The organism is Lactococcus garvieae subsp. garvieae (genome assembly GCF_029024465.1).
GTDB lineage: Bacteria > Bacillota > Bacilli > Lactobacillales > Streptococcaceae > Lactococcus > Lactococcus garvieae.
In genome coordinates, this window is the sequence record NZ_CP118950.1 from 1,092,416 (window position 1) to 1,207,432 (window position 115,017).

At 38.0% G+C, this 115,017-nt stretch carries 121 protein-coding genes, 1 other RNA gene, 2 pseudogenes and 1 riboswitch (1 of these 125 running past the window's edge); of the genes and pseudogenes, 29 read left to right on the forward strand and 95 right to left on the reverse strand.

Annotated features, from left to right (window positions below; genetic code table 11):
• The 3 genes from PYW30_RS05400 to PYW30_RS05410 all read right to left on the reverse strand — a co-directional run.
• Positions 1-28 carry the beginning of a helix-turn-helix domain-containing protein gene (locus PYW30_RS05400; RefSeq protein ID WP_080719670.1) on the reverse strand. 827 nt of this gene lie to the left of the window's left edge, so 28 of the gene's 855 nt are visible here — the first part of the coding sequence; its start codon is at positions 26-28; the stop codon falls past the left edge of the window.
• A 354-nt stretch (positions 29-382) separates the two neighbouring features.
• Complete coding sequence (locus PYW30_RS05405) at positions 383-1,660, reverse strand: 2-hydroxycarboxylate transporter family protein (protein ID WP_017371074.1); 1,278 nt, start codon at positions 1,658-1,660, stop codon at positions 383-385.
• A 17-nt stretch (positions 1,661-1,677) separates the two neighbouring features.
• Positions 1,678-3,300 carry a malolactic enzyme gene (locus tag PYW30_RS05410; RefSeq protein WP_042218235.1) on the reverse strand — a complete coding sequence of 541 codons (1,623 nt, stop codon included), beginning with the start codon at positions 3,298-3,300 and terminating at the stop codon, positions 1,678-1,680.
• Between the two features lie 163 nt (positions 3,301-3,463).
• Here PYW30_RS05410 and PYW30_RS05415 point away from each other — a divergent pair, with 163 nt between their 5' ends.
• Both PYW30_RS05415 and PYW30_RS05420 read left to right on the forward strand, forming a co-directional pair.
• Entirely contained in the window at positions 3,464-4,357 is an 894-nt protein-coding gene (locus PYW30_RS05415) for a LysR family transcriptional regulator (protein WP_042218238.1), read from the forward strand.
• A gap of 152 nt (positions 4,358-4,509) precedes the next feature.
• Positions 4,510-5,163 (forward strand): redox-sensing transcriptional repressor Rex, encoded by a 654-nt coding sequence (locus PYW30_RS05420; RefSeq protein WP_004257122.1) that lies wholly within the window; start codon positions 4,510-4,512, stop codon positions 5,161-5,163.
• A gap of 55 nt (positions 5,164-5,218) precedes the next feature.
• Here the strand turns inward: PYW30_RS05420 and radC are convergent, their stop codons facing one another.
• The 12 genes from radC to PYW30_RS05480 all read right to left on the reverse strand — a co-directional run bounded on the left by radC (position 5,219) and on the right by PYW30_RS05480 (position 15,680).
• Positions 5,219-5,902, reverse strand: a complete 684-nt coding sequence (radC, locus tag PYW30_RS05425; protein WP_042218241.1) for a RadC family protein — start codon at positions 5,900-5,902, stop codon at positions 5,219-5,221.
• 102 nt (positions 5,903-6,004) lie between these two features.
• The gene (gene glmS / locus PYW30_RS05430; protein WP_014024821.1) at positions 6,005-7,822 is read right to left on the reverse strand and encodes a glutamine--fructose-6-phosphate transaminase (isomerizing); all 1,818 of its coding nucleotides are present in this window, start codon (positions 7,820-7,822) and stop codon (positions 6,005-6,007) included.
• Positions 7,823-7,974: 152 nt separating this feature from the next.
• Positions 7,975-8,613 carry a deoxynucleoside kinase gene (locus tag PYW30_RS05435; RefSeq protein ID WP_096822694.1) on the reverse strand — a complete coding sequence of 213 codons (639 nt, stop codon included), beginning with the start codon at positions 8,611-8,613 and terminating at the stop codon, positions 7,975-7,977.
• A gap of 43 nt (positions 8,614-8,656) precedes the next feature.
• Complete coding sequence (locus PYW30_RS05440) at positions 8,657-9,943, reverse strand: bifunctional folylpolyglutamate synthase/dihydrofolate synthase (RefSeq protein WP_042218243.1); 1,287 nt, start codon at positions 9,941-9,943, stop codon at positions 8,657-8,659.
• A gap of 1 nt (position 9,944) precedes the next feature.
• Positions 9,945-10,433, reverse strand: coding sequence for an NUDIX domain-containing protein (locus tag PYW30_RS05445; RefSeq protein WP_042218245.1), 489 nt, complete (start codon positions 10,431-10,433; stop codon positions 9,945-9,947).
• Positions 10,433-11,506 (reverse strand): dihydropteroate synthase, encoded by a 1,074-nt coding sequence (gene folP, locus PYW30_RS05450; protein ID WP_042218247.1) that lies wholly within the window; start codon positions 11,504-11,506, stop codon positions 10,433-10,435. The genes PYW30_RS05445 and folP overlap by 1 nt, the downstream gene beginning before the upstream one ends.
• Before the next feature lies 1 nt (position 11,507).
• Positions 11,508-12,557 carry a GTP cyclohydrolase I FolE gene (folE, locus tag PYW30_RS05455; protein WP_042218249.1) on the reverse strand — a complete coding sequence of 350 codons (1,050 nt, stop codon included), beginning with the start codon at positions 12,555-12,557 and terminating at the stop codon, positions 11,508-11,510.
• Positions 12,558-12,612: 55 nt separating this feature from the next.
• Positions 12,613-12,960, reverse strand: a complete 348-nt coding sequence (folB, locus tag PYW30_RS05460) for a dihydroneopterin aldolase (RefSeq protein ID WP_004257097.1) — start codon at positions 12,958-12,960, stop codon at positions 12,613-12,615.
• Positions 12,953-13,540, reverse strand: coding sequence for a ribosome biogenesis GTP-binding protein YihA/YsxC (gene yihA, locus PYW30_RS05465; RefSeq protein ID WP_004257096.1), 588 nt, complete (start codon positions 13,538-13,540; stop codon positions 12,953-12,955). The genes folB and yihA overlap by 8 nt, the downstream gene beginning before the upstream one ends.
• A gap of 184 nt (positions 13,541-13,724) precedes the next feature.
• Positions 13,725-14,963: an ATP-dependent Clp protease ATP-binding subunit ClpX gene (gene clpX / locus PYW30_RS05470; protein ID WP_004257095.1), complete on the reverse strand. Its 1,239-nt coding sequence runs from the start codon at positions 14,961-14,963 to the stop codon at positions 13,725-13,727.
• A 31-nt stretch (positions 14,964-14,994) separates the two neighbouring features.
• Entirely contained in the window at positions 14,995-15,168 is a 174-nt protein-coding gene (locus PYW30_RS05475; protein ID WP_014024827.1) for a hypothetical protein, read from the reverse strand.
• On the reverse strand, positions 15,165-15,680 hold the full coding sequence (locus PYW30_RS05480) for a dihydrofolate reductase (RefSeq protein WP_004257094.1): 516 nt from the start codon (positions 15,678-15,680) through the stop codon (positions 15,165-15,167). Before PYW30_RS05480 ends, PYW30_RS05475 begins: the two co-directional genes overlap by 4 nt.
• Before the next feature lie 500 nt (positions 15,681-16,180).
• On the opposite strand from PYW30_RS05480, the gene PYW30_RS05485 reads away from it, so the two are divergent.
• Positions 16,181-16,684 carry a tRNA (cytidine(34)-2'-O)-methyltransferase gene (locus PYW30_RS05485; protein ID WP_004257093.1) on the forward strand — a complete coding sequence of 168 codons (504 nt, stop codon included), beginning with the start codon at positions 16,181-16,183 and terminating at the stop codon, positions 16,682-16,684.
• A 77-nt stretch (positions 16,685-16,761) separates the two neighbouring features.
• Here the strand turns inward: PYW30_RS05485 and PYW30_RS05490 are convergent, their stop codons facing one another.
• From PYW30_RS05490 to PYW30_RS05545, 12 genes are all read right to left on the reverse strand, one after another.
• Positions 16,762-18,870, reverse strand: coding sequence for a MucBP domain-containing protein (locus PYW30_RS05490; RefSeq protein ID WP_042218255.1), 2,109 nt, complete (start codon positions 18,868-18,870; stop codon positions 16,762-16,764).
• A 291-nt stretch (positions 18,871-19,161) separates the two neighbouring features.
• Positions 19,162-20,463 (reverse strand): nucleobase:cation symporter-2 family protein, encoded by a 1,302-nt coding sequence (locus tag PYW30_RS05495; RefSeq protein ID WP_014024831.1) that lies wholly within the window; start codon positions 20,461-20,463, stop codon positions 19,162-19,164.
• Between the two features lie 17 nt (positions 20,464-20,480).
• The gene (locus tag PYW30_RS05500; RefSeq protein WP_014024832.1) at positions 20,481-21,074 is read right to left on the reverse strand and encodes a xanthine phosphoribosyltransferase; all 594 of its coding nucleotides are present in this window, start codon (positions 21,072-21,074) and stop codon (positions 20,481-20,483) included.
• A 157-nt stretch (positions 21,075-21,231) separates the two neighbouring features.
• Positions 21,232-21,329, reverse strand: a riboswitch (purine riboswitch).
• Positions 21,330-21,415: 86 nt separating this feature from the next.
• Positions 21,416-22,132: a pseudouridine synthase gene (locus tag PYW30_RS05505; RefSeq protein WP_042218262.1), complete on the reverse strand. Its 717-nt coding sequence runs from the start codon at positions 22,130-22,132 to the stop codon at positions 21,416-21,418.
• Positions 22,119-22,688, reverse strand: a complete 570-nt coding sequence (gene scpB, locus PYW30_RS05510) for an SMC-Scp complex subunit ScpB (RefSeq protein WP_023889940.1) — start codon at positions 22,686-22,688, stop codon at positions 22,119-22,121. The genes PYW30_RS05505 and scpB overlap by 14 nt, the downstream gene beginning before the upstream one ends.
• A complete protein-coding gene (locus PYW30_RS05515; RefSeq protein ID WP_014024835.1) occupies positions 22,681-23,421 on the reverse strand; it encodes a segregation/condensation protein A in 741 nt (246 codons plus the stop codon). The genes scpB and PYW30_RS05515 overlap by 8 nt, the downstream gene beginning before the upstream one ends.
• Positions 23,418-24,146, reverse strand: a complete 729-nt coding sequence (xerD, locus tag PYW30_RS05520; protein ID WP_042218266.1) for a site-specific tyrosine recombinase XerD — start codon at positions 24,144-24,146, stop codon at positions 23,418-23,420. The genes PYW30_RS05515 and xerD overlap by 4 nt, the downstream gene beginning before the upstream one ends.
• Entirely contained in the window at positions 24,103-24,567 is a 465-nt protein-coding gene (gene cbpB, locus PYW30_RS05525; protein ID WP_042218267.1) for a cyclic-di-AMP-binding protein CbpB, read from the reverse strand. The genes xerD and cbpB overlap by 44 nt, the downstream gene beginning before the upstream one ends.
• A gap of 20 nt (positions 24,568-24,587) precedes the next feature.
• Positions 24,588-25,097, reverse strand: coding sequence for a metallophosphoesterase (locus tag PYW30_RS05530; RefSeq protein ID WP_042218269.1), 510 nt, complete (start codon positions 25,095-25,097; stop codon positions 24,588-24,590).
• Positions 25,098-25,132: 35 nt separating this feature from the next.
• Positions 25,133-26,545 (reverse strand): glutamate racemase, encoded by a 1,413-nt coding sequence (racE, locus tag PYW30_RS05535; RefSeq protein WP_042218270.1) that lies wholly within the window; start codon positions 26,543-26,545, stop codon positions 25,133-25,135.
• A gap of 27 nt (positions 26,546-26,572) precedes the next feature.
• Positions 26,573-26,812: a YneF family protein gene (locus tag PYW30_RS05540; RefSeq protein ID WP_004257058.1), complete on the reverse strand. Its 240-nt coding sequence runs from the start codon at positions 26,810-26,812 to the stop codon at positions 26,573-26,575.
• Positions 26,813-26,932: 120 nt separating this feature from the next.
• On the reverse strand, positions 26,933-27,955 hold the full coding sequence (locus PYW30_RS05545) for a branched-chain amino acid aminotransferase (protein ID WP_042218296.1): 1,023 nt from the start codon (positions 27,953-27,955) through the stop codon (positions 26,933-26,935).
• 137 nt (positions 27,956-28,092) lie between these two features.
• On the opposite strand from PYW30_RS05545, the gene PYW30_RS05550 reads away from it, so the two are divergent.
• Positions 28,093-28,839: a mechanosensitive ion channel family protein gene (locus tag PYW30_RS05550; protein WP_042218273.1), complete on the forward strand. Its 747-nt coding sequence runs from the start codon at positions 28,093-28,095 to the stop codon at positions 28,837-28,839.
• A 19-nt stretch (positions 28,840-28,858) separates the two neighbouring features.
• Here PYW30_RS05550 and PYW30_RS05555 read toward each other — a convergent pair whose 3' ends face one another.
• The 5 genes from PYW30_RS05555 to PYW30_RS05575 all read right to left on the reverse strand — a co-directional run bounded on the left by PYW30_RS05555 (position 28,859) and on the right by PYW30_RS05575 (position 32,792).
• Positions 28,859-29,620, reverse strand: coding sequence for a ribonuclease HII (locus PYW30_RS05555; protein ID WP_042218274.1), 762 nt, complete (start codon positions 29,618-29,620; stop codon positions 28,859-28,861).
• On the reverse strand, positions 29,607-30,464 hold the full coding sequence (ylqF, locus tag PYW30_RS05560) for a ribosome biogenesis GTPase YlqF (protein WP_014024843.1): 858 nt from the start codon (positions 30,462-30,464) through the stop codon (positions 29,607-29,609). The genes PYW30_RS05555 and ylqF overlap by 14 nt, the downstream gene beginning before the upstream one ends.
• Positions 30,465-30,731: 267 nt before the next feature.
• Complete coding sequence (locus PYW30_RS05565; protein WP_042218276.1) at positions 30,732-31,376, reverse strand: DNA-3-methyladenine glycosylase; 645 nt, start codon at positions 31,374-31,376, stop codon at positions 30,732-30,734.
• 251 nt (positions 31,377-31,627) lie between these two features.
• A complete protein-coding gene (locus tag PYW30_RS05570) occupies positions 31,628-31,924 on the reverse strand; it encodes a hypothetical protein (protein WP_232254481.1) in 297 nt (98 codons plus the stop codon).
• 172 nt (positions 31,925-32,096) lie between these two features.
• A complete protein-coding gene (locus PYW30_RS05575) occupies positions 32,097-32,792 on the reverse strand; it encodes a glycoside hydrolase family 73 protein (protein ID WP_042218280.1) in 696 nt (231 codons plus the stop codon).
• 447 nt (positions 32,793-33,239) lie between these two features.
• On the opposite strand from PYW30_RS05575, the gene PYW30_RS05580 reads away from it, so the two are divergent.
• Together PYW30_RS05580 and PYW30_RS05585 are read left to right on the forward strand one after the other, a co-directional pair.
• On the forward strand, positions 33,240-34,691 hold the full coding sequence (locus PYW30_RS05580) for a Y-family DNA polymerase (protein ID WP_042218282.1): 1,452 nt from the start codon (positions 33,240-33,242) through the stop codon (positions 34,689-34,691).
• Positions 34,681-34,863 carry a hypothetical protein gene (locus tag PYW30_RS05585; RefSeq protein ID WP_004257029.1) on the forward strand — a complete coding sequence of 61 codons (183 nt, stop codon included), beginning with the start codon at positions 34,681-34,683 and terminating at the stop codon, positions 34,861-34,863. Before PYW30_RS05580 ends, PYW30_RS05585 begins: the two co-directional genes overlap by 11 nt.
• A gap of 11 nt (positions 34,864-34,874) precedes the next feature.
• Here the strand turns inward: PYW30_RS05585 and PYW30_RS05590 are convergent, their stop codons facing one another.
• Positions 34,875-35,255 carry a VOC family protein gene (locus PYW30_RS05590; protein ID WP_042218284.1) on the reverse strand — a complete coding sequence of 127 codons (381 nt, stop codon included), beginning with the start codon at positions 35,253-35,255 and terminating at the stop codon, positions 34,875-34,877.
• Between the two features lie 296 nt (positions 35,256-35,551).
• Here PYW30_RS05590 and PYW30_RS05595 point away from each other — a divergent pair, with 296 nt between their 5' ends.
• Positions 35,552-35,950, forward strand: a complete 399-nt coding sequence (locus tag PYW30_RS05595) for a phosphate-starvation-inducible PsiE family protein (RefSeq protein ID WP_004257024.1) — start codon at positions 35,552-35,554, stop codon at positions 35,948-35,950.
• A 41-nt stretch (positions 35,951-35,991) separates the two neighbouring features.
• Here PYW30_RS05595 and ppdK read toward each other — a convergent pair whose 3' ends face one another.
• A complete protein-coding gene (ppdK, locus tag PYW30_RS05600; protein WP_042218287.1) occupies positions 35,992-38,610 on the reverse strand; it encodes a pyruvate, phosphate dikinase in 2,619 nt (872 codons plus the stop codon).
• Between the two features lie 200 nt (positions 38,611-38,810).
• Between ppdK and PYW30_RS05605 the strand changes: the two genes are divergently transcribed.
• From PYW30_RS05605 to PYW30_RS05615, 3 genes are all read left to right on the forward strand, one after another.
• Complete coding sequence (locus PYW30_RS05605) at positions 38,811-39,443, forward strand: helix-turn-helix transcriptional regulator (RefSeq protein ID WP_023889820.1); 633 nt, start codon at positions 38,811-38,813, stop codon at positions 39,441-39,443.
• Between the two features lie 9 nt (positions 39,444-39,452).
• Positions 39,453-40,256 carry a pyruvate, water dikinase regulatory protein gene (locus PYW30_RS05610; RefSeq protein WP_042218290.1) on the forward strand — a complete coding sequence of 268 codons (804 nt, stop codon included), beginning with the start codon at positions 39,453-39,455 and terminating at the stop codon, positions 40,254-40,256.
• A 114-nt stretch (positions 40,257-40,370) separates the two neighbouring features.
• The gene (locus PYW30_RS05615; RefSeq protein ID WP_019335899.1) at positions 40,371-40,967 is read left to right on the forward strand and encodes a lipoprotein BA_5634 family protein; all 597 of its coding nucleotides are present in this window, start codon (positions 40,371-40,373) and stop codon (positions 40,965-40,967) included.
• A gap of 74 nt (positions 40,968-41,041) precedes the next feature.
• On the opposite strand, the gene PYW30_RS05620 is transcribed toward PYW30_RS05615, so the two are convergent.
• From PYW30_RS05620 to PYW30_RS05645, 6 genes and pseudogenes are all read right to left on the reverse strand, one after another.
• On the reverse strand, positions 41,042-41,521 hold the full coding sequence (locus PYW30_RS05620) for an SNARE-associated domain-containing protein (protein WP_042218293.1): 480 nt from the start codon (positions 41,519-41,521) through the stop codon (positions 41,042-41,044).
• A gap of 197 nt (positions 41,522-41,718) precedes the next feature.
• Positions 41,719-41,997: pseudogene (locus PYW30_RS05625) on the reverse strand (accessory Sec system glycosyltransferase GtfA); the annotation flags it as partial.
• Entirely contained in the window at positions 41,984-43,012 is a 1,029-nt protein-coding gene (locus tag PYW30_RS05630) for a sugar transferase (protein ID WP_004256986.1), read from the reverse strand. The pseudogene PYW30_RS05625 and the gene PYW30_RS05630, both read right to left, overlap by 14 nt.
• 19 nt (positions 43,013-43,031) lie before the next feature.
• Positions 43,032-45,359: a preprotein translocase subunit SecA gene (gene secA, locus PYW30_RS05635; RefSeq protein ID WP_042218294.1), complete on the reverse strand. Its 2,328-nt coding sequence runs from the start codon at positions 45,357-45,359 to the stop codon at positions 43,032-43,034.
• A 660-nt stretch (positions 45,360-46,019) separates the two neighbouring features.
• Positions 46,020-46,454 carry a universal stress protein gene (locus PYW30_RS05640; RefSeq protein ID WP_004256982.1) on the reverse strand — a complete coding sequence of 145 codons (435 nt, stop codon included), beginning with the start codon at positions 46,452-46,454 and terminating at the stop codon, positions 46,020-46,022.
• 245 nt (positions 46,455-46,699) lie between these two features.
• Positions 46,700-47,125: a universal stress protein gene (locus tag PYW30_RS05645; protein ID WP_019292577.1), complete on the reverse strand. Its 426-nt coding sequence runs from the start codon at positions 47,123-47,125 to the stop codon at positions 46,700-46,702.
• 220 nt (positions 47,126-47,345) lie between these two features.
• On the opposite strand from PYW30_RS05645, the gene PYW30_RS05650 reads away from it, so the two are divergent.
• Complete coding sequence (locus PYW30_RS05650; protein WP_016170924.1) at positions 47,346-47,501, forward strand: hypothetical protein; 156 nt, start codon at positions 47,346-47,348, stop codon at positions 47,499-47,501.
• A 185-nt stretch (positions 47,502-47,686) separates the two neighbouring features.
• Positions 47,687-48,118: a DUF1398 family protein gene (locus PYW30_RS05655; protein ID WP_042218306.1), complete on the forward strand. Its 432-nt coding sequence runs from the start codon at positions 47,687-47,689 to the stop codon at positions 48,116-48,118.
• Between the two features lie 402 nt (positions 48,119-48,520).
• Here the strand turns inward: PYW30_RS05655 and PYW30_RS05660 are convergent, their stop codons facing one another.
• Positions 48,521-49,396: a cation diffusion facilitator family transporter gene (locus PYW30_RS05660; RefSeq protein ID WP_042218308.1), complete on the reverse strand. Its 876-nt coding sequence runs from the start codon at positions 49,394-49,396 to the stop codon at positions 48,521-48,523.
• A 216-nt stretch (positions 49,397-49,612) separates the two neighbouring features.
• Here PYW30_RS05660 and PYW30_RS05665 point away from each other — a divergent pair, with 216 nt between their 5' ends.
• A complete protein-coding gene (locus tag PYW30_RS05665; protein WP_042218309.1) occupies positions 49,613-50,356 on the forward strand; it encodes a hypothetical protein in 744 nt (247 codons plus the stop codon).
• 79 nt (positions 50,357-50,435) lie between these two features.
• Here the strand turns inward: PYW30_RS05665 and PYW30_RS05670 are convergent, their stop codons facing one another.
• Entirely contained in the window at positions 50,436-50,783 is a 348-nt protein-coding gene (locus PYW30_RS05670) for a YxeA family protein (RefSeq protein WP_042218312.1), read from the reverse strand.
• A gap of 116 nt (positions 50,784-50,899) precedes the next feature.
• Positions 50,900-51,250 (reverse strand): YxeA family protein, encoded by a 351-nt coding sequence (locus PYW30_RS05675; protein ID WP_042218314.1) that lies wholly within the window; start codon positions 51,248-51,250, stop codon positions 50,900-50,902.
• Positions 51,251-51,617: 367 nt separating this feature from the next.
• On the opposite strand from PYW30_RS05675, the gene PYW30_RS05680 reads away from it, so the two are divergent.
• Together PYW30_RS05680 and PYW30_RS05685 are read left to right on the forward strand one after the other, a co-directional pair.
• Complete coding sequence (locus tag PYW30_RS05680; protein WP_014024869.1) at positions 51,618-52,157, forward strand: YagU family protein; 540 nt, start codon at positions 51,618-51,620, stop codon at positions 52,155-52,157.
• A 105-nt stretch (positions 52,158-52,262) separates the two neighbouring features.
• Positions 52,263-52,421 (forward strand): hypothetical protein, encoded by a 159-nt coding sequence (locus PYW30_RS05685; protein ID WP_023889446.1) that lies wholly within the window; start codon positions 52,263-52,265, stop codon positions 52,419-52,421.
• A gap of 161 nt (positions 52,422-52,582) precedes the next feature.
• Here PYW30_RS05685 and PYW30_RS05690 read toward each other — a convergent pair whose 3' ends face one another.
• On the reverse strand, positions 52,583-53,263 hold the full coding sequence (locus PYW30_RS05690) for a CHAP domain-containing protein (RefSeq protein ID WP_042218316.1): 681 nt from the start codon (positions 53,261-53,263) through the stop codon (positions 52,583-52,585).
• A gap of 933 nt (positions 53,264-54,196) precedes the next feature.
• Between PYW30_RS05690 and PYW30_RS05695 the strand changes: the two genes are divergently transcribed.
• Together PYW30_RS05695 and PYW30_RS10705 are read left to right on the forward strand one after the other, a co-directional pair.
• Entirely contained in the window at positions 54,197-54,886 is a 690-nt protein-coding gene (locus PYW30_RS05695; RefSeq protein ID WP_016170922.1) for a hypothetical protein, read from the forward strand.
• Positions 54,887-55,009: 123 nt separating this feature from the next.
• Positions 55,010-56,024 (forward strand): annotated as a pseudogene (locus PYW30_RS10705) (tyrosine-type recombinase/integrase).
• A 148-nt stretch (positions 56,025-56,172) separates the two neighbouring features.
• Here the strand turns inward: PYW30_RS10705 and ssrA are convergent.
• From ssrA to PYW30_RS05730, 5 genes are all read right to left on the reverse strand, one after another.
• Positions 56,173-56,529: a transfer-messenger RNA gene (gene ssrA, locus PYW30_RS05710) on the reverse strand.
• 45 nt (positions 56,530-56,574) lie between these two features.
• A complete protein-coding gene (locus PYW30_RS05715; RefSeq protein ID WP_014024936.1) occupies positions 56,575-57,324 on the reverse strand; it encodes a hypothetical protein in 750 nt (249 codons plus the stop codon).
• Positions 57,321-58,208, reverse strand: a complete 888-nt coding sequence (locus tag PYW30_RS05720; RefSeq protein ID WP_042218321.1) for an ABC transporter ATP-binding protein — start codon at positions 58,206-58,208, stop codon at positions 57,321-57,323. The genes PYW30_RS05715 and PYW30_RS05720 overlap by 4 nt, the downstream gene beginning before the upstream one ends.
• Positions 58,201-58,389 (reverse strand): PLDc N-terminal domain-containing protein, encoded by a 189-nt coding sequence (locus PYW30_RS05725; RefSeq protein ID WP_017370945.1) that lies wholly within the window; start codon positions 58,387-58,389, stop codon positions 58,201-58,203. The genes PYW30_RS05720 and PYW30_RS05725 overlap by 8 nt, the downstream gene beginning before the upstream one ends.
• A 24-nt stretch (positions 58,390-58,413) precedes the next feature.
• The gene (locus PYW30_RS05730) at positions 58,414-58,749 is read right to left on the reverse strand and encodes a putative DNA-binding protein (protein ID WP_004256834.1); all 336 of its coding nucleotides are present in this window, start codon (positions 58,747-58,749) and stop codon (positions 58,414-58,416) included.
• A gap of 175 nt (positions 58,750-58,924) precedes the next feature.
• On the opposite strand from PYW30_RS05730, the gene PYW30_RS05735 reads away from it, so the two are divergent.
• Both PYW30_RS05735 and PYW30_RS05740 read left to right on the forward strand, forming a co-directional pair.
• Positions 58,925-59,623, forward strand: a complete 699-nt coding sequence (locus PYW30_RS05735) for a response regulator transcription factor (RefSeq protein WP_004256833.1) — start codon at positions 58,925-58,927, stop codon at positions 59,621-59,623.
• Positions 59,592-61,172 (forward strand): sensor histidine kinase, encoded by a 1,581-nt coding sequence (locus PYW30_RS05740; protein WP_014024938.1) that lies wholly within the window; start codon positions 59,592-59,594, stop codon positions 61,170-61,172. The genes PYW30_RS05735 and PYW30_RS05740 overlap by 32 nt, the downstream gene beginning before the upstream one ends.
• 39 nt (positions 61,173-61,211) lie before the next feature.
• On the opposite strand, the gene PYW30_RS05745 is transcribed toward PYW30_RS05740, so the two are convergent.
• The 7 genes from PYW30_RS05745 to PYW30_RS05775 all read right to left on the reverse strand — a co-directional run bounded on the left by PYW30_RS05745 (position 61,212) and on the right by PYW30_RS05775 (position 66,435).
• The gene (locus tag PYW30_RS05745) at positions 61,212-61,919 is read right to left on the reverse strand and encodes a GntR family transcriptional regulator (RefSeq protein ID WP_004256827.1); all 708 of its coding nucleotides are present in this window, start codon (positions 61,917-61,919) and stop codon (positions 61,212-61,214) included.
• A gap of 90 nt (positions 61,920-62,009) precedes the next feature.
• Complete coding sequence (locus PYW30_RS05750; protein ID WP_004256823.1) at positions 62,010-63,062, reverse strand: BMP family lipoprotein; 1,053 nt, start codon at positions 63,060-63,062, stop codon at positions 62,010-62,012.
• A 171-nt stretch (positions 63,063-63,233) separates the two neighbouring features.
• Positions 63,234-63,626: a cytidine deaminase gene (locus PYW30_RS05755; protein ID WP_004256817.1), complete on the reverse strand. Its 393-nt coding sequence runs from the start codon at positions 63,624-63,626 to the stop codon at positions 63,234-63,236.
• Positions 63,613-64,275, reverse strand: coding sequence for a deoxyribose-phosphate aldolase (gene deoC / locus PYW30_RS05760; RefSeq protein WP_004256814.1), 663 nt, complete (start codon positions 64,273-64,275; stop codon positions 63,613-63,615). Before deoC ends, PYW30_RS05755 begins: the two co-directional genes overlap by 14 nt.
• A 71-nt stretch (positions 64,276-64,346) precedes the next feature.
• Positions 64,347-64,541 carry a hypothetical protein gene (locus PYW30_RS05765; RefSeq protein ID WP_004256810.1) on the reverse strand — a complete coding sequence of 65 codons (195 nt, stop codon included), beginning with the start codon at positions 64,539-64,541 and terminating at the stop codon, positions 64,347-64,349.
• Entirely contained in the window at positions 64,541-65,833 is a 1,293-nt protein-coding gene (locus PYW30_RS05770; protein ID WP_042218325.1) for a pyrimidine-nucleoside phosphorylase, read from the reverse strand. Before PYW30_RS05770 ends, PYW30_RS05765 begins: the two co-directional genes overlap by 1 nt.
• Complete coding sequence (locus PYW30_RS05775) at positions 65,830-66,435, reverse strand: class I SAM-dependent methyltransferase (protein WP_042218327.1); 606 nt, start codon at positions 66,433-66,435, stop codon at positions 65,830-65,832. The genes PYW30_RS05770 and PYW30_RS05775 overlap by 4 nt, the downstream gene beginning before the upstream one ends.
• Positions 66,436-66,670: 235 nt before the next feature.
• Here PYW30_RS05775 and coaA point away from each other — a divergent pair, with 235 nt between their 5' ends.
• A complete protein-coding gene (coaA, locus tag PYW30_RS05780) occupies positions 66,671-67,591 on the forward strand; it encodes a type I pantothenate kinase (RefSeq protein ID WP_014024944.1) in 921 nt (306 codons plus the stop codon).
• A 116-nt stretch (positions 67,592-67,707) separates the two neighbouring features.
• Complete coding sequence (guaA, locus tag PYW30_RS05785; RefSeq protein ID WP_042218330.1) at positions 67,708-69,249, forward strand: glutamine-hydrolyzing GMP synthase; 1,542 nt, start codon at positions 67,708-67,710, stop codon at positions 69,247-69,249.
• A 266-nt stretch (positions 69,250-69,515) separates the two neighbouring features.
• Here guaA and PYW30_RS05790 read toward each other — a convergent pair whose 3' ends face one another.
• The 12 genes from PYW30_RS05790 to PYW30_RS05845 form a co-directional block, all read right to left on the reverse strand.
• Positions 69,516-69,866: a YxeA family protein gene (locus PYW30_RS05790; RefSeq protein ID WP_042218332.1), complete on the reverse strand. Its 351-nt coding sequence runs from the start codon at positions 69,864-69,866 to the stop codon at positions 69,516-69,518.
• A 138-nt stretch (positions 69,867-70,004) separates the two neighbouring features.
• Positions 70,005-70,430, reverse strand: a complete 426-nt coding sequence (locus PYW30_RS05795; protein ID WP_042218335.1) for a universal stress protein — start codon at positions 70,428-70,430, stop codon at positions 70,005-70,007.
• 133 nt (positions 70,431-70,563) lie between these two features.
• Entirely contained in the window at positions 70,564-71,157 is a 594-nt protein-coding gene (locus PYW30_RS05800) for a flavin reductase family protein (RefSeq protein WP_042218337.1), read from the reverse strand.
• On the reverse strand, positions 71,144-72,289 hold the full coding sequence (locus PYW30_RS05805; RefSeq protein WP_394349210.1) for a VOC family protein: 1,146 nt from the start codon (positions 72,287-72,289) through the stop codon (positions 71,144-71,146). Before PYW30_RS05805 ends, PYW30_RS05800 begins: the two co-directional genes overlap by 14 nt.
• 116 nt (positions 72,290-72,405) lie before the next feature.
• Positions 72,406-73,188 (reverse strand): glycoside hydrolase family 125 protein, encoded by a 783-nt coding sequence (locus tag PYW30_RS05810; RefSeq protein ID WP_042218340.1) that lies wholly within the window; start codon positions 73,186-73,188, stop codon positions 72,406-72,408.
• Between the two features lie 42 nt (positions 73,189-73,230).
• Positions 73,231-74,349, reverse strand: coding sequence for a 5-(carboxyamino)imidazole ribonucleotide synthase (purK, locus tag PYW30_RS05815; RefSeq protein ID WP_042218342.1), 1,119 nt, complete (start codon positions 74,347-74,349; stop codon positions 73,231-73,233).
• Between the two features lie 123 nt (positions 74,350-74,472).
• Positions 74,473-74,958 (reverse strand): 5-(carboxyamino)imidazole ribonucleotide mutase, encoded by a 486-nt coding sequence (gene purE, locus PYW30_RS05820; RefSeq protein ID WP_042218344.1) that lies wholly within the window; start codon positions 74,956-74,958, stop codon positions 74,473-74,475.
• 2 nt (positions 74,959-74,960) lie between these two features.
• Positions 74,961-76,193 (reverse strand): phosphoribosylamine--glycine ligase, encoded by a 1,233-nt coding sequence (gene purD / locus PYW30_RS05825; RefSeq protein ID WP_042218346.1) that lies wholly within the window; start codon positions 76,191-76,193, stop codon positions 74,961-74,963.
• A gap of 103 nt (positions 76,194-76,296) precedes the next feature.
• The gene (locus PYW30_RS05830; RefSeq protein ID WP_004256438.1) at positions 76,297-76,989 is read right to left on the reverse strand and encodes a YjjG family noncanonical pyrimidine nucleotidase; all 693 of its coding nucleotides are present in this window, start codon (positions 76,987-76,989) and stop codon (positions 76,297-76,299) included.
• An 86-nt stretch (positions 76,990-77,075) separates the two neighbouring features.
• The gene (treC, locus tag PYW30_RS05835; RefSeq protein ID WP_014024953.1) at positions 77,076-78,686 is read right to left on the reverse strand and encodes an alpha,alpha-phosphotrehalase; all 1,611 of its coding nucleotides are present in this window, start codon (positions 78,684-78,686) and stop codon (positions 77,076-77,078) included.
• Positions 78,687-78,705: 19 nt separating this feature from the next.
• Positions 78,706-80,250, reverse strand: a complete 1,545-nt coding sequence (locus tag PYW30_RS05840; protein ID WP_004256429.1) for a PTS transporter subunit EIIC — start codon at positions 80,248-80,250, stop codon at positions 78,706-78,708.
• Positions 80,251-80,262: 12 nt separating this feature from the next.
• Positions 80,263-80,748: a PTS sugar transporter subunit IIA gene (locus PYW30_RS05845; protein WP_019299408.1), complete on the reverse strand. Its 486-nt coding sequence runs from the start codon at positions 80,746-80,748 to the stop codon at positions 80,263-80,265.
• A 129-nt stretch (positions 80,749-80,877) separates the two neighbouring features.
• Here PYW30_RS05845 and treR point away from each other — a divergent pair, with 129 nt between their 5' ends.
• Positions 80,878-81,594: a trehalose operon repressor gene (gene treR / locus PYW30_RS05850; protein WP_004256425.1), complete on the forward strand. Its 717-nt coding sequence runs from the start codon at positions 80,878-80,880 to the stop codon at positions 81,592-81,594.
• Between the two features lie 30 nt (positions 81,595-81,624).
• On the opposite strand, the gene purH is transcribed toward treR, so the two are convergent.
• The 23 genes from purH to PYW30_RS05965 form a co-directional block, all read right to left on the reverse strand.
• Complete coding sequence (purH, locus tag PYW30_RS05855; protein ID WP_042218350.1) at positions 81,625-83,175, reverse strand: bifunctional phosphoribosylaminoimidazolecarboxamide formyltransferase/IMP cyclohydrolase; 1,551 nt, start codon at positions 83,173-83,175, stop codon at positions 81,625-81,627.
• A gap of 40 nt (positions 83,176-83,215) precedes the next feature.
• Positions 83,216-83,758, reverse strand: coding sequence for a phosphoribosylglycinamide formyltransferase (gene purN / locus PYW30_RS05860; protein ID WP_042218352.1), 543 nt, complete (start codon positions 83,756-83,758; stop codon positions 83,216-83,218).
• Positions 83,755-84,768, reverse strand: coding sequence for a phosphoribosylformylglycinamidine cyclo-ligase (gene purM / locus PYW30_RS05865; protein WP_042218353.1), 1,014 nt, complete (start codon positions 84,766-84,768; stop codon positions 83,755-83,757). The genes purN and purM overlap by 4 nt, the downstream gene beginning before the upstream one ends.
• Positions 84,761-86,176: an amidophosphoribosyltransferase gene (purF, locus tag PYW30_RS05870; protein WP_014024959.1), complete on the reverse strand. Its 1,416-nt coding sequence runs from the start codon at positions 86,174-86,176 to the stop codon at positions 84,761-84,763. Before purF ends, purM begins: the two co-directional genes overlap by 8 nt.
• A complete protein-coding gene (gene purL / locus PYW30_RS05875) occupies positions 86,161-88,377 on the reverse strand; it encodes a phosphoribosylformylglycinamidine synthase subunit PurL (protein WP_042218355.1) in 2,217 nt (738 codons plus the stop codon). The genes purF and purL overlap by 16 nt, the downstream gene beginning before the upstream one ends.
• The gene (gene purQ / locus PYW30_RS05880; RefSeq protein ID WP_014024961.1) at positions 88,374-89,054 is read right to left on the reverse strand and encodes a phosphoribosylformylglycinamidine synthase subunit PurQ; all 681 of its coding nucleotides are present in this window, start codon (positions 89,052-89,054) and stop codon (positions 88,374-88,376) included. The genes purL and purQ overlap by 4 nt, the downstream gene beginning before the upstream one ends.
• Positions 89,054-89,296 (reverse strand): phosphoribosylformylglycinamidine synthase subunit PurS, encoded by a 243-nt coding sequence (gene purS / locus PYW30_RS05885; protein WP_014024962.1) that lies wholly within the window; start codon positions 89,294-89,296, stop codon positions 89,054-89,056. The genes purQ and purS overlap by 1 nt, the downstream gene beginning before the upstream one ends.
• A gap of 55 nt (positions 89,297-89,351) precedes the next feature.
• Positions 89,352-90,068: a phosphoribosylaminoimidazolesuccinocarboxamide synthase gene (purC, locus tag PYW30_RS05890; RefSeq protein WP_042218357.1), complete on the reverse strand. Its 717-nt coding sequence runs from the start codon at positions 90,066-90,068 to the stop codon at positions 89,352-89,354.
• Between the two features lie 104 nt (positions 90,069-90,172).
• Complete coding sequence (locus tag PYW30_RS05895) at positions 90,173-90,598, reverse strand: ASCH domain-containing protein (protein ID WP_042218359.1); 426 nt, start codon at positions 90,596-90,598, stop codon at positions 90,173-90,175.
• A gap of 16 nt (positions 90,599-90,614) precedes the next feature.
• The gene (locus PYW30_RS05900) at positions 90,615-91,076 is read right to left on the reverse strand and encodes a GNAT family N-acetyltransferase (protein ID WP_017370938.1); all 462 of its coding nucleotides are present in this window, start codon (positions 91,074-91,076) and stop codon (positions 90,615-90,617) included.
• 1 nt (position 91,077) lies between these two features.
• Positions 91,078-91,917, reverse strand: a complete 840-nt coding sequence (locus PYW30_RS05905) for a thymidylate synthase (RefSeq protein ID WP_042218360.1) — start codon at positions 91,915-91,917, stop codon at positions 91,078-91,080.
• Positions 91,918-92,062: 145 nt separating this feature from the next.
• Complete coding sequence (locus tag PYW30_RS05910; protein WP_042218362.1) at positions 92,063-93,913, reverse strand: ABC-F family ATP-binding cassette domain-containing protein; 1,851 nt, start codon at positions 93,911-93,913, stop codon at positions 92,063-92,065.
• Positions 93,914-94,008: 95 nt separating this feature from the next.
• Complete coding sequence (locus tag PYW30_RS05915; protein ID WP_042218364.1) at positions 94,009-95,853, reverse strand: glycerophosphodiester phosphodiesterase; 1,845 nt, start codon at positions 95,851-95,853, stop codon at positions 94,009-94,011.
• Positions 95,854-96,029: 176 nt separating this feature from the next.
• Positions 96,030-97,424: a C69 family dipeptidase gene (locus PYW30_RS05920; RefSeq protein WP_017370936.1), complete on the reverse strand. Its 1,395-nt coding sequence runs from the start codon at positions 97,422-97,424 to the stop codon at positions 96,030-96,032.
• Positions 97,421-98,617 (reverse strand): CCA tRNA nucleotidyltransferase, encoded by a 1,197-nt coding sequence (locus PYW30_RS05925; RefSeq protein ID WP_042218366.1) that lies wholly within the window; start codon positions 98,615-98,617, stop codon positions 97,421-97,423. Before PYW30_RS05925 ends, PYW30_RS05920 begins: the two co-directional genes overlap by 4 nt.
• A 189-nt stretch (positions 98,618-98,806) precedes the next feature.
• Complete coding sequence (locus tag PYW30_RS05930) at positions 98,807-100,150, reverse strand: M20 family metallopeptidase (RefSeq protein ID WP_042218368.1); 1,344 nt, start codon at positions 100,148-100,150, stop codon at positions 98,807-98,809.
• A 48-nt stretch (positions 100,151-100,198) separates the two neighbouring features.
• Positions 100,199-101,725, reverse strand: a complete 1,527-nt coding sequence (locus PYW30_RS05935; protein ID WP_004256380.1) for a YfcC family protein — start codon at positions 101,723-101,725, stop codon at positions 100,199-100,201.
• 227 nt (positions 101,726-101,952) lie between these two features.
• Complete coding sequence (locus PYW30_RS05940) at positions 101,953-102,795, reverse strand: DegV family protein (protein WP_042218371.1); 843 nt, start codon at positions 102,793-102,795, stop codon at positions 101,953-101,955.
• Between the two features lie 23 nt (positions 102,796-102,818).
• Entirely contained in the window at positions 102,819-103,217 is a 399-nt protein-coding gene (locus PYW30_RS05945; protein ID WP_014024973.1) for a DUF1149 family protein, read from the reverse strand.
• Complete coding sequence (locus tag PYW30_RS05950) at positions 103,214-103,798, reverse strand: HAD-IA family hydrolase (protein ID WP_042218374.1); 585 nt, start codon at positions 103,796-103,798, stop codon at positions 103,214-103,216. Before PYW30_RS05950 ends, PYW30_RS05945 begins: the two co-directional genes overlap by 4 nt.
• Positions 103,798-104,526, reverse strand: coding sequence for a tRNA (guanosine(37)-N1)-methyltransferase TrmD (gene trmD / locus PYW30_RS05955; RefSeq protein ID WP_042218376.1), 729 nt, complete (start codon positions 104,524-104,526; stop codon positions 103,798-103,800). The genes PYW30_RS05950 and trmD overlap by 1 nt, the downstream gene beginning before the upstream one ends.
• A gap of 1 nt (position 104,527) precedes the next feature.
• Positions 104,528-105,043, reverse strand: coding sequence for a ribosome maturation factor RimM (gene rimM, locus PYW30_RS05960; protein ID WP_004256370.1), 516 nt, complete (start codon positions 105,041-105,043; stop codon positions 104,528-104,530).
• A gap of 147 nt (positions 105,044-105,190) precedes the next feature.
• The gene (locus PYW30_RS05965) at positions 105,191-106,588 is read right to left on the reverse strand and encodes an APC family permease (RefSeq protein ID WP_042218378.1); all 1,398 of its coding nucleotides are present in this window, start codon (positions 106,586-106,588) and stop codon (positions 105,191-105,193) included.
• 314 nt (positions 106,589-106,902) lie between these two features.
• Here PYW30_RS05965 and PYW30_RS05970 point away from each other — a divergent pair, with 314 nt between their 5' ends.
• The gene (locus tag PYW30_RS05970) at positions 106,903-107,349 is read left to right on the forward strand and encodes a DUF3290 domain-containing protein (protein ID WP_004256363.1); all 447 of its coding nucleotides are present in this window, start codon (positions 106,903-106,905) and stop codon (positions 107,347-107,349) included.
• Positions 107,350-107,364: 15 nt separating this feature from the next.
• The gene (locus PYW30_RS05975; protein WP_004256360.1) at positions 107,365-108,000 is read left to right on the forward strand and encodes a DUF421 domain-containing protein; all 636 of its coding nucleotides are present in this window, start codon (positions 107,365-107,367) and stop codon (positions 107,998-108,000) included.
• 211 nt (positions 108,001-108,211) lie between these two features.
• On the opposite strand, the gene PYW30_RS05980 is transcribed toward PYW30_RS05975, so the two are convergent.
• From PYW30_RS05980 to PYW30_RS05990, 3 genes are all read right to left on the reverse strand, one after another.
• The gene (locus PYW30_RS05980) at positions 108,212-108,934 is read right to left on the reverse strand and encodes a class I SAM-dependent methyltransferase (protein ID WP_017371000.1); all 723 of its coding nucleotides are present in this window, start codon (positions 108,932-108,934) and stop codon (positions 108,212-108,214) included.
• A 156-nt stretch (positions 108,935-109,090) separates the two neighbouring features.
• Positions 109,091-109,333: a GlsB/YeaQ/YmgE family stress response membrane protein gene (locus tag PYW30_RS05985; protein WP_014024978.1), complete on the reverse strand. Its 243-nt coding sequence runs from the start codon at positions 109,331-109,333 to the stop codon at positions 109,091-109,093.
• Positions 109,334-109,476: 143 nt separating this feature from the next.
• On the reverse strand, positions 109,477-110,415 hold the full coding sequence (locus PYW30_RS05990; protein ID WP_042218380.1) for a N(5)-(carboxyethyl)ornithine synthase: 939 nt from the start codon (positions 110,413-110,415) through the stop codon (positions 109,477-109,479).
• Between the two features lie 277 nt (positions 110,416-110,692).
• Between PYW30_RS05990 and PYW30_RS05995 the strand changes: the two genes are divergently transcribed.
• The 5 genes from PYW30_RS05995 (at position 110,693) to PYW30_RS06015 (ending at position 113,364) form a co-directional block, all read left to right on the forward strand.
• Positions 110,693-110,932, forward strand: a complete 240-nt coding sequence (locus PYW30_RS05995; protein ID WP_004256350.1) for a GlsB/YeaQ/YmgE family stress response membrane protein — start codon at positions 110,693-110,695, stop codon at positions 110,930-110,932.
• Positions 110,933-110,965: 33 nt separating this feature from the next.
• Complete coding sequence (gene amaP / locus PYW30_RS06000; protein ID WP_042218381.1) at positions 110,966-111,526, forward strand: alkaline shock response membrane anchor protein AmaP; 561 nt, start codon at positions 110,966-110,968, stop codon at positions 111,524-111,526.
• Positions 111,527-111,535: 9 nt separating this feature from the next.
• Positions 111,536-111,724, forward strand: coding sequence for a DUF2273 domain-containing protein (locus tag PYW30_RS06005; protein WP_014024981.1), 189 nt, complete (start codon positions 111,536-111,538; stop codon positions 111,722-111,724).
• Positions 111,725-111,744: 20 nt separating this feature from the next.
• Entirely contained in the window at positions 111,745-112,302 is a 558-nt protein-coding gene (locus PYW30_RS06010) for an Asp23/Gls24 family envelope stress response protein (RefSeq protein WP_004256348.1), read from the forward strand.
• Positions 112,303-112,416: 114 nt separating this feature from the next.
• Entirely contained in the window at positions 112,417-113,364 is a 948-nt protein-coding gene (locus PYW30_RS06015; protein WP_042218383.1) for a magnesium transporter CorA family protein, read from the forward strand.
• A 48-nt stretch (positions 113,365-113,412) separates the two neighbouring features.
• On the opposite strand, the gene PYW30_RS06020 is transcribed toward PYW30_RS06015, so the two are convergent.
• Positions 113,413-114,915, reverse strand: a complete 1,503-nt coding sequence (locus PYW30_RS06020; RefSeq protein WP_042218385.1) for a flavocytochrome c — start codon at positions 114,913-114,915, stop codon at positions 113,413-113,415.
• Positions 114,916-115,017: the final 102 nt, after the last annotated feature.

Sequence of the window (115,017 nt, forward strand, 5' to 3'; positions counted from 1 at the left end):
ATATTTTTCCATACTTACTATAAATCATTTTACACTAAACCCACTTTCGAGCATCCAAAGACAGATAAGTTTTATCATTATCTACTTCACAAGCTCTCACTTTCCAAGATAAAATTATATCTTTTTTGTTCTTAGGAGTATATACCAAACAGGATATGTTTAGAATTCTAAACATATCCTGTTTGGTATAGATTTTTTCTTGTCACTGGAGGCGTCTTTTTGTTATGATTGAAAGTTATTCGAAAAGAATTTTGTTTTCTACTATTATAATAGTAACCCTTTCTCTTTAAATGCAATAAAAAAACGAAGTTTTGCTAAACCTCGTTTTAGTTCATTATTATTTTGTTATTATATTACTTTATTACTTTGATTGGAGGATCAATTAGTAAAAGAAGCGAATGAGTATACCACCCATGATGAGGACAATGGCACCACACAAACGGTTGGCCATTTGTGCAAAGGCAATCATTTCCATACGATCAGAGGCAGAGAGAACGGCAATATTACCTGTTCCACCCATAGAGTTATTAATCATACCAGCACCGATAGCTGTTTCGACAGGGTACATACCTAAGGCAAGTCCCAAGAACCAGCTTGTCAAGCCCATCGCGATAACACTTGTCAGACAGAGCACAATAAATTGCCATGTCAAAGCAGAGCCTAGTGTGGTCAAATCAATCAATGCCAAACCAATACCTGCCAATACCGCATGTGTAAGATTGGTCATGATGATTTGGTTAAACATCACAACCGATTCTTCCAACTCTTTTGGTACAGCATCAAAGGCTTTGAGAACAAAGACGATGATAATCATAAAGGCGTATTCATGGATATTTGGGAAGAATTTATTCAAGATCACACCCACCATGAGTAGGGTAAAGGCATACAGCATACCGACACCAATTTTAGTGGCATCAAATTCAATTTTAGGTTTTGCAAGTTCTTCTTTTGTCGCAGAAACTAAGGTGCCGTGACCATTGTATTTTGATTTTGCAAAGATTTTAGAAATGGAGAGCGCCCCAATGATGGCAATAATATTCCCAAAAGTTACTGCGGGAGCAAGTTGAGAGAAAATTGCAGTTTGGTTACCATTGGCTAAACCATCAGCATAGATTTGTGATAAAGGTGTAATTCCGGCTCCCATACCACCAGACATCATTGGCATTGAAACATACATGACAGAGTCTGCAAAACCATTGCCAAGCAAGACACCCATACCACCAACAGCGAAGAACCCAACGACCATTGTGACCAAAGCAACAGGGATAAATTTAGCAGAAGCTTTGACAAGCAAACTTCTGTTCATTCCCAAGATTGATCCACAAATCAAGGCTGCAATATAGAAATCAAGAAAACCAAACTGACCGCCCATAAATTTGCCTACTGCATCAATCACATTTGCAGGAATGATATGGAAAAAGGATAAGAGAGTTGCACCTAACAAAGTGAAAACTGATCCACCACCCAAATATGAATTCATAATGGGTAATTTTTCACCAATAAAGTAAAGCAAGTGCCCCAACAGTACTAATAGGAGAGTAATACCCACCATGTTAAGTGGTAATTTTCCTAAACCTATTGTCACTGCCAACACAATCATAAAAAAGGCATAGAGAGGAAGACTTATTCCTGAAATTTTTATTTCTTTTAATTTTTTCATTTTAATCCATTAACCTCTTAGTATTTTGGATACCATTTCATCTCGCGAACGGCTTTCACCATATCTTTTTCTTGAGCTTGTGCCAAACCTTGTTCTTGAGCTTTTTTAGCTACTGCTTCTGCAACTTTGATTGAAACATCAGCAACATATTCAAATGGAGGAAGCACAGGAGCACCAGCAGCGCCTGGATCAACAAGACCACTCAATGAGTGCGCAGCGGCACCAATCATTTCATCAGTAAGAAGTGATGCTTCTGAAGCCAACATACCAAGTCCCAAACCAGGATAGATCAAAGCGTTATTTGCTTGACCGATTTGGTAGTCGACACCTTTATAAGAGACAGTTCCTGAAGGAATACCTGTTGCAACAAAGGCTTTACCATCAGACCATGTAATCACTTGTTCAGCAGTTGCTTCCAATTTTTTAGTTGGATTTGAGATTGGGAAAATAACTGGGCGTTCAGTGTTGGCACACATTGCTTCAACAACTTCTTTTGTAAATGCACCTGCATCAGTTGAAGTACCTACCAAGATAGTAGCTTTAACTGTTTTGATAACATTGGCTAAGTCTGTCATATCGCCAGCATTTGCAAAATCTGCACGTTTTTTAGCAAATGGTTTTTGTGCTGGAGTCAAATCTTCCATATCATCAAAGAGCAACCCTTGTTTATCCATCATAAAGAAATGGTTGTAGGCTTCTTCTTCTGAAAGTCCTTCACTTACCATCTCCGCATGAACACGGTCAGCAATCCCTGCACCAGCAGAGCCACCACCGTAGCAGAGGTAAACTTGGTCTGTTAATTTTTCACCTGTGATATCAAGTGAACCGAAGATACCACCTAAAACAACAATACCAGTTCCTTGGATATCATCGTTGAAAGTTGGAATTTCTTTTTTGTATTTGTTCAAGATATTTGCAGCATTTGAACGTCCGAAGTCTTCCCAGTGCAAGTAAAGTTTAGGGAACATTGCTTCAGCAGTTTCCACAAACTGGTCAACAAAGTCGTAATATTGGTCCCCATAAACACGGGCGTGACGATTTCCAAGATACATTGAATCTTCCAAGAGTTCTTTACGGTTAGTCCCTGCATCAATAACGATAGGAAGAACTGAAGCTGGATCGATACCGGCTGCTGCAGTGTAAACCATTAATTTACCAACGGAAATATCAACACCTTGTGTTCCCCAGTCACCGATACCGAGAATTCCTTCAGCATCTGTCACAACAATCAAACGGATATTGCGATCGCCCGCTGCATTTTTCAATGTTTCTTGAATATTTTCTGGATGGTTAATATCAAGATATGCAGCATATTGTGGATCTACAAATAGACGGCTGTAGTTTTCAATTGTTTCAGCAATAACTGGATCATATACGATAGGGTTAAACTCTACGATATGTTGGTTAAACAAATAGTAGAACAAAGTACGGTTTGTATTGAATATTTCCATCAAGAAATGGCGTTTCTCTAAATCAGATGGTTTTTCCAAGTAATGTTGGTAAGTTTGTTCTGCTTGTTCTTCAAGTGTTTGAACATAAGGTGGCAAAAGACCAATTAAGCCAAGTTCCTTACGTTCTTCCATAGTAAATGCTGTTCCTTTATTTAAAAAAGGATTGTTTAAAATTTCATGTGCACGCATTCGTACGTCCTCCAAATTTATTATTCCTATAAGAAATTCTTACAAGATGTATTTTAATACTTATAAAAAATTATAGTCAAACCTTTGGGTTATAATAAATATTATTTATAACAAATCGATAAACTTGTGATAGAATATAAGGGTCAAAGGAGCGTTTAAACTAATGAATTTGCATGATTTCGAGTATTTTAATGCCTTAGGGGACTTGTTGTCTTTTACTGCTGTTTCTAATCATTTTGGGGTAAGTCAGCCGACAATTACCTACGCCGTAAAGAGATTGGAACAATATTATAACTGTAATTTAATATACAAAGATCCTTCTCACCGAACAGTTGTCCTAACAGATGAAGGGAAAATATTGAAAATTCATATCGAAAGTATTTTGGAAGAGTTGGCACTCACGCAAAGAGCCATCGAGCATTCTAAAAATCATCAAAATCATATTGGTTTCCCCCCTATTATTCGAGCAAAAATTCTGGCTCAACTCTTAAACGATAAAGAGGCGATTAGCTTTTTATCTAAGTTTGATTTAGTATCGGGTGGCTCGGAGGAACTTCTGGCCAAACTTATCTCCGGCTCAATTGATTTTAGCCTTATAGGCAGCATTGCTCCCCTGATGCACCCCAACCTTTTTGTGAAATTGCTTTACCAACGCGAATTTTATATCTTTGTCTCTAAAGATAATCCACTTGCCTCACGTCAAGAAATTTCGTTTAAAGAAGCTTTGGATTATCCTTTTATCCTGCTTGATGAAAGTTTTGTGCATATGGAAGCTTTCCAAAATTTGAATGAAAAATACAAGAAAAAAGCAAAAGTTCTCTTTAATTTTTCGGATATCCATACTATTGGCCAACTGGTCAACTCAAATGTTGGCATAACCTTGATGACCGATTTTCTTCCCTTTGCCGATATGGATAGTCTTATAAAGATACCACTAATACCTGAAGATAAGCAAATTTTTCATGTTCAATATGCTTATTTAAGAAGTACACTTCTCAATGCGGACTTGAAAGAATTGATTCGCTTACTGGATGAGCTAAATGAAAAAATAGATTGAAGTGAAAAGAGATTCTTTCTCTTTTTTCTTTGTTAAATTTTCTCCGTTTTTTTCACAAACTTTCGCCAACCGCATAATTCCGGAAAGAATTGTTTGACAAGCCCCCCTCAAAAAAGGTAAAATATTCACAAAGACTATGTAAAGGAGATAACATGGCTGGCTCCCAAGTTAATAAACAACTACCCAAGGCAACGGCAAAACGTTTGCCTCAATATTATCGCTTGTTCAAACTTTTAGTTGATGAACAAGTAACACGCACAAACTCACAACTTATTTCGGAAAAAATTGGTGTGGATGCAGCGACGATTCGTCGCGATTTTTCACTCTTTGGTGAGCTGGGACGTCGAGGCTATGGTTATGAAACACGCGCTTTACGTGATTTCTTTGGAGAATTACTCGGACAAGATCAAGAAACGCATATCGCACTCGTAGGAGTCGGTAACCTTGGACGCGCCCTTATTAATTATGAATTCCAAAACCGCAATAAAATGCGCGTTACCCAAGCTTATGATGTTCCAGAAAATCCACTCGTTGGTACAACAACTTCTACAGGTGTTCCTATCTACGACATCGCTGACTTCTCTAAAAATATTAAAGATTCAAAAATCAAAACAGCAATTATTTCTGTCAATAAAGAGAACGCTCAAGAAGTCGCAGATATCCTAGTTAAATCAGGTATCAAAGGTATTCTTAACTTTTCACCCTTGCGCTTGCAAGTTCCTGAAGATGTTGTCGTTCAGTCAATTGACTTAACGAAAGAACTTCAAACCCTCTTATTCTTTATGTCAAATAAGGACATCAAATAAGTTGAGAGCTTAAAAATAAAAAAGTACATAGGAAGGTTGACTTCCTATGTACTTTTTATTCGCCCAATAAACCTTCTTCTCTAAAGCTCAAATAAGAAGCCTGGCCTGTAATGATATGATCTAAAAGTTGAATACCTAAAGCATCACATGCTTGCTTAATCTTCTGCGTGAACAGCTTATCTTGTTGGCTTGGTTGGGTAAGCCCGGAGGGATGATTATGTGCAATGATGATCCCTACAGCTAAATTTCTTACTGCATGATGTAAAATTTCCCGGGGATTGGCAATGGAATGGTTCACAGCACCAATAAAAATCGTTTTTTTCTGAATAATGCGATGCTGTGCGTCTAGGTAGATTGCGACTAAATTTTCCTGTTCAAAATCAGACATCTCATCTGCTAAACTCAACCCAAATTGGCGAGATCCTATCACTTGTCCGTATCTTTTTCTTTGGGTCGTATGGATTCGTTTACCCAGTTCAATCATCGCCCGAATTTCCAAGGCTTTGATAGGCCCAATACCGGGAATTGCTTTCAGCTCTGTTAGAGAAGCCCGACGAAACTCTTCTAAACTGCTAAAGGTTGTCAAAACCCGTGCAGCAAGTTCCATAACATTTTCTTTTTTACTGCCTGTTCGGAGTAAAATGGCTAAAAGTTCTTGTTCACTCAGCTTTTCTGATCCAAAAATGTTCAATCTTTCTCGGGGTCTCATCGGATATTGTTCTTCTTTAATGTGATACACGACTTTCTCCTTAATCATTTATACGAAAAAAGAGTGTAGGTATCACTCTTTTTTAGAACATAAAAAAAGTGGATTTTTATAACCCACTTTTTTATTTCGTTTTTATTCCACTGTTACAGCTTTGGCAAGGTTACGTGGTTTATCAACATCCAATCCTCGTTGGACAGTTGCGTAGTAAGCGATAAGCTGTGTGGGTACCACCATTGATATCGCTGAAAGATAAGGATGAACGTTATTGATAACGATATCATCATCTTCACGCGCTACAGCTTCTTCGACAATCGTAATTGCTGAAGCCCCACGTGCCACTGTTTCCATAACGTTTCCACGGGTGTGTGCCGCAACTTCTTCATTATTTGAAATAAGGGCAATAACAGGTGTACCATTTTCAATCAAGGAAATTGTTCCGTGTTTGAGTTCACCAGCAGCAAAGCCTTCACATTGGATATATGAAATTTCTTTTAATTTTAGACTGGCTTCCATAGAGACAAAATAATCTTGTTTGCGTCCGATATAGAAGGCATTTCGTGCTTCTGGTAAAAGCTTGGCTACAACATCGGAAATCAATTCCTTCTCTGACAATGTAGATTCGATAGATTGTGCCACGAGTGAAATTTCCTTAACCAAGTCAAAAGCAAGTGACTTAGGATTTTGGTCTGCATCGCCTACAGCTTTTGCTAAGAAGGCGAGCGTTGCAATTTGTCCAGTGTAAGCTTTTGTAGAGGCCACCGAAATTTCAGGCCCTGCACCAATCAGCATTGTGTGTGTTGCTTCACGTGACAATGTAGAGCCAGGAACATTTGTGACCGTTAAACTTGGATGACCAAGCGCATTTACTTTTACCAATACCTGACGGCTATCTGCTGTTTCACCGGACTGTGAAAGGAAGATAAACAAAGGATTTTTGCTTAATAGTGGCATACCATAGCCCCACTCAGAAGCCACGCCAAGTTCAACTGGTGTATTCGTCAGCTCTTCAAGAATTTGTTTTGAAGCATAACCTGCATGAAGCGATGTTCCTGCCGCAATAATATAAATACGATCTGCTGCTTGAACAGCTTTAACGATATCCGTATCAACAGTTAATTGCCCGTCTTGATCGGTATAAGTTGAGACCAATTTACGCATTACTGTTGGTTGTTCATCAATTTCTTTGAGCATGTAGTAAGGATATGTTCCTTTACCAATGTCAGAAAGGTCAAGTTCTGCTGTGTAGCTCTGGCGCTCAACCTTATTTCCTTCATAATCCATGACTTCTGCCTTATCTTTAGTTAAGATAACCAGTTCTTTATCATGAATTTCCATAAATTCAGATGTTTCACGAATCATTGCCATGGCATCAGAACATACCATGTTGTAGCCATCACCCAAGCCAATAAGTAAAGGCGATTTGTTTTTCGCAACATAGATCACGTCAGCATCTTCAGCATCCATAAGAGCAAAAGCATAAGAACCTTCAATAATAGAGAGGGCCTTTTTGAAGGCTTCAAGTACAGAGAGTCCTTCTTCTTCTGCAAACTTAGCGATGAGATGAACAGCCACCTCTGTATCTGTTTGACCTTTAAATGTATCCTTAGCAAGATATTCTTCTCTGATTTCTGAGAAGTTTTCAATTACACCATTGTGTACTAAAACGAAACGTCCTGAAGTAGAAGTATGAGGATGCGCGTTATCTTCGGTTGGTTTCCCATGGGTCGCCCAACGTGTATGACCAATCCCTGTTGATCCTGTAACGTTATCACCTGTTTTTGCCTCTAAATCTGCAATGCGTCCTACAGATTTCACAAGATTCACTTGACCTGCGCCATCAGCAACGAAGATTCCTGCTGAATCATAACCACGGTATTCAAGTTTTTCAAGACCTTGCATTAGAATGTCTGTTGCATTACGATTTCCGACAACTCCTACGATACCACACATATTAATTTCTCCATAAGCTAATTGGTATAGTTAGCTTTTTCTTTATTTTTCGTCAATAAGAACATGATAATACAATGTTTTGTATTTGTCAAGAATAATAATTCTTTAATTGGTATAGTTTGTCAACGAGTAAAAAAAATAAATCTTCCGATTTACTTTAATTGTAATTTTAATAATGCTTTATCTATTTCTGTAAGTACCTTTTCGAGGTCTTCTGTATTATTTACGAAGTCAAGTGCATCTCCATTAATCCGAATTTTAGGGGACACATCATAGTTTTCATACCAAGCTGGGTATTCTTCATGGACTTGATGGTAATATGCTTTTAATTCAGGTTGATCATCAATCTGTTCGAAACTACGCCCACGTTGTGCAATCCGGGAAAGCATTGTTTCAAAACTCACATCAATATAGACCAGTAAGTCAGGACGCTTTTTAGGCATTCCTTCCATTTCTTCGAGCATATTACTGAGCAAGTTCTGATAGATTTCTAATTCTGTTTTAGTGACATTGCCATTTTTATAGTTTAGAGTTAAGAAAAGTTCGTCTTCAAAAATTGAGCGATCAAGGACATTATTCTCTTGAGTATAAGCCATTTTGATTGATTCAAAACGCTTGTTCAAAAAATAGATTTGCAATAAGAACGCATACTTTGTCGGATCTTGATAATACAAGTCAAGAACCGGATTATTATCTACGGCTTCGTAATACACCTCTGTTCCAAGATGCTCCCCTAAAGCCTTTGCCAAGCTTGATTTTCCAGCTCCTATTGTTCCTGCTAAAACAATCACAGTTTTCATCCTCCTCAAGTCCATCAAGGACCTTATTTTTTTATTATTGCTCTGACGCTAAGATGTATGCTCTAATTTGAGACATGAAATACAAAGAGCCTGTCATTAAAAGTACATCGTCTTCATGTAAATTTTCTTTTAATGATGCATATGTGCTCTTCCAATCTTCTGCCAGCGTCACATTTTCTTTTTCTAAATACGCAAAATCTTCTAATTTTAAAGCTTTCGGATAATCAAAAGTTGTTAAAATTAGCTTCGAATTATCAACGGTTTGCAACATTTTAATCATCTCTGTAATATCTTTTGTGACCAGTGCTGAAAAGAGAATCGTAATTTTCCGCCCTGAAAATTCATTTTTAAAGTTTTCCAAGAGTCGTTGCATAGCATGTACATTATGAGCACCATCAAGTAGTGTTAAAGGTGCTTGACTGACTTCTTCCATGCGCGCCGGCCAAAAAGTTCTTCTTAAACCCTCTCGGATTGCTTCTTCTGAAAGTGATAATCCTACTTTATGTGCGTAAACCATGGTAAGTTTAACCGCAAGTGCTGCGTTGTCTATTTGATGTAGACCAAGTAAAGATTTTTCTAAGTTGAGCAAGTGAATTTCATCATCCTTGTAATTAAATCGCTCATTTTCAAGGATTTCTACCTGATAATCAATACCGTATTGATAATGTTTCGCTTGATTTGTTTGAGCTGTTTCCGCAATAACAGCTAGGGCTTCGTCCGCTATTTTCCCTGTCACCAAGGGTGTGTCTGGCTTAATAATTCCAGCCTTTTGGGCAGCTATCTTCTCTAGTGTATCCCCTAAGATATCCATATGATCCATGCCGATAGTTGTAATTGCAGTTGCTACAGGTTGAATGACATTAGTACTGTCTAAAAGTCCCCCTAAACCTACTTCAATCAAAGCTACATCAACATGTTCATCTGCAAAATAGCGAAACGCCAGAGCGGTAATAATTTCAAATTCTGTGATCCCCGCCAGTCTTTCGTCTTTGTCCATTTCCTCTACTAATGGTTTAAGTTGCTCGACATACTTGATAAGTTTTTCATCAGGAATAGGATGGCCATTAATCGCCATCCGTTCGCCAAAAGTCTCAATAAATGGACTGGTAAATGTAGCTACAGTCAAGCCCAACTGCTCCAAAATACCTCGGGTAAAAGCAACAGTTGAGCCTTTGCCATTTGTACCAGCAATGTGAAGCATCGACAACTCTTTTTCAGGGTTCCCGAGCAATTTAAGCAAGGCTTCAATTCGTGTCAATCCTGGGCGGATATTAAATTTAAGACGAGAATGTATCCATTCTAGTGCTGTTTCGATAGTCATATTAGGCTTGTTTCCCTTCTAGAAAATACTTTTTAAATTCCTCGGGTGCCTCTGTTTTTGAAAGCAAAAAAACAGGTAGCTCTGCCCGTTCAGACGGCTCATCCCGCAATTTAAGAAGATAACGAAAATCAATATGCTGATGTGCTTTTTCTTCCTTAACTACATTATAGGGAATATTAATAAGATTCACATCTATAAGACATGGTGCACCAGCTGTCAAACCTGTTTCTTCATGGAATTCACGTTCTGCCGTCTTATGGGGTTTTTCCCCTTCTTCGACATGTCCAGCAGGAAGTAAGAGTTCTTTTTGATAGGGATGCTCGATAAAATACATCTTCTCCCCTTTAAAAACGACAGCAGACGCCGACAGTTGCAAATCCGGATTCTGTTTTCCCTTAAGTCCTTTTTTGCTGCGTAAAAGAGCAATTACCTGTTCTTGTTTTTTAGAACTTTCTAAAGCTGAAAGTTCACGTATCAAATCATTATACATTAGTATTTTTGGTATATTTTAAAATTTTCAATTAAACGGCGTGTTGCTGCAACATCATGTACACGTAGCACACGCCCACCATCCATCATCATTTGATTTTCAAGAATCAATGTTGACAAAAGGCGCTCGTCTACTTCCATATTCAGAAGATTGGTCATGAAAGATTTACGGGAGATTGCAATCATCACAGGCAAACCTAGGTTCGTCAATAGTTCGGTCGTTTTTACGCGCTGTAAAGAGTCAATCCCTGTTGCTCCACCTGAAAAACCAACGCCTGGGTCTACACATATTTGTGCATTAGCAATATCAAGTTGGTTTAATTCTTTTTGTTTTTCTGTAAAATAGGCCGGCAGTTCTTGATAAACGTTATCTGCGTAATTCATGCCCGCTCGCCCATTATTCATGGCAACCAAAGCCGGTTGGTATTCTTGCATCAGCTGTAATTTTTCAGATGTATCAAAACCATCAATATCATTAATAATATCTGCACCTGCATCCAGCACACGCTGCATAACATAGGCTTCATCAGTGTCTATAGCAATAACAGCCTCGGGAAATGCTTGACGAATATTCTGCAAGGGCTGAGCGAGACGGTGCCATTCTTCTTCTGGCGAAATGTCTGCATAACCTGGGCGAGAAGACTTACCTCCAAGTTCGATGACCTGTGCCCCCTCTTGCAAATCCTGTTCCACTCGCTGTAGGATAAAATCCAAATTCAGATTTTCTTCTGCACCATCGTAAAATGAATCAGGTGTGACATTGACAATAGAATAAACAATCGGATCCAATGTCAAATCAAAAGAAAAATTCTGTCCTGACCAAATAATCTGATGGCGTTTAAAAATACGCTCCAAAGCCAATTTTTCCTGAGAAGCAGGCCAAACCTTAATCAAATCTGCCAATTCATAAATCGTCAAAAAAGCCAGCAGATCATGCTTGTCTACGAGCGTTTTTGCTCTTACACGATACAGAAGATTGTCCAATTTGGCTTGTTCTTGACTGCTCATTTCGGTGAAACAGATAGAGATATGCTTCAGAGAAAAGCACTCTGTATTTTTTTCAATGATTTTCATTTCAATTCAAGCTTTCTAAAAATTCAAGACGTGTTTCTCTGTTTTCTTCAAATTCTCCCATAAAGAAAGAGGTTTTTGTTTGAGAATTTCCTTTTTTAACACCGCGCATTTCCACACACATATGACGTGCTTCGACAACAACCGCAACACCTTTGGGCTCTAAGATGTCATTTAAAATTTCCGCTATGTCTCGCGTAATGTTTTCTTGCACTGAAAGTTTATGCGAAACATAGTTGACCAAGCGTGGAATCTTGCTCAAGCCTATAATATTACCGTCTTTAGGGATATAGGCTACGTTGGCCTTACCAAAGAAAGGCAACATGTGATGTTCGCACATCGAGTAAAAGGGAATATCCTTGATTAAGATAGTTTGATCCTGGTCTGTTTTTTCAATCTTAAAGAGTTTATACTCCTCAAATTGCGTTAATTTTTGTGAAGAGAGTATCTCTTCATACATTTTGGCTACACGCTCTGGTGTTTCTAATAGACCTTCCCGGTCAGGATCTTCACCTACAGCAGAGAGAATTTCTCGTACAGCAAACTCAATACGTTTTCTAGCGGGCTTTTCCGTCGGTAGCTCTACTATTTCTTGTTCTGTATTTTTGAGTTTTTCAATGGCTTGTTTCACTTCATGTTCGTGTGAGAAACCCGGCTCTAAAATTTCCAAAAGGGGGACAAGAACAAAAAGACGATTAAAAACTTCTTTATGTGGAACAATCAAATCTTCCTCTGAGATCTGATCGTTGCCGTAAAATAAGATATCAATGTCTATCGTACGTGGGCCCCAATGAATCTTGCGTACACGCTTTAATTTGGCTTCAATTTCGTGAATTAACGCCAATAACTGCTTCGCTTCAAGTGTCGTTGAAATCTTCACTGCCATATTGACAAAGTTATCTTGTTCCACACCCCCAACAGGTGAAGTTTGATAAAACTTTGACTTTTTATCTATTAAAATAGCCGAATTCTGGCCCAATAAACTTACTGCATCTTGTAAATAAGCTTGCTTGTCTCCGATATTACTCCCTAAACTCAAATAAACCGTTTGCATCACTTTCTTGTTTCCCCCTTAGAAAGCCGTAAATATTCTCTAAAAGTTAAATATTTTAACCGACCATTTCAATTTCGACATTGTCAAAGATTCCTGCAATAGGTACAGCCAATTTTCGGACATGTACTTCTACTGTTTCCACTTTGTTGTTTTCTTTAATGGCTTGAATGATATCGAAAGCCAATTTTTCAATCAAATCTGCACGTGAGACTTCAATTATTTCCGCAATTTTTTCATAAAAAGCAACATAGCTCAAAGTTTCATCAAGTTCATCTAAACCCGAATAGGAAAAATTCGTGGTAACAATCAAGTCAATTTCTAAATTTTGTCCCAAAATCTTTTCTTCCGGTAAAACTCCGATATGCGAAAAGAATTTCATATTATTAATCTTAATCTTATACATATTGTTCAATGGCTTTCCAAGCCTCATCAATTCCTGTTTTATCAAAGCTTGAAAAGATCACAAAATCATCTGTGCTGTCAAATTGCAATGCTTTTTTGATCACTGAAACGTGCTTGTTCCACTTGCCACGGGGAATTTTATCAGCCTTCGTTGCAACTAAAATTACAGGAATATCATAGAACTTCAAAAAAGTATACATCAGTTTGTCATCTTCAGAGGGTTCGTGACGCAAATCAACGAGAGCGACAACAGCTTTAAGATTAGGTGCTGTTGTGAGATACTCTTCAATCATCTTGCCGAACTTTTCACGCTCTTTTTTCGAAACACGAGCATAGCCGTATCCTGGAACGTCTACCAAATGAACCGTATCGTCTACATTGTAAAAATTAAGGAGCTGTGTTTTACCTGGCGAACTTGAGGTACGGGCAAAGTTCTTACGGTTTAATAAAGTATTGATAAAGCTCGATTTTCCAACGTTGGAGCGACCAGCAAGAGCAATTTCCGGCATATCTGTCTCTGGATACTGCTTGGCAGAGGCTGCTGAAATCGTCAGTTGTAAATTATTAGGGTTTATTTTCATTATTTCTCTCTTTCCTTGTGTGTCAACCTATCTTTAGATAGCTGCGCAAGGTTTATTTAAAGTCTTTTTTTGGGGAAGAAGTAGCATAAATCGCTTCACTCCCTGCCTATTATCCTTCTCATTTGCTAAGGCAAAATCAAGGATAATAACAAGAAAACCATGAGCACTCATGATTTTCTGTTTTTTATTTTTGAATATAAATGATTTCTGCTTCTGCTTTATCACGCACAGCTGCTTCCGTAATAATCACTTTTTCAATATTATCATGACTTGGTATTTCAAACATGATATCCATCATCACTTCTTCGATGATTGAACGTAAGCCACGTGCACCTGTTTTACGTTCAATAGCTTTTTCAGCAATGGCATGCAAAGCTGCATCCTCAAATTCCAGTTCCACATTGTCATAGCTTAACAACTGCTTGTATTGTTTGATGAGAGCATTTTTAGGCTCAGTCAAGATACTGATAAGATCAGCTTCTGTCAAACGTTCAAGTGCAGCAACTACAGGTAAACGCCCAATAAATTCAGGAATCAATCCGAAAGTTTGAATATCTTCAGCAATGATTTCCTGCATATATGATTCATTGTCAGCCAAGGCTTTATTATTTGTTCCAAAGCCAATAATTTTCTCACCTAAGCGTTGTTTGACAATTTCTTCAATACCGTCAAAGGCTCCGCCCACAATAAAGAGAATGTTTTTGGTATCAATTTGAATCATCTCCTGGTTAGGATGTTTACGCCCACCTTGTGGAGGGACACTCGCAACTGTACCTTCGATAATTTTCAAGAGGGCTTGTTGAACACCTTCACCGGAAACGTCACGAGTGATAGAAACATTTTCGGATTTTTTAGCAATTTTATCAATCTCGTCAATGTAGATGATACCGCGCTCCGCACGCTCAATATTGAAATCGCTGGCTTGAAGCAGCTTGAGCAAGATGTTTTCGACATCTTCACCGACATAACCCGCTTCCGTCAAACTTGTTGCATCAGCAATGGCAAAAGGAACGTTAAGCGATTTAGCTAAAGTTTGTGCCAAAAAGGTTTTCCCTGAACCTGTAGGACCAATCAATAAGATATTAGACTTTTGGAGTTCAACTTCTTCGTCATCTTTACCTGTAAAATTGATACGTTTATAATGATTATAAACAGCAACAGCAAGCGCACGTTTTGCACGCTCTTGTCCGATAACGTAACCATTAAGATGATCCAACATTTCTCTTGGGGTCATTACAGGAGTAGTTTCAAATTCTTGAGCCATTTCCTCTCGCATTTCTTCTTCAATCAAATGGCTCGATAGTTCCACACATTCGTCACAAATATAAACACCAACACCGGCGATAAGTTTCTTTACTTCTGGTTGGCTCTTGCCACAGAATGAACAATATATATTTTCGTTTTCTTTTGTATCGTTAGACATTTATTTCTCTTTTTCTAGATTTTAAACATTTTTAGGAAAATAAAGTTCCAAAAAAAGCATGAATGGAATTTACAATATTCGTAAAGGCATTAAGAAGAAAAATAGTTCCTAAGCCCCAGCGCTTTTTGCGGAAGCATTGCAGTGCAAGGATTACACAGATTGCGCATAAAACAGCTGTAAATAAGCCAAAAATAGATTTTGTCACGGCTTTTGTTTCTCCTTCCGCTCATATTTTTCAACGGTAAAGTCATAAGGATTTTGCGCGTCTTTTTTGTGATAATCCGCTGACACTTTCACATACTTCGAAAAATCAAACGTATCAGGGAAATAAGTATCCCCTGCAAATTCTCCATGAACAACCGTTTTATAGAGCGCTGATAGCTCATTTTCGAAAAGAAGGAACATCTCTGATCCGCCAATGATATATAAATCACGCTCTTGATTATTATACCATTCTACAACTTCGGATACACTATGCATGATTAGGACACGGTCGTTATCTTCTTTGGGATAAGTTTCATCTCTTGTAAGAACGATAGTGATACGTCCAGGAAGCACACGCTTATTCATGCCTTCAAAGGTTTTGCGGCCCATCAAAATTGCTTGATGATACGTTGTCTTTTTAAAATGTTCGAGTTCAGCAGGTAAGCGCCAAGGTAAATGACCATCGATGCCAATTACTTTTTTCTCGTCCTCTGCCCAGATTGCGTAAATCATTTTATTTCACCTACGTTGCTTTTCTTCAATTGCTTGGAAAAGCCAGTCATCCTCTTAAACAAAGATGTTCCTTTCTTTTGGGATTTTAAGGCCAACTCTTTGATATTCTTTAATACACAAATAGCTGACAAAATTCATAAAGAATTCTTCAAAACCTTATTTATTAACCGTTTGAACAGTTAAGTTCTCGCTGTTCTCTCAGAAGCTTTTTCTCTGCTTTGAGGGATAGAATTACCTTTCCTATTATACCAAAAAACACCTTTTTTTACTTTAATTTTTCTTATTCGGAAAAAAATGTAAAAAATTTCCATTATTTCCTTTACTTTTCCTTAAAGATGTGTTAAGATTACTCTATCAATTAATTTGTTTCAATCAACCCTGTTATGATTAAAGCAAATTAGTCCCCCAACTAGGCTGCTCGCTGAGACCATACTCCGAGCTACCTAGTTTTTATTTTTGTAAAAATGTAAAACCCTTACAAAAACGGAATGGAGAAAATTATGAATCATATTGCACTTTTTGAACCACGTATCCATTTTAACACTGGAAATATTGCGCGGACTTGCGCAGCTACTAATACTACCTTACATTTGATTGAGCCTTTTGGCTTTGAAATTACCGACAAAAATCTCAAAAGAGCTGGATTGGACTATTGGGATCAGGTCAACATTGTCTACCATAAAAATCTGGAAGATTTTATCAACCATGTGGATGGAAAACTCTTCTTAGTGAGCAAATTTGCAGATCAAGTATATTCAGATGTTGATTATACGGAAACTTCAGAAGACTATTACTTCCTCTTTGGACGAGAAGATACTGGTTTACCAGAAGACTTTATGCGGGAAAATGCTGAAAAATGTATTCGCATCCCAATGAACGATGAACATGTACGTAGTCTCAACCTTTCTAATACTGCGTGTATGATTGTCTATGAAGCGCTTCGTCAACAAGAATTTGCTGGTTTGGAACTTAAGCATACTTATGAAAATGACAAACTTAAATAAATTTACTTTTTCTTCTCTAAAAGAGAAAAGAAATATACATCAAAACGGAAGTTACATTATGTAACTTCCGTTTTTTATTATTTCTTGATTTTCTTAATACGAAGTGTAAGTCCAAACAGGGCTAAGGCCAAGAAAGTAAGTCCTAAAATAAAACTAATGAGAGTCATGCCTTCATTTTCGCCTGCCTTAGGCAAAAATTTTTGCTTTGCTGAAGCGCTTGGATCTTTTTCTTCACCTTGAGGAGTTGCAGTTACTTGAGAAATCGACTTATTTTTTGTATAGACATAAGTGACCGTCTGTACTTGGTTTGTATAACAACCTGCAACATTACCACGCACTTCTTTGAAAGTGTAGCCCTTAATATCTTTCTTTTCAGTGCTATAACCTTCTCCAATAGCTCCTGATTTTACAATATCTTCCGAAAGTGAATGGCCATTCGTATCTATATATTTGACAAGGACTGTTCCACTCACATGGGGGAGTTCATTTTTCGTATAAACATAAGTTACAGTTTGAGCTTGAGCAGTGAACTTACCTGATGCATTACCTTGAACCTCTTTAAATGTATAACCCGGAATATCTTTTTGCTCTGTTGTATACGCTTCACCAATATTTCCTACTTTTACCACATCATTAGAAATTTCAAGACCCTCTGTGTCCACGTATTTGGCAGTAATATCCCCACCTTTTACCGGTTGAGCTTCTTTTACAGTAACTGTAGCAACAGCAGAATATGTCCCTTGATTTTCAGAGTTTGAAAATAAATTAGGTACAAATCTTGTATACGTGACTTTGTAAGTTCCTGCTTTTGCCGTATCGACTTGCCCTTCAACACTTATATCTGAAAAAGGAACCGTATTGCCATAATAATCTGTGGCACTGTCAAAGTTATCTTCTGGTTGCCATGCCTCACCAACTGTTAACTCTGAATCGTGTACAATAACTGTTGATTGGTCTTTAGTCTCTTCATAAACATACGTCACTGTTTGAGGTTGATCTGTAAATTTACCGGATGGATCACCTTGAACTTCCTTAAAAGTATAGCCTGGAATATCTTTTTGTTCTGTTGTATAAGCTTCACCAATATTTCCTGATTTTATGACATCATCTGCAATAGGCGTGCCTTTTGTATCGACGTACTTCACAGTCACATCGCCTGCGGATATCGTGTAAGGCTGCCATACATAGGTATCGTTCTTCGCATTCGCATTGAAGCTTTGAGTGAGTTGCTTACTTGTCCAAACATCAGCTCCTTGCGGATGCGTAAGCGAACCTGTACCAACATTTTGCCACTTCCCTGTATATTGATTGTTTGCTGAAATTTCTGGAAGCTCCACGTTCACACTATCCGTAACCCAAAAACGGAATTTATCGCTAAGTTTTAGCACCTTTAAAGAAGTTGTATTTTGGAAGAAACGCGACATCTCATAACCTGTTATCCATGAATTTTCGAGTTGTGTCATATCAAAACCCGAAAGATCAAGAGCTTCTAGAGAAGAATCTCCCATAAAGACACCTTGGGCAGAATATAAAGGGGTTAATCGCCATTGAGACAAGTCGAGTTCCTTTAATTTGGGCATTTCCGAAAAAGCATAAGTAATTGCAATCATATTCGAAACATTCCAATTAGAAACGTTTAACGATTCCATATTTGTCGCACCATTAAGAAAAGAAAAAATTGTTGTAACATTCGATACATCCCAAGAAGTCAAATCAAGACTCGTCAAGCTCGCACAACCGCCAAACACCCGTTGCATCTCAGTGGTATGAGAAGTATTAAGCTTTTCAATACCTTCAATATGAGTGACATTTGCTAAATAATCAAATAGATTACTGAGTATATTTCCAGCAATAACATCACCTTCAAAACGGATACTTGTTATCTGTTTGCTCCATTGATACCAAGGACTCAGTCTTGCTCCGTTTTGGTTAACTGGGGTGTCAGAAAATGTTCCAGCTCCAATATGTAACACACCAGATGAATCAATTCTCCATGGTGCTGTCCCAAAAGTTCCTGATGCAATGTCATTAGAGTCCGCTTGGACTTCAACATTTTCTGATGAAAGCTCTGTGGTTACTGCTGGTGATTCTGCGATTTTCGGAGTTTCAGCAATAACTTGTAATGTTGGTGAGAGAGCTCCCAATACTATCGTGCTTAAAGCAATGGCCTGAGTCATTTTTTTCATTATTCATCCAATTTCCCTTGATATTTCGTTTGCGCGAAAAAGTACGGTTTGTTGGAAACAAAAAACCTCGATACTCCTGGTAATCCTGCTTTTCTAACCGGTCGTTTCTCATAGAAAATCATTTATGGGCTATTGCACAGACAAGAAAATAAAGGTATAATGAAGATGTATCGCTTATGTGAAAAGAGATGTGTTAGAAAAACCGTACTTTTATTGAAATATGCTTTTTGAACCTCAGAACATAAGAAAAACAGCTCGTTATAACGGGCTGTTTTTCTTATGTTCTTTATTTTACTGTGTGAATTCTGTTGAAGTTAAGTTGACTTTTGATTTACGCTCTGAATTTAAAACGAGATTAAGCAAGATAGCTGAAACAGTACTTACAACAATTCCATTAGAAAGGAAGATTTGTGCCCAACTTGGTAGACTTACAAAAAGGTTGCTTGAGTTAAAACCAACGCCCATTCCAACTGAAACAGCAACGATAAGCAGGTTTTGATTATCTTTGTAATCTACTGTTCCAAGCATATTCACACCTTGCATGGCAACCATTCCAAACATGATGAGCATGGCTCCACCAAGTACGGGAACTGGAATAAGTTGAGCAATTGCCGCAAACTTAGGAATCAAGCCTAAAACAATCAAGAAGCCAGCAGTGAAATAAATAGGCTTACGTGATTTAATACCTGACAATTGTACTAAGCCAACATTTTGTGAGAAACCTGTGTAGGGGAAAGTATTGAAGATTCCGCCAAGCAAAACAGCGAGACCTTCTGAGCGATAGCCATTACGCAAACGTTTTTCAGATAGTTCCTCACCCGTCAAGTCAGACAAAGCCAAGTAAACACCTGTTGATTCAACCATTGAAACAATGGCGATAATAATCATCATCAAACAGTCCACCAGATAAAAACGGGGCATTGCCATGCGGAAAGGAATCGGCAAGTGGGCCCAAGGTGCTTGATTGATCGCAGAGAAGTCCACCATATGTAAGCTGGCTGCTAAAATTGTTCCTGCAACTAGACCAATCAAGATAGCAATAGAACGAATGAAGCCTGTGGCAAAGATATTTACCAAGACAATGACTAAGATGGTAAATCCCGCAAGTAAGAGACTGTTGGCTGTAGGAGATGCTTCGTTATTTCCCATATTTCCTACCGCAACAGGAATTAAAGTTAAACCAATCGTGGTAATTACTGAACCAGTCACAAGTGGTGGGAAGAATTTACGAATTTTAGAGAAAACACCTGCAAAAGCGATAACGAAAATACCTGAGGCAATTAAGGCACCAAACATCGCACCATCACCATGCTTTTGGCCAATAATAATCAATGGCGCAACGGACTGAAAAGCAACACCCAAGACAACTGGAAGACCAATCCCAAAGTTTTTGGTCATCTTTAATTGCAACAAAGTCGCTAAACCACACATAAAAATATCAGCTGAAATTAAGTAGGTTAACTGCAAAGCACTATAATTTAAAGCTGAGGCAATCATGATGGGTACTAAGATTGAGCCCGAGTACATCGCAAGTAAATGCTGCAAACCTAAAACTGCAGCTTGACCGTTGGCTTGTCTTTTTGTATTAAACATTTCTTCCCTTCTCCTTCTTAATCCCAAGCAGCATCATCTGCTGGTGCAAAGACGACTTGACCTGACTCAAACTTTTCAATACGGGCTAGAGAAGTCACTGTTAAGCCTTTCTCCATCAAGAGGTCGCGTCCTGTTTGGAAACTCTTTTCAATGACAATACCGATACCGGCAACTTGTGCACCTGCTTGTTTAATCAGCTCTTCGAGACCAAGCGCAGCTTGACCATTTGCCAAAAAGTCGTCCACAAGCAAAACAGTATCTTCAGAAGAAATAAATTTACGAGAAATTGAAACTGTTGAAGTAATTTGTTTTGTAAATGAAAAGACCTCTGTTGTCAATAATTCTTCGTTCATTGTGATATTTTTGGATTTTTTAGCAAAAACCATGGGTACACCAAGTGCTTCTGCTGCATAAAGCGCCGGTGCAATACCGCTTGCTTCAATCGTTACAACTTTAGTGATATTTTTATCTTTGTAAACTTCAGCAAAGCGTACACCAATCGCTTTCATCAACTCATAATCGACCTGATGTGTAAGGAAGCTGTCCACTTTTAATACTTGGTCTCCCAAAACTTGCCCATCAATTGCGATACGATTTTCCAATAACTTCATAACTTCTCCTATAACATTTATCCTCAAGACTGGCTTTGGTTTTAATACGCACAAAAACTCTACCCGATAAGGTAGAGTATTTCTAGACGACAAAAAGAAGATATTATTTACGACCTTTAAACTTAAACGATGAAAGTTTCTATTTAAAGATAAAACTGCACAAATAGAATCCTCTTATTGTCCTGCCTTTACGGTGCAGGGTAGAAACACTTAGCCATATCCTAAGCATAAATAAGATTTTTAATATTGATACAGTATATCGCATTTTATTATTTTTAGCAAGAAAATATCGAAATAAATAAAATTTTTTCAAATATTCATCAGAATTGTTCGGAAATTACTTATTTTTTAGCTTCATTTACCAATTGTGAAACTTCTTTTTTGGTTAAGCGACGGTAGCGACCAGGGACTAATCCATCTAAACTTAACGGTCCGTATTGAACACGGCTAAGTTTTTGGACAGGTAAACCAACTGCAGCAAACATTTTCTTCACTTGATGATTTTGTCCTTCATGGATGGTCAAGCTAACAAGCGAGCTGTTTTTCGCCTTGTCCTGTTTCATAATCTCATAACGTGCTGGGCTCACCTTTTTACCATCGATGGTCATGCCTAGGGTCAAGGGACGCAAGTTTTCCTTATTGGCTTGCCCTTCAACCTTAGCGATATAAACCTTTTCAACACCGTGGCGCGGATGTGTCATTAAGTTTGTAAATTCTCCATCATTGGTCAGCAACAAAAGACCACTTGTATCCCAGTCTAAACGTCCGACAGGGTAAATGCGTTCCTTTCCTGAAGGGAGTAAATCCATAACGGTTTGACGGCCCTTATCATCGCTTGAGCTAGAGATATAGCCACGCGGCTTGTTCAGCATATAATAAACAGGTTCTTCGTTATAAACAGCTACACCGTTGACCTCAACACTATCTCCTGATTCTACTTGATAGCCCAGATTGGTCATTGTAACGTTGTTGACAGAAACTTTTCCTGATAGAATAAGTTCTTCTGCCTTACGTCGACTGGCAACACCTGCATGTGCCAAAAATTTATTGATTCTCATTTAATTCCTCATTTTCGTTAAATAATACTTGTTTTTCGCCAATAAATTGGCTTTCATCTATTTCTGGTAGCTCTGACAAGTCATTGATACCAATATAATCTAAAAAGAACTCTGTTGTGCCATAAAGTCCTGGACGACCAACGACTTCAAGCGTGCCTGTCTTTTCTACCAAATCATAAGCACGCAGTGTTGAGAGCGTTCCACTAGAGTTGACACCACGTAATTGATCGATTTCCAGGCGCGTAATCGGCTGTTTATAGGCAATAATCGAAAGTACTTCTAAGGCAGAACGTGAAAGACTTTGATTGAGGGGTGTCTTCGCATAGTTTTTAAGGATGTCTGCAAAGCTATCTTTCGTTGCTAATTTATATTTCCCAGCTGTTTCGATAATGGTTAGCGCAGATTCTTCATCGCCTTGATACTTCTCAATAAGGCGCTCAATTTGTTGTTCACAAGCAAACTTACTCATACCCGAAAGCTCTGATAATTGGTTTAACTCCAGCCCTTCTTCACCCGCAACAAAGAGTAACAGTTCCAAAGTGGCTGTCTTATTCAGATTGTTCATCTTTCGTTTGTCCTCTTTCTAATAGAATTTCACCAAAAACTTTTTCTTGTTTAAACGTTACTTGTTGTGTTTTTATGAGCTCTAACAAAGCCATGAAAGTGGTCAGAAGCTCTTCTTTCGATGTCTTCTTCGAAAATAAAGAACTAAACTTGCACGTCTTTTTCTTTAAAAAGTAACGGGACAACTCCACTATTTTATCGGAAATTGAGAATTTCTCTGCCTCTATTGTTGTATTTTCATCTGTAAAGGACTGTTTTTGTAAGGCCAAAACATTGCTGAAGGCCAAAAATAAATCCAGACTGTTATGATCTTGTAAAAGTACCGCATCTTCACCAATAATTTCCGTTTTAGCTTTGGAATAATACTGGCTACGTGCCTCATGCATCTGGGCGATATCTTGGGATAAAGCTTTATATTTTCGATACTCATCGATTTGTGCCAGCAAATCTTGTTCAAGCTGTTCAGTATCTTCGATGAATTCTTCAGCAACTGTAGGTAAAAGACGACGGGATTTTATCAGCATTAACTGACTCGCCATGACCATATATTCACTGGCAATTTCTAACTCCAAGGTTTTCATAGCCTTCAAAAAGTTCAAATATTGCTCAATGATCGGAACCAAAGGTACCTCAAAAATATCAACTTTATATTGCCCAACCAAGTGCAAAAGTAAATCTAAAGGGCCTTCAAAATCATTGATTTTTATCTTTATTTCTTCACTCATTTATAGTATTTCTCTAAAGTAGTTGTTGTAGATAGCCCTAGAGCTTCTGCTAATTCGTATACGGTTTTGCCCAGCCGCACTTGCTGTAAGATATATTGTTCGCGTAATTCTTTTGCTGTCAAATCCGTATATTTTTTTAGTTCTAAATAAAGAAATTGACGTGATTTGGTAAACAATTCATCCGCGTTGTTTATTCTTTGGGTATAGAGTGCAAACTTATCACGTATTGGTAAGACACGCTTTAATCCAGCTTTCTCAACAGTAAGAATTCGGAATTTCCAGTTGAAATTTTCCCACCGTAAGTGCTGTATTTCTGAAAAAGTTAAACCAAACTCAAGGATTAAAAATGCTAAGAAATGACCAGGAGAAGTCACCGGTTTATAAACGGATGACATATTCTTGATTTCTAATTTTTTCTTTACTTCTTTCTTTGGCGCATTTACCTGCTGAATTTTATGATACTCTTTCAGTAAATTTTTATCATAAAGATAGAGTAGAAACTGATTTGCACTTGATATCTTGCGGCGTTGTGCTGCCACAGCCAATTTTTTCAAAGACTGGCGATAAAGCATGAGCGACTCACGAGAAACTGTTCTTTTCTCAAAAAACTCGGCAAAATTTCGTAAATCATAAAGATAATTTGATTTGGTATTTGCTGAGAAATTTTTGCTCTCTAAAAAATTAGGAATTTCGTTCGATAATATCATATTTTTTACTAAATTCATGGGCAAAAGCGTTAATGGCTTTGAGAATTTCTTGACGTGCAATAATCCCCACAAACTCGGTTCTTTTTACCACAGGCAAGAAAGGCTCTTTGACCAATTTATGCAAGATCTCTTCCAAAGGTGCTGAAGGGGATACTGTTTCTATTTCAGTGTCCACAATCTCCGCTATAGGTGTATTCATCGATTTTTCATAAAAGAAATCTTCACCCATCTCAAATTCGACAATATCTGCAAGCCCTAAAACGCCTACAAACTCTTTATCTTTAGTGAGGACAGGTACTCTAGAATATTTATACTGACTGAGCAATAATTTTGCATGAGAAATATTGTGTTCGTCACATAAAATAGCTACGTCATCAGCCTCTTTTATAAATGTTTCGCTTTGTTCTAAGAAATATTTTTCAATAGCTTTATCAATCATTTTCACTCTACCTCTTTTTTCTAAAGCTCAAAAGTAAATTGTAGACCCGGAATTTCCTGATGCTCTAAATCGCGATAAGAAACCTTATAGCCATATTCTAATACTGTGACGACGGCGTACATTTTTATATTGATATTTCCTCTAGGCTGACTTACTGAACCAGGATTAATATACAAAGTGTTTCCTATCATTTGTGCAACAGGCTGATGGATATGGCCAAAAAGTGCAATATCCGCTTCTTTTTCTTCTGCAAAGTAAGAATAACGATCAAGCCCTAAGCCAACATAAAATTGGTGGCCGTGCGCGATAAGGACTTTCTTTCCTTCGACATCCACCATTTTTATCTCAGAATAGCCTTCATCGTAATCGCAATTTCCTGCAACTACATTTATCCCTTGCCATATTTCATCATTACTTGGCAATTCAGAATCACCGCAATGAAACAAAGCTGATGCTGTGCCTTCATATCTTTTTTTGATTTTTTTAATTACGTCACGATCAGTGTGTGAATCACTCATTACAACAAACATTGAAGACTCCTTTTAGCTAACACTCATGCCTCGTTTTATTTTTTAATGTGCTCCAGCCATTCTGGGAGTTCTGTCATTAATTTTTGTAAAGCTTGACCACGATGTGAAGCTGTATTTTTTTCTTCAGCACTAAGCTGAGCAGCAGTTCGGTCTGATGTTCCCACCAAAAAGATAGGATCATAGCCAAACCCATTTTCTCCTTGCGGCGTAAGGCCAATACGACCTTGCCAGTCTGCTTCAACCACCAAACTTTCATGGCCTGGGTAAGCAGCAACTAATGTCGTATGGAAATGCGCCGTCCGGCGTTCCGGCGTGATTGCCGTTGAGGCTAACTCATGGAGAAGTTTGGCAATGTTTTCCTCATCCGTTGGATCAGGTCCAGCAAAACGATGACTCCAGACACCAGGCAAGCCCCCTAAAACATCTACACATAAACCAGAATCATCACCGATAACAACTTCGCCAGTAATTTCAGCAATTTGTTCTGCTTTGAGACGTGCATTTTCTTCAAAAGTCATGCCAGTTTCAGCAATATCTGGTAACTCAGGATAATCTTTAAGATTTTTAATTTTGTAGCCAAATTCTTCAAATAGACGTTTGAATTCCGCGGTTTTCCCATCGTTACGTGTGGCGATGAGCAAGGTTTTTTCAGCAGATAGTTCTGTGTGCTGTGCAATAATTTTCCCAGAACCAAGCCATCTGTCCGCAATAGCTTGGAAATCTTCTGCCTTACCTGTTGTATAAAAACGGTGATGGAGACTTTGACGTTCTTCACCGTTGAGATCAAAATAGTTGAGTAAAACAGTGATATCGCGTACAGTTTCAGAACCACTGTCAATAAGCTGGACATTTGGCCCCATTTCTTTTTGGATGAGTTTGCGCAAAAGAGGATAATGTGTACAGCCCAAAATCAAGGTGTCTACTTTACCAACCATTGGTTTTAAAGCCTTCGCTACTATTTCTTGAGCCTCTTCCGAATCCGCACCGTTGGATTCAACCAATGGTACAAACTCTGGGCAAGCCAAACTACGCACATCAACACTTGATGATTTGAGCTGAATAACTTTACGATATTGATCAGAATTAACCGTTGCTTGTGTCGCAATTACGCCGACTTTCTTGGTGATTGTTTTTTGAATCGCACTTGAAGCACCTGGTAAAATCACACCTATGACAGGAATATCAAGAGCTGCTCTTACTTCTTCAATTGCAACTGCTGTCGCTGTATTGCAAGCGAAAACAATCATTTTTACATTTTTAGAAAGCAAAAAATTGACCATATCCCAAGTGAAAGCAGTAATCTGCTCATTTGAGCGTGGCCCGTAAGGCGCACGTTGCGTATCACCGATATAGACAATTTCTTCGTTTGGTAATTGACGGAGAATCTCGCGAACAACGGTCAAGCCTCCAACTCCTGAATCTAGTAAGCCAATAGGTCTGTTGTCCATAAATACCTCCAAAATTTACTTTTTATCTTATTTTTTCTTAGTGTCTGCTTGTTTAGCTGCACTACGAATTTGACGAAGCACTTGTTGTACTTGTGCTTCAGATGGTTTGCGTCCCATTGAACCCATCATCATACGTACTGCATCTTCATTCAATGGTGGGTTATCCATCAAGAGCTTTTTAGTTTGTTTTTGTGTAAACCAAGCGCCCCCAGCAAAACCAGCAATGGCAAAGACAATCATAAGTAAAATTGCAACAAATAAATTCATTAATACTCTCCTACAAGAAAGCTATAAAATCGCTTTCGTAATTTTTACTCCTTATTATATCAAATTTAGACACATTTGTCAGCTGCAGATTCCTCTCACAATTTTTGAATCTCTTATTTGTTATTCAACGGTATAAATCCAACCTTCTGGAGCTTCCTTATCGCCAAATTGAATACCAACAAGTTCATTGTATAAGCGTTGCGTCACTGGGCCGACTTCTGTTTCTGAATAAAAAACATGGTGTTTATCCTGATCATCAATAGCACCAATCGGTGAAATGACTGCAGCTGTACCACAAGCGCCTGCTTCGACAAAATCATCTAACTGATCCACAAAAACGTCACCTTCAATGGCTTTCATTCCCAAACGCTCTTCAGCCAATTGTAATAAAGAATATTTCGTGATAGAAGGCAAAATTGAAGGGCTTAACGGCGTGATAAACTCATTATTCTTGGTAATCCCAAAGAAGTTTGCTGCACCCACTTCTTCAATCTTAGTGTGCGTGGCAGGGTCAAGATAAATTACATCAGAGTAGCCAGCTTCATGTGCTTTTTGTCCTGGTTCAATCGAAGCGGCATAGTTCCCCCCGACTTTTGCCGCACCTGTACCATGTGGCGCTGCACGGTCATAATCACGGGACACGAGGAAGTTTGTTGGCACAAGACCACCTTTAAAGTAAGAACCTACGGGAACTGCAAAAATTGTAAAGATATATTCATCTGCTGGTTTTACCCCAACAAGGCCGCCCACACCTATTAATAATGGGCGAAGGTAAAGCGTAGCTCCAGTTCCATAAGGAGGGACGAAGTCTTCATTTGCCTTAACGACTTGTTTTACGGCATCGATAAACTTATCTGTTGGCACTTCCGCCATACGTAAGCGACGTGCTGTAGCTTGTAAACGCTCAGCGTTGCGGTCAGGACGAAAAAGATTTATTTTTCCGGATTTTGTACGGTAGGCTTTGAGCCCTTCAAACCCCTGTTGACCATAGTGAAGCGCTGGCGAGCCTTCCGAAAGGTGCAAAGTTGCATCGCCTGTAAGTTTTCCATCATCCCATTTCCCATCTTTAAAATGTGAAATATAGCGATAAGGCAACTCTCTGTATTCAAAACCTAAATTTTCCCAATCTAATTCAACTGTCATTCTTTTTCGTCCCCCATTTTTATCGATATCTTTTTCCATAAAGCCAAACTTCATGGTATTTGTTATAATTAATTATTATAAGCTATTTTGAATGTGATTTCAACATAAATTCAGAAAATTATAGAAATGGAAATAAAATGAATATTCTTAGAATAAACTTTCAAGAACTCGGACAACTCTTGTTGGATAAATTAATCTACGTCTTTTTAGTCAGTCTTTTGTTTTTTATTTTATACCGGATCAGTGTCCGCATCGTAGAAACGCTTTTCAAAAACTACAGCAATCGTTCTTGGGCAGACGCTTCTCGGATAATGACTTTAGCCCGCTTAACAAAAAGTGGTTTAACTTATCTGACAGCTTTTCTCTGGATCTATACTACCCTCTCTATTCTTGGTGTTCCTGTAGGAAGTGTGCTTGCCGGTGCTGGTATTCTCGGTGTTGCTCTTGGTTTTGCGGGGCGTGATCTCGTCGCCGATATCATCAACGGCTTCTTTATTATCGTCGAACATCAGATTAATGTGGGCGATTGGATTCGCTTTGAAAATCTAGGTATCGAAGGGGAAGTCACTGCTGTAGGTATTCGCTCAATCACTTTAATTTCAGATGATGGCGCTACAGCCTTCATCCCTAACCGTAATATTGAATCCTTGAAAAATTTCTCTTACAAAGACCGGACGATGAACTTAGATATCCCAGTTACAGCCGAGAACTTAGAAACGATGAAAGCTCAAATCCTTCGTGTGAACGCTGAATACCCTCAAGTCGTTTACAATGGGATTATCACACAGGACGAGAGCATTTTTATACGGAGTTTGCTCACGGCGAATCTCAGCGAAATAAATGGTTTACGGATGGAAATCATGAACAAATATTATACAAAATAAGCAGATCATCCTGATCTGCTTATTTTTCTACCATTGATTTGATGGGTTCATAAGATTTACGGTGAATCGGTGTAATGCCGAAGTTCTTTAACCCCTCCAAATGCTTGGCCGTGCCATAACCTGCATTATGTTCAAAGTCGTAATGGGGGTATTTGTGGGCATACTCCGCCATCATTCGATCTCGCGTCACCTTTGCAACAATACTTGCTGCCGCGATGCTTGAGGACTTGGCATCACCTTTGATAATACTGACTTGAGGGATATTGATGTCTAACTTCATCGCATCGATGAGGAGGCACTCTGGCTGTATTTCTAATTTTTCTACAGCTTGAAGCATCGCAATTTTAGTCGCCTGATATATGTTCACTTGGTCGATCGTTTCGTTGTCAACTAGACCAATACCTATAGCAAGCGCTTTTTCTTGGACTTCTGTAAAAATGGCTTCATGTTTAGATTTTGGAATTTTCTTACTGTCGTTAAGACCTTTAATCTTACAATTTTTAGGTAAAATAACGGCTGCAGTCACAACTGGACCAGCTAATGGACCACGTCCAACCTCATCTATACCCGCAATTAAGTCCAGCCCTTGCGCATATGCTTGTCGCTCAAAGTTCAGCATCATTTCTAAGCGTTCATCTTCCGCTTGTTCTGCTAAAATCTCTTTTTTCCGACGTTTAATCGCTGCTTGAACGCCGGCACGACTGTCTTCTAGAAAAGCCTCTACTTCGACCAGTGTATTTAAGCCATTCAGTTGCTCTTTTATTTCTTTAATCGTTGACATAGTCACTCACTTTATCCAAGCAATATTCACCCATTCTGCCATCACGCACATCCTTAACAAACATTTGATAAAAACGGTCATAATCATCACGGAAGCCAAAACGTTTGGTCAATTCCATGATAAGATCGGGGATCTCTAACTCTAAGTCTGCTTCTTTCATACGCAAACGTTTCATGGTTGCTGCTTGGTAATTTTCAAGGAAATACTGCAAACCAAAGATTGTCACATCATCCATAGGCAAAAGTTGGTCCTTGATAGCGCCTGTTAAAGCAAGTTTTAGACCAACTTGGTCATCTTCAAATTTTGGCCACAGTATCCCCGGTGTGTCGAGAATTTCCAACTCTTTATTGGTACGCAACCATTGTTGTCCCTTAGTTACACCGGGTTTATTTCCTGTAACAGCTACTTTTTTTCCTGCAAGACGGTTCATCAGTGTTGATTTACCCGCATTAGGTATACCGACAATCATCGTACGTAAAGAACTGTTCTGGATGCCACGCTCAGCATTACGCGCAAGCTTATCAGCCATCAAAGTTTTCGCTGCAACAGTCAAACGTTTGGCAGTATGTGCTTCTTTTGAATTGATGGCTAAAGCAATGATGCCTTGCTTTTCAAAAAACTCCACCCACGATTTCACCGCATTTCTATCAGCTAAATCGGCCTTGTTTAAAGCGATAAGACGTGGTTTATCCCCAATAATTTTATCCAACATTGGGTTACGTGAACTGATCGGCAAACGTGCATCTACCAACTCAATCACAAAATCAACATATTTTAAATTTTCTTGAACTTGACGACGCGCTTTGGACATGTGTCCTGGGAACCATTGAATTGCTACACCCATTTTTAAACCCTGCTATAACTGGTGTTATAGCCTTTCATTTTTATTTTTTAGTGATGAAAATAAATACCAAATACATCTAGAGATGACCTATCTCTATTTTACTTGAATCTGCTCTCTCTGTTTTTTTCTTACATAAAAAAGCCTTGTAGAGCATATCATACTAGGTTATTCTATCATTTTTTGAGCATCTGCGCTAATATGTAGCCGTTTGGCTTTGTGAGTTATCTTCTTGTTCAATCATTCTTTCTCATACAAAAAGACATGAATTCATGCCTCTTGTATCGTTTCTTCTCGCTCGTTTTTATTCTCCTGAAAGGCGGGATTCTCCCAAGTCAACTCATCGTCACCGAATATTTCTTTTTTGCGAATACGAGAAACTTGCGAATTTCCTTTTACGTAAAATCCTAAAGGTTCATCTCGCCATTCATCCTTACATGTTATTCCAGTTCTCTTTCGACAGGCAATCTCTTTTGGTGTTTTGTCTACTTCTAATGTCAAACGTGAGTCAACAAAATACTCTCCGTCTATCTCTTTCGTTATGCCAAAGGATTTCGTGAGCTTTCCCGGACCACTGCCATCATGTTCTGGAGCCTCTGCTTGAACGGCGCGAATTAAAACAGCCTCCGGAACATTTTCGCCTTTAGTGACTAGATTTAACATAAAATGACCATGAATTTGATATACATACCAGTGGCCGGCAGCGAGGTACATGGATTCATTACGCGGGGTTCGTTTTCCCATGAAACTATGGCATGCACTGTCCCGTGTCCCAAGATAAGCTTCAGTTTCTACGATATTCCCAAGTATTTGTGACTCACCGCCTTTTTCCAAGACAAGTTTCATACCGAGAAGATTTTTAGCTGTCTCAATTGTGCTTTTACTTATAATATCTATAAAATTTTTATCTTTCATAAATAGCTTAATCCTCCACATTGATATATTTCTATAGAAAAAGCAAAACAACCGTTCGGCTTTCTTCCTCCATGCTATCAATACCTCATTTAATTTTACTTAAATAATACTCCAAAGACCTAACATTTTCAATAAGTTTAGCCTAGTAATTACAATATTTATTTTTTCTAATATACAGCGGTTTAGTTTAATATTTTCTTTATCGTTTATACCTTTTTTCGGACATTAAAAAGGCATAAAATCTTCCCTTTTTATATTCTCTCCAAAGGATCCGCAATCATATCCTGTTTACTTGAGGCATCTCCAGCTACGTCATTGAGATATGTTTCCATACGTATGGCGTTAATTTGCATCTTGTCTTGACTAAAATCAATATTAGATTTCTTGATTACAAGTTGTTGGGTAATCAGGGTATTGGAGATACCATAGCGGAACTTAATCTCGTTTTGTTTTGCAAAAATATCCATCCAAGTAATTTGAGGAATACGGTTTAAGACTTTTTCTATATCAATATTTTTTACGGGATTGTCTGTAAAAAGTGTACTCAATGGCCCTACACTTAGCATATCATAAGTCTTAATATATGATTGGGTGAAATACAAATGAGCCCTATCTCCGTAGTAGCTCTGTTCCTTGTTGATCGCAGCTACTTACTACAACCATTTATAGTCTAACCCCCAACAGATAATTTTAATTTGGCTTCACTTTAAAAAAGAAAATTCAAACTTTATCATAGTGAAACAAACTATAGTTTTCGATAATTTCCAGAAGTCTTTCAGTATAAGCTGGATCAGTAGCATAGCCAGATAGTTGTACAGCATGAGCTGCCTCTTTATAATCTTTAGCCGCAAGGACAAGAGCATACTGGTTAGGGTTCCACGTTGTTCCTTCAGTGAAAAGATAGGCATGCCCTTCTACAGACTGTTGCCAATTGTCATAAACACGAAAAGGTTCACGCACTGTTATCCATTGATTATTTTCAAACTCCTTGGTTTCCAAAGCAACTTTTGGCACGTTACCGTAAGCTTTTATGCCAAACAGATTATAATATTTAGCTGCAAGTCCACTTCGACCAAAGTCACTTTCTAAGGCTGCCTGACCGAGCGTCAGGGAAGCGAGAATACCGTATTTTTCTTGGGTCTCTTGTGCATAAGGAGCTATCGTTCGGATAAAATCATATTCCTTGGTAGTTTCAACTTGTACCGCAAGTTCATTTGTATTACGATGATCCGCTGGATGAAGGGTGCTAAGTTCCAAAAGATCTACTATTACAAACAGGGTAATCAAAAATTTTACAGTAAAACGAAAGATTTTTCTAGATTTAGTGGAAAGTACTCCGCGCTTTTTATGGTATGTCATAAAACCATTATAACAAAAAGTTACAATATTTTTACGAAAATGATAGTAGCTTTTCATTAGCGAATAAATATACTTTTTGCAACTCATCCAGTTATGCCAGAGTGTAAGTATACTTAAAGCGTTCATCAAGAGCAACATCAACCTTGTAATCACAATGGTCGGTGTCCCACTGCTCAGCAACTGTATCATAAACACTAGAAAACCAAAATCCCTCTTGATAAAAGATTTCATTAAATTGTAAATGAAGTCCTGCTCTTTCATACGAGGTATAAAGCAGCGAAATAATCTTACTTTCTACAACCGATTTTTAGTTTCATTATAGCATTCCCATTTCTGTTTTTACTATTAATTTGAGAATCTCATGTGTTTTTCTATTACATTTTTTATAAAATATCATTTAGATTACATAAAGAATAAATATTGAATTTATAATTATTTTTCTTTGTTTTATTTCTTTTATAGGTATATAATATCGAATAAATCAATATTTATTGAGGGTATAATATGTTTATTGACTATACGTATGAACCACGGCGCGCCATTTTTTTTGAGGATGTGAAATCGAACTATGCCTCAATCGAATGTGTGGAGAGAGGGCTCCATCCTTTAAAGAGTTCACTTTGTGTCATGAGTCGCTCAGATCACTCCTATGGCCTTATCTTAGCTTCAAGTCCGAAATTTAAAGAGGTTTTTGGAAAATCTAACGTCAGTCGTGCGGCAGATTTACCTTTTTTACTAGAAAATAGGAAGTTTAACTACCGGCGTTGGTATGCCAAACATACTGACATTTACGGGCAACGCACAGAACCCTCCATGCAACATGTCGCTTTTATTGAAAGTTGGGCTAAACGCACACATATCGTTCCCCCGCAGATGGCCCTTTATATCGATAAGAATATCGAGATGCAGCAACTTTTGGCTAACTATACTTCTTCTGAAGAAATTCACTTGTATTCTATTGATGAGTCCTTCCTTGATGTTACAGAATCCCTGAATCTTTTCTACTCTGGCATCAAAGATAAATATGAGCAAATGGATTTGTTAGCCCAGGATTTACAGCAGAAAGTCCTTGAGCAAATGGGCCTATTTGTGACCGTTGGAATGGGAGATAATCCCTTGCTGGCTAAGTTGGCGATGGATAATTATGCCAAGCACAGCGCAACTATGCGGGCACTCATTCGTTATGAGGACGTCCCTGATAAAGTTTGGACACTTCCCAAAATGACTGATTTTTGGGGGATTGGAAGACGAACAGAGAAAAGATTCAATAAGTTAGGAATTTACTCTATCAAGGATCTAGCCCATGCAAACCCTGATAGGATTAAACGCAAAATGGGAATCGTTGGTCTTCAACAATTTTTTCATGCTCATGGTATTGATGAAACCAATGTTCGCGACAAACACCACAAAAAATCAGAAAGCTACAGCAACAGTCAGATTTTGCCACGTGACTATGTACAGCAAGATGAAATAGAGCTAGTGATTAAGGAAATGGCTGAGCATCTTGCTATTCGACTTCGAAAAGGGAAAAAGCTTGCGGGCGGTCTCTCGCTCTATGTTAAACCTTCCTACAAAGAGTACTCTTCTTCAATAAAGACAGCCAGTAAAATTGAACCCACTCAAAGTACGACGGCTATTCAAGCCGAGTTTTTGCGCCTCTTTAGAGAAAAATATCATGGTGAAATTGTAAGAGAGATAGGTATCGGCGGTTTTGATTTATCTAGCGAAAATATTAAGCAACTTAATCTTTTTGAAACAATGCTCCCCAATGAATCTCAGGTCATCACCCATCAAAAACAGGAAGCTCTGCAAGATGCCATCGATGAAATACGTGATAAATTTGACTTTACAGCCATTCAAAAAGCCAGCGTTTTGACAGCTGGCTCTAGAGTTTTAGAAAGAAACAAAATGATTGGCGGCCATGCAGCCGCAGGAGGAGAAAAAAATGACCGTTGATCGCTCATATAGCCCTTATGAATCCATCCGTAACTATCATGACAGAGGCATGATGAAATGGGGAGCTTTCGCCACCGGAGAACTGTCTGAAGCACAGCGGAAATTGCGAGAGAAAGAGGAATTAGAAAATGAAACATTCCCAAAGAAAGCAACTTCAAAATTAGATGATTAAGATTTTGCATATCATTCTGGTAACTCAGACTGTGCAAAGGCATAATAATTGCCATCCGGATCTTGGAAGTTAAAGTTCACCATACCTTGGAAATCATTGATTTCACTCACTGTATCTGTTGCTTCAGCAACACGTGAGTGCCACTCTTGTAGGTTATCTACAGTAAAGAGCATTGAGCCTTTCATCTCCGCCACTTCTGGTGAATTTTGACGAATAAAATCCAGATTCCATAATTGAATACGTGCGCTTGGCGCATCCGCATCCACTGCAAAAATCACCGTTTCTTGTGAGTCTGAACCTTGACGGCGAAGTTCTTGCAAACCGACTTTCGTCCAAAATTCTGCGTGCTTTGGGACATCCGAAACATAAAGCATATTACAAAGATTAATCATAGTATTTTCTCTTTTCTATAAAGTAAACAGATGGCGGATTGTTATAAAACGCACCTTCTTCTTATATATTGATTATCCCACAGTCTAAGGCAAAAAACAATTTAGAAACTCTGGAATACCGAGAGGGATAATTTATACATTTAACCAATGTGATAAGAAAATGCATCTTTTTAATAAGACTTTTCTTATTTTCAAATATTCAGTTCATTTTTCCAAGTCTAATTGCTCCTCAAAGCCTATGTTCCTGTGCTATACTAGAATTATAAAATTACGCGACTAATCACGGAGGTTCTCATTTGATTCAATTTAATTTTTTATCGAAAACTTTTAATGTCATCATAAAAGTCTGTTTAAGTTTACTCGGGTTGGTTATTGCCTTCCTTATGTTCAAAGAGATTTGGGTCCTTCTCTCCTCCTTCACTACTGGATTTATTGATTACAGTTTCTATGATATTATTGACCGTATCTTAACTTTTTTCCTCTTTTTGGAATTTTTAGAACTCATCATTCACTATCTTTCGGATAATGATCACCCAACAATCAAGAAATATATCTATATCGCCGTTGCTTCGATCGTTCGACTTTTGATTTCAAATCACGAAACTTCTCAACTCAGCTTGTTCCTCCAATGTTCAGCCATTTTAGTCCTCATCATTGGAACTGTGATGCTCAACCTTTGGGGAGATTTAAAATAATAAAAACCTTCGCTTATTGTCGAAGGTTTTTTTACATCCTCTTACTTAATACTCATCTGTGCAACCGTAAGAAGAACTGCAGGAACGCGATATGGTGAGCATGATACATAATCCAAACCGATGTTTTGAAGAAAAGCAACGGAGTCTGGATCGCCTCCCACTTCACCACACACCCCAAAACTAATATCCTTATGTCGCGGTTTGACAAGCTCTATTGCTGTTTTCATCAAACTGCCCACGCCTTTCTGATCCAAATGTTGAAAAGGATCATCTTCTAAAATCCCTTTCTCAATGTAGTCTGGCAAAAATTTAACCGAATCATCACGAGAAAAGCCATAGGTCAGCTGTGTCAGGTCATTGGTACCAAAACTGAAGAACTGTGCCGAAGTCGCAAGCTGGTCGGCCGTCAAGCAGGCTCTTGGAATTTCAAGCATTGCACCGATCTTATACGTCAGTTTCATCTTGTGTTTTTCAAAGACATGTTGAATTTTGTCTTCCAACATCTTTTTAAGATAAGATAATTCTTTTTCTTCAGCAACTAAAGGAATCATAATCTCTGGTTTGACCTGCTTTCCTGTTTTAGCAAGCTCCAAAGCAGCTTCCATTATGGCTTCAACCTGCATTTCATATATTTCAGGATAAGTTATGGCTAAACGACAACCACGATGCCCCAGCATTGGATTGAACTCTTCGAGATCTTTCCCTCTTTGTATGATAAAGTCAACCGTTTGACCGCATGCTTCAGCCACTTGCTCATATTCTTCCTTCGTTTTAGGCATAAATTCGTGAAGCGGCGGATCCAAAAGGCGGATCGTACACGGCATTCCCTCGGTGAGATTCAAAATTTCAGCAAAATCTTTTTTCTGGAATGCTTTGAGTGTTTCAAGCGATTGCTTACGCTGCAGTTGATCTTCTGAGAGAAACATTTTACGCATTTCCAAAATTCGTTCTTTTCCAAAAAACATATGTTCTGTACGCGCCAAGCCAATACCGCTCGCACCAAACTCTAACGCAGCTCTGATATCTTCAACAGTTTCAGCATTTGCTCTGACCTGCAACTTCCCTATGTGAGAGGCCCATCTGAGCACTTTTACTAAAAGATCGAGATCTTGTGCCTTATCAAGTTTAATTTCACCCCGGTAGATTTTTCCTGTTGTACCATCTACTGAGAGTAAATCACCTTCATTTATGGTATGTGTACCATCGTATGCTTGTTTGAGTTTTTCATTAATCGTTAATTGTTCACATCCAACCACGCAGCACACCCCCATACCTCGTGCTACGACAGCCGCATGAGAGGTCATTCCTCCACGAGATGTGACAATGGCCTCACTCACAACCATACCTTCAATATCTTCTGGTGAAGTTTCTGTTCGAAGAAGGATAACTTTTTGTCCCGCCGCGTGTGCGTTTTGCGCATCTTCTGCATGGAAATAAACTCTCCCAGAAGCTGCACCAGGGCTTGCAGGTAATCCTTTTGCTATAGCTTGACTCTCCGCCAACATTTGTTCATCAAACACAGGATGAAGCAGCTGGGTAATCATGGAAGGCGTTAGGCGTTTCAAGCTCTCCTCCTTACTTATTACGCCATCTTCTGCCATTTGAGTCGCAATTTTAAAAGCGGCCTTTGCTGTTCGTTTCCCGTTACGTGTTTGAAGAATGAAGAGTTTTCCCTCTTCTATGGTGAACTCGATATCTTGCATATCTTGATAATGCGCTTCCAACTGATGGCATATTTTTTCAAATTGCAAGTAAATCGCGGGTTGGTCTTGTTTCAGCTCTTGTATTGGACGCGGCGTCCTAATCCCTGCAACAACATCTTCCCCTTGAGCATTCAGCAAAAATTCGCCAAAAACACCGGCTTCTCCTGTGGCGGGATTACGTGTAAAGGCTACACCTGTCCCACTATTCCCGCCAGTATTTCCAAACACCATTTCTTGGATATTAACAGCTGTTCCAAGTTTATCGGAGATTTCATGGATACGACGGTAAGTTACAGCGCGCGGATTATTCCAAGAAGTAAATACCGCTTCTACTGCCGCATAAAGCTGTTTGGAAGGGTCTTGGGGAAAGTTTTCACCAACTTCGTTCAGATAGATTGTGGTAAATTGTTGGATAATCTCCTTCCAATCTTCCGCTTTCATCTCAATATCTGAGCTGTAACCATGTGCCGCTTTATATTGCGTGAGCGCTTCTTCAAAAATGTTTTTATCCACGCCTTTAACCACATCGCCAAACATTTGGATTAAACGACGGTAACAATCATAAGCAAACACAGGATTCCCAGTCTTGCGGGCAAAAATTTCAACACTCTGATGGTTTAAACCTAAATTCAAAATGGTATCCATCATGCCCGGCATTGAAAATTTTGAGCCACTTCTGACCGACACTAAAAGTGGATTTTCCTCATCTGCAAATTTCTTCCCCGTTTCATTTTCTAGCTTCACAATATGTTCTTCTATTTCCTTAACCAACTCAGGCAATAATTTTTTCGAATCCAGATACTCTAAGCAAGCTTCGGTAGTAATGGTAAATCCTCTGGGTACGGGTAAACCAATCCCAGTCATCTCTGCAAGATTTGCTCCCTTTCCTCCCAAGAGATCCTTTTGTTCTTTTGAACCTTCTGTAAAGTTATAAACCCGTTTTTTTGCTCGTGACATTCGCGTCTCCTTTATATGTGACATACTATTTGGTGAATAAACACATTATATAGTGTGTCACATTTATTGTCAAGTGTTTTATAACCGTATTCTTTTATGGCTTATTTACCTTATATATAGCAGATTTCCTTTTATAAATTGCTTTTAAAAGATAAAACACATATAATATATAGTATGTCTTATTTATTAAGGAGTGGCACTTGAAACTGACAACAAGACAAACTGAAATAATTAATATCGTAAAAGCAGAACAGCCCATAAGTGGTGAAAAAATTGCACAAAATTTAGGTTTAAGTCGTGCAACTTTAAGGAACGACTTGTCTATACTAACCATGACGGGATTACTTGATGCTAAGCCAAAGGTGGGCTATTTCTATACGGGGCAAAAAATGCAGCCTCTTTATATTGAAAGCTGCTACTCAAAAAAAGTAGCAGACGTTATGACTTCGCCCCTAATTGTTGAGCAAAATATGTCTGTTTACGACGCTGCGACAAGTCTTTTTCTCTATGATATTGGCAGTATATATGTCAAAAATGAAAATGGCGATTTAGCTGGCCTTCTTTCTCGGAAAGATCTTCTCCGCTTCGCTATTAGTGGCAACAATCTGGAGAAAACACCCGTTGCTGTCATAATGACACGTATGCCTAATATTCATACTATAACTGCCGACAAGACTTTACTTGAAGCTGGGAATATTCTTTCCCAATACGAGGTTGATAGCTTACCTGTGCTTGAAAAAGTAGACTCGAAAAAAATCATCGGTAAAATATCCATCAAACACATCATGAAAGCTTTCATCCAAACAGGAAACGAAATGCAAGGCGAAGATTAAGGGGACAAAATGCAAAATATAAAAATTTATCTCATTACTGACTCTGTCGGTGAAACAGCCAAAAAAATTATTTCTGCTGTTGTGGCACAATTTCCAACTGTTGATTTATCAGATGTTCAGCTTTATCCTTTTACCAATGATAAAGCTTCCCTATTAGAAATTTTGAATGATGCCAAAAAAGAAAATGCACTGGTTGCTATCACTCTCGTTGATAAGACTTTAGTAGCTTGTGTCAAAAAATTTTCAGATACACATGATTTGGCCTATGTGGATTTTATGTCGCCACTCATGCAACTTATTGAAGAACGCTCAGGGGAGCAACCTACACAAGAGTCTGGCAGTGTTCATCGGTTAAATCAAGCATATTTTAATCGTGTAGCTGCTATCGAATTTGCGGTAAAATATGACGATGGCAAAGATCCTAAAGGATTTTTAAATGCCGATATTGTGCTTCTGGGTGTCTCGCGAACTTCAAAAACACCACTGAGTATGTACTTGGCCAACAAAGGTTACAAGGTAGCAAATCTCCCGATCATTCCAGAGGTCGAAGTGGCTAAAGAACTTTATAAAGTTGATCCGCGTAAGATTATCGGCTTAACCAGTACTTCTGAAAGTTTAAGTAATATACGAAGCTACCGAGAACAAACGCTTGGGCTTAAAACAAAATCCATGTATTCTGATGAAAAGCGTATTCTTGAAGAGTTGGCTTATGCAGATACACTCTTTGAGCAATTGGGCATCGAGACAATTGATGTCAGTAAACGTTCAATTGAAGAAAGCTCAATGCTTATTGAGAATCTTATCCAAAAATAAAAAGCACACAAGTGCTTTTATTTTTTATCTTACAGAAGAGTAAGTTTTTGAATCCTAATTCCCTGATAAAATAAATAAAGAAATAAAAAAACTTTAGAAAAGGACAACACTACATTGACAAAGAAACTTTGGATTATTCCAGCACTCATCTTGTTTATCGCAGGAGGCTACTTTGCCGTTAGTAAAGTTATCTCTTTATTCCACCAGCCTGTTCATGGCATCATTCTTTATAGTTCTGACAAAAAAGAGCTCGAACAAAGCTTAAAAGACAACCAATCTTACATAAAAAACAACATCACTGTGGAAGGAAAATATATCACTGAAACGGATACTTTAGTATTAGATGCTGCTTCTGCTGAGAAATTGATTCAAGCAAAAGCTGTCAACACAGTAAGCAAAAAGGGAGACGAATTTAACTTTAAACATGTTACCTCACTTCCGAAAACTCCTGCTTTATGGACAGCTGATACACAAGTAAACACTATCGAAGATGAAAAAGGGCAACGTTTTACTGCTGCAACAACGGAATATGTTGTCTTAGGTGAATCAAGCATGACGAAAAAAACACTTGTTCTTGACAAAGAAGCCTTCAAAAAGTTCCAAGCTCCTGCCAAATATGTCAGCATGATTGAAGAAAAAAGAGATGCTGCACATGCTTTAACAGAGTACAAAGCCGATAAAGCACAAATTTTTAATTTTAAACAAAAATAAACACAACCAAGGTTGTGTTTTTTATATTGCATCCATATTTAAATAAAAAATAAAATATGAACAAGTTCCTTGTGTTATGCATTAGGTTTAAGTTTTTTCACTAAAAATGTCCCAACACTCCAAAGTAATAATACGATAATAACAAAAAGAATCAATAAGCCAATTGAGCCATTAGCAATCGAGCGGAATAAGGTCAGGCCTCCTGCAGCGTAGACAAAGCCCCAAGTTAAATAGCCTGGAAGGGCTACAAGTGTGTACTTGCTCCATTTCCAATCTAACATGCCAGCCGCAAGCTGTACGACAGTTTGAAAACCAACTGTCAAGAAACTCAAAGGTATAACAGGCCATCCATATTTTTGAAGAGCGAGCATTCCTGCTCGATTTTCTTCGGATTTCTCTGCCTTTTTACCCCATTTTGTCTTCAATATTCCCATATGAATGAGTTTTCCTAGACCAAAGGTCATTTGTGCTCTAAAGAAAACAACAATAAACAAGAACAAGGTGGCTTGCCAGAGGGGCAAACTTGCCACCCAATTCAGCATCTTTTCAACCATCTGTTTCACTCCTCTTATTTTACATAAGCTTAATTATAAAGCTCTCTACTATTGAAACATAATATATTAAAAAGTCAAATTCTTTTGTTTTACATAAAATATAAACTAAAAGACTGCAACTTCTTCTGTAATAAAAAGCAAGTACCTTAGTACTTGCTTTATTTTATTCCTTCCTAAATATTTTCTTATTTATTCTTATGTTGTGGTTTGCTTGCAAAGCTCTTTTCAAGTTGTTTAAGTGTAAAAGTTGTGGGGCTAATTTTAATGTTTGTGAAGTATTGGTAGAGCCAAATAATTTCATGGTCTTCAAAACCGATATTTTTAGTCATTGCTTCCAGATTTTCATGGAAAATATCTGTAAAAATAAATTTTGCCTCTTGTTTATTCTTCTTAAAAATATTGGAACGGTAAGCTTGTGCATACTCTACACCTGAACTGGCCCAACCTATGCCAAGATTGAAATTATAAATGGTCATTTTCTTTTCCCTTTTCTAAAAATAAGTAATTTTGTATCTCCATAAGCAACTGCTTGGTGAAAAAACCTTCCTTCACCAGTGCGCCAACACGTTGCACGTTGGTACTGAGTCGCATATACTCTGCAGAAGACATGTATTTCACATAGTCTATTGCCTCTTCAAGATTACTTGCCACTAAACCAATCTCTTGTTCTTCCACAAAGTTTTGCTTTGCTAAGCCTTGATTAACAATAATTGGTAAGCCTGCAGCAAGATAGGTGCTAAATTTAAAAGAAGCATTCATTTCTGAGTATTCTCTTTCAAATTGATTTTCAATATTTTCGCTCCAGACTAAGCCAAAACCGCCTTTATTAAGTTCACGTAAAAGTTGATCATCATGTTGCCAACCTTTCATCCTTAAAAAACCTTTTGCATTCACCTCACCACTGCTAAAAACTTCCAATGGTAAATCACTGCTCCATTCTTTCACAAAAGGAAAACGCGTAATATTTCCAGCGAATTTCAATTTGCGTTGAAATTTTGGTTGTCTCAAATTTTCAATTCCTACCAAATGATCCCAGATACCTTGTATTTTCACAGGACTTGTCAAACCACGTTCTCGTAGTTTTTTCTCCATTCGTTCGGATGGCAATATTACTAAGTCTGCTAAATTGTAAGCCTCTAGGTATCTCTCAAATAAATAATCATTATTTTGAAACATAAGAGGCACAAAGTCATGGATAAATACCACCAGTTTATCTACCCTTTCACGGAGTATTTTCAAAAAAACTTCATCAAATGCGATGCCATTCCAAGATGGCATTTGAGCAATGGCCAAATCGCCTTGCGTAACAGATGACAGCATACCAAAGATTCTTTTTTCTTTTTCCTCTGCTGTATCTTCGCTCACCGAATAAGCAGAAATACTGATTTCTTTAAAACCTTCATCTTGTGCAAGCTTGGTAATCATATGTTGCGCGGTCATAGCCGTGCTTTGTTCACTTTGTCCATATAAATTTGTTATATACTTTCTCATCTGTCCTCTTATCACTTCTCTAAGGAAAAGTTACTATAAGTTCCCCTTTCTTAATATCTAGCAAACTTAATGCAGCATTTTTTAGAATGAGCAATGAGACTTCACTTTGTCTTTGTTGGTAACTTCTTTGGGCCTCTTTTTCAAATTCAGCAATTGGCTTTTTCTGTGCTGTCGATCGACTTTGCACAACAAAACGAAGTTGATTCATTGCGTCTACTTGATTACTCCAAGCATTATCTATAGCTTTCAACATTGTAATCTGTAAATATTGAAGAAAAGCTCTATCATCACCAATTTTTTCTCTTTTTACTTGAAGATTTTCTTTTAAAATATGCCTTATATACAATTGTTTAAGTTCATTTGTTTTCAGGTATTCTTCATTAACATTTTTAAAATTATAATCAATATGATCTAAAATAAAACGCTGTATACTCCGTGATGTCTGTCTCTCTGAAGTTGAAAAATACTCATTAACGACAATTTCTGCACTCTGATTTACTATTAATAAAGCTTCAGAAACACTTCTAAGTTCCATAATTTCTTGACGCTTCTTATTTACTTGCTCTTTTTGCAGGCGTAAAACTTCATCAAATTGGAGCGCCTTTATTCGCTCATCATAGCCGTTTTGCTCTGAAATTTTTTGAGCTTTCATAAAAGCATGTTTTACCTTATAATTACGAATTGGTCTTGTAACTTCTTTATATTTTTCATAGTAAGCTTGTATGCTTTCTTGAACGAAATTTTTAATCACATCATCTTCTAGGGACTCAAAGGTATAAGTATCTCCAGGTTCCCCCTGCCTGCCTGCTCTCCCCTTGGCTTGTAATTCAATACGCCTATTTAACATCCGCTCAGTGATAACAACTGCAAGCCCTCCTTTTTCACTAGCTTCTTCCGATATCTTAATATCCGTCCCTCGACCAGCCATAGAGGTAGAAACAGTCACCGCTCCGACCTGACCTGCTTCAGAAATAATTTGTGCTTCTTTAGAGCTACTCTTCGCATTAAGAATATTATGAGGAATTCCTCTATTAAGTAAATTCAAAGAATAAAGTTCTGAGGCATCAACAGACCCTGTAATGACGAGAACAGGACGTCCCTCTGCATGTAAGGAAGATATTTTTTCAAGACTTGCTTCTAATTTAGCCGCAAAATTTGTGTAGCTTTTCGGTTTGTGGTCGACTCGGATACTTTTTTTATGCGTTTTTATCATTTTTACTGGGAGATTATAGGTATTGATAAATTCATTTTCTGCAACTTTTGCTGTACCTGACATGCCAGCCAACTGTTGAAACTGACGAAATAAATTTTGGTAAGTTATAGATGAGATTGTCTGTGTTTCATTACTTAATTCAACAAATTCTTTTGCTTCTATAGCTTGGTGTAAACCATTTTGTAGATTCGACCCTTCTAAAATTCGTCCATCTTTTCGGTCAAGCAGTTTAACTTCACCCTCTTCCACAAGATAATCTCGGTCTCGTTTTAATGTATGATGTGCTTTTAATGCCAATATAATATGTTGGTAGAGCGTAAAGAATTGTTGGTCAAGAAGATTTGAAATCGAAAAATATTTCTTTGCTTTTATAATGCCTTTTTCTGTTAACCAAACATTTTTCTGTTCTTCGTCCAACTTAAAATCGATTTCTTTTTTGAGTATCGTAATGAAAGCATTCGTGTTTTCAAAATAATTGGACTGAACTTTTGGCGCACCTGAGATAATCAAAGGCATTTGCGCACTGTCTAGGAGAATTTCATCCACCTCATCTAAAAGGGCATAAGTTAACTTCGATATAAATTTCTCTTCTCTTTTTTCAGCCAAGCCATCAATCAAAAAATCAAAAGCTAAAGTTCCATTTGAAATATATATAATATTTGCAGCATAAACTTCTTGCCTTTTTTTCACATCAAATTCTTCTTCCTCAGGATCACTCGTACCATCTGCGACTTCTAACCCTAACCATTGGTAAACCGCACCTATACGTTCAAAGTCCCTACTGGCCAAGTAGTCATTCGTTGTCACTAGAAAGACTGTGTCCAGATACAGCGCTTTTAAATAAAGAGGTAAAGTAGCCACTAAGCTCTTTCCTTCCCCAGTCTTCATCTCAGCAATCTGCCCCTCATAAAGGGCTAGAGCTCCTAGAACTTGTTCATCTGTAGGATATAAACCCAGCACCCTTCTATCTGCTTCGCGAACTACTGCAAATGCCTCGGCAATAATATCAATTTCTTTCTCATTATTTGAAATACGTTTTTTTAATTCATCAGTTTTATTTTTGAGTTCTTTGTCACTAAATTTCATTACAAGTTCTGATAAATTATTTATTTTTCTTAGTAGCTTCTTATACACTCTCTACGCTTCCTTCTTTAATTATTTATTCACTTGCATTTTTTAGACAAACCTTAATTTTATTGCCAATTAACCTATGTAAATTAAAAAACATACAGAAAAAATGAAATAAAATTCATATTTCTGTATATCTATTCACAATCTTTTTCTCAAATAGTTATAAAAAAATTGTTTTTAAAGAGAAAGTCATAAAACTCAAGAAAAAATGCACTAAAAAACAAAAAAAATTGAAAAAAGCCCCTGAAAACAGGAGCTTCTTTCAATAAAATTAAGGTTTTTTTTACAGATGTCCACAAGAAAATTTTATAGCGAAATATTATTTCACGAAAAACTTCTCATTTATCTCACACTTACATAATATCATATATTTAAAATGAACACAATAAGCAAATCTTTCCAAAAAACAAAAATACGAAAGTCCTTTTCTTATCCAAATAATTTTTGTCCTTTCAGAGCTGCAAAATACAACAAGATTTTCTCTTTCTTCGCTTCCTTTTTTTCCTCCTGAATTATGGTTGTAGGTCAAATAGAAGATAGGTGATTTGAGGCTATGGTTTAAAAATCAAAAAAAGCCCTCGCAATACGAGGACTTGGGAGTTTTATGAAAAATTTTGGAACAAGTAAAGTATAACCTTTCTTTCTTAAATCAAACAAAGAATACTATTTTTTAACCACAATGACATTGCAAGGTGCGTGATTAATAACATAATTTGTGGTTGAGCCTACCAAAAGGCGGTCAAACATATCTGTTCCCGTTGCACCAATGACGATTAAGTCAATATTTTTATCTTCTTCTTCCGCAAAGTTAACAATTCTTAGTTTCGGTTTGCCTGCGATTTCATAAGTTTCATATTCAACTTGTTCGCGGATAATATCTTTGCAGTTTGCTAAAATATCTTGCGCAAGTTGATCCAATCCTGGTGTTTCTACAATACCTTTATGAACAGCACCGTAATATTTATTGATATCTTTTACTGTCAGAACATGTAGTTTTGCATGATTGAGACGAGCAATGCGTATCGCTTCATCTACTGCTTTGTAAGATTGTTCAGATCCGTCCACAGGAACCAAAATATTTTTATAATAGTCAGTCATAATCATTCCTCCTTTTATGTCTTTCTCTACTTCTATTGTACATTTTCTTTCCCTAAAAACGAAATCATTTCCTTAAAAGCAACGCTCAACCGAAAAAGGAGTAAAAGAAATACGCCCACAATAGTGAGCGCATTGAAGTGATAAGATAAACATCTTACTGGAATACTTGTATTATATCGCCTTTGTCTTAAGCAATACTAAAATTAAAGCTTTTAAAGAAGTCAATGACAAGCTACTTTTTGTGTCTATTTAACGACCAAGACATTGCATGGTGCATGATTTACAACAAACTGTGTGGTTGAACCTAACATGAGTTTATTAATCATCCCTGCCCCAGTTGCGCCAATAACAATCAAATCCATCTTCTTGTCTCCGGCAAATTGGACAATCATATGTTTGGGCGCACCAACAATTTCATAACTGTCATAAGGTACTTCATCACCGATAATCTCCGCTGCTTTCTTCAAAATATCTTGTGCCATCATATCAATTTCAGGATTTTCGACGATACCAAAACCGGTCATTCCGTAATGATGTTCCATATCCTTAACAGTCAAAACATGAAGTTTTGCATTGTTTCTCTTTGCCAAAGTAATTGCCTCATGTACGGCATTATAAGATTGATCTGAACCATCTAGTGCAACTAAAATATTGTGATATTGTTTTTCCATTATTAGTACCTCCGCTTCATTCTTTCCTTAAGTCTATTATCGCTCTTTCGCTGCAACATTTCAAATATTTCAGTGAAAAGTTAGAGCAAATGTTCAGGATTACTTTTAAAATTAGCTTTTTTGTACTTTTAAAGAGAATGTGTTACAATAATTATGGAATTTCGTTATGTACGTTATAGTGTCCTTTCGTCGATATCATATAGAGAAAGGAGAATGCATTATGACATTCACTAACAAAAACAAAAATTTCAAGTATACTGTATCTTTGGATACTTCAAAAGATATTTTTAAAGTATTTTTGGCTAATGATCCAGCGGTTTATGGGCTTGGTCGTACCATCGAAGAAGCAATGCACAACTTGGAAGAATTAGCATAAGGAGCTCATAGCAATGGATGAATATTCCTCGTGATGGTATCTACTTCACACGTTTAAGTAGATGCCTTTTTTTGTACTCAAAAAGCTAATTTTCCTCCCCCAAATATATCCTCAAAGATTTACTTCTTCCCTAAATTATGATTTAATGGCATCATAGATATCTGAATAGAAAAGAGATTGTACACATGATTTCAAAAAATATTCAAAGAGCGATGCTCAAAGCAAACCATGTCGGTGCTGAATCTAAGGGCTTCCCCTATCTGGCCGAATGCTTAAGACAGGAAGGAATTGTAAAAAATACATGGCATCTTCCTTCTGGAGACAGTTTTTATTTTTCGGAAACGGGCTCACTCGTAAACCCAGGAAACCCTTTAATCGGGCGTGTTGGGCCTTGCCCAGATTTTGATCAAATTGCTCTGGTCCAAAACATTCGTGCAAACCAAGCTGGTAAAATTTCCTTCTCTGAATTCTTGGCTTCGCTTTGGAAAGCGGGTATCATCCGATATGAGGTGGATTTCACTACACGGCAGATGAGTTATTTTGGAGCATTTGACCAAGTCTATCAAGAAAGCTACCCCAGTGTTGCTATTGATGTTTCATCTACCGAATCTTTTTGATTTACGGAGTGTGCAGCGCATGATGTATTTTATCTCTTCATAAGATAAACTATTATCACAGAAGTTTTGCTTCTCCTTGCCATTTTTGTTAAAATTCATCTATGTTAAAAATTTATTTTAAAGCATTAATTCAAGCATTGCTTATTTTGGCAGTATGCCTCTTTCTTCTGATTTATATAGGCACAAAAATGCTAGCCTTTATTGCTTAAAAAGTTCTAATCTTCTTTTGCTTATCTTCTTTCTTTTTGATAGAATTAAGGAATGGTTAAAATTTTATTTACCTCAATTATTAAAGTAGCAATTGCACTTTTCATCATTATTTCTTTTGGAATGATGATGTTCACTTCACTCTTACCTATCATGTAAGCAATAAAAAAGTACCGGTCATTTACCGGTGCTTTTTTAGTCGGAAAAGGGTTCAACATGTACGTCAACATCAAAAACTTCAAACTTTTCGGACAACTGCCGCTCTATTTCTTCAGTAATCAAGTGACTTTCCGCAACCGAAAGTTGAGCATCCACATAGATGACGATGTCTAGAAAAATATTGGCACCATAAGTTCTTCCTCTAAGAAAAGGGACACCCCTCACCCCAGGAATTTCTAAAATATACTTCTTATACTTTTCCAAATCTTCTTCAGGAAAACCATCCGATAACGTAAAACTACTCTCTCTGAAAATATCAATAGCCGTTTTGATAATAATAATACCAATAATAAAAGCCGCTATCGTATCTAAAATATAAAAGTGAAGATAAGAGGCGGCGATTGCTATAGCCGCACCAATTGATGTATAAGCATCACTTAAATTATCTTTTGCTGCTGCCATCAAGGCTTGCGAATTAACTTTTTTCGCTAATCTGCTGTTATAGATATACACAGCCACCATGATCAAAGCAGAACCGATACCGACTAACGCAGATAAGGGATTTGGTGGTGTAAAAGAATTATTTACAATCTTTTCAAAAGAAGAATATAAAACTTCGAGCCCAACCATAAGCATGATAAAAGACGTAATCATGCTCGCAATATTCTCAAATTTCCAATGCCCATAACGATGATTATCATCCTTTGGTTTTCGGGCAAGTTTCAGGCCTATAAGTACGGATATTGAGGCAATCACATCTGTAAAGTTGTTCAAGCCATCCGCACGCAAGGCTTCCGAATTTGCAAATATTCCCATAAATATCTTTGTAAAGGCTAAAATGATATATGCTGAAATACTAATCCACGCGCCTTTCTCAGCGATTTTCAGTTCTTTGTATCTCTTATTTTCCATATCCTTCTCCTTCTGAAAAAAAGTAACCTTTCTATTGTATCATCGACGATTGTAAAAACAAAATGAAATGTTGTTTTAATTTAATCAAGAGAATTTAGAACATTATTGTTTGGATTGCTCCTCTATTTTTACTTTTCTTCTATTAAATGACTTTCTTACAGTAAAAGAAAGCGTACTCTTTTCATCTATGGTATACTATAATTAGGAGATTAATTTATGAAAAAAATTATATTAGCATTTATTCCACTACTTTTACTTGTTGGTTGCGGAGCGGATAAAAAAGAGAACACTGCCAATTTTGCTCAAGATAAGCAGTCAAGTACTCGCACTTCCTCCTCAACATCTGCCCCTCGTTCTTCTCAAGATAATGTCGCATCAAGTGAACAGCCAAAAAGTTATCCTGTAGCTTTAGAACAGTTTTCCAAAGGAGACTATTCAAACTTTCATGGACTCTATAAAAACAGCAGCAACGATATTCTAATCATCACAAAAGGCCATATTGAATATTATTCTCATACCGGAAAAGATATTGGCTCTGTCATTATCAATGAAAGTACTTTTAAATCTAAGACTGAAAATCAACCCTTTAACCAAATTTATCTTTTTAATCAAGGACAAGTAGAGATCAACTTTAATGCAACAGCAGATAAGATTGAAACAATTCGAATTACAGATAATGCTGGTACTTCTTCTGATTTTACTTTAGCAGCCCAACTTGACAGCAATAATTTTACGAAGGATACTGTACTTAATTATTTTAAAAGCTATCTTTCCAATCCAGAGGATTTTTATTTTGATGCTGTGAACACGCAAGATTCTTTTGTAATCCAAGTTTTTTCAAAAGAAATGCGAGCAAATGGTGGAAGCGGAACCGTTGGTTTATACAAAGTTTTACCTGATGGCACCATTTACCTTGTTACTTATGATGTAGCAACAAATACGTATCCCAAGGCCGAATAACCTCTTGTCGAATTATTCCTATATTATAAATTCAAAAAATCTACGTTATATATACGTAGATTTTTTTTAAGTATATTTCCTAAATTTTATTCAGTGCTTTTTGAGGAACATCTTGCTTCTGGACTTCTTCCCAGCTCGTGACCCCCTTCTTATCGTTATATACGAGTCTTAAATAAGCATCGTGTCTAAGATTATGATCTCCAGTGAATTCCATTTCTTTTGCTTCTCCCTTTTCATCATAGCCGGTCAGCGTATAATAGTACCTCGTAAATTCTTGCCCCGAATCGTCTTTTTCTTTTTTAGCAACACCATCTTCTTGAATATGCACATAGTAACTGTCGCCACCATATGCTGTATGATACCAAGCATAACCTCCACCGACAACAATCAATACAAGTGCCACAATTCCCACTAATACTTTTTTCATATTTCATACCTCATTTATTTTTCTTCTATAAAACTATTTTACTGTTATTTTTACTGTTATAACTTACATTTTCTTAAGAAAGTAATTTTCACTCTTCATTAAATGTGAAAAATCCACTATTCCTCAAGCTTATTTAGTGCTGTTCGAGGGATTTCATACTCTTGCCTTGTTTCCCAGCTGTTTGCATCCTTTTTATTGGCCGCATGAATTTCCAGATAAGTTCCCACATGGATTTGATGATCTGTTTTAAGATGAAGCTCTCGAACATCTCCTCTAGAACTGACTCCCCTTACCGTATAATTATATTGACTGTCTAAAGTCCCATCCGTATTCTTATGTGTTTTCGCATTTACCTTCCCTTGCACATGGGCAAAGTAAATCGTTTGTGTATAGCTAAGACTTTTCCAAAAAAAGCCAATATCTAAAATTAAGAGTATGCCTAAAAAACCAAACAATATTTTTTTCATTTTATTTTTCCATTCAACACACAACATTAAGTTGTTAGCATTATTTTACTCCAAATTTGTCTAAAATATCCTTACATTATTGTAATAATCAAGCTTGAGTCTTCTTGATATCTTTGTGAGAGTGTATTTTTTAATTTATATACTTAAACTAAATTTGCCTCTCAAGATTTAAAGAACGGATAAAAAAGCAAATAAAACTCTAATAGTTCAAAAGGATTATCTGACTTCACTTGCTCTTTATTCAATCACAACTGCATAAATAGATAAACTCCTGCTGCGTGGGAGTGTATCTATTTATGAAGTTTTAACACACAATCTTGCAAAGTTTTTTTGTTAAAATATAAATTACAATAAAAGGAGTTATTCTATGTTTTCATTCACTATCCCTAGTGCTTCTCTTCAAGAAGTAATTTTTCTAAGTATCTGGTATGGCTTTATTTCAGGCATGATTTCCGGAATGGTTAAGATTGGTTGGGAAGCAATTCTACCACCGAGAACTTCTGAAAGAAATGCCACGAATCCACCCCAGCGTATGTTGGAGCAATTTGGAGTACCCTCTTCACTTACGCATGCTTATGTTTTATATTCACGTGATCAAAAAGTATATTGGTTTTCTTTAATCTTACATTTTAGTTTTTCCGTATTCTTTGCTACATTATTTATTTTTATTGCACAATATTGGCCATGCATTGCCCTTTGGCAAGGAGCTGCTTATGGAATCATCATCTGGTTCATCTGGCACATCGTTTTATTGCCTATTATGAAAACCATTCCTGCACCTTGGAAACAGCCGTTTGCTGAACACTTCTCAGAGTTCTTTGGACATATCGTTTGGGCCTGGTCGATTGCTGCCTGTCTTTATTATTTAATATCAAAAGATAGCAGTGGAATTTTAACGAACATTTAAGTAAATTAAATTTGTGTTTTAAGTTTATTGTGCTACAATAAGAATAGAATTTCGTTATATTCGTTATAGTGTCCTTTCGAAGAGAAACAAGAAAGGGGAATGCATATGACATTCACTAATAACACTAAAAACTTCAAATACACAGTATCTCTAGATACTTCAACGAATTTATTTATAGCTTCTCTGGTAGACGCTACTTCTTCATTAAGTAGTCTCGGCAACACCATTGAAGAAGCCGTGTATAATTTAGAAGCGATAGCATAACTAACAGCGCCTATTTGAATGGGCGCTTTTTTGTATGTAAAAAGCCACCATTTACGGCAGCTTAAATTTAATAGTTTTTATCAAGCACTCCCTGTAAGCACTTGTAATAACTAATCAAGGAATCGAACCTTGACCATGAGACCAACTTTAGCTACTTAACTTTATTTATTGTTTTTATGTGATGGATATACTTCACATAATGCTTGGTATTCAGCCGTAGAAATTTCATTTTTAATAGGTTTGATCAAACCGTCATTTTCCATCATTTTTAATTTTTGATAAATAGTATTGTATTTACCAGTACTACCACCTACTACAAATGCCCCATTATAGAGATACCCAGTTGTACCTCCGCCTGCGTTATCTTTTCTTACTGTCAATTTAATCATTTCTTCTTCCTCCTCTGGTTGTGGGTCTGGATCTGGTTTTGGAGTAGAATCTCCTAAACGTAATCCGTATGCAAACGACAAGCCAATATATTCTGACCATGCAAAACTATCTCGTGTTACATATTGTCGTCCATTCATATTTTGTTGAACAAGTGTTGGGCGTGTAGGTTCTTCGACGATTGCAACGTGACCGTAACTTCCATCCGAAAAGACTACTATATCTCCCCGTTGGAGTTCTCCATGGTTTGTAATACGTTGAACTTTTACTCCTGCATTTTGCAAAGCAGCAATATTACTTGCACTCCCAGTATCAATAGCATTACCGCCCATATGAACACCATATGCAGTTTGAACAACATAGACAATCAAGTCCATACATTGACCACCGTACATGCCATCCATATCTACAGTTTGGCCAAGCTTAGCTGATGCTAATGCCAATAAGTCTGCCATTTCCTACCTCCTTTATTTTTTATTCTTTTAAGATAATTAGAGGCCTCTTAGTTATCTTAATTTTATTATACCCTCCGATTTTTAATTGGTTTAGGTAAAAAACGGAAAATGAAATCAGTATAAAGTTTCTCTCCTTCCCCCTCTCTCAGTATCTTTTTAAAAGCATCGTACTATTTTCTGACTGTACTATCTATTATCTTTAAAACCTAATAATTCCACAACTTCTTTTTTTGAAAGTACTAAACTAAAATTACTATCTTCAGATATAAAATCATGTAAACAGTCAAGAATTGTAGCTCTAACTGAATCTCTAATTTTTTTGAATCATTTCTTCGAACATACGATCCTCTCCTTGGAGAATGTGATACCACTGGTTCTCAAGAGAAACGAACAAATAAAGTAGCTATTCTTTTTCTATCAGATATATTCCTAACTGATGGGGGTAATTTTGAGCTTTTTCAAAAGTTCATTGAAATATCTGTATGCCCTTGTAACACTTCTTTTTTTCTTCTTGGTAAAGTTAACAAAAAAGTCATAAATGAGTTAAACAAAGAGGATAACAACCAGAAAGACCTTAGCAAATATCACCTAAGGAATACGTTATCGACTATATTTCATATTTTGATATTGTTGAGTAGATAAACACTTATCAATTTCTTGAAGCATACAATTTACCTTACGAAAATTATGATAAAACAGTCGAAATTTTTAAGAATGTGTTAAAATTGTATTATGCCTTTATATAGAAAAGGACATATATTAAATTTGGAATGAGAAAACCAAGTATCAAAAAAAGCTTAAAAGCTCGTACTACAGGTAAAGAAAAAAGACAAATAAAAAAGCCCTTATTCCCGGATATGGAAAAAAGGTATAAGATTTATTTAAATGAATATTACGTGCGCTAACCACGTTAAAAGGGTAAGGAGAAATTTTATGAAATGGAAAAAAAACCTGTCTTTACTGACCATTGCTGTTACCAGCTTAACAGCTAGTTTAGTATTTGCTACTAATACTAAAGCAGACTCTGTAAATGTGTACCGTCTGTATAATAAAGTATCAATGGAGCACTTATATACAGCTAGCAAAAATGAGTATCAATCATTGCCCAAAATTTCCAGAGATTGGAAGCAGGAAGGTATTAATTTTAGAGCACAAGGTAATCCAGGACAAGGAACAAAAGCGATTTTACGTGTTTACAATCCTCGTTCGGGAGAACATCTTTACACATCTGACAATTATGAAGCTCAGGTACTAACAACTAAAAATGGATGGAGAAACGAGGGTGTCGCTTTCTATTCTCAAACAAAATCTACTAAAGCTGTTTATCGCTTATATAACCCCGCGGCAGGCATCGGAGCACATTTCACTACAATGGACGCCTACGAAAAAAATATTTTGGCTTCTCGTGGATGGAAATATGAAGGAATAGCTTGGTATGCTGCTGATCCATCAACTACAACTGTATATGTAGCCGGTACAGACTCAAAAGTATACTGGTATAGTCGTAAATCACTTCTCGACTATGGTAACAAAGTAGGAAATCCAGTGAATCAATCTCAAATTATTGTTATGACTGAACAAGCTGCGTTAAATCAAAATCTACGTCATTCTTCTAAAGAATAAATAAAAAAATCCGCCCCAAAGCTTTGGACGGCAAGGAGGGATTAAACAATGAATTTAAAAACAGCTCTTTTAGAGCTGTTTTAATATACTCTATTATAGAGTATAGTGAGGTTAAAATCAATTATGGATATAAAATCTTTATAAAAAGAAAAATGGGACTACTTCTTACAAATTTAAAGCGTACATCGAAAAAAAGAATGTTAAGAGACAATATGCCGAAAAAAGTGGTTTCAAAACGAAAGCGGAAGCTCGAACAGCCTTACATTGTATTCAAGAAGAGATTAATAATCCTGTGCCTAAAAGTGAAAGGACATTTAGAGAACTTTAGAATGAATGGCTTCTTGTTTATGAAAAAGAAGTCCAAAATAGCACATAGTATAAAACAACTCGTGCTTTCGATAAACGAATTTTGCCAGTTTTTGAAAAGCTTAAGCATGCTCGTAAGCTTTTTGAAATGGGTTCGTAAAGTATTTAACCATGCTGCCCTTTTAGGCTACATACAAGCTCATCCTGCAGCTCCTGTGACATCACAAAGTATCAAGAAAAAGTTGATGAAAAAAAGATTTTTTATGATACTGATGAGCTAAAAATTCATGAACTTTGTAGAAGAAACAAATGATATTAAAAAATAGCACTTTTCAGATTGTCAGCTTTCACTGGAATAAGGAAAGGTGAACTTCTAGCTCTTGAATGGAATGATTATAGAAAGGGAACGCTCGACATAAACAAAGTCGTTTCTCATTCTCCAATAGGTTATGAAACTTTACCTCCTAAAGCAAATTCAAATAGATTATTAAGTCTAGATATAAAAACTTGCCAGATACTTGATAAGTTGCATAAAGAATTTCCAACCTCTCCTCGTATTTTTGAATCAGAAAAAGGAGGAATGCTTTCTCTTTCGAAACCAAGGAAGTGGTTATTGGAAATTACAAAAAATAAAAAGATTGAACCTATTCGAATACACGCCTTCCGTCATACTCATGCAAGTTTATTATTTGAATCAGGCATGAGTTTAAAGCAAGTTCAATATATATTAGGACATTCTGACTTAAAAACTACTATGAACGTTGATACTCAAATAACTGAATATGCCAAAGATAATATTGGGGATAAATTCTCCGAGTACATTGATTTTTAACTAGCTCTTCTTCAGCTAGTTTTTTTATTTTTTAGTTATCAATTTAGTTATCACTTTTTGTCAAAGTACAAAAATATAAATTAAAATAAAAAACAAAAACCGCTCAACAGAGCGGTTTTCTTAAACTACAATAAAGTAGTTATACATACAATGGAGGCGAGGGGAGTTGAACCCCTGTCCAGACACCTTGCTACATCAACGTCTACAACCATAGGACTTTCTCTAGTTTAACAAATTTCCAAAGCCAGTCTCAAACAGCAGAAATTTGCGGTGCTTTAAAATCTCTTTTTTTATGTAAAGCCACCATAAAAACGTATCCGACTGAGGTTTAGAGCTTCAGGCCGCCATCGGCGAACGATCATCAGCTACGCAAGCTGGTGTTTAGGCAGCGAGTGCGTAAGAAGTGTTATTTTTAGCAGTTATATTTATCTGCGATGGATTTAGGTGACATCACCACCAGTTGCAGTTCATGCGCGACAATGCCTGTCGAATCCGTAACGCCCCCGTTACGGTGGAATAACTTCCAGACATTAATTATAGCACAAGTCACCTAATATTTCACGCGCAATGGTCGTACTAAAATGGCCATAATCGAGAGGACTATAATGCCAACACAAATGCCAACAGTAACAAGATTAACTTGGCCAGGCGCATTTAACACGTTGATTGGAGAGAGCAAACTGAGGGGCAACCATTCGGAAATATCACTCAGTGTCTGAATGATCGAACTCACTACCATCAGTACAATTGTAGAAACAACTGCTAGAAATGCCTTCCGTGTCCAAACAGTAACAGCACTGCCAAATATGACCAAGGTAAGTAGAGCTAGGCTTTGAACCAAACTCGACGAGAGTACCCTGCTCAACTCAATTTCAGGAAAGAAAACCCAGGTTACATATGTGGCACTTGCCACACCTACCAAGTTACTCACTAGAGTGACTAAAAAGGCAAGGAAAAGCTTAGGCGTCCATAGGATAATCGAATTCCGGGCTACGGTTGAATAATAAAGCCCGAGTGAACTCTCCTTTTTCAACTTAAAAGTATCCGCAGTAAAGTAAACCAAAACAAAAAGGCCAATCTGAGAAATATTACTAAAATACGACTCCATCAAAGCTTTCCAATTGGGGTCTGGCATGAGAATAATCGTCCCTTCTGTCCCTCCAAAAGTTGCAAGAAATTCCTTCATATAATAAATCAAAACGGGTGAGGTAATGCCAAAAAAAGCAAATAAAAAGAAAAGAATGAGGAGACGGCTATTGCGCCACCACATTTTCGTTTCCAAAAGAATTAATCTTCTCACTGTTCTCCTCCTGTAATTGCACGCTCAAAAGCCATCTCAAGACTGTTGCTTGTAGCACGATAAGTACTTATTTTTTGCCCAATATCCGGGAAAATTTGTAGTAGTTTCTCTGTGTACTCACTCTTAATCATCAATTTCCCCGTAATTTCAGGATAGAATTCAATATCATTTACCTGAAGAATATCCATGACTTCCTGTTTGACTAGTTCACTTTTAATCTCTAATTCTGCAAACTCGTCCATCTGGCTGCTTTCAATGAACTGATAAAGTGTGCCTTGAAAAATAAGTTCGCCATGATTTAAAACAAGGAGGCGATCGGCAATGTTTTCAATATCTGCGAGAAGATGACTGGAAACAACCACCGTTTTTTCCTGTGATACTTTAGTAATCAGTTGCAAAATCTCAATGCGACCAATAGGATCTAGAGCACTTGTTGGTTCGTCTAGAAATATCAAAACTGGATCAAGTAAGAGCGCAACTGCAATTCCCAAACGTTGCTTCATCCCCCGTGAATAGCCCCCAACTTTCTTATTGGGATACTCTGACAAACCGACTTTTTCGAGGGTTGCCTCAATTTGTTGAGGATCTTCTGCTTTTTCGTTCAAGGCGCAACTTTGTTGCAATACCTCTGTTGCGGTAAGGTAGGCAGGAAATTCAGGTGTGTCCGGACAATAGGCCAAAGCTTGATTGGCAAGCTTAATTTCACCCTGACTCGCTTTATGTTGTCCTAAAATCGCATGAATTAAGGTTGTCTTTCCTGCACCATTAGGGCCAATCAAACCAATGATACCCGGATCTGCACTGATTGAGCACGTCACGTTTTTTAAAGCATCAAAATTGCCGAAAGAAACCGTCAAGTCTTCTATTTCAATGATTTTATTCATATGTGTCCCTTCCTACAATAAAATAAAGAATTCCGCCTAAGGGAATCGAAATGATACAGACAAGGGCCCAAGCCCATTTTGGCAGGTGTTTAACATGCGCACTTTTAAAAATACTGTAAAAGCAAGCCCCTAAATAGAGACAAGCCAGTAGAATCAATGGAACAATGATACGGATATCCATTTTGTACACTCCATTCTTTACCTTTTAAAATTCATCTTCATCAATTTTTTGAATTTCACGCAACTGTGTTGTTAAGTGTTGATCAGACGCGTATTCTGCTAAAAGCTCATCGATCAACTGGTTGCGCACCACATAATTAGAAAAAAGATGCAACTTCTCCTCATAGCCTTCTAATACTTTTTCTGTCCGCTTAATATTATCATATACAGCTTGACGACTAACATTAAATTCCTCAGCAATCTCAGCTAAGCTATAATTATCCGCATAGTAAAGTTCAATATAATTCATCTGTTTATCCGTCAAAAGTGTCGCATAGAACTCAAACAAGGTGTTCATACGATTTGTTTTTTCGATTTCCATAATTTCCTAATATTCTAAGAAAACAACTGATTTTTTAATCTTTGTTTTCATCCTTTTTCATAACTTAATTGTCCGTTATCTTTTATAATTTTATCATAATTATCGTTATAATCATAAGGACATCTTTCCAGATTTTAGGCTTTGTTTTCAGATAAAAGCTTGTTATAATAGAGGAATGAAAAAGATTTTAATTGCGGATGATGATCGTTCGATTTTAACCTTACTTTCTTATAATTTTAGACAGAGCGATTTTGAAGTTACAACTGTCAGTGATGGCAAACAAGCTCTGGATAAGGCTAAGAGAAATCATTACGATTTAATTTTGCTGGATTTAATGATGCCCGAACTCTCTGGTATTGAAGTAACGGAAATTTTGCGAAAAAAGCAAAATTTTACACCTATTTTGATACTCACCGCGCGTGATGACGAAGAAATGAAACTGACTGGTCTTAATTCAGGTTCAGATGAATACTTGGACAAAGCAACACCTATGAAAGAAATTATTGTCCGAGTAAATGCGCTCATTCGACGCCACCAGCACTATAATAAAACGATTGAAAACGAAAAATCCGCGGAAAAATCTGGTATTAAATTTGACCGATTGGAGCTTGATTTCACTAAAAAAGTTTGTATCTTTGATGGACAACCTTTAGAGCTAACTAAACGTGAATTTGAAATTTTAGAACTTTTAATTGAGCGCTCAGGCGATGTGATTTCGCGTGAAGAATTGCTGCAGCACTTTTGGGGGATTTCTTCCGCTGCCGAAACGCGAACTATTGATGTTTTAATCAGTAAAATTCGTAAAAAGTTAGACAATCAATTTATAAAAACAAAACGAGGATTTGGGTACTACTTCTCTGATGAAAAAGATTAAGCTAAAAAATATTGTCCTCTCGACAATCATTTATCTTGTTGCGACTGTGATTCTGCTTGTTTTTCTCAACATTCAGATTCTAAAAACAGATACTAATCGTGTCTTGCACACCATTGATACTACGAAAACGCTCCTCGCAGAAAATCCAAATTCTGCGCTTCCTAACAAGTTTCAGTATCTTCCTGCAGGTACACACAACCAGGAGACCGCAAAGATTGAAGAGGGCGCAGACTATGCACAATCTGTTAGCCGTCACTCTATTGAAATTACAAGCCCTATCCGTGTTGACGGTGTGATAACAGGTTACCTTCACGCTGAAGACAGTCGCACTTCACCTTGGTTTACCAACATGATGGTCGGTGGCTTTGCTTTGATTGTTTACCTTGCCTGTGCTTCTTACGTTTTTGTTCATGCCAGACGTAATTATCTTTTCACTCAAGATATTGTCGCTAAAATCAAAAACATCGAACGTAGCCCTCTCACGCAGAGTTATTTGATGAGCGAAAACGATGATAAAGTAACTCTAGCGCTAAATTCTCTGGGCGAATACATCCAAAATCAAATTTTATCGCACAGTGAAAAGAAAGAGAATATTTACGAATTCATTGAACTGTTCCAATTTCCTATTTTCATTTACAATGCTAAAGGAAAAATTCGTAAAACAAACGCTTCGTTTAAAAATGAATTTGCGGATACACACAACCTTGATATTTTCAGCCCTTATGCTGACTTTTTGAGTTTCTTAGTGGATAAGATGCTTAATCCGACAACACAAGAGAAGAACTTTTACTTTGAGAACATTAATGCTTATTATCAAGTACGTATCTCGCCTTTACCAGACTTGGACAACCGCTTCTTGGTTACTTTACTTGATATAACAGCATTTAAGCGAACACTAAATGCCCATAATGAACTGATTGCTAATGTCAGTCACGAACTGAAGACACCTTTAACTTCAATTAAAGGATTTGCTGAGTTACTGAAAGATGACACACTTTCTGAAGCAGACCGTCATGAGTTTTCCCACATTATCAGTAAAGAAAGCTCACGCTTGATTGCACTCGTTCAAGACACGCTTCTTTTAACCAAACAAAATATTCATATCGACAAGAAGAAAATTAATCTTGCCACACTTGTCGAGGAGATTTTAAACACTTCACAACCCTTGCTTGATGAAAAGCACTTGTCACTTCAGACAGATATTGCTCCCATCTCTCAAGTTACCAACCGTCAGATGGTTCATAGCATTTTTGAAAATTTAATTGAAAATGCGATTAAATACACGGATGATTATGGAAAAATCTACGTTGGCCTCCATCAAAACAAGAAAAAAGTTGTTTTCACCGTCACAGATAACGGTCCTGGTTTAACAGAAATTGAAAAATCACGTATTTTTGAACGTTTCTACCGTGTAGATGAAAGCCGTACCCAAGTCACAGGAACTGGTCTAGGCTTGTCTATCGTGGACAAAAACGTCCGAGAACTTCAAGGACACATCGAGGTAATCAGCGTTCCGGGTAAAGGAACGACATTTACTGTTACTTTATAAACAGAAAAAAGACTTCTATAAAGAGAGTCTTTTTTCTTTTTAACGTTCCAAATAAAACTCAAATCGATCCCCAACATACTGAGACAGGACGTACTCAAATGCGCGACCATCGGCCAAATAAGAAATTTGGGTAAGGCCTAAAATAGCATCGCCTGACTTAATCTTAAGATATTCAGCAACTTCGGTACTGACTTTTTTAGCGGAAATAATCTGCTGACTACGCTCAATTTCATAGCCTGCTTGTGTCAGTGTGTTAAAAAAGTTAGAGGTAATATTTTTCTTTTCAAAAGATTTTACCACATCATAAGGAATACTTGCAACTTCATAACAGATGGGGACTTGATCTGCATAGCGCACACGTTCCATCCGGATAATCGTTTGTTCTTTCGAAATTTCCAGCTTCTCGCACTCGACTTCGTTAGGCAAAGTTTTGAGGTAACTTAAAACTTCAGTTGACGGTGTTTTTCCCTGCGCAGTAATAATTTCTGTAAAGGAGGTTGTGCCCCGCATCTTTTCACGCACCCGACGACTAGCAACATACGTCCCACTCCCCACACGGCGTTCCAAGATTCCTTCCTCGACAAGTGATGTTACTGCTTGCCGCGCAGTCATTCGACTTACGCCAAAGCGCTCAGCTAAATCTCGTTCACTCGGCAGCCGTTCACCAATCTTCCAAACTGCTTTTTCAACTTCTTCTTTGATTGCATCATGAATTCTTATATAATTTGGAACATTGCTTCTTTGCATGGTGTCTCCCTCTGCCTTGTTTTTTTATTATTATATACCAATTTCAAATAAAAAACCAGCTATAATAGCTGATTTATATAATTGGTATAATTATTTTGCAGGGACTGTGATCTCACCATTGATGATTTTTTCTTTAGCAGTTTCAACAGCTTTCCATGCTTCATCGGAAGTATTGTTACGTGCGAGAGCTACACCTGAGTTTTTCAAGTCGTACTTAAGAATTTCACCACCAGGGAATTTGTTGTCTTTAGTTTTGTTTGAAACGTCTTTGACAACATTACCTACTTCTTTAAGTGTAGAAGCTAATACGAAGTTAGAGTCTTTACCATCTTTAGATTTAAAGTCACCTTCAGATTCTTGGTCACGGTCTACACCGATAACCCAAACTTTGTCTGCTTCGTTCTTTGTTTCGTTAAGGACACGTGCTTCTGTGAATACACCAGTACCTACACCACCAGCTGCTTGATAGATAATATCTGCGCCGCCAGAGTACATTGCTGAAGCGATGGTTTTCCCTTTACCTGCATCGCTAAATGAACCTGCATATTGCACATCTACTTTGATGTTTGGATTAACAGATTTAACACCTTCTTGGAAACCAACTTGGAAGGCTGTGATTATATCTGATGCAATCCCTCCGATGAATCCAACATGGTCAGTTTTTGTCGTTTTGGCTGCTGCAACACCGGCAAGATAAGCTGATTCTTGGTCAGCAAATGTTGCTGAAACAACGTTTTCTTGATTTTCAATCACAGAGTCAATAATTGCAAATTTAGTGTCTGGATTATTTTTAGCAGCTTGTGAAGTTGCTTCTTGGAGGCCGAATCCAATACCGAAAACTAAGTCATATCCACCAGATACAGCTGAGTTGAAGTTCGCTGTGTAGTCAGAAGCTGAGTTAGATTGGAAATAGTTGATACCTTTACCTCTTGAAAGGTTGTTTTCTTTACCCCATGCTTGCAAACCTTCCCAAGCTGATTGGTTGAATGAACGGTCATCAACACCACCAGTATCGGTAATCATCGCTACATTGAGATCTGTTTTGGCTTCACCACCTGAAGCTGCGTCACGTCCACGGCATCCTGCCAGAACTGCTACTGATGCAAGTGCAAGAGCACCAACTGCGAAAATACGTTTATTCATGGAAACGTTTTCCTCCAAATTTAAAAATTTTTAAAACTCTCGCAAGTAAGAGTTTTTATGTATAAGTTTATTTTAAGATATTTTGCATATTAATTCAAGCCAAAAACAAAGATGTGGCATTTATCCACATCTTTGTTCGGAAATAGCTTTTTTTCTGTCAATTTTAGAATTTTATTCCAGTTCTTTAAAGGAATAAGGCAACAATTGCCCCACTGATGTCTCTTTAACTTCCCCCATTTTTGAAAGAAGATAAACCGGCATATCAGCCTCACAAAATTCAGAGACGACTTGACGGCATGCCCCACAAGGACTGATTGGAGCAGCCGTTTCTCCATAAATATACAGACTTGAAAATTCCAAATGATCTTCGGACACAGCCTTAAAAATAGCTGTTCTCTCCGCGCAATTGCTCAAGCCAAAGCTCGCATTCTCAATATTACATCCTTGATAAACTTTACCATCCGTAGTGACTAGCGCTGCACCCACAGGAAAATTGGAATAAGGGACATAAGCATGACTGCTTGCTTCGCGTGCTGCTTCAATGAGTTCTTTAGTAGCTGGCATTGGCAGTTTCACCTTCCATGATTGCGACACCTGAAGAACAGCCCAAGCGGTTTGCACCAGCTTCAATCATGGCTTTGGCATCTTCAAGATTACGGATACCGCCTGAAGCTTTGACACCCATATCTGGTCCAACGGTTTCACGCATCAATTTTACATCTTCAACTTTGGCACCAGCTGTTGAAAAGCCTGTTGATGTCTTAACAAAATCAGCGCCCGCACGTTGTGCAGCTTGACAAGCTTTGACTTTTTCTTCATCTGTCAAAAGACTTGTTTCGATAATAACTTTAAGGATACGACCATCCTTAACGGCATTAACTGCTGCAATATCACTTTCCACTAAGTCCCATTTTCCGTCTTTAGCTGCACCAATATTAATCACCATATCTACTTCGTCTGCACCTTTTTTGATAGCATCTGTGGCTTCAAAGGCTTTGACTTCTGAAGTATTTGCTCCGAGAGGGAAACCGATAACTGTACATACTTTTGAAACTTCATCTTTAAGTTGTTCAGCAGCAAAAGCTACCCAAGTTGGATTGATACACACACTAGCAAATTCGTATTTTTTTGCTTCATCAATGATAGCTTGAACTTTTTCTTGTGTGGCATCTGCTTTGAGGATTGTGTGGTCAATGTATTGATTGATTTTCATTTTTAGGTCTTCTCCTAGTTATTATTTATTATGCGAACTTTTAAGTACGCTTTAGTTGTGAACGTTAAAATCTATTTGGGCTTGCGACTTTTAAGGTAAAGCATACCAATAATCGTATAAACCGAGATAAAGATAAGGATAAAAAGTGTAACTTTAAGCAGCGTATTCTGGGCCCAAAGATTCATTCCAATTGCGCCAAGTATAGCGGCTGTTACACTTTGGAGTGCTTTTATTCCGTTAGGAATAGGGGGAAGTTCATTTTTCATCAGCGAATAATTTCCAAAATTTCAGGTGCATGAACTTGCTGGTCAGAAATTTCGATATTGTTCTTAAACTCCGCAATCAAATCGGAAGAAATGGCACGATTGCTATAAAGTGTAGCAATAAGATCACCTTTTTGGACGGGGTCACCCACTTTTTTCGCGAGGTTAATACCTGCTTCAAAATCGATTGTATCTGTCTTGGTCGCTCTTCCAGCTCCTAGCTTCATCGCAACAATACCGACACCCATTGCTTTTTCTTGTGAGATATAACCTTCACGGTCAGCATAGATCTCAACAGTATGTGCCACATTTAATTCTGCAGTCAAATGCTTAAAAGCTGTTGCATCTCCGTGTTGTGCTTCACACATAGCAAGGAATTTAGCATAAGCTTTACCATTATCAAGGTTTTCGATGATTTCTGGAACAGTTTTTTCTACACCTGCTAACGCAAGCATAATTTGAGCCAGTTCCGCGATAAAGTGACGGAATGCCGACGTACCTTTTCCATTTAGCGTATTCACGGCTTCCGTAATTTCATTACGATTACCAATAGCATGTCCTAACGGCTGGTTCATATTGGTCAAAACTGCTACTGTTTCACGTCCAACAGCCTTCCCTAAGTCTACCATCGTGCGGGCTAAGAGGCGCGCATCTTCGATATTTTTCATAAAAGCACCATCGCCGACAGTTACATCAAGCAAAATAGCATTTGAGCCAGAAGCAATTTTCTTAGACATGATAGAACTTGCAATCAATGGAATAATATCAACTGTGGCTGTCACATCCCGAAGTGCATAGAGAAGTTTGTCTGCTTTTACCAACTCATCAGACTGACCAATCACAGCGATTCCTGAATTCTTTACTTGGGCAATAAAGTCTTCTTCTGTTTTTTCAATTTCAAAGCCGGGAATAGACTCTAACTTGTCTAAGGTTCCACCGGTATGTCCCAAACCACGGCCGGACATTTTAGCGACAGGGACATCAAAGCTGGCTACTAAAGGTGCTAAAATAATCGTTACTTTATCACCTACACCCCCTGTAGAATGTTTGTCTACCTTCACACCAGGAATGGCTGACAAATCAAATTCTTTACCTGAGGCAACCATGGCCATGGTCAAGTTGGCTGTTTCTTCTGTCGTCATACCTTTAAAATAAATCGCCATAGCTAGTGCTGCCATTTGGTAATCCGGAACTTCGCCCGTTGCATAACCAGAGATAAGCCAATCGATTTCAGCCTTCTCAAAGTGGCCGCCATCACGTTTTTTTTGAATCAGGTCTACCATTCTGTAGGTCATAGTTTCTCCTTATAACTTCTTAAAATGTAATATCCTTTATCTTTAGCGACAATCTCGCAATTGCCAAAGACATCCTTCATTTTCTTTTGTGCACTCGGTGCTCCCTGTTTTTTCTGAATAACGATCGTTAAATGCCCGTCATCATTTAAATGCTCATAGGCGTCGGATAAAATAGTGTGCACCACTTCTTTCCCCGCACGAATAGGGGGATTAGAAATAATAGCATCAAACTTTCCTTCAACATTATCATATATGTTTGATAAAAAAATATCATTGACTTCTATATTATTTTTATCTGCATTTTTCTTAGCTAAATCAAGGGCACGACTATTTACATCGACAAGTGTGGCTTTCAAACCATATTTTTTTGCTAAAGTTAAAGCCAGTGTACCATAGCCACAACCGACATCAAGCAAAGTTTTTGCTCCTTCTGGTTGAAAATTATCGAGTAAAACACATGAACCATAATCAATAGCGTTTTTAGAAAATACACCTGCATCGGTCAGGAAGTGGAGGGAGAGCCCCAAAAGTTCAACCGATAGTTCCTGCACATCATGTGCTAAATCTCGGTTGTCTTCATAATACATATTTGTTTTTACCATTACAGTTTATTTTATCACAAAATATTTCATTTTTTCTGGGAAAACCTTTACAAATAGAAAGGAACCATTAGAAAACCCTTACATTCTAATCTTGTTTTTTTCCAGAGTGTTAGAGCTTCCTCCTTTAGATACTGCTTACGTTTGGAGTACATTTCTATAATTTTATAAAGTTAATCTTGACCTTAGAACAAGTCTCTAAACACAGCCTACAAGCAAAATGTGCTAAAATATCCTTATGAATAAATTCATCAATTATGATGAAATTTCGCGAGAAACTTGGCAAAATCTCTACCTTTCTTCAATCGTGCCTTTGACAAATAAGGAGCTCGATGCCATTCGTTCACTCAATGATGAAATTTCACTCCAAGACGTTATCGATGTATACTTGCCTTTAATTTATCTGGTCCGCCTCTATAAGAAAAATATTGAGGATTTAAGCTTTTCAAAAGGTTTATTTTTACAAAAAATTGTTAAAACACCACCATTAATTATTGGAATCTCTGGTTCTGTTGCAGTTGGAAAATCAACCGCGGCGCGCCTTGTTCAACTTCTTTTGTCCCGTGAATTTAAAAAATTAAGTGTGGAGCTCGTGACAACCGATGGCTTTCTTTATCCTACAGCCGTCTTAGAAGAGCGCAACATGTTAGAACGCAAAGGATTCCCGGAAAGCTATGACATGGAGCACCTCTTGAACTTTCTTTACCGCGTAAAGAACGGTGAAACATGTGAGATTCCGATTTATTCCCACGAAAATTACGATATCCTCAAAGATCAAACCCAAACGATTGATCAACCTGACATCTTAATTGTTGAAGGGATAAATGTTCTCCAAAATCCACAGAGCGAGCATCTCTATGTCAGTGATTTTTATGATTTTTCTATCTATGTGGATGCAGATGAAGCGGTGATTGAAAGATGGTATCTGGAGCGTTTTGACAGTCTGCTCAAGCTTGCCGAAAATGACCCCCATAATTATTATCACCAATTTACAAAAATGCCTTACGATGAAGTGATGCAGCTGGCTCGTCAGACTTGGGCCAATACCAATCTGCCTAATTTACGTGACTACATTGAGCCCACACGAAATCGCGCGGAAGTCATCTTGCACAAAACAGAGAATCATTACATTGATAAAATTTATTTGAAAAAGTTTTGAAAAAGCATAACATTAATTTACTCTTTAATTAAAAATGCTGTATTTTTGTATCAAACGTTTTTATAATCTGTTCTTTTATGATAAAATATTTTAATATTAATTTTTAGGAGGCCCACTTGTCTGATAAACAACTTGAAAAAATTATCGTTCTTGACTATGGTAGTCAATATAATCAATTGATTGCGCGTCGCATTCGTGAAATCTGTGTTTTCTCAGAGCTGATGAGTCATAAAGTCACAGCTCAAGAAATCCGTGAAATAAACCCTTTGGGGATTGTACTTTCTGGGGGTCCTAACTCTGTTTACGACGAAGGTTCATTTGATATTGATCCTGAAATTTTTGAACTTGGATTGCCTATTTTAGGTATCTGCTATGGTATGCAACTCATCAGTCACAAATTAGGTGGTAAAGTTGAGAGTGCTTCTGAAAGCGAGTATGGTGTTGCACCAATCGAGCTTAAAGCAAAATCTGAACTTTTCGCTCATACTCCTGAAACACAAGATGTTCTCATGAGCCATGGTGACCGCGTTGTTGAAATCCCTGAAGGCTTCCATGTGGTTGCTACTTCTCCAAATAGCCCATTTGCAGCGGTTGAAAATACAGAACGTCACATTTACGGTATTCAATTCCACCCTGAAGTTCGTCACTCTGTATACGGAACAGATATGCTCCGCAACTTTGCTTTAAACATTTGTGGTGCTAAAGGTGATTGGTCAATGGAGAGCTTCATTGACATGCAAATTGAAAAAATCCGCGAACAAGTGGGAGACAAAAAAGTCTTGCTTGGTCTCTCTGGTGGTGTAGACTCATCTGTAGTTGGTGTGCTCTTACAACGTGCTATCGGTGACCAATTGACTTCAATCTTCGTGGACCACGGTTTCCTCCGTAAAGGCGAAGGCGATCAAGTAATGAACATGTTGGGAGACAAATTCGGCTTAAATATCATTCGTGTTAATGCTGAAGAACGTTTCATGAATAAGTTAGCTGGTGTGTCTGATCCAGAGAAAAAACGTAAAATCATCGGTAACGAATTTGTTTACGTCTTTGATGATGAAGCTTCTAAACTTAAAGATGTTAAATTCCTTGCTCAAGGTACACTTTATACAGATGTCATCGAGTCAGGAACAGATACTGCTCAAACGATCAAATCACACCACAATGTTGGTGGCTTGCCTGAAGACATGCAGTTCGAATTGATCGAACCTTTAAACACCCTTTTCAAAGACGAAGTTCGTGCCCTTGGTACAGAGCTTGGTATGCCTGATGAGATCGTATGGCGCCAACCCTTCCCAGGACCTGGTCTTGCCATTCGTGTTATGGGTGACTTGACACCTGAGAAAATTGCGGTTGTCCGTGATTCAGATGCCATTCTTCGTGAAGAAATCGCTGCTGCTGGCTTAGACCGTGATGTATGGCAATATTTCACTGTTAATACTGGCGTTCGTTCAGTTGGTGTAATGGGCGATATCCGTACTTATGACTATACACTCGCTATCCGTGCGATCACTTCTATCGATGGTATGACAGCTGAGTTTGCTAAACTCCCATGGGATGTTTTACAAAAGATTTCAGTACGTATCGTTAATGAGGTGGACCACATCAACCGCGTCGTCTACGATATTACCTCTAAACCACCTGCAACTGTTGAGTGGGAATAATACCTAGGTAAAATAACTAAAATAAAAACAAAAAATCGCTCTATTGAGCGGTTTTTATTTTGTCTAAATCGTTAAAAAACACTAACTTTGAAAAAATTTGGCACCTTCAAAGTATTACTTTTAAATTTTTCACATAAAATAATCCCCCAGCCTTATTGCTGAGGGATAGAGTTTATTATTTTTTACACTGTTATTATAACATCAAGAAAGCGTTATCGCAAGTGTTAAATAATTTTATTTCATCTAAAGAATTAACGCAAGTTAACTTAAGCTTTTTCAAGCTCAAACAGTGGGTTTTTAGGGATTTCTTGCTTTTTAACTTCTTTCCAGCTCAAAACTCCTTTTTTCTTATTGGTTACGACTTTCAAATAGTCATAGTGCTTTAAACTATATTGCGCCGTAAGCTTTATTTCTTGCGATTTTCCTTTTTCATCAAATCCGATGACGGAATATTTATATTTTGTAACGTGACCATTATCCGATTTTTTCATTTCAATTTTTTCGTCTTCTTGAATTTTAACGAATAAATTCTTGCCACCATGCTCTGAATTATGCCATATAGAATTTCCAATTATTAAAACTATGATTGCAACCAGGCCAAATACAACTCTTTTCATTATAAAATCCTTTTACTTATTTTTCCTGTAAAAACTATTATATAATGCTTCGCCCTTTTTTTTAAGGAAAACGACTCAGAATTCAGAAAAAAATTTTTATAAGAAAAAAAGCTCTCCCAAGAAGAGCTTTTTTCTTACTTATTTGACAACCATAACGTTACAACGCGCATGATCAATAACATATGCTGTTGTAGAACCGACCAATAAACGGTCAAAGGCTCCTTTACCAGTAACACCAATAACGATCAAATCAATATCATTGGATTGCGCAAAATCAACGATTTCTTTTTTGGGTGACCCTTCCACACGATATGCCTTAAACTCTACCTGTTTCTTGATAATCTCAGAAGCTCTTTCAATGATTGCCCGTGATTGCTCTTCTAAATTTTCAAGAATAAGTGGTACACCGTAAGCTGAACCATAAAGTCTCACATCATCTTTGACATTCAAAACAAATAGCGATGTTTCATTACGTGCTGCAATTTTTACAGCTTCACGTACTGCTTTATCAGATTGTTCTGAACCATCAACAGCTACCAGAATGTTTTTGTATTTTTCTCTCATAAAAAGCCTCCCTTTTCTGAAATTATCAATTTAATTCCTCTATAATTATATTTTAAATTAAAAAGAGAGAAAAAGATAATAATATGGTTGGAAAATTAAAGAAAAATTTAGTTTCTACTGTACTTAGCAGCCCTTACTTTGTTGGTCGTGTAATTTCAAACATATGCCCTAGCTCTGTATAGGCTCTCCCTGACAAGCGCGCAACGGGATCAAGTTCTTGCGCTTTAATATAGAGTTTTTCCTCATCAATGACAGAATCATCCATAAGAATATTTTTTACTTCTAAGAGCATGAGTTGACTTATTTTTCCTACCGGAATATGCTGATGGAGTACGACCTCTAAACGGGCTTTAGCATTTTCTATGGCAGGTACTTTCACTTCTTCTGACTCTGTCATTTTAATGCCAAACTTTTCAATTTCACTTTCTGTAGCCGTGAGAGGCGCTGATGTTTGATTCATCGTTTCAACATTATCCATATTGACCAGATGGATAACCCCTTCCTTAGTTTCTAAAAGGTTTCTAACAGAATCTTTCATCTCTGTCATAGCAATGGATACAATGACTGGCTCTTTTGATACAACATTAAAAAAGCTAAACGGTGCTGCGTTAACAAGGCCTGTAGCGTTTTGAGTTGTCAACCACGCAATTGGTCTTGGAATAACCAGTCCTGAAATTAATTTGTAAGCATCAGTACTGCTCATATCTTCTGGTTTAAATGCTTTCATTTTTTCTCCCTATACGACGTTCTTGAATTTTTTTCATACTCCACAGTGGCTCTAATTTCCTATCGCGAAATGCATCTGACGTATCCAAACGACGTAAAGCTGCTGCAGTTCGTGCCTTTTCCGCTTCTGCTCCTGGAAAGAGATGGGGAGGTAAACTCAGTGAAAGGCCTGCCTCATCCGGAGTCTCATCTATCCAAAAACCAGAGGTTACGAGCGCTTCTTCGTAACTATCAACCTTTGCTTGCCCAGACCGCACCATATCTAAAGCAGCAATACCTGGAGTATCTGTAGCAATTTCGAAAAGCACACCAGGGGCAACCTTCACATATTCACTCGAAAAATAAAAACGTTCTACTAATCCTGAGTGAGGTATCATATAAGATTTGACACGCTCAATCCAATATCTAAGGGTATCGGGATTAGCTGTACGAAAAGCGACATGATGCACCGTGCCATGCCCTTGATATGCGTGCTGCCCTTCTTTATCTTGCTCAATGATAATCGAGGCACCATTGCCACCCCCTGCTCCCTCAAATAGTGTGAAATTATCTTCAGTTGCGTGCCTGCGAAATCCAAAAACTTCTGCGAGCAATTGCTGGATAATATTTACTTCTGACAACTTAATGAAAACAGGTCCTAAGCCTAAAATAGCATGCTCAGCCTCTACATTTGAAAGCTGCCAAGGTTTTCCTGGAGCAAGAACACCTTGATTTTTTTCATCGGAAATCAATTGGTACCGCTGACCATCAAAATCCTCAAACTCTAAATATTTTTTACCAAAGCGCTCTGCCACCAAACCATGTGGTACAGCTGCTGCATCAAATCTTTGATGCCAGTATTCCAAAGATATATCCTGAGCAACACGAAAGGAAATACGGTCAATGCTATTGATGCCGTGGCTACCGGCTCCTATTCCAGGAAAATCAAAAAACGTCATGTCCGTTCCAGGATTCCCCTCTTCATCCGTAAAATAAAGATGATAGGTTTCGTAATCATCCTGATTAACAGTAAGTTTTGCCAGTCGCAGCCCTAAAATATTTGTAAAAAAATCATAGGTCTTTTGGGCACTTGAAGTAATCGCTGTAACATGGTGTATCCCTCCCAGTGCAACTTCCGAATTTAGTTTTGTCATAATTATTTCCCTTAAATTAATGTTTACAGTTGTAAATCTTAATTTTATTATATCATCTCTTGCATAATTTTCAAGCAACTTGAATTAAAAAATGCCTCTCTTCAGAGACACATTTTCTAGATTTTAAAATAATTTAAGAGGAGCTGGCAAAAATACAATTCTGTTGTGCTTTCTTTCACTTGCGCTTGCTTTATCTTTCCAAGGAGCTCATTGAGTATTTCTTCTTTTTTATAAGAAGATATTGTATTAATCCCTTTTTGAAAAAGTTCCTGCTCTTCAGATATAGGGATGCTCTTTGTTTTTTCTAAAAGCGCAACAACACTAGAAGCTTGATTTCTTAAGTCAGTGTGTCGCGTAATATTGCTAAAGATTTCTTCTAAGTGTGTGGCTGCCTCAATACATAGGTTTTTTCCCATCATCCCATTTAAGTTTGAACGTATTATGCTTTGTTCCCAAATATTTAAAACTCGCGCCGCGGCTGAAGTAAAGAGCAAACTGAACTGACAAATTTCCTCCGTTCGTAAATAAAAGTTATAAGCCATCTGTAACGTATACGCCAACTGATAAAGTTCCAAGTGACTTAAAGGGCTCTCCTTTGTTTTTAAAGAAGAATAATTTGCATTGATAAACTCAAAATGTAGCTTTAATAAGTGGACGATGATATCCCTAATTTTTTCATCATTTGAAGCCAGCGGTACAAATAAACTGGCTTGCATGGCGGAGTGTTGCAACCAAAAAGTTGTTTCTCCTTGAAAGAAAAGACCACGCTTCGTTTTTTCTTGCTCTTCTAAATAAGTTATCAGTTTATCTTTGAAAATCCTGTGAAACACAAGTGTCCATTCGGGATTGATCTCTTCACTCAGCGTTTCGATTCGAAAAATTGTTTTTCGACTTTCCATTGACAACCTGATTGTGTGCATCCTTTTCTTCCTTCCTGTCATTTATTCCCATATTTTTAAACGGGATATTTCTTTCAAACTTTTTGAAAAATCATCGGTCAATATAGTCACATGTCCCATTTTTCTATCGACCTTCGCTTCCAACTTTCCATAATCATGAATATGCCACTCAGGCCTTTCATGCGCCAATCGCTCCATTTGTGGGACGTCTTGGCCAAGAATATTGAGCATAATGGCTTTTTTCAAAAGTCGAGGTTGCGGGAGTTCCTCACCGAGAATACCTTTGATATGTAAGTCAAATTGCGAAAAATCACAAGCCTCTATGGTATAGTGTCCCGAGTTATGGGGACGTGGGGCAAGTTCATTTACATAAATCTCGCCCGATGCTGTCAGAAACATTTCTACACAAAGCGTGCCTGCAAGCTGGAGCTCTTTAGCTATCGCCAGTGCCAGATCTTTGGCTTTCTCGCTGACCTCAAGAGGTAGAGGCGCGGGAGCAATCGTGCGGTGTAGGATATTATTGATATGTTCATTTTGACAAAGCGGGAAGGTTACAAAATCCTGCCCGTTCCCACTAATAATTAAAGAAATCTCGCAATCAAAATCAACAAAGTCCTCCAATACACATTCCGCGCGCTCTGCTAACTTCATCGCCTCCAGCAAATCCTCATCTGATTTCAAGACAACCTGACCATGTCCATCATAGCCGCCCGTTGTTGTTTTCAACACGTGTTTTTTTGTCACTTGCTCTGGAAGGTCTTGAGCATTTTCTACGCGTTGCCACGGGGCTATTTTCACGCCACATTGTTCTAGAAACTCTTTTTCTAACCGACGATTCTGCGTGATTTCTAATAATCGAATGCCTTGCGGAATAGCGACACAGGCATCAAGCTGATGCAAGGCGCTCGCCGATACGTTTTCAAACTCATAGGTTATTAAGTCACAAGCATAAGCGAGCTTAAGAAGCGCATCAACATCATCATATTCCGCAATGATCAACTCATCCGAACACTTTGCTGCGGAACAGTTCGGATTAGGATCAAGTGTAATCACTTTATGGCCCATATATTGTGCAGAAATCGCCATCATTTGGCCCAACTGCCCACCACCAATAATTCCAATTGTTTTTTTCTTATGTTGCATATTCTTATTATAGGCCATTTTTCTTTATTCTCCCTATTCTTTTCGGATAGTTTAAAAAATAAATCCGCATATCATCCGGATTTTCGTTTACTAAAATCAAAATATTTTTACAAATATTACGCTCGCTTTTAAATTAAAAGTTTACAACAATTCTTTAGTGGAAGAGACCGATAGATCGGCTGCTTCTTTTCTATATTTTTTCAATTTTTCCGCCAAACTTTTATCAGCAAGTGCCAAAATCTGAACCGCATAGAGGGCTGCATTTTTGGCTCCTGCAGAGCCTATAGCCATACTGGCAACAGGAACTCCACCCGGCATCTGGACAATGGAGTAAAGGCTATCGAGGCCTGATAAGGCACGTGATTGAATAGGCACACCAATCACAGGAAGCAAGGTCATTGCAGCAACCATTCCAGGTAAATGCGCCGCGCCTCCCGCACCAGCAATTATGAGCTTGTAACCTTGTTGCTCCGCATTTTTCGCAAAATTCATCATAATTTCTGGCGTCCGGTGAGCGGAGACAACTTTTTTATCAAAATCTATACCGAACGTCTCCAAAATATGAGCCGCTTGTTTCATTGTCTCCCAATCTGAAAGTGATCCCATAATAACTGCAACATCTGCCATTTTTATACTCCTTTATTTCCAATATCTTTACGATAAAACATTCCTGTGTTGTCTAATTTATCTAATTTCTCGTAAAGGGACTGCTGAATACTTTTTATTTCTTTGCCGGTTTCAGTTACCATGTATATGCGCCCCCCCTTTGAAAGGAGCTTTCCGTCTTTTTTTATAACACCAGCATAAAAACAGTTCAAATCCTGCATCTCTGGTAGAACAACACTCTCTGTTGAGGCGTCTGGATAGCCCTGATTTGCTACAACTACGCCTAAGGTAACTTCTTCAGTATTACAGGTCAAATTTGGCTCGCGTCCTTGCAAGATATCCAATACATTTTCAAAAAAATCACTGGTAATCGTTTCTAAAACCACTTGCGTTTCTGGGTCACCAAAACGTGCATTAAATTCAATCGTTTTTACACCTTCGGCTGTCACTATTAATCCTGCATAAAGAATACCCGTAAAAGCCTTATTCTCTGCCTCTAACCCAGATACAGTTGGCTGGACAATTTTTTCTATGGCTTCCTGTACCACGGCTTCTGGAATATGAGGTACAGGTGCATAAGCACCCATCCCGCCTGTATTTGGGCCTTGATCACCGTCAAAGGCACGTTTATGATCTTGCGCAATAGGTAACGGGTAAATCTTTCCTTCATGTACTAAGCTGAAAAGTGAAAACTCTTCGCCCTCAAGGTATTCCTCTACCACAACTTTTGCTTCTTTTGTCTGGAAAATATCTGCTAAAGCAGCTTTTGCCGCTTCTAAATCCATGGCAACTGTGACACCTTTACCTGCAGCTAAACCATCTGCCTTGATAACAATCGGTGCGCCTTTTGTCTCAACATAAATTAGAGCATTGGCAAAATCCGTAAAGCTCTCATAGTCTGCCGTGGGCACGCCATATTTTTTCATTATTGACTTGGCAAAAGTTTTACTGCCCTCGATTTGAGCAGCCTCAGCTCTCGGTCCAAATATAAGCAGCCCCTCATCTAAGAAAGCATCCACAATACCGTTCATTAATGCTGTTTCTGGACCAACAAAAGTCAAGTCTACTTTTTTCTTTTTCGCAAATTCCACCAACAAATGATTTTCAAGTTCGGAAATAGCTACATTTTCCAGCTTTTCCTCCGTCATACCCACATTTCCTGGGCAAATAAAAACTTTATCTACTTTTTCACTTTTTGCAAACTTTCGTGCAAGTGCATGTTCACGCCCACCTGAACCAATAACTAAAACCCTCATATTTCCTCGCTTTCTTCTCACTTCTATCTTAAGATATTTAGAGAAAAAGAAAAAGCCCCAAGGGGCTTTTCTAAATATATTCTTATTCTATTGTTCGGAATTATCAAGCGAGGACAGGAAGAGAAGGTATTTCTAATAAATCTTCGATGACACAATCTGGTGTTAAATCTTTTTGAGCTTCCAAGTGTTTAGGGTTATACCAGATCGTCTTAATACCTGCATTTTTCCCGCCGAGGATATCCGTAGCCAAAGTATCACCAACAATCGCAAAATCTTTATCTGCAGCGTGATCGATGTGGTCAAACACATAATCAAAGAATTCTTTTGATGGTTTATGTTTTCCAATCTCTTCACTGATAAAAATTTCTTGGAAATATCCGGCAATGCCAGATTCTAAAATTCGTGGACGAGAAACTTTGGATGTACCGTTACTCACAATGTACATCTCTGTCGCTTCTTGCGCCAGTCGATCCAAAAGTTCCATGGCATGATCCATCAATTCATGACCTTGAGCCAAGTGAAGTTGGTAAGCTGCATCAACAGCTGAAGCATCATAAGCTTCTTTAACTCCCAAAGCTGTAAAAGCATGTGCAAAGCGTGTAGAAAGAAGCTCTTCACGACTGATTTCTCCTGCTTCATGACTTCGCCAAAGGGCTTTGTTTTCACGTGAGTAGATGGCTCTGTTTTCTTTTGTATCTTCAATATGGTATTGCTCAAAGATTTTGCCTAAAGCCATGTACTCTGCCTTATCAAAATCAAGAAGTGTGTTGTCTATGTCAAAAAGTAATACAGTCATTTTTATCTCTTTCTAAAAATTTATGATAGCTCTAGTTTAACGATTTCATCATATTTTTTCAACAAAAGAGACTTTTATCACGGACATTATCTAGCCAATAAAGCAACCGACTGATAAGGCGCCAGTGTTTCAGACTTGTATGAATCATAGTTATTCACGAAGACTTCTGCATCTTCAAACCCTGGGGGCAAGCTAAAGTTCACGCTGTGATTGGCAAAGTTATTCAATACAAGTAAACGCTGGCCTTCATATTCGCGCACAAAAGCATAAATGTGCTCTGAATCTTTAAGTGCAGCTTTATAATCTCCCTCCGAAATAATTTTTTCCGTTTTTCGCAAACGAATCATTTCTTTATAGAAATTATAGATTTCTCCGTTTTTATCTCTTTTCAGATTAATGTCGGTATGTTTGCCCACCTTCAACCACGGCTCTCCTTTGGTGAACCCCGCATTTGCGCTATCGTCCCATTGCATCGGCGTTCTTGAATTATCACGTGATTTACTGCTGATTATTTCAAAAGCTTCGGCTTCTGTTTTTCCTTGTTCCAAGAGCCGTTCGTAAGCATTTAAAGCTTCTAAATCTTGATAATCAGCGACAGAATCATAATCAGGGTCAATCATACCAATTTCTTCCCCCATATAAATAAAGGGTGTGCCACGGCTGAGGTGAATCGCGGCAGCCAGCATTGTTGCTCCTTTGATACGGAAATTTTTCACATCCACAAAACGATTGAGTGCCCGAGGTTGATCATGATTATTCCAGAAAGTAGCATTCCAGCCCCCACCTTCTGCCATTTTTTCGCCCCATTCATGGAAAAGCACTTTAAGTGCTTGAAAGTCAAAGGGAACTTTTGTCCATTTATCACCAGCTTTGTAATCTGTTTTTAGATGATGGAAATTAAAAACCATACTGAGTTCTTTTCGCTCCGGTTGCGTATAGAGAATACTGTTTTCAATTGACGTTGAGCTCATTTCTCCCACAGTGATGGCATGTTCATCTTGACCAAAGGTGGCCGCATTGAGCATTTTTAGATATTCATGCGTGATAGGTTTATCTGTATACTCAAATTTTCCATCAAATTCTGGGTTGTTTTTAAGTATTTCGTCTTTTCCAATAACGTTTATCACGTCAAAGCGAAAGCCTGATATACCTTTGTCACGCCAAAAATTGACAACTTCAAACAGTTCTTGGCGGACATTTGGATTACGCCAATTTAAGTCGGCTTGGGAAATATCATAAAGATGAAGATAATATTTACCTGTATCTCCAAATGGTGCCCAAGCATTGCCGCCAAATTTCGACACCCAATCCGTAGGTTCATCTCTAAGAATGAAGAAATCTTGGTAATATTTATCACCGGCAAGAGCTTTTTTAAACCACTCATGTTCTGTTGAAACATGGTTCAATACCATGTCCAACATAAATTCAATACCTAACTCTTTGCCACGCGCTACCATTTGATCAAAATCTTTAAAATCACCAAATACTGGATCTATATTAGTATAGTCAGAAATATCATAACCATTATCTCTTTGCGGACTGGGGTAAAAAGGATTAAGCCAAATCATGTCGATTCCTAATTCCGCCAAATAAGGTAATTTTTCCGTTACCCCTCTGAGATCACCAATACCATTTCCTGTCGTGTCTAAAAATGATTTAGGGTAAATTTGATAGATGACTTTTTCACTCAATGTCATAATTTTTTCCTTTTGTTTCTTATTTATTTACGGCTGATTTAAAGACGTTTTTCTTTTCAAGCCCTGTTCCCATTGTATCTGAGTCTTTGAAGCCAAAGAACCAAACCAATGTCATGGATACAACAATACAAACGGCTGTCGCAATCCAAAAGTAGATAAAGTTGTTAGGATTGCCCGCAGCATGAGTCAAAGGATTTGTCGTTGCCGCGAAGTTAGGGAAACCAATAAGTGAGCCTGAGAAGCCATACATATGTAGGTCAAATAAGCCAGCAACCGCAGCACCTGCAGCTGCACCGATCGAACTCATGATGAAGACGCGAATGTATTTTAAGTTAATCCCATACATGGCTGGCTCCGTTACCCCACAGAAAGCTGAAATTGCTGCTGGTAGAGCTAATCCTTTAAGACTTTGTTGGCGCGTTTTGAGAAAGACTGTTAGAGCGCCTGCACCTTGTGCCAACATTGTAAAGGAAACGATCATGTTAATATTTGATTCCCCTGTTGTTACGATTTGTTGAGTCAAGATAGGAATAACCAACCAATGGAGACCAAAGATAACCAGAACTTGGTAAAGTCCGCCAATAATTGCTCCTGCGATAGTGAGGTTAAGGTTAATCAACCCTGTAATAACTGAAGCAAGCGCAGAGGAAACAATACTAATTACGGGACCTACCAACAAGAGCACTAATGAAGCTACTACAAAGAAGGTAATCATCGGTACAAAAATTGAACGAAGCGCTAAAGGCATGTGTTTCTTAAGCCAAGCCCCGATTGGTTTAGCCATCCAAGCGGCTACAATAATCGGGAAAATAGTATAAGCATAATTTGGTAGACTGACAGGAATATTAAAATAACTTGTATTAAAAGTTACGCCAAATAATTCCATAACTACTGGTGCTTTTCCAGCTACAATCTCTCCCTTTTCAATAACATTAGGTGCTGCAACTAGACCTTGTAAAGCAGGGTGGATCATAAATCCACCAACTGCAGCCACGACAAACGGGTCTGAACCTAACTGTTTGGCAGCAGCATAACCTACCAAGACAGGGAGGAAGTAGAATGGTGCCATCGCCATTGTTGAAATAATAATATAGGTTGGATCTGTCGGACTAATAAGTTCAAAAATATGATTTCCTTTAACAAACATGTTAAGAATCCCGTTAATCATACCGCCAGCCGCTAATAAACCGATAATCGGCATCATTGATCCTGTAATTGTTCCAACTACAACTTGAAAAGCGCGAATGATAGGGTTTTTAGAAACTTTAGTTTCCACGACTTCCTCATTACTTTCGCCATCCACTACACGGCTCCCCAGCTGTGCAACAATTTCGTCATAGACGTCTTCAACAGCTTGACCGATAACGACTTGGTACTGCCCCAAATTTGCATTGTAGACAACCCCGGCTACCCCATCCATTGCTTCAAGTTTTTCATCGTCTGCTTTTTCTTTGTCGACTAAATAGAAACGTAAGCGTGTGATACAGTGAATCACCTTTGTGATATTTTCCTCACCACCAACAGCGGCAATGATTTCTGTTGCTAATTTTTTGTAATCTGCCATGATTTCTCCTTTTTATTTTGCAGTTGCTTGGCCCAACATATCACCTGCTTGAGCATTTCCTTTTTGAACGGTAAGACTGTCGAGTTTTTCATTTGTATTCGTAATTAAAATCATACTCGTAAGTGGTAATCCTGCTGCTTCAACTTCTTTCCAATTGACCTGTCCCAGAGCATCGCCGCCCTCAACTCTATCACCTACTTTAACCTTAATCTGAAAAGGTTGTCCATTTAAACTTACTGTATCAATTCCGAGATGAAGCAACACTTCTAAACCATCTGCCCGCTTGAATCCGATAGCATGTCCTTGTACCAAACTGACTTCTCCTGCTACTGGACTGACAATCTCACTACTTGTAGGTTCAATAGCATAGCCATCTCCCATAACTTTTTTGGCAAATACAGGGTCGGAAACCTTTTCCAAATCAATAACTGTACCCGCTAAAGGTGCATAGAGGTTCTTGTCCTCACTCACACTTTTTTTCTTTCCAAAACCAAACATCTTTATTCTCCTTCAATAAAAATAAACTACAACTTGTACGTACAAGTTTATAATAGCAAAATGAAAGCGGTTTTGCAAGCGGTTATATTTTCACTTTAACTTAAAGTGGTTTTTTGTTACACTTAGGTTATGAAAAAGTACGAAATTATTCTTCGGGATTTGGAGAAAAAAATTCATGAAGGAAGATATCCCGAAAATGAGCTCTTGCCCAGTGAAAACCAGCTTACAGTGCTCTATCAAACAAGCCGCGCAACAGTAAGACAAGCACTAAAAATCTTGGAAGAAAACGGGATTATTCAACGCCGTCATGGCTTTGGCTCCATTGTTATCCCAAGAGAGAGATTGATGTTTCCTATTTCAGGTTTAACTTCTTTCAAAGAGCTTAAAGACTCTTTAAACTTCAGCTCAACCACTGAAATATTAATTTTTGAAAAAATAACTGTAGATAAACAACTCTCAGAACTTTCTTTTTTTGAAGAAGGTACTCAAGCTTTCCATATCCTCCGCCGACGAAATATCGATGAACAGTTTGTTATCCTAGACCGTGACTATATTTTGGCTTCTGCAGCACCTGATATGACCAGAGAAAAAGTGAAGTCTTCTCTATATGCTTATCTTGAAGATCACGTGCATCTCGATATTTCATATGCTCAAAAAGAAATCACAATTGATTTTGTCAATGATGAAGATAAAACTTATTTGGATTTGAACCCTAAAGACCGCCATGTCGTGAGCGTGCGCAGTCATGTTTACCTCGCGAATAATAATGTTTTTCAGTACACAGAAAGCCGACATCAAGTGGATAAGTTTCGCTTTACTGAGTTTTCGAGACGGCAAAAACATTAATAAAAAGCTAGACTCTCGTCTAGCTTTTTATTAATGACGGAAATGTCTCACACCCGTAAAGACCATCGTGATCCCATGCTTGTCACACGCGTCAATGACTTCTTGATCGCGGACAGACCCACCCGGTTGGACAATTGCTTTGATGCCAGATTTGGCAATCTCATCAATATTATCTGCAAAGGGGAAGAAGGCATCAGAGGCAAGCACAGCATTATCTAGACCTTTTTCCTGCGCTGCTTCGATGGCTATTTTAACCGAAGCTACACGGTTGGTTTGACCAGGGCCAACGCCCAGTGTTTGGTGTTCATTTGTGACAATAATACCGTTAGACTTCACATATTTGACCGCTTTCCAGGCAAATTTTAGCGCCTCCCATTGCTCCTTATTAGGTTGGGCTTGCGTTGCTACTGTCCAACTTTCTGGTTGTTCTGCAACAACATCTTGCTCCTGGATTAAAACACCACCAAGCACACCTGTAATCATGGCTTCTTTTTCTGACGCTGCAATTTGTTCAAAATCAAGCGTAAGCAAACGGATATTTTTCTTTTTTGTCAAAATTGCCAGAGCTTCATCAGAAAAGGCTGGGGCAATTATGATTTCTAAAAATATTTTGCTCATTTTCTCAGCTGTTTTTTGGTCAACAGGGCGATTTAAAACGACAATACCGCCGAAGATGGAGACGGGGTCGGCCTCATAAGCGTAATCCCAAGCCTGCTCAATCGTTTCAGCTTGGCCTATGCCGCAAGGATTCATGTGTTTAAGGGCTACAACTGTTGGTTGCTCCGTAAAATCACGCGCAATCTGCAAGGCTGCATCTGCATCACGTACGTTGTTGTATGATAATTCTTTCCCGTTTAATTGCACACTTTGACCAATCGAATAAGGAGTTGGAAGTGCATTTTCATAAAAATCGGCATCTTGTTGTGGATTTTCACCATAACGCATTCCTTGTTTTAAATCATAGGTCAGTGTCAGCTTTTCCGGCTTTTCCTCTTGATCAGAAAATTTTTCTGTTAAATATTGTGCAATGAGCGCGTCATATGCAGCAGTATGTCGAAAAGCTTTAGCCGCCAAGCGTTGACGAAGCTCTAAGCTGGTTTCACCCGCTTTTTCAAGTTCTTCGAGTACTGCAGCATAGTCCGTTGGATCAACAAGAACAGTAACATCTGCATGATTTTTAGCTGCAGAACGCAACATCGAAGGACCACCAATATCAATATTTTCGACAATTGTTTGATGATCAGCTCCTGATAAGAGTGCCTCTTTGAAAGGATAAAGATTGACAACAACCAAATCAATGGGTGTAATATTGTGCTCTTCTAAGGCAAGGAGGTGGCTGTCCAAATCACGTCGTGCCAAAAGTCCGCCATGAATCATTGGATGCAATGTTTTCACACGCCCATCCATCATTTCCGGAAAATGCGTCACTTCTTCAATCGCTAAGGTTGCAATACCTGCTTCATCTAAAGCTTTTTTTGTTCCGCCCGTTGAGATAATTTCAAAACCGAGTTTACTTAAAGACCCAGCCAATTCAACACTTCCATTTTTATCTGACACACTAATAAGCGCACGTTTAGTCATTTTTATTCCTTTTCTATTTTTAAGTTTATAATAGCTCTTACTATTTTTTGATAAGCTCTTGTACTACTTTTATATACAATTCATGCTCTGCTTGATGGAGCTTTTTTTCATACTCAGCGAGTTCCCGATGATAATCAAGCTGCTGCTGGGCTAAAATTTCTCCTGTATCGACGCCTGAATCCACCCAATGAACTGTGATTCCTAAACCTTCTTGAGCTTGCCAGGATTCCTCCAAAGCATGAGCTGAACCAGCAAAAGCTGGCAGATAAGAGGGATGTATATTAATAATTCGTCCTTCATAAGCTTGTAAAAGAGTGGGACCAACAATTTTCATATAACCTGCAAGACAAATCAAATCAATCTGGTGGTCACGAAGTAAAGCAACTAAGGTTTCTTCATAACTCTGCTTATCAGCAAAAGATTTTAACGTAAAGCTGACGGCAGTTACATTGAGCTTCTGCGCTCTTTGCAGAGCATAAGCCTCAGTCTTATCCGAGAACAAGAGCTGAATTTCCGTGGGAAAAGCTTGAGCGAGGGCTTCAAAGTTAGATCCTGATCCTGAGGCAAAAACGGCAATCCTCATTTTATAATTACCGCTTGTTTCACACGTGGAGTAATTTTTCCGATTTCATAACATTTTACTCTTTGCTTCACTTCTTCAACCTTTTCTGGGGCCACAGCAAGGACCATACCAATTCCCATATTGAAAATTTGGAACATTTCGTCATGAGACACTTGACCGTATTTCTCCAAAGCTTGGAAAATAGGCAATATCTCCCAGCTGCCTTCTTTAATTTCAGCTGTTAAATGATCACCAAACATCCGCGGAAGATTTTCATAAAAGCCCCCTCCTGTAATGTGTGATATCCCTTTAATCATCGTGTCCTTTATGAGCGGTAAGAGCTCCTGAACGTAAATATGAGTCGGTTCAAGCAACTCTTCTTTGAGGGGACGGTCCAGCTCAGGAAGAATTTCTTGTTTATCGAAATCTTTAAATATTTTTCGAACGAGCGAATATCCATTCGAATGAATGCCGGAGGAAGGAAGCCCTAATAAGACATCACCTGCCTCAACATTCTGGGTTCCATCAATAAGCGTTGACTTTTCAGCAATACCGACCGCAAAACCTGCAAGGTCATAATCATCTGTATCATACATATCTGGCATTTCTGCTGTTTCGCCACCAATCAAGGCTGCACCTGACAGCAAACAACCTTGGGCAACACCTGCGACGACTTTTTCAAGCTTTTCCGGTTGATTTTTCCCAGTAGCAATATAGTCAAGAAAGTAGAGAGGTTCAGCTCCTGCTGCAATGATGTCATTGACACACATGGCCACACAATCAATCCCTATCGTGTCATGCTTATCTGCTTCAATAGCCAACATTAGCTTTGTCCCTACACCGTCTGTTCCAGAGATAAGCACAGGTTCCTTAACATTAAGACTTGAAAGATCAAAGGCTGCCCCAAACCCTCCAAGTCCACCAATAACGCCTTGTCTCTTCGTTTTTTCGGCATGTTTTTTTATGCGATCAACCACTTGGTAACCCGCTTCAACATCAACCCCGGCCTTTGCATAAGCATTTTTAGACATTTTTTCCTCCTAAAGATTTCAGGTAATTTTCTTCGTAATCGTAAAGTGGTGTCGGATATATACCGTCAAAGTAAGACAGACAGAGATTATCATGACCAATAGCCTCAACCAACCCTTCTTGACTTAAAAAAGTAAGACTGTCTGCTCCAATGATTTGGCAAATTTCATCGACCGAATGTTCAGCTGCAATCAGCTCTTCTCGCTTTTGAATATCGATACCATAAAAGCACGGATAAGCGAGGGGTGGACTCGCAATTACCACATGGACTTCAGCAGCGCCAGCATCTTTAAGTAAACGCACAATTCGTCTGCTTGTCGTTCCACGTACAATAGAATCGTCCACCATGATGACCTTTTTACCCTCAACCACACTGGAAACAGCCGAGAGCTTCATTCGTACACCTTGTTCTCTTAATTCTTGCGTAGGCTGAATAAATGTACGTGCCACATATTGATTTTTAATCAGGCCCATTTCGTAAGGCAATCCAGATTCTTCTGCATATCCTGATGCTGCAGAGAGGGACGAGTTAGGTACACCAATAACGATATCTGCATCTACCTGCGCCTCACGCGCCAGGATACGTCCTGATTGTTTACGGGCTGTATGGACATTGACACCTGCAATAACACTGTCCGGACGTGCAAAATAAATATACTCCATCGAACAGATTTGTGTATTGGTCTTATCTGTAAACTGCTCAACATGTAAACCTTGATCATTAATTTGGATAATCTGACCGGGTTTAACTTCCTGTACAAATTCCGCACCTATAACATCAAAGGCACACGTTTCGCTGGCTACAACGAGCGCACCATTAGCCATTTTCCCAATAGATAAGGGACGGAAGCCATTAGGATCAAGAGCTGCAATCATAGAATCTTCTGTCATCAAGAGATAAGCAAAGCCTCCTTTGACAGTGTTCAAAGCCTCCTTTACTTTTCCCATAAATTCAGGATGGTGGCTACGTCGAATCAGATGCGCCAAAATTTCCGTGTCTGAACTTGAAGAAAAGATGGCCCCTTGTGCTTCTAATTCACGCCGTAACGATATGGCATTGGTCAAGTTGCCGTTATGGGCAAGGCCAAGCTGCGTGTCTTGAAATTTAAAGTGAAAAGGCTGAATGTTGTTTAATTCTGCTGAGCCTGCTGTGGCGTAACGCACATGCCCCATAGCTGCTTTCCCTGACAATTTTTGTAAATCTTTTTCGTGACGAAAAACCTCTGTTACTAAGCCTAAATCACGATGGCGCTGAAGTTCTCCCTCATTATTTGACAAAATGCCAGCACCTTCTTGCCCTCTGTGTTGCAAAGCGTGAAGTCCAAAATAAGTCAGTTGTGCTGCTTCGGGATGCCCCCAAATGCCAAAAATGCCACATTCTTCGTTTAAGGACTTTACTTCATAAGACATGGAATTGCTCCTTCATAAATCGCTTTCGCTTCTGCAGTAGATAGGGAAATTTCACCATCTTTTGCTGAAATTTTAATTTCTGACTTATCTGTAACTTGTCCTAACTTGCTTGCTTTCCCTGCCATCAGTGCTTCAAAATTCTTTTCATCTTTTGGATGAACCGAGAGGATAAAGCGGCCTTGACTTTCAGAGAAAAGTTGTGATACCTTGCCCTCAAAATGAACCGAAATTCCTTTATTGTTCGCAAAAGCTGACTCAACAAGAGCCACAGCCAATCCCCCTTCAGATAAATCATGGGCTGATTTAACGAGACCGGCTTGGATGGCTTTCAGTACATGTTTTTGATTTTCTTTTTCTGCTTGCAAATCAAAGTTTAGCGTACCTGAAATCTTTCCTGTCATCATTTTTTGAATCTCCGAACCGGAGAAATCATCGGCAGTCTCCCCAATAATATAAATTAAGTCACCTGCATCTTTAAAATCCTGTGTTGTAATGTGTGTCACATCTTCAATCAAGCCCGCCATCCCAATCATTGGTGTTGGTAAAATTGCTTGACCATTCGTCTCGTTATAAAGGGAAACATTACCTGAAATAACTGGAGTAGAGAGCACACGGCAAGATTCCGAAACACCGTCACACGCCTTACTTAACTCATAAAATTGCTCTGGCTTTTCTGGATTACCAAAGTTAAGACAATCCGTAATTGCTAAAGGTTTCCCTCCTGAAGCAATGATATTTCGTGCTGCTTCTGCGACAGCTATTTGTCCACCAATCTCGGGATTCAGGTAAAGGTAGCGTGCATTACAGTCTGTCGTCATTGCTAAAGCTTTATTGGAATGACGGAGGCGAATAACTGCTGCATCAGACCCTGGTGCAACGACTGTATTTGTCATTACTCGACTATCGTAGGTTTCATAAATACTGCGCTTGCTCGCAATCGTTGGTTGACTAAGAAGATCTTTGAGAACCTCTGTCGCGTTTGCGATTTCAGGTATGAATTTTTCAGCTTTTACAAATTCAGCAATGCGTGCGGGTTCTTTCATTTCACGAGAATAAACTGGTGCATCCTCCGCTAAAGAATCTACTGGAATTTCTGCAACCTTTTCTCCCTGATGGAACAATGTATACATCCCATCGTCAGTAACTTCACCAATATTTACCGCATCAAGTTCATACTTTTTGAAAAGCTCAACGATTTCATCTTCATGACCTTTTTTAATGCAAAGGACCATCCGCTCTTGCGACTCTGAAAGCATCATTTCGTAAGGTGTCATATTCGTTTCGCGTTGTGGTACTAAATCCAAATTAAGTTTCAAACCCGAGCCAGCCTTTGAAGCCATTTCTGAAGTTGAAGAAACGAGTCCGGCAGCACCCATATCTTGAATACCAACAAGAATATCGGAATGATTGTGAATCACTTCGAGACAAGCTTCTAGCAAGAGTTTTTCCATAAAAGGATCACCTACTTGCACGGCAGAGCGTTGCGTTTCAGAGCCTGAACCAAACTCTTGAGAGGCAAAGGAAGCACCATGAATGCCGTCACGTCCTGTTTTCGCTCCAACATACATGATTGTATTACCCACACCTTTAGCTTGCCCTTTTTGAATGTGTTTATGCTCAATCAAGCCAACACACATCACGTTAACTAAAGGATTTCCTGCATAAGATTCGTCAAAAGCTACTTCTCCGCCTACTGTAGGAATACCGATACAGTTACCATATCCTGCTATTCCTGCCGTGACACGCTCAACAATATGACGTGTTTTAGCATTATCAATCTGGCCAAAGCGAAGGCTGTCCAAAAGAGCAACTGGTCGCGCACCCATCGAAAATATATCACGAATAATCCCGCCAGATCCTGTTGCTGCACCTTCATAGGGCTCGACATAGCTCGGGTGATTGTGTGATTCTGCCTTGAAAACAACTGCCCAACCCTCACCAATATCAACTACTCCTGCACCTTCACCTGGTCCCATAAGTACTTGTGGGCCTTCTGTTGGAAACTTTTTCAAGACAGGTTTTGAATTTTTATAACAACAATGCTCTGACCACATCACGGCATACATGCCCGTTTCTGTAAAGTTAGGCAAACGACCGCCAAGAATTTCATTTTTAATTTTAGAGTATTCTTCATCAGTCAAGCCCCATTCACGATAAATTTTTGACGCTTGGATTTGTTCTGGACTCATTTCACCGCTCATTGTGGCGCTCCTTCTTCTACAAAATTTTTCAAGATACTGGCAAACATTTTTTTACCATCATTTCCACCCAGTAAGGACTCTACAGCGCGTTCTGGATGGGGCATCATCCCCAAAACATTCCCTTCTTGATTACAAATCCCAGCAATATCTAAAGCTGAGCCGTTAGGGTTCCCATTTGCATAAGTGAACACGATTTGTCCATTTTCTTTTAAATCTGCTAAGGTTTGTGCATCCGCAATATACTTACCTTCTCCATGTGCGATGGGCAAGCTAATCACTTCCTCTTTAGAAAAGGCAGTTGTAAATTTTGAATCATTATTGACTTTTAAATTTTGCCATTTTGAAACAAATTTTAAACTGTCATTTTGAATCAAAGCACCTGGTAGAAGTCCTGCTTCGATAAGAATTTGAAACCCATTGCAGGTACCAAAGACAGGTTTCCCCTCTGCTGCCAAACGTTTAATTTCAGGCATAACATTAGAAAAGGAAGCAATAGCCCCACAACGGAGATAATCACCATAGCTGAAGCCTCCAGGGATGAGTACCGCATCAAATCCAGCAAGCGAACTCTCTTCGTGCCAAACAAACTCTGCTTCAGCTTGCATAACATCACGAATAGCCCAGAGGAGATCGAAATCACAATTTGACCCAGGAAATTGAATAACTGCAAATCTCATCAATCTACCACCTCAACCTTATAAGTTTCCATGTTTGGATTGGCCAACAATTTTTCAGCAATCTCTTCCACTTTCTTTACAGCCATTTGAGGCTCTCCCTCAACTTCGATTTCAAAGTATTTCCCAACGCGAATATCTTGAATTTCAGAGTAGCCCAACTTTTGAGTTGCTGCTTTGATTGCTTGTCCTTGAGGATCCAAAATTGATTTTTTATAGGTTACGTAAACTTCTACTTTGCTCATTTTCTCTTTCTCATTCACTTTCTTTTATTTTTCTCTACCCTTGCAGCATTAAAACTTAAAGCTTTTTTTCTTCTTGAAGGGCCGTAAGTACACGACTGTATACTTCAATCAAATCCCCAATATTACGACGGAAAACATCTTTATCTAAATGGTTCCCCTCGGCATCCCAAAGGCGGCAGGTATCTGGTGAAATTTCGTCCGCCAAGATAATTTCGCCATCTGCTGTACGACCAAATTCGAGCTTGAAATCAACCAAACTCAAGCCAATTTCTGCCCATATTTTTTGGAGAAGTGCATTGATTTTCAGTGTTTCTGACTTGATGAATTCCAATTCTTCTGGTTGAGCAAGTTCAAGAAAATAAACATGTGCATCATTGATAAAAGGATCATCCAGTGCGTCAGATTTGTAATAGAATTCAATAATAGGCTGAGGAAGTACGTCACCTTCTTTCAAACCAAATCGCTTTGCAAAAGAGCCAGCCACACGATTTCTCAAGACCACTTCCAGAGGTATAATCTCAACTTTTCGATTCAATTGTTCGGTTTTAGACAACTCTTCAATAAAACTCGTCCGGATTTGTTCGGCGTTTAATTTTTGAAAAATCAAGGATGTGATTTGATTGTTCAATGCCCCTTTGCCTTTAATTTCTTCTTTTCTTTTACCATTCAGAGCTGTTGCGTTATCACAATACTCTACCCAAACCAGCTGTCTGTCCTCTGTTTCATAAAGTTTCTTTGCTTTACCTTCATAAAGTAAGCGTCCCTTTCTCACGATATGCCTCCTCTTTATTTTATAATCTAATTCTATCCTTATTTAGAGTACAAAAAAAGATATTACTTGTGAAAGTAATATCTTTTTTGAATATCGTTCGTTTTTTACGAACTTTTATATAAAACTTCAAATTCTTCACAGACAATATCCATATCTGGTGTGTAGCAATCCAAGTCACGGAAAAAAGCTTCATGGACTTGACGCCAATAAGCCAAACTCCTGTCTCCTTCACCTTCGTAAAAGGCATGATCCTCTGTTACCTTATTAAACTTAGTAATATAGACCTTGCTTGTCTGAATGGCGGCACGTGGCGTTCCTTTACCATCGAGTAATATCTCATATCTTCCATCCACAGCAGGTAAAAAATCATCTGGCCCATACAGGGACAATGCGCTTGCTGTTGCTCTTTTTTTACCCTCAAGTACAAGTTCTAACAACTCATCAGCCATTTGAGGATTGTTGCCAAAGGCCCAAGCATCACTGAAGTTATCTGGATTTAGATTAGCCTCTGCGATAAATTTTTCGTACATCTTTCCTTCCTATCTTTTATAACTTTAATTGCATTTTATAATTTTTTAAATATTGGCTGTGTCGTAGGACGATTTGTTGCTCTAAAATCTCATAGCCGCGTTTCTCAAAGAAAGGCCGAGCGGTTAAGGAAACATCAACACTGATTATTTCTGCCCCCTCTTCCTTGCAATATTGTTCAATCTGATTGGCAAGGAGATGTCCTACACCACGTTTCTGATAGTCCTTATCAACATATAGGCAATCGAATTTGTCTTTGCTTGTTGCATTGGCAAAGCCTAAAATTTTTCCACTTTCTTCAACAACGAGACAATAACTCTCCGCCAGCTTTTTTTCTGGAAAAAAATCAGACTTATCAGAAGGCGCCCACGCTTCTAACTCTTCTGCTGAATAATCAGCAGCATTGATGGTGTGTACCGTTGTATAAAACAAATCAATGATCTCAGCATAATCTTTTGAACGATAATGTCGACAATCCATCTTAAATTGCCAAGTCAAATTTGAGTTGTGGTGTCACAGGTTCATAATCCACCAGTTCAAAATCTTCCGGTTTAATATCAAAGAAATTCGTTCCATCTGCTACATTTAAAATCAAGCGTGGTTCTTTTTCTGAACCCGTGCGTGAAAGCAATTCATTCGCTTGCTCAAATTGATTATCGTAAATATGTAAGTTGTTGACGAAGTAGAAAAACTTGCCGACTTTCCAACTGAAGTGTTTAGCCAACATCATTTGCAAAGCCACATATTGCATCGCATTAATATGATGTGCCACAAGCATATCGTTTGAACGTTGAATCAGAGTCGCATCCAGATAAATTTGTCCATCTGCTTCACGTCTTACGTCAAACATCGTTTGAAAAGCACAAGGTAAAAGTCCTTCTGTTTCTTCAAAATCTTCATATTGCCAAAGATTAATGATATTGCGACGGTTCCATGGGTTTTTTTCTAAGCCCTCGAGAAGCTTGCCGATAATGTTATATTTTTTGACTGTTGCACCGTAACGTTGCCCAATGGTACCGTCGCCGATTTCCCATTCAGCCCAATATTTCACGCCGTATTTTTCTTCTAGAACATCAAGTGCACTTGTCTGATCTTGGTAAATCCACATGAGTTCTTTAATTGCCGTCTTGATAGGAATACGACGAAGAGTTGTGATAGGAAATTGGCCTTTTTCAAGATCATAAGTGACGAAAGATCCTGTAATATATTTACTGTTGGCTGTTTGGCCATTTTTATATTTTGGACGCGCATTTTCTGAAAACACGCCATTTTCAAGGATATTACTGATATTTTCTTTGAAGATTCGGTCTGCGTAGGTCATATTTCCCTCTCTTAATTTCGCTTTATTATGACTAACATTATACCATATAAATAAACAAACTTTTAGAGGTTAGTTCCAGCTTCTTAAGGTAATTTTATTTACTAATAGAGAAAAAGAAACAAAAAAGCAAGAGCTCACTTGCTTTTTATATTTTTTCACTGAGCATTTCCCAGCGCTCATATTTTGTCTCAAGTTCTGTCGTTACTTGATCTAATTCTTTTTGAAGAGTAGAAAGCATACCGGCATCTGAACCATTTTCGTTCATCTCAGTGTCGATTTCTTCTATTCGTGCTTCTAAATTGGCAATATCGTCTTCAATCGTTGCCCATTCTTGTTTTTCAGCCCAAGTCATGCGGGGTTTTGTCTCTTCACGTACCCGAGTATCAGCTTTCGGCGTTGCGACCTCTGCAGGAGCTGCTACTCTTGTCGCCAAGTAGTCACTGTAAGCACCAAAAAGATGATTAATTTTCCCATCTTCAAAAGCTAAAAGCTCATTGGAAACCTTGTCTTGGAAATAACGGTCGTGACTTACGGTAATTACAGCCCCTGGGAATTTTGCAAGAAAATCTTCTAAAACGGTTAAAGTTGCAATATCCAAATCATTAGTTGGTTCGTCCAAGAGCAGAACATTAGGTTGTGTTAATAATATTTTTAAGAGATAAAGCCGCTTCTTCTCTCCACCAGAAAGTTTACGAATCAAAGTCCCATGTGTGCTTCTTGGAAAGAGGAATTGTTCCAAAAGATTTACAATTGAAATGGTCTCACCACTTGTATTTTGGCTCGCAGAAGCTACTTCTTCCAGAAAATTGATGATGCGCTTATCCTCTTCAAGTCCACGTATTTCTTGACTGAAGTAACCAATCTTAACAGTCTCACCAATATCCATCGTTCCTGATGTCAACTCAAGTTCCCCGGCGATAATATTGAGCAAGGTTGATTTACCTACACCGTTATCACCCACGATCCCAACACGACTTTTATTCTGTACAATCCAGTTTAAATCAGAAAAAATGGGACGATCAGGGAAGGCAAAAGCTGCATCTTCAAAGTTTATAACCTTTTTCCCTAAACGTGTCGTCGCTAAGCTGATGTCTACATCACCCAAGTCTTTATCTGTACGGACATCCTCTTTCAAGCTTTCAAAGCGGTCAATACGTGCCTGTTGTTTGGTTGCTCGTGCTTGCGGAGACTTACGTATCCAAGCTAATTCAGATTTGTAAAGCTGTTGGTTTTTGTGCAAGCTTGCAGCTTCACGCTCCTCTGCTTCCGCACGCTGTGCCAAATAATCTTGATAATTTCCTTGGTATTCTTTGAGTTTTGACTTGTCCAGCTCAAATATACGTGTCGCTACATTGTCTAAAAAATAACGATCATGTGTCACAAAAAGCACGGTTCTCTTGCTATTTTTGAGATAGTTTTGCAGCCATGCGATAGTATCCACATCAAGGTGGTTGGTGGGCTCATCCAACAAAAGTAAATCAGACGGATTCACAAGCGCTTGAGCCAATTGCACACGGCGTTTTTGTCCACCCGAAAGTGAGCCTATCTTTGAAGAAAAATCAGGCAGTTTAAGCTTTGTTAATACTGTTTTCACATCTGCTTCTACTTGCCAAGCATTTAAAGCATCCATATCGGATTGGGCACGTTCAAATTTGCTTAAGTCTTCAATATTTAACAGCGCAGCTTCATATCTTTTTATGGCTTTCATTTGGGGAAGTGAATCATCCAAAATAGTATCCATAATACTTGCCGTATCATCAAAATCTGGTTCTTGCGTCAAATAGGTAATTTTATAATCTTGGGGGTGGGTAAATGGGGAAACATCTCCGTCAAACCCCTGAATGCCCGCAATGGTATTAAGCAAGGTGGTTTTACCTGTACCATTTGTACCCAATAACCCTATACGATCGAGGTCGTGTATAATAAATGAAATTTTATCAAAAAGTGTTTTATCACCTACGCTTTTTGTTAATTCTGATACTAAAAAATCTGCCATGTTCTATCTAAATCCTAACTTTTTCTCTGAATACTCTTATTTATTATAGCACAACTTAAGAAAGGCAAAGAGCCTAGACCCTTTGCCTTTCACCATTAAACATTAAAACTAGAAAAACTATCTGAGCTCAAATCTGTTAAGTCTGCATTTCCTAGATCCAATAAGTAGATTCGGATTTTCTGCGCAAAACTCATGCCACTTTGCGTTTTTTCGATGGTTTTCTTGACTACTGGTATGTCATCTGTGATTAAGCCGTCCACATCATACAGACGCATGCGTTGTACTGTATTGGCATCATTGACATCCCAAGCATAAACTTTTTTACCATAATCGTGTGCTTTTTCCACAAATTCCGAATCCAATGTCGATATCTCAACAGAAAAAGCGTCGACATTACTTTTCGGTACTCCAATAAGATTGTAGGTCATAATGTAGGATACAAAAGTAGACGAATCCTGTTTTTTTAGGCTTCGTGACAAATCAAAGCTTAAAGATTGTACTTGATGATTTTTTGCTTCAATATCTTTTTTATAACGTTGCAAGAAATTTTTACTTACAGCATTAACATCTTCCTTAAGTGGGATTTTAATCTCAATCAGTAATTTTTGATTAAGTCTATCTGCTTCTTTCAAGTATTCATCAAAGCTTGGTAAGGGGGCAGATTTACCATTTTCTCGAACAGTCAGTTTTGTGAGTTCAGCTAAAGTCAACTCATTTACTTTCTTGTTCACTCCAGCTAAAAGACGTAAATTTTCATCATGCATGACAACAAACTGTTTGTCCTTTGTTTCACGTACATCCATCTCAACATAATCTGGATGATAGGTTTGGCTCGTTTCAATCAAGGCGGGAATTGTATTTTGAACCCCATTTTTTTCTGACACACCACGGTGTGAAATAATAAGCGGGTTTGATAAAGTATCCTGGCTGAGGTAATAAACGTTAAAAACACCGATAAGCGCAATAAACAGGATTGTAAAAAGCCCCAATAAACTCCGGCCCGCCCGGCGCCAACCTTTAGGCAACAGTCGGAAAGCTCTTAGTTCTACATAGATTTCTTCAGGTGTTAATTCCTCTAACAGATTAATGACCACATAGAAAATCAAAATCAGTGACAAAAGCATGTGTAGTAAAGCCGAAACTTGGATAATAAACATAATTATCGTCGCTGATGCTAACGCTATTTGCGGCATATGATGATCAATTGCGGATTGCAACAGGATCAAAAGTTGACTAATTATCCAGAAAGAAGCCAGTAAACTAATAAAAATTGTGATAAAGCGGAAAAAGAAAACTTTAAATTTTCCTTTGCTCATCTGCCAGCTGACTCTCAACGAAGTCCGGAGTTTTTTCTGCTGCAAGATCATGAGGGGCAGAACAAAAATTAGACGGTATCCAATAAAAATGGATAATAAAGTCAGTAAAATGTAGGCTGCCAAAAGCCACCAATTATTAGTTGCAATAAACTCCAGAATGAAGTTGGGCACTTGGATAGCGGAAATAATGTCTATCCCACTGGCAAAACCACTCAAAGGCAGGACTAACATAAAATAAAACAAGAAAAATAAGATAAAAGAGGGTCTGAGATGTCGCAATCGTGAAAATGTTGCATAAAGCAACTCAGGAATTGTGACTTTTTCTTTTTGTTTCACAAAGTGCACCAGTATCGTTAGAAAAGTAAATTCTAAGAAGACCGAAACTAAAATCAAGACCAAAACTCCCAGCAGAGCAAACGCTGTGAGTGGATGTTGACTAAAAATCGAGAGTACATTATCATAAGCCAGATAATCAATCTCCTTACGGTGAAGTAAAAAATTAGTGGTCGCTGTTAACGTCGGAACTACAACGAGTAAAAGTAAGAGATGAAAAAATATGACGGGAGCAAAATAATGAAACGTATTTTTAAAAAAGTCATTTGTTGATTGGAATGTTTTACGCATTTTCCTTGCTTTCTTTTTAGTAAATTAAACTATAAGACAAAGTTCTTCTTTTTATTTTAGCACAATATATTTTGAAAACTAAGAACCTGCTTTACACTCGTTTATGGGATAGACAGTTTTCGGTATATTGTATAAGGCATAAAAAAAAGCACCCCCCCAGTGCTTTTTTAGCGAAATTAATCGTTAAAATCATAACGAAGCTTCATACGATTTGAACCTGAAATTACCATACGTCCAAGCATTTCAGTCATTGCTTTTAATGCAAACGCTGCTAATTCTTCATTTGCTGCTTGAAGGTCTGCTGCAGCTCCCGCTTTATCTGTTTTATTTTGGATTTCACGGAATTTACCTACAGTTGCCAACTCATAAGTATCACGTAAATCAACGTATTTACTGTAATCTGTATCGCCAAGAAGCGCTGCTGTACAGCTGAGCCAGTACATATTATTCAAGTCAAATGTCGCTGTTGCATCACGGTAGCAAGCTGGTGTATCCTCTACATTTGTGTAGAAAGGTACGACATGATTGAAGGTATTTGCCCCAAATGCCAACCATTGAATACCCGCAAGTTTTTCATCAACATGATTACGGATTTGCAAAATGTGTACACTATGGTTACGGTTAATCCCAATTGGACGGAAAAGTTGTGCTTGTTCCGGTGTATTTGTTGTACCATAAGTGTCAAATTCAGTATTTTCAAAGTGGCTTGAAAGCACAAATTTCATATCTTCTACTGAAATTTTACGTGTGGCTTTACAAATGAATGGCAATTCGGGATTTTGAGGATCATCACTCGGAGTTCCCAAAGCGTTTTGACCATACCAAGTCCGTGGATTGTTATATACACTATCTTTAACTGAGCTAGAACCAAAGATATGACGTAAATTATAACCTTCAAAATCTGGGTTAAGATGGTTTTCATCAATCAATGCTTTCAAATCTTTTGAACAAAGTGTATCTTCACTTTCAAAATCAAAATGATCAATATTCATGCGGTTAGGTGCAACCACGTAAGAATCATCTGGAATACGTACTGCTGCCCAATGATGGCCACCAATCGTTTCCAACCACCAAACTTCTTCTTTATCAGCAAAAGCAATACCGTTAGGTTCATATGTTCCATATTGATCAAGAAGAGCACCTAAGCGTTCAACACCCTCACGCGCGCTGTGGATGTACGGCAAGACAAGAGTCACGTAGTCTTCTTCTCCCATGCCGCTTTCTTCATTGTAAGGATCAAGTCCCAAGATACGTGGGTTTGTTGTAATTGTTTCTGTAGCTGACATTGCAACATTTGCCGCATTAATCCCTGCAGCAGCCCAAGTTCCGCTTGTTAAAACAGCGTTGGGTGTTGCTGTATAACGCATTGGGTTTTCTGGAAGGTCTAGTTCCAAAGCACTCAATACAGCTTTATAATGACGCGGTTGTTCATCTGGTTGAACAACAACAAAGCGTTGTGGATCCAGTGCTTCATGTCCATCGTCATTACGAGCGATAAGTGTTGAACCATCAATTGAGGCTTTTTTCCCCACCAAAATAGTAGTACATGAACCTTGTTTACGAGTAATCATAGAATCTCCTTAATATATATTAAAATTTTGTTTCTATCATTTTTTAATTGGTTGTTGACGACTTGTTCTTCAACCTGATGAAGCAGCTTTCCTAAAATCGGTCCCGGCTTGATATTGAATGTTTGGATAATGTCATTTCCAGTTACTGCGAGGTCCGAATTGCTATGGATCTGGAGTTTTTCATTATAACTATAAGCCTGATCACAATCAACATCTTGGCCTGCAGCAATTTTTAGCTGATCAACAAGCAGAGCTTTTTCTAATCCATAGCGATAAATACTTTCTAAACTCCAATTTTCAAGCTTGTAAGCTTCTGTCAACTCATACACATATTTGATAAAGTCATTAGACACTTTCCATTTTTTCAAGAAAGCTTTAATATTTACCTGATCACTATGTACTAAGAGTGCAGCCCAAGCTTGCTCTGAGTTAACAAAGGTAAAGGGTGTCTCTAGAGTTTGAAGTAAAGCTTGTATAGCTTTTTCTTGCAAGTCAGGCAAGAAAGTATAAGCTTGAGAAGTCAACAATATTTCTAAGCCTTTTTTCCAATTTTTAGCCAAAAGCAACTTGTCGAGTTCAATGAAAATACGTTCAATCGAAATTTTGCTTAAAAGATGAGCACGCGCCTGCATAGCTTTAAATGTTTCTTCTTCAACATCGAAATTTAAAGTTGCAGCAAAACGCATTGCTCGCATAATCCGAAGCGCATCTTCATTGAAACGCTCCGTTGCAATACCCACTGCACGTAAGCGTGACCCAGCCAAATCAGAAAGACCATTGAACAAATCAATAATCTGTCCCTCAGTATCCATAGCAAAGGCATTAATCGTGAAATCACGGCGTTTTAAATCTTCCGAAAGTTCTCGGACAAAATCTACAGAATCTGGGCGGCGATAATCTGTATAAGTGCTTTCTGTACGAAAAGTAGTAATTTCATAATGTTCAGCTTCAGATTGACCGGCTAAGACTAACACGGTACCGTGATCAATTCCCACATCGATAGTATGCGGAAATATGGCTTTGGTTTCAGCTGGATATGCACTGGTTGCAATATCCACATCATGGATTGGCCTTTGCAAAAGCGCATCTCGTACGCTTCCTCCTACAAAATAAGCCTCAAAACCATGTGCCTGTATTTTTTCCAAAACCGGCAAAGCTTGTACAAATTCTGACGGCAAATTCTCTAGTTTCATATTACTATTTTAGCACTTTTCATCTGAAAAAGAGTTACTGAGCGGATCTTTTTTAAAGATAAAAAGATTTACTTCTAAAGAGTTATGAAAACACGGCTATTTGAGAAGGAAAAGTCATTGAGTATTCAACCTTCTTCTTACTTAAAATAAAAAATGATTCCAAGAAGAATCATTTTTTATGGAACGCGATTACTTCACTGCACATAAGCGATAGATGGCTTCAGCATATATTTCCATTGTTTTACGCAAGTCCGCAATTGCCCATTGTTCATTAGCCTGGTGCATATAGTCCGGCGTTTCAGGGAACATGGCTCCAAAGGCTACGCAATTTTGCATCGTCCGAGCAAAGGTAGCTCCTCCAGAAACCATTGGCTCCGTCATATCTCCTGTAATTTCACGATAAGTAGCAAGGAGCGTTTGGATAAGTTCACTTTCTACCGGCACATAGAGAGGATTTAACCAATCATATTGCTTGTACTCGAGTTGATAAGTTGCGGCTTGAGTGGCGAGCTTTTCAGCCAGTTCATCTTTATCAATAGTCACAGGGAGTCGCATATCCACCCCAATTTTTGTATGCTCAGGAGTGATTTCAACATCCGTGAAATTCATGGTTAATTCACCGGATTGTTCATCCATGACTTTTCCCACAACATTTTCACCTGTGGCATTTTCTTGAACAAGTTTACCTAAGAAATCAAGGGGTTTGAAGTCAAATACTTCTGCCAAGGCAATAGCCAAACGTAGCGTAGCATTTGTCCCTTCTGGTGCAGCCATAGCATGCACGCTTTTACCCTGTACGGAAATTCCTTTTTCTGTTTCCTCATAGGCAAAGCCATGCGCTGTCAAGGCAGCTTTTACTTCTGCTAATTTTTCTGAAGTGTAAGCCGCACGATCGGGTACAACATTTAATGCGCCAGATGCGTGTAATGTAAATTCGTTTGTGCCAGGTCCAGTAAGATAGGCTTGAAGTAAACCTTTTTCAGCATAGTTAAGTGGAAAATGAGAATCAGGTGCAAAGCCCATTGTGATTGCTTCTTCTTTTTCATTATATTTATCCAAACAACGCCAAAGTGTCTCTTCATCTGTACCAAAAATAAAACGAATCCGTCCGTCAAATGTCACACCAGCATCCATTAAGGCTTTCACTGCATATAACGCAGCCATACTTGGTCCTTTATCGTCTTGTGTTCCCCGACCAATTAAAAGTCCATCACGCTCAACCATTTCAAAAGGATCAGTTTCCCAGCCTGCTTGGTCTGCTGCAGGCACAACATCCATGTGACAAAGTAAGCCAAAAAGTTTTTCGCCTTCGCCAGTCTCAGCGTAACCATAATAGCCTTCAGGATCTTGGAAAGTCTTAAAGCCTAATTCTTGGCAAAGTTCTAAGACTTCTTCTAAAGCACCTAAAACTTTTTTCCCAAAAGGATGCCCTGCACCGGAATCGCTCTCGTCTAATACAGAGGCATGTTTGACTAAACATCCTAGTGATTGCACAGCTGCTGTTTGATATTCATCTGTAATAAAAGTTTTCATGTGACCTCCAACAAAAGCTCCCCCTATGGAAAGCTTTTTATTCATTTTTTATAATACTGCGGCAACTCCGAGAATGATCATGATTACAACCAACTGAATCACAATCAACTTCGCCATAAATTTCCACCATGTTCCGATATTAAAGCGTGCAATAGCAAGTGCACCCATAACAACAGCGGATGTTGGTGTGATAAGGTTCAAAATTCCTGATGCAGATTGATAAGCTGTAATGACCAAATCTTTTGAAACATTGGCAAATTCGCCCATTGGGCCCATGATCCCCATCGTAGCGGCAGCTAGACCTGATGTTGATGGAATCAAGAAACTCATTGGCAGATAGAAGATAAATGTTAAGATAATAAATAGACTTGATGAAAGACCTTGAAGTCCTTGTTCACCCCAATGCAAGATTGTATCTGTAATCATCCCGTTGTTCATCACAACCTGAATCCCACGTGCCACAGCTACGACGATAGCGACCCCAATCATATCTGAAGCCCCTTCGAGGAAGGCAGAGATAAATTCTGATTCTTTCATACGGTAAACGAAGGCAACGACAACAGCCATGACGATGAAGAGCATTGTAATTTCTGGGAAGTACCACGCTCCAAATGGCACCATGCTCTTCCCAAGAACAACACCTAAACCTGGAATTGATGTTAACCAAGCCGTAAAGTCGTTAAAGAAAGTAAAATGTTCATTCAACATATCCCACGGTACAAGTGACATAATCATAATGACAAAACTTCCGAAGAAGACAACATTTACCCATTTTTGACGTTGCGTAATATTTTCCTGTTTTTCAATAGAAGCAATGTCGAAATGTTGGATATCTGCTTCACGATTTTTGTAAACTAGAGACTTTGTTGGATCCTTTTCAATTTTTGAAGCATAACGATAAACATAGAGAATTGAAATAGCTGTAAGTACGACCAGCATGAAGAAACGAAGTCCCATACCTTGTCCCATGGAAATACCAACTGCTTGAGATGCAACACCTGTAGCAAATGGATTCACTGTAGAAGCTAAACATCCAACTTGTGAGCCGACTAAAACGATAGCAACAGCCACGACCGTGTCGAAACCAACCGCAATCATCACAGGGATAATCAAAGCATAGAAAGCCAATGTTTCTTCTGCCATCCCATACGTTGATCCCCCAAGTGCAAAGAGAATCATTAAGACCGGAATCAACATCTTCTCTTTGCCTTTGAAACGCTTAACGATCGAAGCAATACCTGCTTCAAGTGCACCAGTTTTATTCACTACACCTAAAAAGCCACCTACCATTAAAATAAAGAATGAGATAGGAATCGCTGCTGGTGTAGCGGGTACATTTCCATTCGCTTCAATACCTAACATCCCATTAACGGGAGCCATAAGCATATCCCAAATCCCTTGAGGATTTGAGGCGACTTGTGTAAATGATCCAGCAATAATATTACCGGCATCATCTACTTTGTAATGTCCTGCTGGGATAAACCAGGTCAGAATTGCAATAAGGACAATGATGATGAAAAGAATCGTGTATGCCGATGGCATTTGGAATTTTTTCTTTTCAGTTTTTGCTTCCATTATATACCTCCTAATGTATATTTATGCGTATAATAACAACTTCAGTTTAATATTTTTTTAAGGTAAAGTCAAACAAAACCCGAAAAAATTAGACAATTATTTCCTAAAGATTATATGATTGCGTTTACACTTCTTTAGAATTCACCTTTGGATAAAATACTCAAAAAAAGAGAAGGAACGACTCAAATGTTTCCTTCTCTTTTCACAATTAATTTTTATACAATATTTTATTTCTTAGGTGAGAACCCATAAGCAATCGCGCCCAAGCCGAGATGAGTTGCAATAACAGGTCCAAATGTTACAATTTCAACATCCTCATAGCCATGAGCTTTGGCGAAATCGTAAAGGTCTTGTGCGCGATCTTCCGCATCAGCATGGAGAACATATACCTTGTGCGCCTTTGGATCACTATTGGCAAGCATCAATTTCTTCAGCTCTGACACAGCTTTCTTGCTTGTACGCACCTTATCGTATACAACAACTTTACCATCTTCTGAAAACTGTAAAATAGGTTTGATATTGAGGAGTGTTCCTAAAAGTTCTCCACCTCTCGACAAGCGACCACCTTTAGCTAGCCAATGAAGGTCATCTACAAGCATGAAGGCATTGTCATTTTCTCTTTGATATTCAAACTGAGCAACGATTTCGTCAAATGACTTTCCGGCATCCGCCGCATCAAGTGCTGTCTCAATCATATAGCCAAGTGGACTAGAGGTAATAAAAGTTTCAGGAAACTTAACCACCATATCTTCAAATTCACTTTGAAGATAAAAGGCATTTTGGTAAAAACCCGAAATTCCTGAACTCAAAAAAGCACCTAAAACATGAGTAAATCCCTCTTTTCTGAGTGTTCGCAATAGTTCTTCTAATTCAAGAATGCTTGGTTGTGATGTTTTAGGTGCCTCTGAAGTTGCACCCATCAACTTATACCACTCTTGGTGTGTCATTTCACTTGGTTTATACTCTTTTCCCTCAATAGATATGGGAATTTCCAAGACAAATAAATCGTCACGATTTTTATATTGTTCGGCAAAATCTGCCGAAGTATCTGTAATAATAGCTAATTTCATAATAAATAATCTTGAAAAAATCCTTAAAATTGGAGATTGATGCCCGGTTGGTCAAGGGCAACCTCTGTTGTTTCGTACACCAAGCGTTTCAAAAGATCAAAAAGTGGAGAAGCAATTTGTGCCATTTCTTCTTGTTCTAATTCAGACTGCTCTTTCACTTGACGTCCACGAATGTAGTTAAGTTGGCTGAGCATACCTGATAAGACAATGTTTTCCAAAGGAATCATGTATGTCAAGATAGCATAAATTGCTGTATCTTCTGCCGCAGCTTTGCCGTCAGGTACTTGATCATGAGGAACTAACTGAAATTGTACATTGATATTTGTTTCAGGCGTTCCGTTTTCTTTTTCCCATTCGTAATTACGTGCATCATAGTGAAATTGATTTACAAATTCTTTATCACGTTCTAATGTTAATGTCATTTCCATTCACTCCAATTTTTTATTTTTTTGTCGGCGATGTCTCCAAAATATGCTTTCTCATCTAAAAGCAAAGTGGCTACACCAGCGTTTATACCTGCTTCAATATCAAGAGGACGATCACCAATCATGATTGTTTCTTCTGGCACCAGCTTATATTTGTGAATCAAATATTCCAAAGCTTCTGGACTTGGTTTCCGTGCAAAATTCTGCTGACTGGTGATGACTTCCGTAAAGTATTTTTTTAGTTCACCCAGATATTCAAAGGTGGCTTCATCACGATGACTGAGGACAAAATTCTGTCCACCATTTTCTACAATTTCTGACAAAATTTGTGGTATCTCAGGGTAAATCTGAGGATTAACTTGCATCTCTGCTTCTATTTTGTGATACAAATCAAGAAAGTCATCATCCGCAAACTCAAAAGCGAATTTACGAATAGAGAAACGTTTGATATAAGCTTCTAAATCACCCGGGAATTCTACTGAGGATTGCTTCATTGCTTCACGCAATGCCTCTAACATCACAGGGTAGGTATTGAAGAGTGTTCCGTCAAAATCCCAAATATAATTTTTCCAAGCCATCAGGAATTTTCACTTTCTATCTTTAGCTGCTTCAAAATTTCTTCTTCTTCTGCATTTGTTTCGTACTGTTCCAACAAATCCGGACGTCGTGCTAAAGTTTTTTTCAAGCTTTCCGTCAATCGCCATTTACGAATGTTTTCGTGATGACCTGACATCAAAACGCTTGGGACCTTTTTCCCTCGAAAATCTTCTGGACGTGTGTATTGCGGATACTCAAGTAATCCTGAAGAAAAAGAATCATCCTCATGACTGGCTGCTTTGCCTAAAGCGCCAGGCAGTAAGCGCACTACGGAATCAACAATAACAGTGGCTGCTACTTCTCCGCCTGTTAAAACAAAGTCGCCAAGCGAAATCTCATCGGTCACAAGATCTTTAATTCGTTCATCATAACCTTCATAATGTCCACAAATAAAGATGAGATGTTCTTCTTGAGCAAGTTCCTCAGCCATTTTTTGATTGTAGCGCTTGCCTGCAGGATCAAGGAGAATCACACGCGCATTTTCATGTGGAATCTTATCCATTGTATCATAGATAGGTTGGGGCATAAGCAACATGCCTTGACCACCGCCATAAGGCATATCATCCACATGTCTTTGCTTATTGCTCGCATTTTCGCGAAAATCATGAGTATGCAGTTCAAGCAGTCCTTTTTCTTGTGCTTTTCCAACTATTGATTGGTTGAGCGAGTCGAACATATTTGGAAAAATTGTTAAAATATCGACTTTCATCCTAATCGTCCAAACCTTCCATAATTTCTACATCCACTCGTTTAGCTTGAAGGTCAACATTCAATACTACAGGTGGAATATAAGGAAGAAGCAAGTCACGCTTACCTTTACGTTTGACGACCCAAACATCATTTGCACCTGGTTGAAGAATTTCGCTAACCTGTCCAATTAACTGATCATTTTCATATACATCTAAACCAATAATTTCATGATAATAAAATTCGCCTTCGTCCAAGTCCTTCAACTTGTCTTCAGCTATTTTTAGAGTAAATTCCTTGAAGCCTTCAACATCATTAATATGATAGAATCCTTCAAATTTGACGATATAAAAATTCTTTTGTTTTCTTGATGATTTAACTTTCAAATCTTGGACATAATTTCCTTTTTTGTCAAAAAGAGCCAAAATTGTGTTTTTTGCAAAACGTTCTTCAGCAAAATCGGTAACTGAAATCACGCGAACTTCTCCTTGAAGTCCTTGTGTGTTCACTATTGTGCCTACATTGTAAAATTTTGTCATACAGATATTTTACCATAATTCACGTATTATTTCCCTATATGCTCCTGTAAGTGTGTCTTCCTTCAAAAATAAAACAGTTTTTATGGTGATTAACTTTTAATTAAAGTAAAAACCGATTTGATAAATCCTCAAATCGGTATAAAATCCTTAATTATTTTTACGTTTCGCACCATACAAGGAATAAATCACAATACCTAACAAAATCCAGATAAAACAGTATAGTTTAGCAAGTGAGTCAAGATTTTCAAAGACAATAATTGACCCAATAGCACCTAGAGCGGGTAAAATCGGATAAAAAGGCATTTTGTAACTTGCTTCCGGTAAGTCTTTGCCCTCACGAGGACGTAAGGCAAACATCCCGATCGAAACAAAGACAAAAGCAATCAATGTACCTGCGGAAATCAATTGTGCCAGGAAGGTAAATGGGAAGAATGCCCCAATAATTATTGCAACCGTAGTTAAAACAATCAAGGCATTGGTTGGATTCTCGCGCTTGTCTACCTGTCCCAAAACTTTTGGAAGCATTCCGTCACGACCAAAGGCATAAATCAGCCGAGAACCCGCTAAAATCATTCCCAGTAAAGCAATAAACATCCCGGCATCAGCAACGATTGAAATCACTTGTGAAACCAGTGGAAAGCCTGCTTCTGACAAAGCCCAAGATACAGGAGCTGCATTATTTGCATACTCCGTATAGGGGTGCATGCCGACAAGAACAAGCGTAACTGCTGAGAACAGAACCACTGCAATGATGAGTGAACCTACAATTCCTAAAGGCATTGTACGTTTCGGATTTTTAGCTTCAGCTGAATTAGCCGCAATCGAATCAAAGCCAATATAAGCCAAGAAAATCATTGAAACACCGGATAAAATTCCTGATACACCTCCAAAGCCTGTAGTAGGATTGTGCTTAGGTATAAACGGTGTATAATTTTGAGGTTTAATCACTGTTAAACCTACAACAATAAATGTGATAATAGCAATAATTTTTAACACAACTAAGATTTGTGCAATTATTCCAGCATCATTCGAACCTCGCCATACAAGAAGAGCGGCAATTAAAATAACAATTAAAGAAATAATATCAACGATACCACCATTAGTTCCCAGTGGATGAGCTAAAGCCGCAGGTAAATGTATATTAGAGGTTGCTAGAATATGCTGAAAGGTAGCCGAGAATCCTGAACCTACAAAGGCTACGGCAATAAAGTATTCTGCAAGTAAGGCCCAACCCGCAATCCAGCCAAACCCCTCACCAAAAAGGACTGAAATCCATGAGTAGGCTGAGCCGGCAAAAGGCATAACACTGGCCATTTCAGCATAGGCTAATGCGACCATTCCAGCAACTACTGCAGCAATCAAAAAAGAAAAGACGACAGCTGGTCCAGCAAATTGTGCAGCAACGATCCCAGGTAAAGTAAAGATTGAAGTAGAAATAATCGTTCCCACTCCTAATGCCAAGAAATCTTTAACCCCCAATGTTTTCTCTAGCCTACTGTCCTTCTTACTATAGGTTTCAAATTTTGCTTTTGTCGAAAAACCCAAATTTATTTTTCTCCCTTCTTTCTACTTCTCGCTTATTTTCACTTGAACATAAGCTCTACTTTAAAATATTAAAAATTTTAAGTAGGTAAAATTGTACCATTTTATTTAAAATTATACAAACAATTATTGTGTTTTTTATTTATCTTGATGAACGAAAAAAATAATAAGTGAAGGAGGTTTCCACAGTGACTACTTTCCAAATAAAAATATTCTTTATATATATTAGTTTGTTTATGATAGTATATAATTGTAGGAATTTTTTAATAGTCTATGGATTATTATTAGAGAATTGCCGTTAGTTTACTGGAGGTTTTATGAATTTTTATGATATTGGTTTCTTGAAAACACAAGCTGGGTTAACAGACTACCTATGGTATATTTTTATTTTTGGTTCACTTATACTACTTATCGTTGTTTTTTCATTATATTTGAAACATCGAATTAAGACGAAATATCGAGATCTTAGTCTTATTTTTTTCTTGTTTCTCATCCTTTCTCTTGGGATACAGTACTCAAATTATCAGGTTAATCAGTCGCGTCATTCTCAATCCTCCCAGATGGTCAGTTTTGTTGAACAATTTGCCGATAATATGAAGGTTGATCAAAAAGACATTCTTGTGAGTTCAACTCAACTTACTGATGGGATCATTGTAAAAGTAAAAGATGATTTTTACACGGTCAATCTCAATGCTGATCAGCAATCCTATACTGTCACAGAAACTCATCTGATCAATAATAAAATCAACATTATTTCTAAATAATAAGAAAGGTTAGCTATGCAATTATACAGCCCAATAATAATCAAATTTGCCCTCGGAATTGTTTGTTTAATTATCCAAATTAACATCATGGGAAAAGGTAATCTTGCTCCTTCATCAGCAATGGATCAAGTCCAAAATTATGTACTCGGTGGAATAATTGGAGGTGTCATTTATAATGATTCAATAACTGTCTTGCAATTTGTCCTTGTCTTAATCATCTGGACGCTTCTTGTGCTCCTCCTAAAATTTGCTAAAGAGCATAATCGTTATATTAAAGTCATCGTAGATGGAAAACCACTTACTTTAATTCAAGATGGAAAAATAAAAGTTACGGAGTGCTTGAAGAATGGGATTTCTGCAAATGAACTTATGTTTAAGCTACGCTCCAACGGAATTTATGAAGTTCAAAATGTAAAGCGCGCAATTTTAGAGCAAAATGGTCAATTAACCATTATCGAATTTGGTGGAGAAAACATCAAATACCCGATTATTGTGGACGGACAAGCCAACTATGATGTTTTAGACATCATAAATAAAAACGAAGAATGGCTCGAAACTAAAATCCTTGAAAATGGCTTTAATAAAATCACCGAGGTCTATTTAGGAGAATATATTTCGGGCGAATTAAAACTCTATGGCTATCAGGAGTAACACCCCCTCGTATTAAAAAGGCTCTTGAATCAATTTTATTTTTCTTTTCTACTTGCTCTTCTCAGCTTACCTTATAGACTGAAAAACAAAAGCCCCAGAAAACGCTCATTTTCTGGGGCTTTTACTTATACTTTTTTGAATCTCGCTTACTTTTTCTTTCAACTCTGGCATAAATCACAACTAGAGTGGAAAGCATTATACTTCCTCGTCACTATTTGTCACATGGAATGGAAATCAGTTCGTAAACAACTTTGTGGTAATTTTTGCAGACTTCTTGCCCCTCAAAATGCACGTTTATGCGGTGTTCCAAGTCCCGCTTACTGCATTCTTCCTCAAAATAAGCGCGGTAAAAGTCTTTTGAAATCATTTCTGTTTTTTCAAAAGTAAATTGTTGGACAAAGAATTCTTGCTTTTCTTTTTGAAGAAAGTTTTTGTAGTCTGCCATCCATTTTAACTCTGGGTTCACTTCCTGGTCATAAGGAGAAAATAAGCTGTCCTCATCCTTGACCAATCGCAGGATAAGGCACCACTTTTGACTGAGTTGACATAAATCTTTTATCTTTTCAGGACGGTCCAAAGCAGGATTCATTGCGGAAAAAACAACTTGAAATTTTTGCTTTGATTTAAGCAGCGCCTCTTGGCTTATCCTGAGGAAATCCACATGCTCTGATTTTTGTTTTTTTCTCGCCAGTTCCAACATCTTTGGTGAGATATCCGCTAAGGTATATTTCTTCACTTGTTCCTGAAATACAGCCAAATAGCGCCCGCTTCCTCCGGCAATATCTAAAAGTGTTTGGCAAGGTAAAATTTTCTCTTGTACAAGGAACTTCCCTAACTCTTGCGCAATCGGGAAAGGCGATTCCTGTTGTATTTCTTCATACTCTTCAGCAAAATCATCCCAAAAATAGACGAGCTCTTGTTCTTCTTCAGTCAACTTCCTTTTTTCCTCCTGATATGCCTTTTTGCCACTACATGTTTTATTGATTTTCTTTGTAAATTCTAACACCTTGTAGACTTATTGTACTCTATCTGCTTGTTTAAAGACATAAAAAAACCACCCAAAGAGTGATTTTTTTTTATAAGAATTGTATTAATCTTTTGTTTTACCCAAGAAGAACGATACAACGGCTACCACAATAACGGCACCAATGATTGAAGGAATCAAAGCCATACCGGCCAATGAAGGGCCCCAGCTTCCGAGAAGGGCTTGACCCACAGCAGAACCGACTAAACCGGCTAAGATGTTGGCAATCCATCCCATAGATTTACCTTTACTTGTAATAGCTCCTGCTATCACACCAATAATTGCACCAACAATAAGTGACCAAATCATAAAAATACCTCTTTCCTTTAAAATAATATTATAATTTCATAACAGTTTCATTCTAACAAAATCATAATATTCAAGCAAACAACTTGTTTGTTATTTTCAGGTAAGCTTAAGCTAGAGGTTACATTGTCACATCCTGTCACTCATTATTTACTCTGTTTCAGTGCTTCTTTAAAGACTTCAACATTTTCTTTAAAAATGTATTTACTCAATTGTTTACTAAGCATAGGACTGACATTGCGGTAAGCCATAGAGGGTGTATTAGGGACACAATAGTAATAAATGCCTTTTTCTTTATAGATGGAATCCTTCATCGTTGTAAAATGGTTACCTTCAATAGTATTCCCGGCATCAGCTGCCGTATCTATGATGAAACTTCCTTTCTTCAGTTGTTTTTGATCCTCTAAGGATAAAATGGGAGCATTACCCGCTCCAACTTCGATACCATTGACGATGATATCGTAAGTGCTAAACGTCTCCTTAAAAACCGGAAGGGTCCGTCGGTAGAACATTTTTACATTTGAAGAAAATTTCGAAATCGCATGAAATGCACCTTGCGAGACATTACCTGAGCCAAGAACGGCGATTTTAGTGCTTTCATCTGGTAAAATTCCGAACTTCAGCAGAGCATCTAATGTACCAGCATAACCAGCAAAAAAGCTATTACGTTCCATAATGCCGGCTGGTATCTTTGTTTCGATGACTTTATCCATATAATAAATAGCAGGGAAATTATTATCTAAATCAACAACAATGAGTTCTTTCGGTACAGCTTGTTCTTTCATGAAAGACTTACCAGAGCCATAGGGGTGAGTCCAACCGATAATGATTTGTCCCTTTTTAATATAGTCATAGTCACTTGGCTGGATAAGCTTCAATGAAAAGATCGCTTCAGACTGTTTGAATACTTCTTCTCTTGAAAGGACTTTACACCCTACTTTTTCATATTCAACATCTTCAATATCTAAAAACTCTCCAAAGCCAGATTCAATCAGCAATTGATTATCAAAGTCTTTGATGTCTTGTGGTAATAGCGGAACACGACGCTCTCCTGGGAAATTTGCCTTAATAAAACCTAAAATCATAATTTTCTCCTTCTTTCTATTTTTTGAGATACACTTTTAATTATTTTCAAATTTTGTATCCCCTTTCATTATTCTATCACTTTTATTTTTCAAATCCTATCAATATCTTTCTGAATTTTCGGAATATTACTCCAAAAGACAGATATAGGTGCAATCTAAGCTATTATTTTTTTAGAATAATGAAAAAATAATAAACCGATTATTTGAATCCGCTTTCCAGATGTGTTAGTTTAAGAATAGAAATGTATGTTGTCACATACTAGAAAAGAGGTATTTTATGATTTGGTCACTTATTGTCGGAGCCATTATTGGTTTAATTGCAGGAGTCATCACTAAAGGGGGCTCCATGGGATGGATTGCCAACATCTTAGCCGGTTTAGTCGGTTCTGCTGTGGGTCAAGCCCTTCTTGGAAGCTGGGGCCCTTCATTGGCCGGTATGGCTTTGATCCCCTCAATCATTGGTGCCGTTATTGTGGTAGCCGTTGTATCCTTTGTTTTATCAAAAATGAGCCATTAATTTTTTCGTTAAAGCATCTAGAAAGGAGGCCTTGTGTCATCTGGAAAGAAATTTATTCTCATCGTATTTGATCTCCTCCTACTTTCACTTGTAGTTCCTTCAGCTTGGGATTACTACAATTTGGTGGAGTATGGCGATATGACAAGTGCTTCAAGTCAGCTCGTCTATATCGGTGAATACGTCCCTGTCTATCTGTTCTGGGGAAATGCTCTCTTGGCTGTTGTCTTAATAATTGCCTTGCTCATCATCGCATTTTATCCTCGGACATACATTGATATTGAGCTCCCTACTCAGGGAGGAAAACTCACTTTAAAACGTTCCGCTATCGAGGGACTTGTCCGTGAGAAAGTCCTCGAAAACGACTTTCTCAAATCCCCGCGCATTAATGTTACGCTCTATAAAAAGAAAATTAGCATTGATGTGAAGGGGGAAATCATTCCTCGGGTCGAAATTGCTGAAAAATCACGCTTGCTCGAACAAGAGATTATTGATAGCTTAAAACTTTTCTTTGGTGTAGATCAACCTGTAAAAATAAAAGTTGAAGTAAATGCATTAAATAAAGAAACAAACAATAAACGCTCACGCGTTGTATAGGAGGTGTCAATGGATTATCTGGAAAGATATCGATATCCAATTATTGGTGGCATTATCGGTGGTATAGCTGCCATTGCCATCTTCACAATTGGTTTTTGGAAGATGGTTCTACTTTTGATATTAATTGGCTTTGGTGTAATAGCAGGCCTCTTTCTACAAAAGACTGGAATCATCGAACACTTAAAAAATCGGAAATAACATAAAATAAGGAGAATTAAATGGTACAAGAAAACATGAAACCCTTTGGAACAATGGCCGAAACTGAGCACACTACTTCTAAGAATCACGAGAATACTCAAGATATCAAAGGAGAATTAACTTACGAAGACAAAGTGGTCCAAAAGATTGTAGGATTAGCTTTAGAAACCGTCGATGGTTTGTTGGCTGTCGAAGGTGGCTTCTTCTCTAACTTAACTGGAAAACTAGTAAATACGGATGACGTAACTTCTGGAGTTGACGTTGAAGTGGGCAAAACACAAGTTGCAGTGGATTTGAAAGTTATCACAGAGTACCGCAAAAATGTTCCAGAAATTTATAACCGCATCAAGGATGTTATCCGTAAAGAAGTTGCAAATATGACGGACCTAGATGTTGTAGAAGTTAATGTAACAGTAACAGACATTAAAACAAAAGAACAACAAAAAGATGACGAAGTAACCGTCCAAGATCGTGTGGTTGACGCAGCACAAACCACAGGAAAATTTACCTCAAAACAAGTCGATAAAGTAAAAGATAAAGTTGACGACATGACGCCTGAAAATGGGAGAGTAGAGTAAGCATTTCTGCTTCTTTCTTAAAATCTAAACTTCTAAATTGGCCTCTATGATAGGGGCCTTTTGGCTACAGTAGCTTAATTTATTTTTGGAAGTGTCTCTTTTGGAGGAAAGTCAATGTTTAAATATAAAGTCCTTAAAGGATTCGAATTTGCTGCTTCTAAAATAATTCCCCTCGATAGTGAAGAGGAGAACACCATATTTTACTTTTATCAACCTGACCGTCAATTTTTCAAACTCCTGAACAATCACTATCAACAGAATCTTTCTTCTTTGTATTATGATAAAAAAGAAGCTAACTATTTCTTTAATAAAGGGGAGAACGAAAAGGGATATATCACTCTACTTCTCCTCTATCCAAGGGAGAGGGAGGAAGCTGAATTTGAGCATATGGTTGATTCTCTACTTATTTTACAACGTGAACATTCAGTAATAATCATTACTGAAGATAAAGAAGACTTCGTCTTAGAATTCCTTAAAGACTGCCAGAAGGAATTAAAAAACGAAGAAATATTGGTTAACTTTATTAATGCAGCTCTTGCTAAAATGACTGAAGATGCACAAAAAATTAGAGATGAGATTATAAAGCTAGAAACCTCGATTAATGAAAATGGTCCTACACGCTCACTCTTCACTCAAGTGCTGCAATTAAAAAAATACTTAATCAGTTTATCCCTAACTTATGATAGTGACGACAAAATAATAGAATTTTTTAAGCGTGAAAAAAAAGCTTTGAATTTAGACGAAAATGGACATAGCGGTATTATAAAACTAGAAGAAAATTTAGACAGCTTGAAAAAGCTCACCCAAGCCTATAATAAATATCTTGCTAGCTTAGATACAATGGTCAACAATTTGAGCTCCTTCCGTCTCAATACCATAATGAAAACTCTCACTGAAATTTCTATTGTTTTAACGATACCAACCATGATTTATGGCTTTTGGGGCATAAATCTTAAACTTCCCTTTGAAGAATTCTCCTTTGGTTTCCTCTTGGTTTTGGCCATTTCGCTCGCCCTTAGCGGTGCTGTCTGGTATTGGATGAGAAAAATAAAACTTTTATAATAAAAAACATCCTAAATGGATGTTTTTTATTTCAAGTGAAGATTTTTATTAAGCTTTCGCATATTTTGCAGATTCTTGGCCAGCTTGACGTCCAAAGATAATGATATCAGCGACTGCATTTCCTCCGATACGATTACCTCCATGTAAACCACCAGTAACTTCACCAGCGGCGTATAAACCTTTTATTGGTTGACCATCTTCTTTCAAAACTTGTGTCTGTGTATTAATTTTTACACCAGCCATAGTGTGATGAATGCCTGGTGCAACTTTAATGGCATAAACCTTTCCAGAAATATCATTGGTCATCCCTGTTGTACGTCCAAATTCTGAATCCTTTTTATCCGCCACTGCTTTGTTCCATTTGGTCACTGTTGCATTAAGTTCCTCTGGTTTTATGTCAAGTTTTTTCGCAAGTTCTTCGACATTATCTGCCTCAACAACCATATCTTTAGAGATATATTGATCTACAGCTTTAACTTTATCTTTTGTTCCTTCACCAAAAATAGCATAAGCATATTTGCCATCTTGTTTGAGTTCCGCTGCGGAAACCTTATCACGGGTATCCATTTCATTGAAGAAACGTTTACCTTCTTTATTTACGAGAATCGCTCCCTCACCACGAATTGACTCAGATACAAGATATCCTGTTTTTGGGAAAACAGTAGGGTGAATTTGGATTTTATCCATATCAACCAGAGCACCTCCAAGAGCGGAAATCATTTCAATCCCATCGCCAGTGGAACCTGCAGCGTTGGTTGTGACATAATCTTTCAAGTCAGGACGATATTTAGCAATCATTTTCTGATTGGCCCCAAATCCACCTGTTGTTACAACGACAGCTTTTGAGTCAACTTGTTTGGTTTCCCCTTCAATTTTAACTTCGACACCTGAAACTTTGCCGTCTTTTTCATTTATTTTCGTTACATCACTATTGACAAAAACCGGAATATCACGTTTAGAAATATTTTCTTCTAATCCTTTAACAAGATAAGCGCCGACAGCTGAACCATCATGTGGACGGTGCGTTCTAGAAACACTCATCCCACCGGTAGTCGTTAAGTTATCAAGAACTATATCATTCTGTGCTAACCAATCTACTGCTGCTGCAGAATGGTCGACAAAGTAACGAAGGAGCTCTTTATCATTTGTTCCTCCCCCACCTTTAAGCGTTTCTTCATAAAATTTATCATTTGAGTCTGTAATACCTTGTGCTTTTTCAACAGATGTTTCCGAAGCATTCAATCCTGCAGATGCTTTAGAAGTATTTCCTCCAGCCATCGGCATTTTCTCAAAAATGACAGGATTCATTCCCGCATCTTTAGCCTCAATAGCTGCGGTCATCCCTGCACCACCAGAACCAACGATGATCACATCATAGCTTTTTTTCAAGCTTGATGGTTCTGCATAAGTCATGGTTTTGCTGGCGCCTGCTTTAGCATCAGTCTTTTCTGAGGAACTGGAAGACGTACTTTTATTTTGAGCATTTCCCCCACATGCCGTCAATGAAAGGCCAACAATGGCAAGCAATCCTAATTTTGTCCAATTTTTCATAATTTCTCCTTGTGTTTGTATTCACATGAACAAATAGAATTTTACCATGTCCCCTCTGGTTTGTCAAGTTCACATTAAAAAGTGTACAAAATATAATAAATG

What these genes read in the sequence shown, in the direction of transcription:
- PYW30_RS05405 (WP_017371074.1), bottom strand. Translation starts at nt 1,660, where the DNA reads ATGAAAAAATTAAAAGAAATAAAAATTTCAGGAATAAGTCTTCCTCTC.
- PYW30_RS05410 (WP_042218235.1), bottom strand. Translation starts at nt 3,300, where the DNA reads ATGCGTGCACATGAAATTTTAAACAATCCTTTTTTAAATAAAGGAACA.
- PYW30_RS05415 (WP_042218238.1), top strand. Translation starts at nt 3,464, where the DNA reads ATGAATTTGCATGATTTCGAGTATTTTAATGCCTTAGGGGACTTGTTG.
- PYW30_RS05420 (WP_004257122.1), top strand. Translation starts at nt 4,510, where the DNA reads ATGGCTGGCTCCCAAGTTAATAAACAACTACCCAAGGCAACGGCAAAA.
- glmS (WP_014024821.1), bottom strand. Translation starts at nt 7,822, where the DNA reads ATGTGTGGTATCGTAGGAGTTGTCGGAAATCGTAATGCAACAGACATT.
- PYW30_RS05440 (WP_042218243.1), bottom strand. Translation starts at nt 9,943, where the DNA reads ATGACTATCGAAACAGCACTAGAATGGATACATTCTCGTCTTAAATTT.
- PYW30_RS05445 (WP_042218245.1), bottom strand. Translation starts at nt 10,433, where the DNA reads ATGTATAATGATTTGATACGTGAACTTTCAGCTTTAGAAAGTTCTAAA.
- folP (WP_042218247.1), bottom strand. Translation starts at nt 11,506, where the DNA reads ATGAAAATCATTGAAAAAAATACAGAGTGCTTTTCTCTGAAGCATATC.
- folE (WP_042218249.1), bottom strand. Translation starts at nt 12,557, where the DNA reads ATGCAAACGGTTTATTTGAGTTTAGGGAGTAATATCGGAGACAAGCAA.
- folB (WP_004257097.1), bottom strand. Translation starts at nt 12,960, where the DNA reads ATGTATAAGATTAAGATTAATAATATGAAATTCTTTTCGCATATCGGA.
- yihA (WP_004257096.1), bottom strand. Translation starts at nt 13,540, where the DNA reads ATGAAAATAAACCCTAATAATTTACAACTGACGATTTCAGCAGCCTCT.
- clpX (WP_004257095.1), bottom strand. Translation starts at nt 14,963, where the DNA reads ATGTCTAACGATACAAAAGAAAACGAAAATATATATTGTTCATTCTGT.
- PYW30_RS05480 (WP_004257094.1), bottom strand. Translation starts at nt 15,680, where the DNA reads ATGATTTACGCAATCTGGGCAGAGGACGAGAAAAAAGTAATTGGCATC.
- PYW30_RS05485 (WP_004257093.1), top strand. Translation starts at nt 16,181, where the DNA reads ATGAATCATATTGCACTTTTTGAACCACGTATCCATTTTAACACTGGA.
- PYW30_RS05490 (WP_042218255.1), bottom strand. Translation starts at nt 18,870, where the DNA reads ATGAAAAAAATGACTCAGGCCATTGCTTTAAGCACGATAGTATTGGGA.
- PYW30_RS05495 (WP_014024831.1), bottom strand. Translation starts at nt 20,463, where the DNA reads ATGTTTAATACAAAAAGACAAGCCAACGGTCAAGCTGCAGTTTTAGGT.
- PYW30_RS05500 (WP_014024832.1), bottom strand. Translation starts at nt 21,074, where the DNA reads ATGAAGTTATTGGAAAATCGTATCGCAATTGATGGGCAAGTTTTGGGA.
- PYW30_RS05505 (WP_042218262.1), bottom strand. Translation starts at nt 22,132, where the DNA reads ATGAGAATCAATAAATTTTTGGCACATGCAGGTGTTGCCAGTCGACGT.
- PYW30_RS05515 (WP_014024835.1), bottom strand. Translation starts at nt 23,421, where the DNA reads ATGAGTGAAGAAATAAAGATAAAAATCAATGATTTTGAAGGCCCTTTA.
- xerD (WP_042218266.1), bottom strand. Translation starts at nt 24,146, where the DNA reads ATGAATTTAGTAAAAAATATGATATTATCGAACGAAATTCCTAATTTT.
- cbpB (WP_042218267.1), bottom strand. Translation starts at nt 24,567, where the DNA reads ATGATTGATAAAGCTATTGAAAAATATTTCTTAGAACAAAGCGAAACA.
- PYW30_RS05530 (WP_042218269.1), bottom strand. Translation starts at nt 25,097, where the DNA reads ATGTTTGTTGTAATGAGTGATTCACACACTGATCGTGACGTAATTAAA.
- racE (WP_042218270.1), bottom strand. Translation starts at nt 26,545, where the DNA reads ATGGACAACAGACCTATTGGCTTACTAGATTCAGGAGTTGGAGGCTTG.
- PYW30_RS05540 (WP_004257058.1), bottom strand. Translation starts at nt 26,812, where the DNA reads ATGAATTTATTTGTTGCAATTTTACTTATGATTGTCTTTGCCATTGCT.
- PYW30_RS05545 (WP_042218296.1), bottom strand. Translation starts at nt 27,955, where the DNA reads ATGACAGTTGAATTAGATTGGGAAAATTTAGGTTTTGAATACAGAGAG.
- PYW30_RS05550 (WP_042218273.1), top strand. Translation starts at nt 28,093, where the DNA reads ATGAATATTCTTAGAATAAACTTTCAAGAACTCGGACAACTCTTGTTG.
- PYW30_RS05555 (WP_042218274.1), bottom strand. Translation starts at nt 29,620, where the DNA reads ATGTCAACGATTAAAGAAATAAAAGAGCAACTGAATGGCTTAAATACA.
- ylqF (WP_014024843.1), bottom strand. Translation starts at nt 30,464, where the DNA reads ATGGGTGTAGCAATTCAATGGTTCCCAGGACACATGTCCAAAGCGCGT.
- PYW30_RS05565 (WP_042218276.1), bottom strand. Translation starts at nt 31,376, where the DNA reads ATGAAAGATAAAAATTTTATAGATATTATAAGTAAAAGCACAATTGAG.
- PYW30_RS05575 (WP_042218280.1), bottom strand. Translation starts at nt 32,792, where the DNA reads ATGAAAAGCTACTATCATTTTCGTAAAAATATTGTAACTTTTTGTTAT.
- PYW30_RS05580 (WP_042218282.1), top strand. Translation starts at nt 33,240, where the DNA reads ATGTTTATTGACTATACGTATGAACCACGGCGCGCCATTTTTTTTGAG.
- PYW30_RS05585 (WP_004257029.1), top strand. Translation starts at nt 34,681, where the DNA reads ATGACCGTTGATCGCTCATATAGCCCTTATGAATCCATCCGTAACTAT.
- PYW30_RS05590 (WP_042218284.1), bottom strand. Translation starts at nt 35,255, where the DNA reads ATGATTAATCTTTGTAATATGCTTTATGTTTCGGATGTCCCAAAGCAC.
- ppdK (WP_042218287.1), bottom strand. Translation starts at nt 38,610, where the DNA reads ATGTCACGAGCAAAAAAACGGGTTTATAACTTTACAGAAGGTTCAAAA.
- PYW30_RS05610 (WP_042218290.1), top strand. Translation starts at nt 39,453, where the DNA reads ATGCAAAATATAAAAATTTATCTCATTACTGACTCTGTCGGTGAAACA.
- PYW30_RS05620 (WP_042218293.1), bottom strand. Translation starts at nt 41,521, where the DNA reads ATGGTTGAAAAGATGCTGAATTGGGTGGCAAGTTTGCCCCTCTGGCAA.
- PYW30_RS05630 (WP_004256986.1), bottom strand. Translation starts at nt 43,012, where the DNA reads ATGAGAAAGTATATAACAAATTTATATGGACAAAGTGAACAAAGCACG.
- PYW30_RS05640 (WP_004256982.1), bottom strand. Translation starts at nt 46,454, where the DNA reads ATGACTGACTATTATAAAAATATTTTGGTTCCTGTGGACGGATCTGAA.
- PYW30_RS05645 (WP_019292577.1), bottom strand. Translation starts at nt 47,125, where the DNA reads ATGGAAAAACAATATCACAATATTTTAGTTGCACTAGATGGTTCAGAT.
- PYW30_RS05650 (WP_016170924.1), top strand. Translation starts at nt 47,346, where the DNA reads ATGACATTCACTAACAAAAACAAAAATTTCAAGTATACTGTATCTTTG.
- PYW30_RS05655 (WP_042218306.1), top strand. Translation starts at nt 47,687, where the DNA reads ATGATTTCAAAAAATATTCAAAGAGCGATGCTCAAAGCAAACCATGTC.
- PYW30_RS05660 (WP_042218308.1), bottom strand. Translation starts at nt 49,396, where the DNA reads ATGGAAAATAAGAGATACAAAGAACTGAAAATCGCTGAGAAAGGCGCG.
- PYW30_RS05665 (WP_042218309.1), top strand. Translation starts at nt 49,613, where the DNA reads ATGAAAAAAATTATATTAGCATTTATTCCACTACTTTTACTTGTTGGT.
- PYW30_RS05670 (WP_042218312.1), bottom strand. Translation starts at nt 50,783, where the DNA reads ATGAAAAAAGTATTAGTGGGAATTGTGGCACTTGTATTGATTGTTGTC.
- PYW30_RS05675 (WP_042218314.1), bottom strand. Translation starts at nt 51,250, where the DNA reads ATGAAAAAAATATTGTTTGGTTTTTTAGGCATACTCTTAATTTTAGAT.
- PYW30_RS05680 (WP_014024869.1), top strand. Translation starts at nt 51,618, where the DNA reads ATGTTTTCATTCACTATCCCTAGTGCTTCTCTTCAAGAAGTAATTTTT.
- PYW30_RS05685 (WP_023889446.1), top strand. Translation starts at nt 52,263, where the DNA reads ATGACATTCACTAATAACACTAAAAACTTCAAATACACAGTATCTCTA.
- PYW30_RS05690 (WP_042218316.1), bottom strand. Translation starts at nt 53,263, where the DNA reads ATGGCAGACTTATTGGCATTAGCATCAGCTAAGCTTGGCCAAACTGTA.
- PYW30_RS05695 (WP_016170922.1), top strand. Translation starts at nt 54,197, where the DNA reads ATGAAATGGAAAAAAAACCTGTCTTTACTGACCATTGCTGTTACCAGC.
- PYW30_RS05720 (WP_042218321.1), bottom strand. Translation starts at nt 58,208, where the DNA reads ATGAATAAAATCATTGAAATAGAAGACTTGACGGTTTCTTTCGGCAAT.
- PYW30_RS05725 (WP_017370945.1), bottom strand. Translation starts at nt 58,389, where the DNA reads ATGGATATCCGTATCATTGTTCCATTGATTCTACTGGCTTGTCTCTAT.
- PYW30_RS05730 (WP_004256834.1), bottom strand. Translation starts at nt 58,749, where the DNA reads ATGGAAATCGAAAAAACAAATCGTATGAACACCTTGTTTGAGTTCTAT.
- PYW30_RS05735 (WP_004256833.1), top strand. Translation starts at nt 58,925, where the DNA reads ATGAAAAAGATTTTAATTGCGGATGATGATCGTTCGATTTTAACCTTA.
- PYW30_RS05745 (WP_004256827.1), bottom strand. Translation starts at nt 61,919, where the DNA reads ATGCAAAGAAGCAATGTTCCAAATTATATAAGAATTCATGATGCAATC.
- PYW30_RS05750 (WP_004256823.1), bottom strand. Translation starts at nt 63,062, where the DNA reads ATGAATAAACGTATTTTCGCAGTTGGTGCTCTTGCACTTGCATCAGTA.
- PYW30_RS05755 (WP_004256817.1), bottom strand. Translation starts at nt 63,626, where the DNA reads ATGCCAGCTACTAAAGAACTCATTGAAGCAGCACGCGAAGCAAGCAGT.
- deoC (WP_004256814.1), bottom strand. Translation starts at nt 64,275, where the DNA reads ATGAAAATCAATCAATACATTGACCACACAATCCTCAAAGCAGATGCC.
- PYW30_RS05765 (WP_004256810.1), bottom strand. Translation starts at nt 64,541, where the DNA reads ATGAAAAATGAACTTCCCCCTATTCCTAACGGAATAAAAGCACTCCAA.
- PYW30_RS05770 (WP_042218325.1), bottom strand. Translation starts at nt 65,833, where the DNA reads ATGACCTACAGAATGGTAGACCTGATTCAAAAAAAACGTGATGGCGGC.
- PYW30_RS05775 (WP_042218327.1), bottom strand. Translation starts at nt 66,435, where the DNA reads ATGGTAAAAACAAATATGTATTATGAAGACAACCGAGATTTAGCACAT.
- coaA (WP_014024944.1), top strand. Translation starts at nt 66,671, where the DNA reads ATGAATAAATTCATCAATTATGATGAAATTTCGCGAGAAACTTGGCAA.
- PYW30_RS05790 (WP_042218332.1), bottom strand. Translation starts at nt 69,866, where the DNA reads ATGAAAAGAGTTGTATTTGGCCTGGTTGCAATCATAGTTTTAATAATT.
- PYW30_RS05795 (WP_042218335.1), bottom strand. Translation starts at nt 70,430, where the DNA reads ATGAGAGAAAAATACAAAAACATTCTGGTAGCTGTTGATGGTTCAGAA.
- PYW30_RS05800 (WP_042218337.1), bottom strand. Translation starts at nt 71,157, where the DNA reads ATGAAAGCATTTAAACCAGAAGATATGAGCAGTACTGATGCTTACAAA.
- PYW30_RS05805 (WP_394349210.1), bottom strand. Translation starts at nt 72,289, where the DNA reads ATGACAAAACTAAATTCGGAAGTTGCACTGGGAGGGATACACCATGTT.
- PYW30_RS05810 (WP_042218340.1), bottom strand. Translation starts at nt 73,188, where the DNA reads ATGGAAAGTCGAAAAACAATTTTTCGAATCGAAACGCTGAGTGAAGAG.
- purK (WP_042218342.1), bottom strand. Translation starts at nt 74,349, where the DNA reads ATGGCCTATAATAAGAATATGCAACATAAGAAAAAAACAATTGGAATT.
- purE (WP_042218344.1), bottom strand. Translation starts at nt 74,958, where the DNA reads ATGGCAGATGTTGCAGTTATTATGGGATCACTTTCAGATTGGGAGACA.
- purD (WP_042218346.1), bottom strand. Translation starts at nt 76,193, where the DNA reads ATGAGGGTTTTAGTTATTGGTTCAGGTGGGCGTGAACATGCACTTGCA.
- PYW30_RS05830 (WP_004256438.1), bottom strand. Translation starts at nt 76,989, where the DNA reads ATGACTGTATTACTTTTTGACATAGACAACACACTTCTTGATTTTGAT.
- treC (WP_014024953.1), bottom strand. Translation starts at nt 78,686, where the DNA reads ATGACATTGAGTGAAAAAGTCATCTATCAAATTTACCCTAAATCATTT.
- PYW30_RS05840 (WP_004256429.1), bottom strand. Translation starts at nt 80,250, where the DNA reads ATGGCAGATTACAAAAAATTAGCAACAGAAATCATTGCCGCTGTTGGT.
- PYW30_RS05845 (WP_019299408.1), bottom strand. Translation starts at nt 80,748, where the DNA reads ATGTTTGGTTTTGGAAAGAAAAAAAGTGTGAGTGAGGACAAGAACCTC.
- treR (WP_004256425.1), top strand. Translation starts at nt 80,878, where the DNA reads ATGAAAAAGTACGAAATTATTCTTCGGGATTTGGAGAAAAAAATTCAT.
- purH (WP_042218350.1), bottom strand. Translation starts at nt 83,175, where the DNA reads ATGACTAAACGTGCGCTTATTAGTGTGTCAGATAAAAATGGAAGTGTT.
- purN (WP_042218352.1), bottom strand. Translation starts at nt 83,758, where the DNA reads ATGAGGATTGCCGTTTTTGCCTCAGGATCAGGATCTAACTTTGAAGCC.
- purM (WP_042218353.1), bottom strand. Translation starts at nt 84,768, where the DNA reads ATGTCTAAAAATGCTTATGCAAAGGCCGGGGTTGATGTTGAAGCGGGT.
- purF (WP_014024959.1), bottom strand. Translation starts at nt 86,176, where the DNA reads ATGTCTTATGAAGTAAAGTCCTTAAACGAAGAATGTGGCATTTTTGGC.
- purL (WP_042218355.1), bottom strand. Translation starts at nt 88,377, where the DNA reads ATGAGCGGTGAAATGAGTCCAGAACAAATCCAAGCGTCAAAAATTTAT.
- purQ (WP_014024961.1), bottom strand. Translation starts at nt 89,054, where the DNA reads ATGAGATTTGCAGTTATTCAATTTCCTGGGTCAAATTGTGATTTCGAT.
- purS (WP_014024962.1), bottom strand. Translation starts at nt 89,296, where the DNA reads ATGAGCAAAGTAGAAGTTTACGTAACCTATAAAAAATCAATTTTGGAT.
- PYW30_RS05895 (WP_042218359.1), bottom strand. Translation starts at nt 90,598, where the DNA reads ATGTACGAAAAATTTATCGCAGAGGCTAATCTAAATCCAGATAACTTC.
- PYW30_RS05900 (WP_017370938.1), bottom strand. Translation starts at nt 91,076, where the DNA reads ATGGATTGTCGACATTATCGTTCAAAAGATTATGCTGAGATCATTGAT.
- PYW30_RS05905 (WP_042218360.1), bottom strand. Translation starts at nt 91,917, where the DNA reads ATGACCTACGCAGACCGAATCTTCAAAGAAAATATCAGTAATATCCTT.
- PYW30_RS05910 (WP_042218362.1), bottom strand. Translation starts at nt 93,913, where the DNA reads ATGGCAGATTTTTTAGTATCAGAATTAACAAAAAGCGTAGGTGATAAA.
- PYW30_RS05915 (WP_042218364.1), bottom strand. Translation starts at nt 95,853, where the DNA reads ATGCGTAAAACATTCCAATCAACAAATGACTTTTTTAAAAATACGTTT.
- PYW30_RS05920 (WP_017370936.1), bottom strand. Translation starts at nt 97,424, where the DNA reads ATGATTACTCGTAAACAAGGTTCATGTACTACTATTTTGGTGGGGAAA.
- PYW30_RS05925 (WP_042218366.1), bottom strand. Translation starts at nt 98,617, where the DNA reads ATGAAACTAGAGAATTTGCCGTCAGAATTTGTACAAGCTTTGCCGGTT.
- PYW30_RS05930 (WP_042218368.1), bottom strand. Translation starts at nt 100,150, where the DNA reads ATGAAAACTTTTATTACAGATGAATATCAAACAGCAGCTGTGCAATCA.
- PYW30_RS05935 (WP_004256380.1), bottom strand. Translation starts at nt 101,725, where the DNA reads ATGGAAGCAAAAACTGAAAAGAAAAAATTCCAAATGCCATCGGCATAC.
- PYW30_RS05940 (WP_042218371.1), bottom strand. Translation starts at nt 102,795, where the DNA reads ATGAAATTAGCTATTATTACAGATACTTCGGCAGATTTTGCCGAACAA.
- PYW30_RS05945 (WP_014024973.1), bottom strand. Translation starts at nt 103,217, where the DNA reads ATGACATTAACATTAGAACGTGATAAAGAATTTGTAAATCAATTTCAC.
- PYW30_RS05950 (WP_042218374.1), bottom strand. Translation starts at nt 103,798, where the DNA reads ATGGCTTGGAAAAATTATATTTGGGATTTTGACGGAACACTCTTCAAT.
- trmD (WP_042218376.1), bottom strand. Translation starts at nt 104,526, where the DNA reads ATGAAAGTCGATATTTTAACAATTTTTCCAAATATGTTCGACTCGCTC.
- rimM (WP_004256370.1), bottom strand. Translation starts at nt 105,043, where the DNA reads ATGACAAAATTTTACAATGTAGGCACAATAGTGAACACACAAGGACTT.
- PYW30_RS05970 (WP_004256363.1), top strand. Translation starts at nt 106,903, where the DNA reads ATGAATTTTTATGATATTGGTTTCTTGAAAACACAAGCTGGGTTAACA.
- PYW30_RS05975 (WP_004256360.1), top strand. Translation starts at nt 107,365, where the DNA reads ATGCAATTATACAGCCCAATAATAATCAAATTTGCCCTCGGAATTGTT.
- PYW30_RS05985 (WP_014024978.1), bottom strand. Translation starts at nt 109,333, where the DNA reads ATGATTTGGTCACTTATTGTTGGTGCAATTATTGGTGTGATAGCAGGA.
- PYW30_RS05990 (WP_042218380.1), bottom strand. Translation starts at nt 110,415, where the DNA reads ATGATTTTAGGTTTTATTAAGGCAAATTTCCCAGGAGAGCGTCGTGTT.
- PYW30_RS05995 (WP_004256350.1), top strand. Translation starts at nt 110,693, where the DNA reads ATGATTTGGTCACTTATTGTCGGAGCCATTATTGGTTTAATTGCAGGA.
- PYW30_RS06005 (WP_014024981.1), top strand. Translation starts at nt 111,536, where the DNA reads ATGGATTATCTGGAAAGATATCGATATCCAATTATTGGTGGCATTATC.
- PYW30_RS06010 (WP_004256348.1), top strand. Translation starts at nt 111,745, where the DNA reads ATGGTACAAGAAAACATGAAACCCTTTGGAACAATGGCCGAAACTGAG.
- PYW30_RS06015 (WP_042218383.1), top strand. Translation starts at nt 112,417, where the DNA reads ATGTTTAAATATAAAGTCCTTAAAGGATTCGAATTTGCTGCTTCTAAA.
- PYW30_RS06020 (WP_042218385.1), bottom strand. Translation starts at nt 114,915, where the DNA reads ATGAAAAATTGGACAAAATTAGGATTGCTTGCCATTGTTGGCCTTTCA.